At 73.1% G+C, this 85,163-nt stretch carries 74 protein-coding genes and 6 pseudogenes (1 of these 80 only partly in view); 49 read left to right on the top strand and 31 right to left on the bottom strand.

The window, feature by feature from the left end:
- The 3 genes from AB0K02_RS21625 to AB0K02_RS21635 form a co-directional block, all read left to right on the top strand.
- Positions 1–408, top strand: the 3' portion of a protein-coding gene (locus AB0K02_RS21625) for a GNAT family N-acetyltransferase (RefSeq protein WP_365994114.1). Its footprint begins 111 nt before the window's first position; only the last 408 of its 519 coding nucleotides appear in the window; its start codon lies beyond the left edge, outside the window; it ends in the stop codon at positions 406–408.
- 359 nt (positions 409–767) lie between these two features.
- On the top strand, positions 768–1,613 hold the full coding sequence (locus AB0K02_RS21630) for a PP2C family protein-serine/threonine phosphatase (RefSeq protein ID WP_365994115.1): 846 nt from the start codon (positions 768–770) through the stop codon (positions 1,611–1,613).
- Positions 1,614–1,696: 83 nt separating this feature from the next.
- A complete protein-coding gene (locus tag AB0K02_RS21635) occupies positions 1,697–2,707 on the top strand; it encodes an MASE1 domain-containing protein (protein WP_365994188.1) in 1,011 nt (336 codons plus the stop codon).
- A gap of 557 nt (positions 2,708–3,264) precedes the next feature.
- Here AB0K02_RS21635 and AB0K02_RS21640 read toward each other — a convergent pair.
- The 4 genes and pseudogenes from AB0K02_RS21640 to AB0K02_RS21655 form a co-directional block, all read right to left on the bottom strand.
- Positions 3,265–5,036: pseudogene (locus AB0K02_RS21640) on the bottom strand (SDR family oxidoreductase).
- On the bottom strand, positions 5,036–5,905 hold the full coding sequence (locus AB0K02_RS21645) for a M24 family metallopeptidase (RefSeq protein WP_365994116.1): 870 nt from the start codon (positions 5,903–5,905) through the stop codon (positions 5,036–5,038). Before AB0K02_RS21645 ends, AB0K02_RS21640 begins: the two are co-directional and overlap by 1 nt.
- A 56-nt stretch (positions 5,906–5,961) precedes the next feature.
- Positions 5,962–7,056, bottom strand: coding sequence for a PDR/VanB family oxidoreductase (locus AB0K02_RS21650; protein ID WP_365994117.1), 1,095 nt, complete (start codon positions 7,054–7,056; stop codon positions 5,962–5,964).
- A 177-nt stretch (positions 7,057–7,233) separates the two neighbouring features.
- Entirely contained in the window at positions 7,234–8,112 is an 879-nt protein-coding gene (locus AB0K02_RS21655) for a metal-dependent hydrolase (RefSeq protein WP_365994118.1), read from the bottom strand.
- 132 nt (positions 8,113–8,244) lie between these two features.
- On the opposite strand from AB0K02_RS21655, the gene AB0K02_RS21660 reads away from it, so the two are divergent.
- Positions 8,245–8,895: a TetR/AcrR family transcriptional regulator gene (locus AB0K02_RS21660; RefSeq protein ID WP_365994119.1), complete on the top strand. Its 651-nt coding sequence runs from the start codon at positions 8,245–8,247 to the stop codon at positions 8,893–8,895.
- A gap of 116 nt (positions 8,896–9,011) precedes the next feature.
- On the opposite strand, the gene AB0K02_RS21665 is transcribed toward AB0K02_RS21660, so the two are convergent.
- Both AB0K02_RS21665 and AB0K02_RS21670 read right to left on the bottom strand, forming a co-directional pair.
- Entirely contained in the window at positions 9,012–9,167 is a 156-nt protein-coding gene (locus AB0K02_RS21665; RefSeq protein ID WP_365994120.1) for a DUF6131 family protein, read from the bottom strand.
- Positions 9,168–9,254: 87 nt separating this feature from the next.
- Positions 9,255–9,722: pseudogene (locus AB0K02_RS21670) on the bottom strand (TetR/AcrR family transcriptional regulator C-terminal domain-containing protein); the annotation flags it as partial.
- A gap of 116 nt (positions 9,723–9,838) precedes the next feature.
- Here AB0K02_RS21670 and AB0K02_RS21675 point away from each other — a divergent pair.
- The 5 genes and pseudogenes from AB0K02_RS21675 to AB0K02_RS21695 all read left to right on the top strand — a co-directional run.
- Positions 9,839–11,413, top strand: a pseudogene (locus AB0K02_RS21675) (amidohydrolase); the annotation flags it as partial.
- Positions 11,414–11,750: 337 nt separating this feature from the next.
- Positions 11,751–12,263, top strand: a complete 513-nt coding sequence (locus AB0K02_RS21680; protein ID WP_365994121.1) for a GNAT family N-acetyltransferase — start codon at positions 11,751–11,753, stop codon at positions 12,261–12,263.
- A 294-nt stretch (positions 12,264–12,557) separates the two neighbouring features.
- Positions 12,558–14,081: an APC family permease gene (locus AB0K02_RS21685; protein ID WP_365994122.1), complete on the top strand. Its 1,524-nt coding sequence runs from the start codon at positions 12,558–12,560 to the stop codon at positions 14,079–14,081.
- A gap of 26 nt (positions 14,082–14,107) precedes the next feature.
- Positions 14,108–15,748: an NAD(P)/FAD-dependent oxidoreductase gene (locus AB0K02_RS21690; protein WP_365994123.1), complete on the top strand. Its 1,641-nt coding sequence runs from the start codon at positions 14,108–14,110 to the stop codon at positions 15,746–15,748.
- Positions 15,749–15,807: 59 nt separating this feature from the next.
- The gene (locus AB0K02_RS21695; protein ID WP_365994124.1) at positions 15,808–16,764 is read left to right on the top strand and encodes an aldo/keto reductase; all 957 of its coding nucleotides are present in this window, start codon (positions 15,808–15,810) and stop codon (positions 16,762–16,764) included.
- A gap of 72 nt (positions 16,765–16,836) precedes the next feature.
- Here the strand turns inward: AB0K02_RS21695 and AB0K02_RS21700 are convergent, their stop codons facing one another.
- The 4 genes from AB0K02_RS21700 to AB0K02_RS21715 are packed head-to-tail and all read right to left on the bottom strand — an operon-like array spanning position 16,837 to position 22,584.
- The gene (locus tag AB0K02_RS21700; RefSeq protein WP_365994125.1) at positions 16,837–18,384 is read right to left on the bottom strand and encodes a GMC oxidoreductase; all 1,548 of its coding nucleotides are present in this window, start codon (positions 18,382–18,384) and stop codon (positions 16,837–16,839) included.
- Positions 18,381–19,940 (bottom strand): amino acid permease, encoded by a 1,560-nt coding sequence (locus tag AB0K02_RS21705; RefSeq protein WP_365994126.1) that lies wholly within the window; start codon positions 19,938–19,940, stop codon positions 18,381–18,383. Before AB0K02_RS21705 ends, AB0K02_RS21700 begins: the two co-directional genes overlap by 4 nt.
- Positions 19,941–19,970: 30 nt before the next feature.
- Positions 19,971–21,443 (bottom strand): aldehyde dehydrogenase family protein, encoded by a 1,473-nt coding sequence (locus AB0K02_RS21710; RefSeq protein ID WP_365994127.1) that lies wholly within the window; start codon positions 21,441–21,443, stop codon positions 19,971–19,973.
- Positions 21,436–22,584: an aromatic ring-hydroxylating dioxygenase subunit alpha gene (locus tag AB0K02_RS21715; protein WP_365994128.1), complete on the bottom strand. Its 1,149-nt coding sequence runs from the start codon at positions 22,582–22,584 to the stop codon at positions 21,436–21,438. Before AB0K02_RS21715 ends, AB0K02_RS21710 begins: the two co-directional genes overlap by 8 nt.
- 663 nt (positions 22,585–23,247) lie before the next feature.
- Between AB0K02_RS21715 and AB0K02_RS21720 the strand changes: the two genes are divergently transcribed.
- A complete protein-coding gene (locus AB0K02_RS21720) occupies positions 23,248–23,451 on the top strand; it encodes a cold-shock protein (protein WP_307711819.1) in 204 nt (67 codons plus the stop codon).
- A gap of 328 nt (positions 23,452–23,779) precedes the next feature.
- Positions 23,780–24,655 carry a S1 family peptidase gene (locus tag AB0K02_RS21725; RefSeq protein WP_365994130.1) on the top strand — a complete coding sequence of 292 codons (876 nt, stop codon included), beginning with the start codon at positions 23,780–23,782 and terminating at the stop codon, positions 24,653–24,655.
- A gap of 58 nt (positions 24,656–24,713) precedes the next feature.
- Here the strand turns inward: AB0K02_RS21725 and AB0K02_RS21730 are convergent, their stop codons facing one another.
- The 3 genes from AB0K02_RS21730 to map form a co-directional block, all read right to left on the bottom strand.
- A complete protein-coding gene (locus AB0K02_RS21730; protein ID WP_365994131.1) occupies positions 24,714–26,459 on the bottom strand; it encodes a S8 family serine peptidase in 1,746 nt (581 codons plus the stop codon).
- 364 nt (positions 26,460–26,823) lie between these two features.
- Positions 26,824–28,011, bottom strand: a complete 1,188-nt coding sequence (locus AB0K02_RS21735) for a Gfo/Idh/MocA family oxidoreductase (protein WP_365994132.1) — start codon at positions 28,009–28,011, stop codon at positions 26,824–26,826.
- A 151-nt stretch (positions 28,012–28,162) separates the two neighbouring features.
- Entirely contained in the window at positions 28,163–28,930 is a 768-nt protein-coding gene (gene map, locus AB0K02_RS21740; protein ID WP_365994133.1) for a type I methionyl aminopeptidase, read from the bottom strand.
- A gap of 64 nt (positions 28,931–28,994) precedes the next feature.
- Between map and AB0K02_RS21745 the strand changes: the two genes are divergently transcribed.
- On the top strand, positions 28,995–29,270 hold the full coding sequence (locus AB0K02_RS21745; RefSeq protein WP_365994134.1) for a helix-turn-helix transcriptional regulator: 276 nt from the start codon (positions 28,995–28,997) through the stop codon (positions 29,268–29,270).
- A 106-nt stretch (positions 29,271–29,376) separates the two neighbouring features.
- The gene (locus AB0K02_RS21750) at positions 29,377–30,045 is read left to right on the top strand and encodes a dienelactone hydrolase family protein (RefSeq protein WP_365994135.1); all 669 of its coding nucleotides are present in this window, start codon (positions 29,377–29,379) and stop codon (positions 30,043–30,045) included.
- A gap of 177 nt (positions 30,046–30,222) precedes the next feature.
- On the opposite strand, the gene AB0K02_RS21755 is transcribed toward AB0K02_RS21750, so the two are convergent.
- Entirely contained in the window at positions 30,223–30,891 is a 669-nt protein-coding gene (locus AB0K02_RS21755) for a type III effector protein (protein WP_365994136.1), read from the bottom strand.
- A gap of 128 nt (positions 30,892–31,019) precedes the next feature.
- On the opposite strand from AB0K02_RS21755, the gene AB0K02_RS21760 reads away from it, so the two are divergent.
- Together AB0K02_RS21760 and AB0K02_RS21765 are read left to right on the top strand one after the other, a co-directional pair.
- Positions 31,020–31,457 (top strand): Hsp20/alpha crystallin family protein, encoded by a 438-nt coding sequence (locus AB0K02_RS21760; RefSeq protein ID WP_365994137.1) that lies wholly within the window; start codon positions 31,020–31,022, stop codon positions 31,455–31,457.
- Positions 31,458–31,566: 109 nt separating this feature from the next.
- Positions 31,567–31,956 carry a DUF2267 domain-containing protein gene (locus AB0K02_RS21765; RefSeq protein ID WP_365994138.1) on the top strand — a complete coding sequence of 130 codons (390 nt, stop codon included), beginning with the start codon at positions 31,567–31,569 and terminating at the stop codon, positions 31,954–31,956.
- Positions 31,957–32,091: 135 nt separating this feature from the next.
- Here the strand turns inward: AB0K02_RS21765 and AB0K02_RS21770 are convergent, their stop codons facing one another.
- The 3 genes from AB0K02_RS21770 to AB0K02_RS21780 all read right to left on the bottom strand — a co-directional run bounded on the left by AB0K02_RS21770 (position 32,092) and on the right by AB0K02_RS21780 (position 35,003).
- On the bottom strand, positions 32,092–32,811 hold the full coding sequence (locus tag AB0K02_RS21770; protein WP_365994139.1) for a TrkA family potassium uptake protein: 720 nt from the start codon (positions 32,809–32,811) through the stop codon (positions 32,092–32,094).
- Positions 32,804–34,177 carry a potassium transporter TrkG gene (locus AB0K02_RS21775; RefSeq protein ID WP_365994140.1) on the bottom strand — a complete coding sequence of 458 codons (1,374 nt, stop codon included), beginning with the start codon at positions 34,175–34,177 and terminating at the stop codon, positions 32,804–32,806. The genes AB0K02_RS21770 and AB0K02_RS21775 overlap by 8 nt, the downstream gene beginning before the upstream one ends.
- Positions 34,178–34,355: 178 nt before the next feature.
- The gene (locus tag AB0K02_RS21780; RefSeq protein ID WP_365994141.1) at positions 34,356–35,003 is read right to left on the bottom strand and encodes a peroxiredoxin-like family protein; all 648 of its coding nucleotides are present in this window, start codon (positions 35,001–35,003) and stop codon (positions 34,356–34,358) included.
- Positions 35,004–35,123: 120 nt separating this feature from the next.
- Here AB0K02_RS21780 and AB0K02_RS21785 point away from each other — a divergent pair, with 120 nt between their 5' ends.
- Positions 35,124–35,723, top strand: coding sequence for a helix-turn-helix domain-containing protein (locus AB0K02_RS21785; protein ID WP_365994142.1), 600 nt, complete (start codon positions 35,124–35,126; stop codon positions 35,721–35,723).
- Between the two features lie 55 nt (positions 35,724–35,778).
- Here the strand turns inward: AB0K02_RS21785 and AB0K02_RS21790 are convergent, their stop codons facing one another.
- Positions 35,779–36,081: a DUF3040 domain-containing protein gene (locus AB0K02_RS21790; RefSeq protein ID WP_365994143.1), complete on the bottom strand. Its 303-nt coding sequence runs from the start codon at positions 36,079–36,081 to the stop codon at positions 35,779–35,781.
- Between the two features lie 188 nt (positions 36,082–36,269).
- On the opposite strand from AB0K02_RS21790, the gene AB0K02_RS21795 reads away from it, so the two are divergent.
- Together AB0K02_RS21795 and AB0K02_RS21800 are read left to right on the top strand one after the other, a co-directional pair.
- Positions 36,270–36,635 carry a hypothetical protein gene (locus tag AB0K02_RS21795; RefSeq protein ID WP_365994144.1) on the top strand — a complete coding sequence of 122 codons (366 nt, stop codon included), beginning with the start codon at positions 36,270–36,272 and terminating at the stop codon, positions 36,633–36,635.
- A gap of 402 nt (positions 36,636–37,037) precedes the next feature.
- The gene (locus AB0K02_RS21800; protein ID WP_365994145.1) at positions 37,038–38,111 is read left to right on the top strand and encodes a glutamate--cysteine ligase; all 1,074 of its coding nucleotides are present in this window, start codon (positions 37,038–37,040) and stop codon (positions 38,109–38,111) included.
- Between the two features lie 12 nt (positions 38,112–38,123).
- Here the strand turns inward: AB0K02_RS21800 and AB0K02_RS21805 are convergent, their stop codons facing one another.
- Positions 38,124–38,984: a class II glutamine amidotransferase gene (locus tag AB0K02_RS21805; protein WP_365994146.1), complete on the bottom strand. Its 861-nt coding sequence runs from the start codon at positions 38,982–38,984 to the stop codon at positions 38,124–38,126.
- Between the two features lie 162 nt (positions 38,985–39,146).
- Entirely contained in the window at positions 39,147–40,259 is a 1,113-nt protein-coding gene (locus AB0K02_RS21810; protein ID WP_365994147.1) for a CapA family protein, read from the bottom strand.
- A gap of 127 nt (positions 40,260–40,386) precedes the next feature.
- Between AB0K02_RS21810 and AB0K02_RS21815 the strand changes: the two are divergent.
- Positions 40,387–41,019 (top strand): annotated as a pseudogene (locus tag AB0K02_RS21815) (phosphoribosyltransferase family protein); the annotation flags it as partial.
- Between the two features lie 35 nt (positions 41,020–41,054).
- Here AB0K02_RS21815 and AB0K02_RS21820 read toward each other — a convergent pair.
- A complete protein-coding gene (locus tag AB0K02_RS21820) occupies positions 41,055–42,065 on the bottom strand; it encodes an NAD-dependent epimerase/dehydratase family protein (RefSeq protein WP_365994148.1) in 1,011 nt (336 codons plus the stop codon).
- A gap of 81 nt (positions 42,066–42,146) precedes the next feature.
- Entirely contained in the window at positions 42,147–43,070 is a 924-nt protein-coding gene (locus AB0K02_RS21825) for a LysR family transcriptional regulator (protein ID WP_365994149.1), read from the bottom strand.
- A gap of 83 nt (positions 43,071–43,153) precedes the next feature.
- Here AB0K02_RS21825 and AB0K02_RS21830 point away from each other — a divergent pair, with 83 nt between their 5' ends.
- Positions 43,154–44,077 (top strand): EamA family transporter, encoded by a 924-nt coding sequence (locus AB0K02_RS21830; protein WP_365994150.1) that lies wholly within the window; start codon positions 43,154–43,156, stop codon positions 44,075–44,077.
- Positions 44,078–44,142: 65 nt separating this feature from the next.
- Positions 44,143–44,217, top strand: a pseudogene (locus AB0K02_RS21835) (hypothetical protein); the annotation flags it as partial.
- 504 nt (positions 44,218–44,721) lie between these two features.
- Here AB0K02_RS21835 and AB0K02_RS21840 read toward each other — a convergent pair.
- Positions 44,722–46,149, bottom strand: coding sequence for an amino acid permease (locus AB0K02_RS21840; RefSeq protein ID WP_365994151.1), 1,428 nt, complete (start codon positions 46,147–46,149; stop codon positions 44,722–44,724).
- 505 nt (positions 46,150–46,654) lie between these two features.
- Between AB0K02_RS21840 and AB0K02_RS21845 the strand changes: the two genes are divergently transcribed.
- From AB0K02_RS21845 to AB0K02_RS21895, 11 genes are all read left to right on the top strand, one after another.
- The gene (locus AB0K02_RS21845) at positions 46,655–48,127 is read left to right on the top strand and encodes an NAD-binding protein (RefSeq protein WP_365994152.1); all 1,473 of its coding nucleotides are present in this window, start codon (positions 46,655–46,657) and stop codon (positions 48,125–48,127) included.
- A 675-nt stretch (positions 48,128–48,802) separates the two neighbouring features.
- Complete coding sequence (locus AB0K02_RS21850) at positions 48,803–49,765, top strand: NAD-dependent epimerase/dehydratase family protein (protein ID WP_365994153.1); 963 nt, start codon at positions 48,803–48,805, stop codon at positions 49,763–49,765.
- A gap of 76 nt (positions 49,766–49,841) precedes the next feature.
- A complete protein-coding gene (locus tag AB0K02_RS21855) occupies positions 49,842–51,506 on the top strand; it encodes a carbamoyltransferase C-terminal domain-containing protein (protein WP_365994154.1) in 1,665 nt (554 codons plus the stop codon).
- Positions 51,503–52,576 (top strand): glycosyltransferase, encoded by a 1,074-nt coding sequence (locus tag AB0K02_RS21860; RefSeq protein ID WP_365994155.1) that lies wholly within the window; start codon positions 51,503–51,505, stop codon positions 52,574–52,576. Before AB0K02_RS21855 ends, AB0K02_RS21860 begins: the two co-directional genes overlap by 4 nt.
- Positions 52,573–53,226 (top strand): HAD-IIIA family hydrolase, encoded by a 654-nt coding sequence (locus AB0K02_RS21865; RefSeq protein ID WP_365994156.1) that lies wholly within the window; start codon positions 52,573–52,575, stop codon positions 53,224–53,226. Before AB0K02_RS21860 ends, AB0K02_RS21865 begins: the two co-directional genes overlap by 4 nt.
- Positions 53,223–54,308, top strand: a complete 1,086-nt coding sequence (locus tag AB0K02_RS21870; RefSeq protein WP_365994157.1) for a glycosyltransferase family 9 protein — start codon at positions 53,223–53,225, stop codon at positions 54,306–54,308. Before AB0K02_RS21865 ends, AB0K02_RS21870 begins: the two co-directional genes overlap by 4 nt.
- A complete protein-coding gene (locus tag AB0K02_RS21875) occupies positions 54,305–55,270 on the top strand; it encodes a glycosyltransferase (protein WP_365994158.1) in 966 nt (321 codons plus the stop codon). Before AB0K02_RS21870 ends, AB0K02_RS21875 begins: the two co-directional genes overlap by 4 nt.
- Positions 55,267–56,511, top strand: coding sequence for a glycosyltransferase (locus tag AB0K02_RS21880; protein WP_365994160.1), 1,245 nt, complete (start codon positions 55,267–55,269; stop codon positions 56,509–56,511). The genes AB0K02_RS21875 and AB0K02_RS21880 overlap by 4 nt, the downstream gene beginning before the upstream one ends.
- A 93-nt stretch (positions 56,512–56,604) precedes the next feature.
- Positions 56,605–57,237, top strand: a complete 633-nt coding sequence (locus AB0K02_RS21885) for an SIS domain-containing protein (RefSeq protein ID WP_365994161.1) — start codon at positions 56,605–56,607, stop codon at positions 57,235–57,237.
- Entirely contained in the window at positions 57,234–58,637 is a 1,404-nt protein-coding gene (gene rfaE2, locus AB0K02_RS21890) for a D-glycero-beta-D-manno-heptose 1-phosphate adenylyltransferase (protein ID WP_365994162.1), read from the top strand. Before AB0K02_RS21885 ends, rfaE2 begins: the two co-directional genes overlap by 4 nt.
- A gap of 54 nt (positions 58,638–58,691) precedes the next feature.
- Positions 58,692–59,795: a glycosyltransferase family 9 protein gene (locus tag AB0K02_RS21895; RefSeq protein ID WP_365994163.1), complete on the top strand. Its 1,104-nt coding sequence runs from the start codon at positions 58,692–58,694 to the stop codon at positions 59,793–59,795.
- A gap of 72 nt (positions 59,796–59,867) precedes the next feature.
- Here AB0K02_RS21895 and AB0K02_RS21900 read toward each other — a convergent pair whose 3' ends face one another.
- On the bottom strand, positions 59,868–61,271 hold the full coding sequence (locus AB0K02_RS21900; protein ID WP_365994164.1) for an MFS transporter: 1,404 nt from the start codon (positions 61,269–61,271) through the stop codon (positions 59,868–59,870).
- Between the two features lie 406 nt (positions 61,272–61,677).
- Here AB0K02_RS21900 and AB0K02_RS21905 point away from each other — a divergent pair, with 406 nt between their 5' ends.
- Positions 61,678–62,424, top strand: coding sequence for an SDR family oxidoreductase (locus AB0K02_RS21905; protein WP_365994165.1), 747 nt, complete (start codon positions 61,678–61,680; stop codon positions 62,422–62,424).
- A gap of 76 nt (positions 62,425–62,500) precedes the next feature.
- Here the strand turns inward: AB0K02_RS21905 and AB0K02_RS21910 are convergent, their stop codons facing one another.
- On the bottom strand, positions 62,501–63,610 hold the full coding sequence (locus tag AB0K02_RS21910; RefSeq protein ID WP_365994167.1) for a galactosyldiacylglycerol synthase: 1,110 nt from the start codon (positions 63,608–63,610) through the stop codon (positions 62,501–62,503).
- A gap of 242 nt (positions 63,611–63,852) precedes the next feature.
- Here AB0K02_RS21910 and AB0K02_RS21915 point away from each other — a divergent pair, with 242 nt between their 5' ends.
- The 3 genes from AB0K02_RS21915 (at position 63,853) to AB0K02_RS21925 (ending at position 66,265) form a co-directional block, all read left to right on the top strand.
- Positions 63,853–64,641, top strand: coding sequence for an SDR family NAD(P)-dependent oxidoreductase (locus tag AB0K02_RS21915; RefSeq protein ID WP_365994189.1), 789 nt, complete (start codon positions 63,853–63,855; stop codon positions 64,639–64,641).
- Positions 64,638–65,516, top strand: coding sequence for a DMT family transporter (locus AB0K02_RS21920; protein WP_365994168.1), 879 nt, complete (start codon positions 64,638–64,640; stop codon positions 65,514–65,516). The genes AB0K02_RS21915 and AB0K02_RS21920 overlap by 4 nt, the downstream gene beginning before the upstream one ends.
- A 65-nt stretch (positions 65,517–65,581) precedes the next feature.
- Positions 65,582–66,265, top strand: coding sequence for a polysaccharide deacetylase family protein (locus AB0K02_RS21925; protein WP_365994190.1), 684 nt, complete (start codon positions 65,582–65,584; stop codon positions 66,263–66,265).
- Between the two features lie 30 nt (positions 66,266–66,295).
- Here the strand turns inward: AB0K02_RS21925 and AB0K02_RS21930 are convergent, their stop codons facing one another.
- The gene (locus AB0K02_RS21930) at positions 66,296–66,700 is read right to left on the bottom strand and encodes a ChaB family protein (RefSeq protein WP_365994169.1); all 405 of its coding nucleotides are present in this window, start codon (positions 66,698–66,700) and stop codon (positions 66,296–66,298) included.
- A gap of 140 nt (positions 66,701–66,840) precedes the next feature.
- Complete coding sequence (locus AB0K02_RS21935) at positions 66,841–67,671, bottom strand: hypothetical protein (RefSeq protein WP_365994170.1); 831 nt, start codon at positions 67,669–67,671, stop codon at positions 66,841–66,843.
- 719 nt (positions 67,672–68,390) lie between these two features.
- Between AB0K02_RS21935 and AB0K02_RS21940 the strand changes: the two genes are divergently transcribed.
- Positions 68,391–68,753: a hypothetical protein gene (locus AB0K02_RS21940; protein WP_365994171.1), complete on the top strand. Its 363-nt coding sequence runs from the start codon at positions 68,391–68,393 to the stop codon at positions 68,751–68,753.
- A gap of 160 nt (positions 68,754–68,913) precedes the next feature.
- Here the strand turns inward: AB0K02_RS21940 and AB0K02_RS21945 are convergent, their stop codons facing one another.
- Both AB0K02_RS21945 and AB0K02_RS21950 read right to left on the bottom strand, forming a co-directional pair.
- Positions 68,914–69,666 (bottom strand): SDR family oxidoreductase, encoded by a 753-nt coding sequence (locus AB0K02_RS21945; protein ID WP_365994172.1) that lies wholly within the window; start codon positions 69,664–69,666, stop codon positions 68,914–68,916.
- Positions 69,663–70,085: a VOC family protein gene (locus AB0K02_RS21950; RefSeq protein ID WP_365994173.1), complete on the bottom strand. Its 423-nt coding sequence runs from the start codon at positions 70,083–70,085 to the stop codon at positions 69,663–69,665. Before AB0K02_RS21950 ends, AB0K02_RS21945 begins: the two co-directional genes overlap by 4 nt.
- A 67-nt stretch (positions 70,086–70,152) precedes the next feature.
- On the opposite strand from AB0K02_RS21950, the gene AB0K02_RS21955 reads away from it, so the two are divergent.
- From AB0K02_RS21955 to AB0K02_RS21990, 8 genes and pseudogenes are all read left to right on the top strand, one after another.
- Positions 70,153–70,878 carry a GntR family transcriptional regulator gene (locus tag AB0K02_RS21955; protein ID WP_365994174.1) on the top strand — a complete coding sequence of 242 codons (726 nt, stop codon included), beginning with the start codon at positions 70,153–70,155 and terminating at the stop codon, positions 70,876–70,878.
- A gap of 108 nt (positions 70,879–70,986) precedes the next feature.
- Complete coding sequence (locus tag AB0K02_RS21960; protein WP_365994175.1) at positions 70,987–72,792, top strand: gamma-glutamyltransferase; 1,806 nt, start codon at positions 70,987–70,989, stop codon at positions 72,790–72,792.
- Positions 72,793–73,003: 211 nt separating this feature from the next.
- Positions 73,004–74,500 (top strand): ABC transporter substrate-binding protein, encoded by a 1,497-nt coding sequence (locus AB0K02_RS21965; RefSeq protein ID WP_365994176.1) that lies wholly within the window; start codon positions 73,004–73,006, stop codon positions 74,498–74,500.
- Positions 74,497–76,213, top strand: a pseudogene (locus AB0K02_RS21970) (ABC transporter permease subunit). The gene AB0K02_RS21965 and the pseudogene AB0K02_RS21970 overlap by 4 nt, the downstream one beginning before the upstream one ends.
- A gap of 73 nt (positions 76,214–76,286) precedes the next feature.
- Positions 76,287–77,141 carry an ABC transporter ATP-binding protein gene (locus tag AB0K02_RS21975; RefSeq protein ID WP_365994191.1) on the top strand — a complete coding sequence of 285 codons (855 nt, stop codon included), beginning with the start codon at positions 76,287–76,289 and terminating at the stop codon, positions 77,139–77,141.
- Positions 77,138–77,818: a dipeptide/oligopeptide/nickel ABC transporter ATP-binding protein gene (locus AB0K02_RS21980; protein WP_365994177.1), complete on the top strand. Its 681-nt coding sequence runs from the start codon at positions 77,138–77,140 to the stop codon at positions 77,816–77,818. The genes AB0K02_RS21975 and AB0K02_RS21980 overlap by 4 nt, the downstream gene beginning before the upstream one ends.
- Complete coding sequence (locus AB0K02_RS21985) at positions 77,818–79,026, top strand: MFS transporter (RefSeq protein WP_365994178.1); 1,209 nt, start codon at positions 77,818–77,820, stop codon at positions 79,024–79,026. The genes AB0K02_RS21980 and AB0K02_RS21985 overlap by 1 nt, the downstream gene beginning before the upstream one ends.
- A gap of 118 nt (positions 79,027–79,144) precedes the next feature.
- The gene (locus AB0K02_RS21990; RefSeq protein WP_365994179.1) at positions 79,145–79,942 is read left to right on the top strand and encodes an SMP-30/gluconolactonase/LRE family protein; all 798 of its coding nucleotides are present in this window, start codon (positions 79,145–79,147) and stop codon (positions 79,940–79,942) included.
- Between the two features lie 63 nt (positions 79,943–80,005).
- On the opposite strand, the gene AB0K02_RS21995 is transcribed toward AB0K02_RS21990, so the two are convergent.
- A complete protein-coding gene (locus AB0K02_RS21995) occupies positions 80,006–80,845 on the bottom strand; it encodes a hypothetical protein (protein WP_365994180.1) in 840 nt (279 codons plus the stop codon).
- Between the two features lie 599 nt (positions 80,846–81,444).
- Between AB0K02_RS21995 and AB0K02_RS22000 the strand changes: the two genes are divergently transcribed.
- Genes AB0K02_RS22000 through AB0K02_RS22010 form a run of 3 tightly spaced genes read left to right on the top strand, consistent with a single transcriptional unit; the run spans position 81,445 to position 83,102 of the window.
- The gene (locus AB0K02_RS22000) at positions 81,445–82,026 is read left to right on the top strand and encodes a hypothetical protein (RefSeq protein ID WP_365994181.1); all 582 of its coding nucleotides are present in this window, start codon (positions 81,445–81,447) and stop codon (positions 82,024–82,026) included.
- Positions 82,027–82,080: 54 nt separating this feature from the next.
- Positions 82,081–82,446: a phage holin family protein gene (locus tag AB0K02_RS22005; RefSeq protein ID WP_365994182.1), complete on the top strand. Its 366-nt coding sequence runs from the start codon at positions 82,081–82,083 to the stop codon at positions 82,444–82,446.
- Positions 82,422–83,102, top strand: coding sequence for a DUF3618 domain-containing protein (locus AB0K02_RS22010; RefSeq protein WP_365994183.1), 681 nt, complete (start codon positions 82,422–82,424; stop codon positions 83,100–83,102). Before AB0K02_RS22005 ends, AB0K02_RS22010 begins: the two co-directional genes overlap by 25 nt.
- Positions 83,103–83,409: 307 nt before the next feature.
- On the opposite strand, the gene AB0K02_RS22015 is transcribed toward AB0K02_RS22010, so the two are convergent.
- Complete coding sequence (locus AB0K02_RS22015) at positions 83,410–83,844, bottom strand: CBS domain-containing protein (RefSeq protein WP_365994184.1); 435 nt, start codon at positions 83,842–83,844, stop codon at positions 83,410–83,412.
- Positions 83,845–84,048: 204 nt separating this feature from the next.
- Between AB0K02_RS22015 and AB0K02_RS22020 the strand changes: the two genes are divergently transcribed.
- A partial coding sequence (locus tag AB0K02_RS22020; RefSeq protein WP_365994185.1) for an Hsp70 family protein occupies positions 84,049–85,163 on the top strand: 1,115 nt, incomplete at its 3' end.

Consider the following 85,163-nt stretch of genomic DNA (forward strand, 5'->3'; position numbering starts at 1 on the left):
CTCGCCGAGGCGTACGCGCAGCCCGACATCGCCTGGCCGCGGCTGATCGTCGACGGGGACCGGCCCGTCGGCTTCGTGATGGCCTTCTTCGACGTACGGTTCAGCCCCGGCGACCCCGACGACCGGCCGCGCTCGGGGCTGTGGCGGCTTGCCGTCGCCGCGGCGGAACAGGGGCGCGGGTACGGCCGCTTCGCCGTGCGGTCCGTGTGCGAGGAGATCCGCAGGCGTGGCGGCACACGGGTGACGGTGACCTGGAAGCAGGGGGAGAACGGGCCGGAGGACTTCTGTCTCGGGCTCGGTTTCCGGCCGACCGGTGAGATGAGCGGGGACCAGGTGGTCGGGGAGCTGGACCTCACCGGTACACCGGGCGGCCTTCCGGCCGGCCGGACCGCGGGCCGGGCCCGCTAGCCACGCGCCACCGGGGGACGGGACCTCCGGGAGCCGGCGCACGCGTGTTCCGTCCGTGCCGATGGTGCGGCCGGTCCTTCCGGCGCGCCGGAAGGACCGGCCGCCTGCGTCTGCCCTGCCGCCGGCCGCGCCTGTGGCGGCGACGTGCGGTCCGACCTCATGGGACTCGTGGCGGGCACCGTCCGGCGACCGCCGCCTGCGCCTCGCCACCGCCTGCCCGTCGCCGCCGGCCGCACCGAGCGGCGGCGCGTTCGCCGGAAATATAATGAGTGCGGGTTGCACGAGCCCAGCTGAGCCGGGGCCACCGCGTGAGGAAGTGGCCGGGCCAGTCAGCCTTCGGACGTTCCTCGGAGAGGTCCATGACCCGGCGTCGTCCCTCGCGATCGGCGACCGCCGACGATCTCCTGACGACCCTGGGGCGGCTGACCGACCGGGTGCGGCAGGGCGCCGAGCGCCAGCGCGCCCGCGTCGAACTCGCCGAGGCCCTCCAGCGCTCCATGCTGCCCACCGGGCTTCCCGATTGCCCCGGCCTGCGGGTCGCGGCCGAGTACGTGCCGGCGCGCAACGGCCTTGACATCGGCGGTGACTGGTACGACGGCTTCGTCCTGCCGGACGGCTCGCTCGGCTTCTCGATCGGCGACGTCCAGGGACACGACGTGGAGGCCGCCGCCTTCATGGGACAGGTCCGCATGGGGCTGCGCGCCGTGGCCACCGCCACCACCGATCCCGGCGAGGTCCTGGGCCGGGCCAACGAACTGCTGGTCTCCATGGACCACGGCCTCTTCGCGACCTGCAGCTTCCTCCGCTTCGATCCCGCCACCGGCGACCTGGAGAGCGCCAGGGCCGGCCATGTGCCCGCCGTTTGGGCGACGGCCGGCGGACAGGGCGGGGTCGCGGAGGACGAGGCGGGCGTGCCGCTGGGCATCCTGCCCGGCGAGGCGTATCCCGTGACGCTGCGCCGGCTTTCCAGCGGGGGCGCCTTCGTCCTGGTCACGGACGGCGTCGTGGAAGGGCCGTCGTATCCGATCGAGGCGGGTCTGGACGCCGTGGCCCGCCTGGTCCGCTCCGCGGTCCTGACCGGCGCCGCGGCCTCCGAGCTGGCGTCGCAGGTGATGGGGGTCGCGGCGCAGACGGACCACACGGACGACGCCGCCGTCCTGGTGCTCGTCCACGACCCCGAGGAGAGCCGCCCGACAGGCCCGTGACCTCACACAGGCCGGTGGATCGCCGTGCGGGCAGGGCGTGTCAGGGCGGCGCACGGAGCCGGGAACGTTGTCTGATGACAGACGTGCCCCGTAGTGAACACCTCCGACGTCCGGCCGCAGCGCTGCTGCGGATGCTCGCCGTCGCCGCCGCCTACTGGGTCGGCGGACGGATCGGCCTCCTTCAGCAGGTGGCGGTCGAGGGCGCGGTCGTGACACCGCTGTGGCCGCCCACCGGGATCGCCCTGAGCTGTCTGCTCTGGATGGGCGTCGGGGTGTGGCCCGGCATCGCCGTGGGCGTGCTCGCCACCATCGCGACGATCGACACCGTGGATTTCGCCACGAGCGGCGTGGTGATGGGGAACACCCTCGGGCCGGTCGTCGCCTACCTGCTGCTCCGGCGGATCGACTTCCGCACGGAGCTTGACCGGTTGCGGGACGGCCTCGCACTGGTGTTCCTCGGGGCGGGCGGCATGCTGATCAGCGCGACCTTCGGCGTGCTGACGGTGGTGTGGAGCGGATCGCTGCCGCTCGGCGAGTTCTGGCCGGTGTGGTCGGCGTGGTGGGCCGGTGACGCGATGGGCGTCCTGGTGATCACGCCGCTCCTGCTGGTGCTGCGCCGCGCCCGGCTGCCCCGCGACACGCGGCCGTACTGGTGGACCGAGGCAACGGCACTGTGCCTGACGTCGACAGCCGTCACCCTGCTCGTCACCCGAACCGAACTGGCCCTGCTGTTCCTGGTCTTCCCGGTGCTGATCTGGGCGGCGCTGCGCTTCCAGCTGGCCGGATCGGCTCCGTGCGCCGTGCTGATCTCGGTGCTGGCGATCGCCGCCGCGACGGCAGGGGCCGGGCCGTTCGCGGGCCGCACGCTGATGGAGGTCATGGTGATCCTCCAGGCGCTCAACGGCTGCGCCGCGCTGACGGGACTGCTGCTCGCCGCCATCGTCACCGAGCAGATCGGCATCCGGCGCAGGATCGAGCAGGCGTGCTGGGTCCTCGCGGAGGTGGTGGACCAGCTCGCGCCCGGCGAGACAGCCCACCTGTGGCCGCTGGCCGACAGACGGAAGGGCAAGGGGCCCAAGGCTGCGGACGAGTAGCGCCGCGCCCGCGTCCGCGTCCGCCGGACGCGGGCCCCGGTCTGCGTCCGGGCACGTCGCCGCGTCTCCCGTTCTCGACGCCGTCACGCGCGTGCGCACGTACGGCTCCTCGGGCATCAACCGCCCCTGGGCCCAGCTCGCACGCTACGGCGACCGGATCGAACTGCCCATGTACGGCGGCTCGTTCCGGCCCATGCCGAAGGGGTAGGGGCGCGGCGCGGTCTCCCCGCGCCCGGCCCCCGAGTGTGCCACGGGCATCCCCCCGCGGGGGCCGTGGGCAGGCCGGACACCCTGCTGCGCGGCCACCGCGCCGAGGCACATGGGCCGTTGCCGGTGACGACGCCCGGGACCGGTGACCGGTGCGGCCGGGCACCGGTCGCGCCACCCGCACCGGTGCCGACGCGTCCGCCCCGGGCCCCGTGCGGTCGCCGGCGGGGGCCGTCCCGCACCGTACCCGCCGGGGCCGGCTGCGGCCGGGCACCCGGCGGGAGGCCGTCCTCCCGTCGCGCCCGCAGGGGAGCCCCTCGGGGGAGCGGCGGGGCAAGGACCGCGCTGACTCAGCCGATGTCGAAGCGGGCTGCGGCGCGCAGCAGGCCGGGGGAGAGCCGGCCGATGAGGCGTGCCGCCTTGGCCTCGAAGGTGACGGGCACCACCGCGCGGTCATCGGTGACCGCGCGCAGGATCTCGTCGGCCACCTTCTCCGGCGGGAAGTTCCGCCTGGCGTACATGCCGGATACCCGCTTCTGCCGTGCGGCCTGCTGCGCGGCGTCGAGACCGGAGAAGGTCGTCGTCCTCGTGATGTTGGTGTTGACGATGCCGGGACAGATCGAGGACACGCCCACGCCGAAACCGGCCATCTCGGCACGCAGGCAGTCGGAGAGCATGAAGACGGCGGCCTTGCTGGTGGCGTAGGCCGCCAGCATCTTGGACGGCAGGTAGGCGGCGGCCGACGCGAGGTTGACGATGTGCCCGCCCTCGCCGCGTTCGGCCATGAGGCTGCCGAAGGCGCGGCAGCCATGGATGACACCCCACAGGTTGACGTCCAGGACGCGCCGCCACTCCTGCTCCGTCGTCTCCAGGAACGTGCCGGAGTGGCCGATGCCCGCGTTGTTCACGACGATGTCCGGCACGCCGAACGCCGCGGTGACGTCGGCGGCGAACGCGTCGACCGCCGTGCCGTCCGAGACGTCGACCCGCCAGGCGCGGGCCGATGCGCCGAGCAGGCGGGCCAGTTCGGCGGTGCGCTCGGCGGCCTCCGGGTCGAGGTCGCACAGCGCGACGTCGGCGCCCTGCTCGGCGAAGGCCAGGGCGGTGGCCCGGCCGATGCCGCTGCCGGCGCCGGTGACGACGGCCAGCCGGCCGGTGAACGGCCTGCGGTCCTCCCGTGACCGGCGGGCCGCCGTCATGTCCGCGCCTCGGGACGGGCGACGAACTCCTCGACCATACGGGCCACGGTGGTTCCCTTCTCCAGCAGTGCGGACCAGTGGGTGGCGGGCACGGTGCGCCGCCACAGGTGGGGGACCCAGCGTTCGAGGCCCTCGGCGAGTGCCGGACTGACGTAGTGGTCCCGCGTGAGGCCGATGAGCTGCACCGGGACCGTGGTGGGCCGGGCCCTCGGGCGCAGCAGCCGGGGGAGCATGTTGGCGCGGTAGAGGTTGATGCCGCGTACCGCGTCATCGGCGAGGGTGGGCTGCGGGTGGCCGGGCCGCGGGGTCACGGCCTCGGCGAGGCGCAGGACCGTGCCCCAGCGGTCGGCCAGTCCGTGCCGCCACGCGGCGGGCGCGAGGACGGGCAGATGGAACACGGCGATGTACCAGGAGTGCGCCAACTGCCCCAGGAGCTGGGCCACATGCCGTGGCGTGGGCCGCGCCAGGCGGTGGCGGATCCAGTGTCCGACGTGGTCGAGGCACGGGCCCGAGATCGAGGTGTACGAGGCGATGCGGCCGGCCGCGTCGGGGTGGGTGACGGCCTCCCAGGACTGGATGGAGCCCCAGTCGTGGGCGACCACGTGGACCGGGCGGTCCGGGCTGACGGCCCCGGCCACGGCGAACAGGTCGCCTGCGAGCAGTTCCAGGCGGTAGTCGCGCCGGCGGGCGGGGCGGCCCGAGTCGCCGGCGCCGCGCACGTCGTAGCGCACGACGTGGTGCTCGGCGGCGAGCGCGGCGGCGACGTCGTCCCACACGCGGTGGGTGTCGGGGTAGCCGTGCACCAGCAGCACGGTGGGGCGGGCGGGGTCGCCCTGCTCGTACACGGCGAGCGGGACGCCGCCGGAGCGCACGGTGCGGCGGCGGGGCTCCCCCGGGGCGCCGGGCGCGTCTGCGGCGGTCATCACGCTGCCGCCTGCTGCCAGCGGCGGACGTGGGGCAGGTCGTCGTCGAGCCAGTAGGCGTCGTCCTCGGTGACCACGAGCAGTTCCTCGAACTTCAGCCCCACGTCCCGGAACCCGATGTGCGGTTCGACGGCCCACAGCCCCGGCGTCGGGGCGTGGCGCGAGGAGCGGCCGTCGGCCCACAGCGGGGACCGGCCGTGCAGCCGCTCGCTGATCAGTTCGCGGCCCAGGGTCTGCAGGGTGCGCACGCCGAAGCCGAACACGGTGACCCCGGCCGGGCCGCGCGCCTTCATCCGGGTGACCTGGTGTCCGATGACCCGCCCCGGGTAGACCTTGTGGCGGTTGTCGTAACCGTGCTCGGCGATCAGTGCGTCCACGGCCGCGTACACCTCGTCGAGCGGCTTGCGCAGTCGCACCTCCCGCACGATCAGTTCGCGGTACTCGCGCAGGTCCTGGGCGATCCGGTCCCAGACCGGGTTGTCGCCGATCTTGCCCGCGTAGCCGATGTCGGCCGTGTAGCCGTCGACGACGGGGGCGCAGTCCAGGACGTAGGACATGCCCTCCTCGAGGCGGCGGCCGCTGGCGAAGAACTGCAGCGGTGTGCGGAAGTGCCGGAACGCGGTGCGGTCGCCGAACCAGGCGAAGGGCACGTGGAAGAAGTCCTGGACGCCCTCCGTGACCAGTTCGCGGCGCAGCCGCGCGGCGGCCTGGCGTTCGGTGACGCCGGGTTCCAGCCAGTCGCCGACCCGCTGCGCACAGCCGTAGGCGAGCTGCTGGAGTTCGCGGAAACGGTCGAGGTCGTGGTCGTCGAACGGGAACGAGGGCATGCGGGAGGAGCGTGTCGTGCGGTGTGTCGCGTCGGTGCTCATGGTCTCGCCTTCGTGGTGTCGGGGGAGAGGGGCCTGTGCGTCCCGGGAGGGCAGGGCTACAGGTCCAGTTCGAGGCGGGAGCCCTCGGGCGCCCGGGAGACGCATACGCGGATCCGCCCGTCGGCCCGCTCCCGCTCGGTGAGTCTGCCGTCCCGGTGGTCAGCCGTGCCGGCGGTGACCCGCTGGGTGCACACGCCGCAGAATCCCTGGCGGCAGGAGTACGGGGTCGCCGGGTCCCTCTCGAGCAGCACGTCGAGAACGGACCGGTCGGCGGGCACGGGCAGGACCTCACCGCTGCGCCGCAGCCTCAGCTCGAACGGCCGGCCGTCGAGGACCGGAGCGGCCGTGAACCGTTCGAAGTGCAGGGCGGACGCGCCGCTCCCGTCGAGGGCGCCGCGTACGGAGTCCAGCAGGGGGCCCGGGCCGCAGCAGTAGACGGCGGCTCCCGCGGGCGCGCGGCGGAGGAGGTCCGCGCCGTCGGGTACGCCGTGCTCGTCGTCGGTCAGGATCTCCACCCGGTCGCCGCCGAGTGCCGCGAGTTCGCCGAGTTCCGCGGCGAACGGCAGCGAGGCACGCGAGCGGCCGGTGTGGACCAGGCGCCAGTCGAGCCCGAGCCGGGCGGCCTCGCGGGCCATCGGCAGGATCGGCGTGATGCCGATGCCTCCCGCGAGGAACAGCACGGCCGGCTCCGCGGCGAAGGGGAACGCGTTGCGCGGCCCCTTGACGGTGACGCGCGAGCCCACCGGCAAGGCGTCGTGCACCTCTGCGGATCCGCCGCCACCGCCGGCGATGCGGCGGACCGCGATCCGGTACCCGTACCGGTCGTCCGCCGTGCCGCACAGGGAGTACTGCCGTACGCGGCCGGACGGCAGGCACAGGTCGAGATGGGCACCGGCCTGCCAGCGGGGCAGCGGGGAGCGGTCGGGTGCGGTCAGTCGCAGCGAGACCACGTCCTCTGCCTCCGTCTCGCGGGCGACGACGACGAGTTCGCGGGAGGCGGCGGTGGGGCGGGGCGGACGCCGTCCGTAGCGGTCGGCGGTGGTGACAGCGGGGAGGTAGACGTCGGAGAACGCGGCGAGGAAACGCAGGAAGCGGTCGCTGCGGCCTCTTCCGTACAGGTCGGGTGGCGCGGGGGCGCGGTGGCGGCTCATCGGAGGGTCCTTGTCTGGCGCACGGCGGGTCAGGTGCGTACGGCGTGGGACTGGGGCGTGGGTACGGTGGCGGGCTGGGCGGTGCGCAGGGCGTGGGGGCCTGGGGCGGGTGCGTACGGCGCGCGGGGGAGCGGGTGCCCGCGGCGTGCGACGCCGGCGGTCCGGGCCCGGGCCCGCTCAGTGCGCGGCGGCGCGGGCAGCCGGAGAGGAGCCGAGGTAGGCGACCGCCTGCCGGGTCGAACCCTCCTGCGAGGGGTGGTAGCGGGGACTGAGGTAGCGGGAGGCGGAGCGGGTCAGCCTGCCGAGCCGCGGCAGCAGTCCGTGCCGGGCTGCCTCCCGGTAGGCGCGCCAGGTGGGCCGGGCGCCCGGCGGGAGAGTCGGATCGGCGGCGATCAGGAACCGAGCCCCGCGGATCCACAGGTGGAGGAGTACCGGACCGCCGACGGCCATGGTGCGGATGCGCCGCAGGTATCCGGGGTCCAGATGGCGCAGCAGGTCGTAGGCCACGCTGCGGTGCTCGACCTCCTCGGCCCCGTGCCAGCGGAGCAGATCGAGCATCGTCGGATCGGCGCCGGCCCGGTCCAGCCCCTCCGCGTTGAGCACCCAGTCGCCGAGGAAGGCGGTGAAGTGCTCGACAGCCGCGATGATCGCGACACGCTCGATCACCTGCTCCCGCCGTCGCACCTCGGATAGGCCCGGACGTGCGCCGAGGACCCGTCCGAAGACGAACGCCACCTGCTCGACGTAGGGCCGGGGGTCGAGGCCCCGGGCCAGGAAGTGGTCGAGGACGCCCTGATGAGCCTCGGCGTGAACGGCCTCCTGTCCGACGAAGCCGAGGACCTCCTCGCGCAGCTTCTCGTCGGTGATCAGGGGCAGCGCCTCCTGGAAGGTGCGCACGAACCAGCGCTCCCCCTCCGGCAGGAGCAGGTGGAGGACGTTGATCACGTGGGTGGCCGTCGGCCGGCCGGGGATCCAGTGCAGGGGCAGGCTCGCCCAGTCGAAGCTGACGTCGCGTGGCTGAAGGACCAGATCGTCGTGCTCTTCCGTGGTGCTCATGCGGGCACACTCCTCCGACGTGTGGAGAGGTTATGGGCAGGACCCGGGAAAGGGGCGGCGTCCCGGCCGCCCCCCTTATTGAGGGTTACTCAACAGTAGGAGTTATTGACTTCTTGTCAATAGGATGGGGGCATGACTCGGCACCGCTCTTCCGCGCGCGCGTCCCGGATGCCTCCGACCGACCGGCGGACCCAGATCCTGGCCGCGGCCCGCCGCGTCCTCGAGGCCCGCACCATCGACGACATCTCCGTCGAGGCCGTCGCCGCCGAGGCCGGCGTCTCGCCGGGGCTGCTGTTCCACTACTTCGGATCGCAGCGCACCTTCCGGCAGGCGATCCTGCAGGCCGCCGCCGACGAGCTGCTGACACACGTCCGGCCCGATCCGGCCCTGAGTCCCGTCGAGCAACTGCGCTCCGGCATGGAGACCTTCGTCGACTACGTGGCCCGGCACCCGACCGTCTACCAGGCCGTCACCCGGCTGAACGCGGGCAGCGGGACGCGTGCCCTCCATCGCTCGGCCCGGTCCACGCTCGCGGGATGGATCTCGCAGGCCCTGCGGGCGGCGGGCGTGCCGGACACCCCCGCCGTCGCGCTGGCCGTGGCGGGGTGGCTCGCGTACATGGAGGAGGTCGTCCTGGCGTGGCTGGAGGAGCCGTCGACGGACCGGACGGCCCTCATCGGACTGTGTGAGCGCAGCTTCTACGCGCTGGTCGGGGCGGCGGTCGACGACGACGCCCGGTGGGAGCGCGTCCTCGCCGGGACCGGTGTGCGGCCGTCCCCGTGACGGACCCTCCCCCCACGCGCCACCGCCCCGCCGGCCTGTGGCCGACGAGGCGGTGGGTGTTCGGGTCGGTGCTGCGTACCAGGTGGTGCTGCCTACGGCGTTGCGGCCGGGACGGGTCACCAATAGTGGCGACGGCCGCCGACTGCGTGACCGACCGCGCCGAGCAGCCAGAGGATCGCTCCGACCGCGATCAGAATGATGCCGATCGTCCACAGAATGCCCAGATTTGCCACAGCGCCGACGATCAGAAGTATCAGCCCGAGGATGATCATTTCTTTCCCTCCGTTGTCGGAGCGGCCCTATGCCGTACGGCTTTCCACTCTCCGCAGGCGCAAACGGGCGACTCTGTGAGTCGCTCCTCAGGACTGCGACGCGGGGCCGGAATCCGGGGCCGGCAGGAGGGTGCGGAAGTGGGCGACGCATGCCTGGAGGGCGAGTTCGAACGCGGCGTCCGCGCGCCGGGGCGACAGCGCGGTCGCGAGCCGGGGTGTGGCCGCCTCGTCGGCGAGCTCCCACATCGCCTGGGGCGCCGCCGTGTCGAGGGCCGAGCCCAGGACGAGGTTCTCCAGGGCGATGATCACGTTCATCACCTCGTCGAGCGGGAACCCCGCGCCCAGCAGCAGGCCGACGGCCCGCTCGTACTGCTCGAGGACCTTCGGGGCGCGGACGGGCGAGGTCATCAGCAGCGGGATCACCCGGGGATGGGCGGCGAAGGCCGCGCGGTAGGAGCGGGCCCACATCGCCATGGCGGTGTCCCAGGGGCGCAGATCGAGCGTCTCGGAGTCGATCGCCGCGCACACCCGCTCCCGCATCAGCTCGACGATCCCGCTCGTCCCCGCAGTCTTCCTCCTCGGTGTCGGGCTCGCCCTGTGGCTGCGTCGCAGCCGGCCCGAGGTGTACGCCGGATTCGCCACCGAACCGAACGAGTAAGGAACTACAGCCCGTGCCCACCGCAGACATCGTTCTCACCGCAGCAGGCGTCCGCACCCTCGACCCCGGCCGTCCGCACGCCACCGCCGTGGCCGTCAAGGACGGCGCGATCTCCGCCGTCGGGGACGAGCACGACATGCGCCCGTGGCGCGGACCGGGCACGGTGAGCATCGACCTGCCCGGTGCCACCGTCGTCCCCGGCCTCACCGACAGCCACAGCCACCCTGTGTGGGGACTGGAGATGGCCACCGGCACCGGCCTGTCCGCCGTACGCGGCCTCGACCAGCTGCGCACCGCCCTGCGCACGGCGGTTCCCACCGACGGATGGATCACCGCGTACGGTCTCGACCACAATGTCTTCGGCGGCAAGCCCGTCGACCGCGACCTGATCGAGGACGCCATCGGCGGCGCACCGGCCTTCATCCGTCTCTACGACGGCCACTCCGCCCTCGTCAGCGGCGCCGCACTGCGCGCCGCCGGTATCGAGGGCCCCCGGTCCTTCGAGCAGCGGGCCACCGTGGTGTGCGACAGCACGGGCCGTCCCACCGGACACCTGATCGAGCACGCCGCCATGGACCTGGTGCGCGTACTGGCGCCCAAGCCGTCGGTCGCCGAGCGACGGTCCCGGCTCGTCGAACTGCTCTCCGCGATGGCGGCGACCGGGCTGACCGGCGGGCATGTCATGGACCTCGGCGACGGCGACGTCCCCCCACTTCTCACCGCCGTCGAGGAGGAGGGCGACCTGCCGCTGCGCCTGCGCCTCGCCCCCTGGTGCATGCCCGGGGCGAGCGCCGCGGACCTGGACGAGCTGATCGCCCTGCAGTCCCGCGCGGGACGCCACTGGCGCGTCGACGGGGTCAAGTTCTTCATGGACGGCACGGTCGAGGGCGGCACCGCGGGGCTGGAGCACGCCGACTGCCACGGCCAGGGAACGGACGCCTTCTGGCCCGATCCGCAGGCGTACACAGCGGCCGTCCACTGACTGCACGCCGCCGGTGTGCGCACCGCCACCCACGCCATCGGCGACGCCGCCGTGCGGCACGTGCTGGACACCGTGGAAGCGCTCGGCGCCGACGCACGCCTCAGGCTTCGCATCGAGCACATCGAGACCGTTCCCGAGGAGCAGATCCCCCGTTTCGCACAGATGGGCGTCATCGCCTCCATGCAGCCCCCGCACACCGCGTACACCCGTGCCGACCGCACCGACGAGTGGTCCCGGCGACTCGGCGACGAACGGTCCGGCCGGGCCTGGCGCTGCCGGGACCTGCGGGACGCCGGTGCCTGGCTCGCGCTCGGCTCGGACTGGCCCATCGCCCACTACGACGCCCGCGAGGTGCTGGCGTCCTCCCGCGCCCCGAAGGGCGCGGCGTCCTCCCGCGCCGGACTCACCGGTCTGATGGCCCTGGAGGGCTGCACCACTCACGCGGCAGTGGCCGGCGGTGAACAGGACGTGTCCGGCCGGATCACCCCGGGCCGCCGGGCGGATCTCACCGCCTTCGGCCTCGATCCCGCGGACGCACCCGCGGACGAGGTCGCCGAGGCGCCGGTCCTGCTGACGATGTCGGGGGGCCGCATCACCCACCGGGCGCAACAGCGCGACGGGGCCCGGCGAACACGCCGGGCCCGCACGGCCCTCAGGTGCCGATCTCGCCGGCCCATGTGAAGTCCGGGAGCACCTTGGGCAGGTACCGGGACTCGACGCACAACTCGCCGCCCGGCGGGGGGACTTAGGGTGACACGATCGCCGTGGAACGGTCCGCCGCCCACTCCGCTGATACGATCCCCGGGCGTGCGAGAGCCACGACTGCCGCTGTGGCGAGGGAGGTTGATGAATATGGCCTGCGAGGCCCGTCATCGGCATGCCCTTGTCCGGGCCGCCCGCGCAGTGTGAGCGGCCCGGTCGTCAACACGACCAGGAGAGTCGCGTGTCTTCTTCCTCATCGGCCGGTACGGATCTGACCACCGACCGCCTCGTCCTGCGGACCTGGTCCGCGGGTGAACTCACCGCCGTCCTCGGTGACAGTCGCCTCGCCCACTGGGCGGAGGACTTCCCCGCCGACGGCGACCGCGTGATCGCGGGTGTCATCACCGGCGACCCCGACGCCCTGCGCGCGTACGGGCACCGGTTGGTCGTCGAGCGGAACACCGGGCTGGTGGTCGGCTCCATCGGCCTGTTCTGGCCGCCCACGGACGGGGCCGTCGAGATCGGGTACGGCATCGTGCCGTCCCGGCGGGGCCGGGGTTACGCCTCCGAAGCGACCCGCGCCCTCGCGGAGTTCGCCCTGACGGCACCGGGCGTCCACACCGTGCACGCCCGGGTGGAGCTCTCGAACCCGGCCTCGGTCCGTGTGCTGGAGAAGGCCGGGCTGCGGCGCTGGAGCAGCGACGCGGACACGGCCCGGTTCCGCATGACGGCATCGGACCCCACCCTGCGGTGAACCGCCCCGGGCCGGCGGCGGACGCATCCGCCGCCGGCCCCGGTGCCGCGGCGCGTCACCGCCTGCGGGAGCGTCCACCGGCAGGTCCTGCACCTCCAGCAGATCCCGAACGGCGTCCCGCTCCTCGGGCACGGGTGATCGGCGGATCGGCGCCGTCGCAGGCGTACCGTGCGCGCCCACGACGCAAAGGCCTCCGGCCAGACGACGGGGCCGACAACTCGTCTGCCGCGCCGGGCAATTGTTCGACCACCTGTCGATTGTGGCGTGGGTCACTCGGGAGGAAGCTCTCACGCCATGGCAGACAACCGCACCCCTGAGGTGCAACGGCTCAAGGCGAACTCGGTCGGTCTCGTCGGCGTCGTCTTCATGGCGGTCGCCACGGCCGCACCCATCACGGCGATGACCGGCAACCTCCCCATCGCCGTCGGATTCGGCAACGGCACCGGCGCGCCCGCCGGTTATCTCTTCGCGACACTCGTCCTGACCGTCTTCTCCGTGGGCTATGTCGCCATGGCGAAGCGGATCACCGCGGCCGGCGCCTTCTACGGCTACATCTCCCACGGCCTGGGCCGGATCGCGGGCATGGCGTCGGGCATGCTCGCCGTCCTCGCGTACATCGTCTTCGAGGCCTCGATCGTCGGCGTCTTCGCCTACTTCGCGCGGACGACCGTCGCCGACCAACTCGGCGTGGACCTCCCGTGGATCGTCTACGCGGCGGCGATGCTCGCGGTGACCGCCGTCCTCGCGTACTTCGACATCAACCTCACCGCGAAGGCGCTCGGCGTGATGCTCGTCGCCGAGATCGCGGTCCTCTTCGCCGTCGCCACCGCGGTGCTCCTCGCAGGCGGCGGCCCGGACGGCATCCCGCTCGAACCCGTCAACCCGAAGAACGCCTTCACCGGCGCCTCGGCCGGTCTCGGCCTCTTCTTCGCCTTCTGGTCGTGGGTCGGCTTCGAGTCCACCGCCATGTACGGCGAGGAGTCCCGCGACCCCAAGCGCGTCATTCCCCGCGCCACCCTCGTGTCCGTCATCGGCGTCGGGCTCTTCTACATCTACGTCTCGTGGATGACGATCGCCGGGAACGGCCTGAGCGGCGCCGTCAAGGTCTCCTCATCCACCAGCCCGCTCGACCTCTTCTTCGACCCCACCACCGCCTTCATCGGCGCCTGGGCCGTCGACGCCTTCCAATGGCTGCTGCTCACCGGCTCGTTCGCCTGCGGCATGGCCTTCCACCAGTGCGCCTCGCGCTACCTGTACGCGATCGGCCGCGAGGGCTTCCTGCATCCGGCCCTCGGCCGTACGCACCGCTCGCACGGCTCCCCGTACATCGCCTCCTACGTCCAGAGCACCATCGCCGTCGTGCTCGTCGGCGCCTTCTGGCTCACCGGCCAGGACCCGTACATCCACCTCTACACGCTGCTCGCCATCCTCGGCACGATGGCGATCCTGATCGTCCAGACGCTGTGCTCCTTCGCCGTCGTCGGCTACTTCCGCCGCAACCACCGCGAGGACCGGCACTGGTTCAGGACCCTCACCGCACCGCTGCTCGGCGGTGTGGGCATGATCGCCGTCGTCGTGCTGCTGGTGCTGAACATGGAGACCGCGGCGGGGCTCGCCGCCGACTCGGTCTTCTTCGCGGCGATCCCCTGGATCGTCGGCGCCGTCTTCTTCGGCGGGCTCGGACTCGGCCTCTACCTGAAGGCCAGGCGGCCCGACCGGTACGAGATCATCGGCCGGATCGTCCTGGAGGACGCGACCGAACGCACCGAGGACGACGAGCGGCCCATGCCCGACCCCACCGCCGTCACCCAGAGCTGACCCCCTCTTCCTCCCAGGAGCGCCCCATGGCACGCACCACCCCGATGCACCTCCTGAAGCAGCTGGCCGCCGAGCACGCCGACGCCCGACGGCTGAACCTTCCCGTCGCCGAGCTGCGCGGCATGCGCGGCGACGCGCTCGGCCGCCGGAGCCTGCTCAAGTACGCCGCCGCGGCCGGCCTCGCCGTCGGCGCCGGCACGGCGGTCACCACCCCCGCCCGCGCGGTCACGCCCGGCCTCAAGGCGAAGGGCACGGCCCGGATCGCGGTCGTCGGCGCCGGGATCTCGGGCCTGACCGCCTCCCTCACCCTCCAGGACGCCGGTCTGTCCCCGACGCTGTACGAGGCGAACCCTGCCCGCGTCGGCGGCCGGATGTGGACCCAGCGCGACCACTGGGCGTACGGGCAGACCTCCGAGATCGGCGGAGAGCTGATCGACACCGGCCACAAGAAGATGCTGGAACTCTGCCGCCGCTTCGACCTCCCCGTGGAGGACTTCCTCGGCGGCGGGCCCACCGGCGCGGAGGAAGTGCTCTGGTTCGACGGCGCCTACTACCCGCGCCGGCAGGCCGACGAGGACTTCAAGGCCGTCTACCAGTCGCTGCACCGGGACCTGTCCGAGGCGGGCGAGGTCATGTGGAACCGGACCACGCCCACCGGCACCGCCCTCGACAACATGTCGATATACGAGTGGATCGAGACCAGGGTGCCCGGCGGGCACACCTCGCCGCTGGGCCGGTTCATCGACGTCGCCTACAACGTCGAGTACGGCGCCGACACCACCCAGCAGTCCTCGCTCGCCCTCGTCCTGCTGATGGGCTACCAGACCAATCCCGGCGAGTTCAACATCTGGGGCCTGTCCAACGAGCGCTACCACATCACCGGCGGCAACGACCGACTGCCGCACGCCATCGCCGGGACGCTCGCCCCGGGCACCCTGCGCATGGGCTGGTCCCTGACCGCGGTACGCGCCAACGCCGACGGCACCCAGACGCTCACCTTCACCGAGGCGGGCGCCACGCGCACCGTCACCGCCGACCACACGATCCTGTGTGTGCCACTGCCGGTCCTGAAGCAGCTCGACCTCAGCCGGGCGGGCTTCGACCCGCTGATGACGAACCTGCTGCGGGACGCGAGGATGGGCTACTGCACCAAGCTGAACATGCAGTTCGCCACCCGCCCCTGGCGCGGCACCGGGCCCTGGCCGGGCGTCTCTGCCGGAGACTGCTTCACCGACACCGAGGTCCAGCAGACGTGGGACACCACGAAGATCCAGGGCGGCACCGGCGGCATCCTCATCCAGTACGGCGGTGGCAGCCTCGCCAAGGCGCTCACGCCGGCCGGTCCGTTCTCCACCGAGTCCGACCCCTACGTACGGGACCTCGTCACCCGGTACCTCAAGGGCGTCGACGCCTTCTTCCCCGGCACCTCCAGGGCCTACACGGGGCGCGCCCAGCTCTCCGCCTGGCACCGCAACCCGTACTCCCTCGGCGCCTACTCCTGCTGGCCGGTGGGCTACCTGCACCGGTACGCGGGCTACGAGGGGACGGCGCAGGGCAACGTCCACATCGGCGGCGAGCACTGCAGTTACGACTTCCAGGGCTTCATGGAAGGCGGCGCGACGGAGGGCGAGCGCGCCGCGCTGGAGGTCGTCGAGGCCCTGCGGTAGGGCCTGCCCGGCTCGAATACGGAGGCTGACCCGGGGCGGGCCGTCGTAGGGTGACGGGCGTGACGACACAGGACGACACGCACCGGGAAACGGTGCTCTACGGGTGCATGGGGCTCGGCGGGAGCTGGGACACCGAGCCCTACGGCGCGCAGGAGATCGCCCAGGCCGAGGCGGTGGTCGAGGCGGCGCTGGAGTGCGGCATCACCACCTTCGACCACGCCGACATCTACCGGCACGGCAAGGCCGAGGCGGTCTTCGGCGAGGTGCTCGCGAGGACACCCGGGCTGCGCGAGCGCATCGTCGTGCAGACCAAGTGCGGCATCCGGCTCGCGGACGGCGACCGGCCCGGCGTCTACGACCTGCGGGGCCGGACCGTCCGGCGCCGGGTCGAGGAGAGCCTGACGCGGCTGCGGACCGACGTCGTCGACGTCCTGCTGCTGCACCGCCCCGACCCGCTGGCGGACCCGGACGACCTCGCCGAGGCGCTGACCGCACTGCACCGGGAGGGTCTGGTGCGCCGTTTCGGTGTGTCGAACATGGGGGCGGCCCAGATCGCGCAGCTGCAGGCGAGGCTCGATGTCCCGCTGGTCGCCAATCAGTTGGAGATGAGTCTGCACCGCCGCGACTGGCTCGAAGCCGGCGTCCTGGTGAACACCCCGGCAGCCGCGGCCAACGGTTTCCCGCTCGGGACCGTCGAGTTCTGCCGTGACAACGGGCTGCGGCTCCAGGCGTGGGGCGCCCTCGCGCAGGGGCGCTACACGGGCCTGCAGGAGACGGCCGACGAGGCGGCGACCGCGCAGCTGGTCGCCGCCATGGCGAAGGCGAAGGGCACGACACCGGAGACCATCCTGCTGTGGTGGCTGCGGCGTCACCCCGCTCGGATCGCCCCGGTCGTCGGAAGCGCGCGCCCCGAGCGGATCCGCGCCTGCCGCGACGCGGTGCGGCAGGACCCGGAGCTGAGCCACGAGGAGTGGTACGAGCTCTGGCTCACCGCGCGCGGCGAGCCGCTGCCCTGACCGGACACCGCCGCGCGGGCGGGGCGGCGCCGGGACGCCCCGGCACGGCCCCGCCCGCGCGTCGCGTACGGCTCAGCGGTCCTCGCGCAGCAGATCGGCGCACTTCTCGCCGATCATCATCGTGGTGATGCAGGGATTGACCGTGACGAGGTCGGGCATGACCGACCCGTCCGCCACCCGCAGCCCCTCCACGCCCTTCACGCGCAGCCGGGCGTCCAGGGGCGCCGCCGGGTCGTCGTCCGCGCCCATCTTCACCGTGCAGGCCGGGTGGTACACGGTGTTGTGCGTCTTGTGGATGTAGTCGAGCAGTTCGTCGTCCGTGCGGACATCGGGCCCCGGCGCGAGTTCCGCCCCGGCCCAGCCGGCGAGAGCGGGCTGCGCGGCGATGCGGCGTGCGAGCCTCAGGCCGTGGGTCATCACCCGCACGTCGTGTTTGTGGGTGAAGTACCGCGGGTCGACCATCGGCTTGTCGCGGTAGTCCCGCGTCCGCAGCCGCACCGTGCCGCGCGACTTCGCGCGCGTCACGTTGGGCGTGAGGCAGAAGGCGTTCTCGGACGTCGGATAGCCGTGGCGGGCGGTGTTCATGTCGAAGGGAACCGAGCCGTAGTGGAACATCAGGTCCGGCCGGTCCAGGCCCGGCTCGGTGTCGTAGAAGATACCCGCCTCCCACCACTGGCTGGAGGTCGTGGTCATCGGCTGCTTGGCCTCCCACATGATCACGCCCTCGGGGTGGTCCTGGAGGTTCTCGCCGACCCCCGCCGAGTCGACGAGCACGTCCACGCCCACGTCCCGCAGATGCGCCGCCGGGCCGATCCCGGAGAGCATCAGCAGCTTCGGGGTGTCGATCGAGCCGCAGGAGACGACCACCTCACGCCGGGCGCGGACCGTGCGGGTGTGGACCAGGTCGGGGTCAAGGTACTCGGCGCCGGTACAGCGGCGGCCGTCGAACACCAGCTTCTTGGCGCGGACTCCGGTGCGTACCTCCAGGTTCGGCCGCTTGCCCATCACCGGGTGGAGATAGGCGACCGAGGACGACTGGCGGATGTTGTTCTCGTCGGAGTTGATCTGGAACCAGTTGGCGCCCCGCACCACCGTCGTCCCGGTGTTGAACGCCGTCGTCGGTATGCCCTCCTGCGCGCACGCCTCCAGCACCGCCGCCCCGCAAGGGTCGCCGCCCTTGAGCGTGCGCAGCTTCACCGGGCCGGTGCGGCCGTGGTGGTCGCCCGGCGCGTCGTTGCTCTCCAGCCGGCGGTACAGCGGGAAGAGGTCCGCCGCGCTCCAGCCCGTGCACCCGGCCGCGGCCCAGTCGTCCAGGTCCTCCGCCGGCGCCCAGAACGCGATGCACGAGTTGTGCGACGAGCAGCCGCCGAGCACCTTGGCGCGGGCGTGCCGCATGAAGCTGTTGCCGCTCGCCTGCGGCTCGACCGGGTAGTCCCAGTCGTAGCCGGACTCCAGCAGGCCCATCCAGCGTTCCAGTCTCAGGACGTTGTCGTCCCCGACGTCGCTCGGTCCCGCCTCGAGGACGCACACCGTGACGGACGGGTCCTCGCTGAGCCGCGCGGCGACGACGTTCCCCGCGGTTCCGCCGCCGACGACGACGTAGTCGAACACTTCGGTCATGAGGTGGTGACCTCCTTCAGTGGGGCGGGCTCCGGCGTTGCGACGGCCGCGTGTTCGGCGAGCACGCCCGTACGGTGCCGCTGGACGAACCAGTAGTAGGCGAAGCCGCCCGCCGCGATGGCGCCGACGAACAGGACCGCGCCCCAGCGCAGGTACCAGTGGTAGGGGGCGGTGGCGTTGTAGACGGCGGACCGCGGCCAGATGAGGTTGACGGTCATCGCCCCGCCCCACAGGACGGCGAGGATGTTGACGGGCAGGCCCCACCGGCCCAGCGAGAACCTGCCCTCGGCCGGCTGCCACTTGCCGCGCAGCCGCGCCACCAGCATCGGTCCGGTGACCAGCAGGTACGCCACGTAGATCATGATGATGCCGATGCTGGTGACCACGGTGAAGATCTGCGGCTGGCGGATGTTGACCACGAGGATCGCCAGCGCCAGCACCCCGATGATCACGGTCGGCAGGACCGGGGTGCTGAACCGCGGGCTGACCTTCGCCAGCCGGGAGGAAGCCGGCAGGTTGTTGTCGCGGGCCATGGCGAACGCGAGCCGGACCGCCGCCGTGTGCACCGCGAGCGCGCACACCGTCACCGCGATCAGCACGCACCACAGCATCGCCTTGCCGGCCGTCGGCCCGAGCACGTCCAGCACGACGTACTGCAGCCCGTCCGTCGACAGCTTCTCACCGCGCAGACTCGACACGCTCATCAGCGCCAGCAGCAGGATGAGTCCACCGAGCACGAACGAGGCGACGATGGCCCGGATGATGGCACGCGGCGCGTTGCGCGACGGGTCCAGCGACTCCTCGCCGAGAGAGGCGGCCGTGTCGAAGCCGTACATGACGTAGGCGGAGGCGAGCGAGGCGATCAGGAACGCGCCGAGGTAGCCGAAGGACTGGCCGGAGCCGGTGCCCGCCGTGTCCGTGACCACCTGCGGACCGCGCACGACGTTCACGGCGAGCAGCACGATCAGCACGACGGTGGCGATCAGTTCGATGAAGACACCGGCGGTGTTGATCCTCGCCATCAGCTTCACACCGAAGGCGTTGACGACCGTGGTGAACAGGATCAGCCCGGCGGCCAGCAGGACCGCGTTCGTGGCCACGTCGTACGTTCCGGTGCCGTCCCCGACGAACTGGAAGAACGACGAGATCTGCGGCAGCGTCAGCTGGTAGGCGAGGGCGACGGCCGCGATGGAGACGACGGAGGCGAGGAGCATCATCCAGCCGGCGAGCCAGCCGATGTGCGGATTGCCCACCTTCTTCGACCAGTTGTAGATGCACCCGGCGACCGGGTAGCGGGCGGCCAGCTCGGCGAAGCACAGCGCCACCATGAACTGGCCGGCGAAGACCATCGGCCACGACCACCAGTAGGCGGCGCCGCCGCTGGCGTAGCCGAAGTAGAACAGCTGGAAGGTACCGGTGAGGATGGAGATGTACGAGATGCCGGCGGCGAAGGTGTGGAAGTTGCCGAGGGTGCGCTTGAGTTCGGGGCGGTAGCCGAATTCGGCCAGTTCCGCGTCGTCACCGGCCGGGACAGGGCCGGGTGGGGCAGAGGTCATGAGCAACTCCTGGGCGAGTGGAGGGGAGCGTCAGGCGAACCAGCCCTGCGGCTCGGGTGCTGTGTTGCGCCAGATGTGCTTCGCCTCGCGGTACTCGGCGAAGCCGGCCGGACCGAGCTCACGCCCGGTGCCGGACTGCTTGAACCCGCCCCACTCGGCCTGCGGCAGATAGGGGTGGTAGTCGTTGATCCATACGGTGCCGAGCCGCAGCCGGGACGCGATCCGCTGTGCCCTGCCCTCGTCACCGGTCCACACGGCGCCCGCGAGGCCGTAGATCGTGTCGTTGGCGAGCCGCACGGCCTCGTCCTCGTCCCCGTCGGGGAACCGCTCCACCGTCAGGACCGGTCCGAAGGACTCCTCCCGCACGACCGACATGCCGGCGTGGCACGCGTCGAGAACGGTCGGCAGATAGTAGAAACCGCCGTCGTAGGCGGGGCCCTCCGGCCGGGCGCCTCCGCAGCGCAGCACCGCGCCCTCCGCGAGACCGGCCGCGACATACGCCTCGACCTTGTCGCGATGGGCGGCCGAGATCAGCGGACCGGTCTGCGCCTGCTCGTCGAAGGGCCCGCCGAGGCGGATCAGCCGCGCCCTGCGCACCACCTCGTCGACGAACCGGTCGTGCAGCGAGTCCTCCACCAGCAGCCGCGCCCCGGCCGAACACACCTGTCCGGAGTGCAGGAACACCGCGGTCAGGGCCATGTCCACGGCCGTGTCGAAGTCGGCGTCCGCGAACACGATGTTGGGGTTCTTGCCGCCCAGTTCGAGCGCGACCTTCTTCACCGTGCCGGCCGCGGCCGCCATCAGCCGGCGGCCCGTCTGCACGCCACCGGTGAAGGACAGCAGGTCCACGTCGGGGTGGTCGGCGAGCGGCGCGCCCGCCTCCGGACCGGCGCCCGGCACCAGGTTGGCCACGCCGTCCGGCAGCCCCGCCTCCGCGAGGAGCCGCACCAGACGGATCGCGGTGTGCGGTGTGAGCTCGCTCGGCTTGAGGACGAAGGTGTTGCCGGCGGCGAGTGCGGGGGCGACCTTCCACGCCGTCTGGAGCAGCGGGTAGTTCCACGGTGTGATCAGCCCGCACACACCGACCGGTTCGTACACGATCCGGCTGTCGGCCCCGGCCGTGCCGGTGTCGATCACCCGGCCGGTCTCGGTGGCGGCGAGCCGCCCGAAGTACCGGAAGCACGCGACGATGTCGTCGATGTCGTACGCGCTCTCCACCAGGCGCTTGCCGGTGTCGAGTGACTCGGCGCGGGCCAGCGCGTCCTTGTCGCGGGCCAGCAGATCGGCCACCCGCAGCAGCAGGTCACCGCGCTCGGCCGCCGGCGTGTGCGGCCACGGACCCTCGTCGAACGCCCGGCGGGCCGCCGCGATCGCGTCCACCGTGTCCTTGCCGCCCGCCTCGTCGACCTCGCCGACGAGGGAGCCGTCGGCGGGACAGCGGATCTCCCGGGTGCGCCCGTCGCGGGCGGCGGTCCATACGCCGTCGATGAAGAGATCAGGCACCGGTACCTCCCAGGTGCTCGGTCAGCCAGGAGTGGAAGACGCCGATGTGGTGCTCGGTGGGCACCAGGACTCCGCCGTCCCGGTAGGCGCGGGACGACATCGCCGGCTGGGTGCGCTCGCACGCCTCGAAGTCCTGGGCGTTGACCCGGTGGAACAGCTCCACGGACTTCGACACGTCCGCCCGGGACTCCACGACGTCGGGCGCGTACAGCCAGTCGCACTCGACGACCGTTCGGTCCTCGGCGAGCGGGAACATCCGGTGAAGGATCACGTGGTCGGGCACGAGGTTGATGAACACCGTGGGCTTGACGGTGATCGCGTAGTAGCGGCGGTCCTGGTCGTCCGCCACCTCGGGCAGCCTGGCGAAGCCCTCGCTGCCGTCGACGGTGAAGCCCTTGATCCCGTCACCGAACTCGGCGCCGTGGCCCACGTAGTACTGCGCCGCGTACCCGTCGGCGAACTCCGGGAGCACCTCGGTGAGTTCGGGGTGGATCGTCGCGCAGTGATAGCACTCCATGAAGTTCTCGACGATCAGTTTCCAGTTGGCCTTCACGTCGTAGGTGATGCGCCGGCCCAGTGCCAGGTCCTCGGTCCGGTAGCGCTCGATGGACGCGGCGTCGCCGAGGCGCTCCACGGCCGCGCCGATGACGGTCTCCTCGAAGGACGGCGGCTCGTCGGCCAGGCACACCCAGGCATAGCCCAGCCATTCCCGCAGCGCCACGGTCACCAGGCCGTACTCGGCGCGGTCGACGTCGGGCATCCTCGCCAGGTTCGGTGCGGCGATCAGCTTGCCGTCGAGGTCGTAGGTCCAGGCGTGGTACGGGCACTGGAGCGAGCGCTTGACCTGGCCGGACTCCTCCGTGCAGAGGCGGGCGCCGCGGTGACGGCAGATGTTGAGGAAGGCGCGCAGCTCGCCCTTGCGGTTGCGGCTGACGACGACGTTCTCGCGGCCCACCTGGACGGTGCGGAAGGCGCCGGGCCTGTCGAGGTCGGCGCTGCGTACGGCGCAGAACCACATCGATTCGAACAGCCGCTCCTGCTCCCGCCGGAAGATCTCCGGGTCGGTGTAGAAGTGGCCGGGCAGGGTGGCGATCAGGCTCGGGGAGACGGAGGACTCGGGGGAGACGGGGGCAGTCGTCACGACGGGCTCCTCAGGCGGGTGCTGCGGACACCGGTGAGGGTCGTCTTGACGGCTACGCCGGCACGGACCTCATGTGGCACGGACGAGACTCCTCGGTTGTTGCGCAATACACGATGCGTTGCGCATGGAGGACATCGTGGGGAGCGGGGAAGGTGCCGTCAAGGGTCGTGAGTTAACGACTGGCAAAACCGGTGGGTCGCTGAGGCGCCCGGTACACGACGAAGTGGGGCCGGGTGGCGCAGGCCCGCGTCGCGCCGGCAGTGGCATGGTGGGCCGGTGCCGGAAGCCGTGCTCCGCGCGCCGGGGCGGCTCGTTCGCCGCCCCGACCGTGCGCGCCGCGATCCCCGGCAGCCACTCCTGCTTCAGCCCGCAGGACGGAAGCCGGCAGGACGGACCGACACGCTGAACGCGCCGATGACCTTGCCGTCGTGCGCGTTGTGGGCCCGCCGCTCGGTGAACCGTGTCAGCGCCCGCGCCGGCAGGCGCTCCCGCCCCCCGCCGTCCCTCTGAAGCGGCCCCCGCAGGCACCCGTCCGCGAGACACCACACGCGCGCCTGCGGATACGCGCGGGGATGACGGGGTAGAACGGTGCCGGGCGCTGAGGCACGGCGCCAGGAGCCGCTCGTGACGCGGGCTGTTCCTCAGATGGACAGAAGGACGGGTATGGCCAGCGGTACGGTGAAGTGGTTCAACGCGGAAAAGGGCTTCGGCTTCATCTCACAGGACGGCGGAGGCCCCGATGTCTTCGCCCACTACTCGAACATCTCGGGAACCGGCTACCGGGAACTCCATGAGGGCGAAGTCGTGACCTTCGACGTCACGCAGGGACAGAAGGGCCCGCAGGCGGAGAACATCGTCCGCAACTGATCCGCCTCGACGGCACGTGCGCCGGACCGCCGCCTTCTCGGTGGCGGTCCGGCGCGCGTTCCGGGCGGGACGCGGCGGCACCGCAGTCCACCCGCGGAACGAGCTCTCCCGGGTCTGGCTGCGCCGGCTTCCACTTCGACCGGGTTCGGGCCCGCGGCCTTCACCCGCGTGAGCACCCTTGTCGCGCCTCCGGCGCTGGCCCATACTCGCACTCGGTGATTGACAGGGGCACATCAGGCTGGGTCTGAACCCCCGCCGGTGTCCCTCCTGGCTGCACCTCACGGGTCCGCCACCCATCGGGCCCCTGAACTCCACAGGAGGAGATCGAGTGAGGAACAAGCGCACCAACCCCGGTACTTCGAGACGCGTCCGCCTGCTCGCCGTCGCCGCCGGCATCGTGGCCGTCACCTCGGTCGGCCTGCCCAACGCGGGCGCGGCGCCCCAGGAGACCTACAGCGCCACCCAGCTGTCCCGGGTGAGCGACGCCGTGCTGAAGGCAGGCGTCGGCGGCACCGCGTGGCATGTCGACGAGGCGTCCGGCCGGGTCGTCGTGACCGCTGACAGCACGGTTTCCCGAGCCGGGATCGCCAAGTTGAAGAAGGCGGCGGGCGCCGACGCGGGCGCCCTCAGCATCCAGCGCGACAGCGGGGTCTTCACACCGCTCGGCTCGGCCGGCGACGCCATCTACGGCAGCGGCTACCGCTGCTCGCTCGGATTCAACGTCGTCAGCGGCAACACCTACTACTTCCTGACCGCGGGGCACTGCGGGGACGTGTCCAGGAACTGGTACGCCAACTCCGCGCAGACCACGCTCATCGGCCCGACGGTCGGGTCCAGCTTCCCGGGCAACGACTACGCCCTGGTCCGCTACGACAACGCCTCGCTCAGCCACCCCGGCGGCTTCTCCGCGGCCAACGCGTACGTCGGCGAGCCCGTCAAGCGCACCGGATCCACCACCGGCACGCACAGCGGCACCGTCACCGCGCTCAACGTCACGGTCCACTACAGCGGTGGCGGCACGGTCAGGGGCATGATCCAGACCAACGTCTGCGCCGAACCGGGCGACTCCGGCGGCCCGCTCTACGACGGCACCAAGGCACTCGGCATCACCTCGGGCGGCAGCGGCAACTGCCGCACCGGCGGCACCACCTTCTACCAGCCGGTCCCCGAAGCGCTCGACAAGTACGGGGTGAGCGTCTACTGAACGACCGGCGGCCGGACCGGGCTGCGGGCCCGGTCCGGCCGCCGTGCGCGGCGACTGCCTAGAAGGTCAGGTTCCAGGCGTTGATCCTGCCCGTGTCCTGCGTGGCCGCGTCACGCACCCGCAGCTTCCACGTACCGTTCGCGGCCTCGCTCGAGGCGTTGACGCTGTACGTCTTGACCACGTCGTCCGTGCCGTCGTTGTTCGCGAAGTCCTCCAGCAGATACACCGTGCCGTCCGGGGCGACGAGCGAGACGACGAGGTCGCCGCGGTAGGTGTGCTGGATGTCCACGCCCACCTTGAGGGTGGCGGGCGCGTTGCCGGTGACACCGGAGACGGTGATCGGACTCTCGACCGTGGCGTTGTCGGCGATCGCGAAGTCGGCCGTGTTCTCGAAGAACGCCCCGGTCGGCGGCGTGCTGCCGCCGACGGCCTTCAGCGCGTCGACCTGACCCTCGCCGAAGAACCCGTTGTCGGCCGTCGTGCCCGTGCACCGGCTGTCGGACGGGCAGGCGGTGTCGGTGGCCTGCGAGTCCAGCCGGGCCCGGATGTCCGCGGGCGTGTAGGCGGGGTTGACGCTCGCGAGCAGCGCGGCGACGCCCGCCACGTGCGGGGAGGCCATCGACGTGCCGTTCTTGTTGCCGTACTTGCCGCCCGGCAGCGTCGAGTAGACCCCGGAGGCTCCGTCGCCGCCGGGGGCGGCGACATCGATGACGCCGTTGCCGAAGTTGGAGTACGACGCCTTGACGTTGCCCTTGCCCATGGCCGCGACGGTGACGACACCCGGCAGTTCGGTCGGGATGTCGATGCAGTCGTTCGTGATCGTGCGGGTGACCGGCGTCGAGTCGTTGGGGCTCTCGCTGTCGGTCGTCTTGTTCGCCAGGTCGTAGTTCGAGTTGCCCGCGGCCGCGACCTGGAGGGAGCCCTTGCTCTCGGCGTACGCCTGTGCGCGCCGCACACCCTCGATGATGGCGGCCTGGTCGGCGTCGTCCGGGCAGTTGAACTGCCACGGGTCGGTGTAGAAGCTGTTGTTGGTGACCTTGAAGCCGTGGTCACCGGCCCAGACGAAGCCGCAGATCGTGTTCTCGGCGAAGAACAGGCCGCTCGGCTGTTCCGCGATGCGGACCGACGAGATCTTCACGCCGGGCGCGACGCCGATGACGCCCTTGCCGTTCTTCGCGGCCGCGATCGTTCCCGCGACATGCGTGCCGTGGGTGTCGATGTCCCGCCACGCACCCGCCCGGGTGTCCGCCTTGCCGTAGGCGCAGGAGACGGAGTCTGCCGCGTTGAAGTTGGGCGCGATGTCCTGGTGCTGGTCGTCCACGCCGGTGTCGAGGACACCGACCTTGACCGAGGCCGAGCCGGTGGTCACCGCCCACGCCTGGTCGGCCTTGATCTGCGTCATGTCCCAGCGGTTGGACTCCGTCAGCGTCGTCGGCGACTGCGCCGGATTCGCGGGCAGTCTGGGGTTGTACGCGTCGGCCGGCACGTCCGACGTGCGCGTCGCGCCGACCTGCTGGACGCCGCTCACGGCGCGCATCGCCGGGGCGAAGGAGGCAGACGCCGAGTGCGCCACGATCACGCCGATCGCGTCGTAGGACGCGAAGACCGTGCCGCCGTTGGCCGTCACCGCGCTGCGCGCGGCCGTGGTGTCACCGGGCGCGGTGATCACCAGGTAGGCGCGGGTGCCCGCGGCCCAGGCGGCCGTCTGGGCCGGAGCCGCCTCGGGCGCCGCCGGTGCGGCGTGGGCCGGCTGGAGAGGTCCCGCGAGCGCCACGGCCGTTCCGACGGCGGCAGCGGCGGCCATGGCCGAGAGTCTCAGCCGGGTGGATATGTGGGAAAACAATGCGTCCTCCGAAGGCCCGGAGGCGCTGGTGGCGCCTGCCCCGGGCCGAGTGTTGTGTGGGGTGGACGCAAGATCTCAGACTCTTGTGGTGGAGGGAAGACTTCCGTTCGACGAACGCGTGTGTGCCTACCCGCCGTTGACCTGTGCCGGGCCCGGCGCGCGTGTGCGGTACGTGCCTCGGCACCGTTCCGTACGCGGGCTTCGCGCCTTGGCGAACGTGAACTCCCGGCCGTGCGGCGCGCGCTGGGCGACCGCACCGGGAGGCGAGTCGTCCGCGCGCGGCAGTGTGTCCGGAGGCGATGACGGGTCGGAACGACCCCGTGGCTCAGCCCGGGGTCTGGCCCCGCTCGAAGTAGGCGGCCAGCTGCGGGTCCACGGGGTCGACCCGGCGCGGTGTGCCGCCGTCCCGGAGCGATGCCGTGGCCTGGAAACCGGCGGCGACGGCCATCCGGGCGGCGACCGGTGAGGTGTCGGTCCGGCCGCCCTCGCGCACGAAGCGGACGAACTCGTCGACGAGCAGCGGGTCCGCGCCGCCGTGCCCGGCGTTGTCCTCGGCGGCGGGGATGTCGTAGGTCTCGTCCGCCTCCGGACGGTGGCCGGAGCGGCGCGTGTTCCACACCTTGACGCAGCCGCCGGGGCCGTCACCGAAGTTCTCCAGCCGGCCGGCGTCCCCGATGACGGTGTAGTTGCGCCAGTAGTCGGGAGTGAAGTGGCACTGCTGGTACGCGGCGAGCACACCGTTGTCCAGGCGCATGTTGAGCAGTGAGACGTCCTCGACGTCGATGACCGGATTGAGGGCGCGCTGGGTGTGCGGCGGCCAGTGACCGTCCTTCGTGTACCAGTCGTCGGCCTTGGGTTCCCCCGGGGCGCGGCGGTGGGGGTTGTTCCCGTAGACCATCAGGTCGCCGAGGGCCTGGACGTCCCTCGCCCAGCCTCCGGCGAGCCAGTGCAGGACGTCGATGTCGTGCGCCGCCTTCTGGAGCAACAGGCCGGTGGTGAACCGGCGTTGGGCGTGCCAGTCCTTGAAGTACCAGTCACCGCCGTAGCCCACGAAGTGGCGGATCCAGACGGTCTTCACGCGACCGATCGCGCCCCGGCCGATCAGGTCGCGCATCAGCCGGACCACGGGCATGTGACGCATGTTGTGGCCGACGTGGAGGCGGGTGCCGGTCGCGTACGCCGTGCGCAGGATCTCGTCGCAGCGCTCCACGGTGATGTCGAGCGGCTTCTCCACGAAGACGGGCTTGCCCGCGCGCAGGGCCTCGCACGCGACGTCTGCGTGCGTGTGGTCGGGGGTGAGGACCAGGACGGCGTCGATGTCGCGGTCGGCGATCACCTTGCGGTGGTCCTCGGTGGTGGCGGCATCGGGGAAGGCCGTGGCCGCCTCCGCACGGGCCCGCGCGTCGGGGTCCGCGATCACGGTGACACGGGAGCCGGCTCCCGGGCGGTGGGCGGTGCGGGCCAGACTGCCGCGCAGGCCGTAGCCGAGAACGCCGATGCGGAGGTCGGTCATGGTCTTCCTTCCGTGGTGCCACTTCACGAGAACTGAGGGTGGTCGAGGGGGAACTCATCGGCTGATGTACCCCGAGCCTGGACCTCCGGATTCGCCTAGCAGACGCGGGTGGGGGTGGGAAGGGCGGCGCTGCGACGGTTCGCTGTCCGGATCAGGGCAGGGTCAGGATGCGGGGGCCTTCTTCGGTGATGGCGACCGTGTGCTCGATGTGAGCGGCCCGGCTGCCGTCGACGGTGTGCAGGGTCCAGCCGTCGGTGCCGGTGCGGTAGTCGTCGCGTCCGCCGGCCATGAGCATCGGTTCGATGGCCAGGGTCAGGCCGTGGCGGAGGGGGAAGCCCCGGCGGGGACGTCCACGGTTGGGGACGTGAGGGTCCTCGTGCATGCGGCGGCCGATGCCGTGGCCGCCGAAGTCGGCGGGCATGCCGCACCGTGCAGAGCGGGCGACGGTGCCGATGGCATGCGAGATGTCGCCGATCCGGTTGCCCGGGTTGGCTGCGGCGATGCCGGCGTCGAGCGCGCGCCGGGTGGCGTTGATCAGCTCCACGTCGGCAGGCCGTGGGGCCCCGACGGTGAAGGTGATGGCGGCGTCGCCGGTCCAGCCGTCGAGCTCCGCTCCGCAGTCGATGCTGACCAGTTCGCCGTCACGCAGGCGGTAGCCGGTGGGGGTGCCGTGAACGATGGCGTCGTTGACCGATGTGCAGATCACCGCAGGGAAGGGGGTCGGGGCGAAGGAGGGCTGGTAGCCGAGGAAGGGCGAGCGTGCCCCGGCCTCGCTCAGAACGGTGCGAGCCGCTTCGTCCAGTTCCCGCAGGGACACCCCGATGTCCGCGGCTTCCTGGACGGCGGCGAGGGCGTGGGCGACGACGCGCCCGGCTTCCCGCATCGCGTCCAGCGCCGCGTCGGTCTTGATCTCCACCATGTCCTGCCACTCCCTGTCTCACGCGCCGCAATCCAATTCTTATACCGGTATTAGTATCACGGGCATGGTGAGAACTCCTTTGACCCCGTGGGAACGGCTGCGCGGAGAGCGGTTCGGCGCGCTGCTGCGTCAGGCGCGAGGCGACCGCAGCATGGTGGAGGTCGCCGCGGCGGCGGGGGTGTCGGCGGAGACGCTGCGCAAGATCGAGACCGGCCGGGCGCCGACTCCGGCGTTCTTCACCGTGGCGGCCCTGGCCGCGGCACTGGAGGTGTCCTTGGACGAGCTGGCTGCTGCCTGCGTCCAGGACGGCGACCTCGGTGATGGGGCCCTTACCGCGTGAACCGGCGGGTCCGGTTTGGACCGGCACGCTCCGTCCAAGCGGGCCGCATAGCGTGCGGCCCGAGGGCTACCCGTACCGAAAGGACAGCTGGAGGGAGACGGTGACGGTGATCTCCAATGCGGTTACTGTTCCTGCCGACGGTTCGGCGATCGCCGGTGACCTGGTGATTCCTCCGCAGGCGCGGGGCATCGTGCTCTTCGCCCACGGCAGCGGGAGCTCCCGGCACAGCCCGCGCAACAGAGCGGTGGCGGCGGCCCTGCGGAACGCCGGGCTGGGGACCCTGCTGATGGACCTGCTCACCGAGGAGGAGGAGCGGGTGGACGCGGTGACCGCCGAGCACCGCTTCGACATCGGCCTGCTGGCCCGCCGTCTGGTCGCCGCGGTCGACTGGCTGGCGACGCACCCCGACGCCGCCGACCTGCCCGTGGGCCTTTTCGGTGCGAGCACGGGTGCGGCGGCGGCCCTCGTCGCGGCGGCGGAGCGGCCGGGCCGCGTGCAGTCGGTGGTCTCCCGTGGCGGCCGCCCCGACCTTGCGGACGACGCGCTGGGCCGGGTGCAGGCGCCGGTGCTGTTGATCGTCGGCGGTGACGACAGGGAGGTGCTGCGGATGAACCGGGACGCGGCCGGGCAACTGCGCACGCCGCACCGGCTCCATGTGGTGGCGGGCGCCACGCACCTCTTCGAGGAGCCCGGCGCGCTGGAGGAGGTCGCCGAGGTCTCGTGCGACTGGTTCCTCAGACCGGGCGGCTACGGATCGGAGGACGCGTGGCAGTGACACCGGGGGCGACGCCCGGTGCCCGTGCTGATGGGGGACTCAGGCCATCCACTGCGACTCGTCGCGCGCGTACGTCCGTCGTGCGTCGCCAGGTCTGACAAGGGTGCGCGCCCATGGGGCGGCCGTGGTCCGAGGAGCTTCCCTGCGGGGTGCGTCTCGGGCGGGCCCGCTCGTCCGTCAGGAGCTGGTGCGGCGCTGCTCGTCGCTGTCCCGGCGGAGCCGGTCGGCCTGACGCGTGATGCCGTCGATCCGGGCGGCCAGATCGCGGTGGCCCTGGCCCAGATGGGGGCGGGTCTCGGCCAGGGGGCCCACCAGGTTGGCGGCGTCGTTGTCCGCGAGCGCGCGGGCGAGCAGGGCGACCGGCGTGCGTGCCTTGCCGGGAAGGTCGGTGAGGGCGGTGATCTGCCCCGCGAGCTGGCGCAGGTCCGCCGCGTTGTCCCGGGCCCAGGCGGTCACCGAGCGGTTCGCGGCGCGGCGGTCGCGGGTGGCCTTCACGCGCTGCTCGCCGGTGGTGCCGTCGGCGCCGGGCCGCAGACGCAGATAGCGCCGCTCCGCCGCCTGGCGGCTCGTGACGCCCAGGGGCTGGGCGAGGTCGGCCCAGCTGGCGCCCGCGTCCCTGGCCGCCTCGATGAGCGACGGCTCCCAGCCCGCGAGGCGGCTGCGCACCTCGCGCAGGAGCAGGAGCGCGGCGAGGGCCTGCTCCGCGCTCGTCGCGTCGGCGCCGCCGCCGGCGCCGTCCGATGAGTCGTGTGCCGCGCGGACGGCCTGGTCGATGACGCCGAGCGCGGAGGCCGCGGCGAGAAAGGAAGCGGGGGCGGGCCTGCTCGGCCGGTCGGCTTCGGACACAGTGCTCTCCTCCGGATGTGTCACCGTTTCGATGACTTCTCACTTGTCATCCTTTGGATGACATGTTACAACGGGAGACAGGTGAAGCGCATTGGCACATTGCCTGGTTCGACTGGAGGTGTTTCACGATGTTGATGCGCACTGACCCCTTCCGTGAGCTGGACCGGCTCACCCAGCAGCTTCTGGGGACGTCCGGCACCTGGTCCAGGCCGTCGGCCATGCCGATGGACGCCTACCGGGAGGGCGACGAGTACGTCATCGCCTTCGACCTGCCCGGTGTCTCGTCCGAGGCGATCGACATCGACGTCGAGCGGCACATGCTGACGGTCAAGGCGGAGCGGCGGCCGGTCCACAAGGCGGACGACGTGCAGATGGAGCTGTCGGAGCGCCCACTGGGCGTCTTCTCCCGGCAGGTCATGCTCGCCGACACCCTGGACACCGAGAACATCAAGGCCGACTACGACGCCGGCGTGCTGACCCTGCGCATCCCGATCGCCGAGCGGGCCAAGCCCCGCAAGATCGCTATCGGCAGCGCGGACACCGCGCGCAAGCAGATCGCCGAGTGAGTCGCCTCCTCGGCAGAGCGGCGGAGGACGGGGCGTGTGATCTCCCCCTCGCGGGCCCCGCCTCCGCGCCGCGCCGTGCCGTGCCGGAAAGGGGACAGCGGTGGTGCACATGCGATGGGAAGCGTTCCTGGAAGCGGTCCAGGACCGCGGTGAGTACCCCACCAGGTCCGAGGCGGAACGGGCGGCCCGTGTGGTCCTCGCGCTGCTGGGCGCGCACCTGGTGGGCGAGGAGAGGAACGAACTGGCCGCCCGCCTCCCGGAGACGTACGCCCTGATCCTCCTCAATCCGCTGCGTGCCGCCGAACCGCTGGGCCCCGACCGGTTCGTGCGGGCCACGGCGGCGTGGATCGACGGCGCCACCGAGGAGACGGCCACGTGGGACACGAGCGCTGTCCTCAGCGTGGTGGCCGACGCCGCCGGTGACGAGCTCATGCGCCGGGTGCTGCTCCAACTCCCGCCGGGCTACGACCTGCTCTTCGGCCGGCCCCAGGCCACCTGAGCGTCCGCCAACGCCCGCGGGGGGCCGGCGCGGCGACCGGTGACGCCGGACGGCCAGTCGGCCGGAGGACGGAGGCTGATCCGCGGACGGCGTCGGGGACCGCATCCCTCGGCCTCGTATACGGGACGCCGCGCGTCAGGCGAGTTCCGTGAAGGCCTCCACCGCATGGGTCCTGCCGGTGACGATCAGGATGTCGCCCGGCTCGACGACCGTTTCCGCGGTGGCGTACGTGAAGTCCTGCCCCGCACGTTTGATGCCGACGACCGTGACGCCGTACTGGCTGCGCACCCGCGACCGGCCGAGCGGCATCCCGGTGGCGACGCCCGGAGCTACGGTCTTGACGAGCGCGTAGTCGTCGTCGAACTGGATGAAGTCGAGCATCCGGCCCGTGACCAGGTGGGCCACCCGCTCGCCCATGTCGTGCTCGGGCAGCACCACATGGGGGACGCCGAGGCGTTCCAGGATCTGGCCGTGCTGGCGGCTGACGGCCTTGCCCCAGATGTTGGGCACGCCGGCGTCGAGGAGGTTGGAGCTCACCAGGATGCTCGCCTCGATGTCGTTGCCGATGCTCACGACGGCGCTGGTGAACTCGTTCACCCCGAGCTGACGCAGCGCTTCCGGGTCGGTGGCGTCGGCGACCGCGGCGTGGGTGAGCGTGTCGCTGTATCTCTGGACGAGGCGGGCGTCGTTGTCGAGGCCCAGGACGTCCCAGCCCCGCCGCATGAGCTCGTTGGCCAGCGAGCTGCCGAAGCGGCCGAGGCCGATGACGGCGACCCGTTGATCGCCCGCCTGGCCCTGCTGGACGGCCGGGCGCCTGCGGCGGCGCTTCCTCAGGGGGTGCAGGTGGTCAGCCAATGACGGGTCGCTCCTCCGGCAGTTGGTACCGACGTGTCCGCTCGCGCAGCGCGAGCGCCGAGACAAGGGTGATGGGGCCGATCCGGCCCACGAACATCAGCCCGATCAGGGTCAGTTGGCCCAGGGCGGGCAGGTCGGGGGTGATGCCCGTGCTGAGCCCGGTCGTGGAGAAGGCGGCGACGACCTCGAAGAGCGCCGCGTCGAGGGACGCCCGGCTGACCGAGAGCAGCGCGAGCGTCGCCGCCATCACCAGTCCCACGCCCAGCAGGGCCACCGTCAGGGCCTGGCGCAGCACATGCGGTCCAAGGCGGCGCCCCAGGATCACCGAGTGCGGCTCACCGCGTACCTCGGCGAGGATCGCGGCGGCCAGGACCGCGAACGTGGTCACCTTGATGCCGCCCGCGGTGCCCGCGCTGCCCCCGCCGATGAACATCAGCACACAGGTCGTCACCAGAGTCGAGGAGTGCAGGGCGCCGACGTCGAGGGAGTTGAACCCGGCGGTGCGGCTCATCGCCGAGTGGAAGAAGGCGTTCAGGAGCTTGCCGGCGGTGTCGTGCGGGCCCAGTGTCCGGCTGTTGGTCCATTCCAGCAGGCAGGTCAGGACTGTTCCGGCGATCAGCAGGACGACCGTGGTGATGACGGTGAGCTTGGTGTGCAGGGTCCAGTTCCGGCGGCCGGTCGTGCGCGCCCGGTTCCGGTGTCGCAGTGTTTCCAGCAGGACGGGGAACCCGATGCCGCCGAGGATCACGGCGACCGCGATGGGCAGTGTGACCCAGGGGTCCTGCGCGTAGCGGGTCAGGCTGTCGGCGTGCAGCCCGAATCCGGCGTTGTTGAAGGCGGACACGGCGTGGAAGTAGCCGAGGTACGCCGCCTCGCCGAAGCCCGAGCCGTAGCCGTAGCGGAAGCGCAGCGTGAGGACCACGCTCACCGCGACCTCGACGATGAGAGTGGTGCACGCGACGCCCACGAGGACGCGGCGCACGTCACCGATGCCCAGGCTCTTCGTCTCGGCCTGCGCCGTCAGCTGCATGCGCAGCCGCAGCCGCCCCGAGACCAGCAGGGCGAGGAGGGAGGCCATGGTCATGATGCCGAAGCCGCCGATCTGGAACAGCGCGAGGATCACGCCCTCGCCGAACCCGCTCCAGTACGTCCCGGTGTCGACCACGGCGAGCCCGGTCACGCAGACGGCGGAGGTCGACATGAACAGGGCGGTCAGCACGTTGGTCGCGCGGCCGTCCTCGGCGGCGGCGGGCAGTATCAGCAGCAGCGTGCCCAGGACCACGACCACGGCGAACCCCAGCACGACCACGCGGGCCGGGTGGACCACGAACAGGGAGCGCATCACCTGTGGCGCGCGTACCGACATCTCCCGGCCCTTCCGCCGAACATGTCACCGGACAGCCCTCACGCCGGTAACGCGACGCCGGGGCACCGGCTGCTCACCCTAGCGCCGGTGACCTGTCCGGAAGGTCCCTGAATGCGGGGTGTCACGCTGTCGGCCCGCGCGGTCCCGGTCGCGGATCGTGCGGGCCGGCGCGGCCGACTCAGCTCAGGGAGTCCAGGGCGGCGAGGATGTCGGCCGGTTCGGCGCGTGTGGTGTAGTCCGTGCTGACGAAGGCCCAGCGGATGACGCCGGCGCGGTCGACGACGTACGTCGCCGGGAGCGGCAGTGTGCGCGGGTGCCCGCCGTTCACGCGCTGCAGGTCGAACCCGAACGAGTCGTAGAGAGCGCCGAGTTCGTCGGACAGGTCGAACGCGAGACCGTACTCCTTCGCCGTGCCGGACCCGACATCGCTGAGCACGTCGAAGGTGAGCGCGTGCTTCTCGCTCAGCGACAGCGACTCGTCCGGAACCTGGGGCGACACGGCCACCAGCCGCGCCCCGCGTGCGGCGATGTCGCCGTTGTGCCGCTGAAGGGCCCGCAGGGCGATGTTGCAGTACGGGCACCAGGCGCCGCGGTAGAAGGTGAGGACCACCGGGCCCTGTGCCACCAGGTCGTCCAGGGCCACCGTCCCGCCCGCCGCCGCCGGCAGGTCGAAGCGGGGCGCCCGTGCGCCGGCCGCCAGCGCACGGTCGGCCTGTCCGGACGCGGCGAGGTGGTCGCCCGCCCGCTCCATGACCTCCCTGGCCGCGGCGGGGAGCTCGGGGTAGCGGGTCTCGAAGAAGGTGCGCAGCTCGGCGTGGAGACTCATCTGGCCTTGTCCTCCTGGAACTTGAAACGGTCGTTCCAAGATAGCCCGGGCGCGTGACCCCTGTCAGCGGTTCGGCCACTATCTTGGAATTGACGGTCCAAGTTGATTGGCGGGCGGAGCATGCCGGACATCAAGCACTTCGATCCGGAGACGGCGCTCGACGCCGCGATGCGGCTCTTCTGGCGCAGAGGCGTCGCCGCGACCGGCGTCCAGGACGTCGTGAACGCGACCGGGCTCAACCGCTCCAGCCTGTACGCCACCTTCGGAGGCAAGCAGGACCTGTATCTCGCCGCGTTGCGCCGCTACGTGGAGCAGTGGTCCGAGTCGGCGTTCCGGCGCGTCGCGCAGGACGGCCGCGGTCTGCCCGCCGTCTCCGACTTCTTCGCCGACCTGATCGAGGTCCGCTGCTCAGGGGAGTACGCACGGTGGGGCTGCATGGTGGTCAACGCGCATGCCGCAGCAGGGCCCGAGGACGCCGAGGTCCGCGCGCTCCTCGACCGGCAGCACCAGATGCTCAGGGACGCTCTGGAGGCGGCGCTCGCCACGGCGGAGGCCCGCGGTGAACTCGCTCCGGACACGGACACCGCCGCCGCGGCCGACGCTCTCGCCCTGCTCGCCTACGGGGTGAACGTGCGCTCCCGGGCGGGCGCCGACCCGGCCGCCCTGAAGCGCACCGTGGCCGCCGCGCTCGGCACCATGGCCCGGCGGCCGGACCACTGACCACCGCCTCGGCGCGATGCCCGCGAGGCCGCGGGGCCCGTGATCCGAGGCCCCCTCACCGCGCGGGCACGGATACGGCCGGCCCGCGACCGGTCGGTGGCGGGAAGTCGCTGTTCCGGGACGCCGGCGGCGCCATGAGAACCGCGGTGAGAATCATGCCGAGCAGGGCCACCACCGCGACGACGAGCGCCACCACCCACCGCCAGTCGTGCCGGTGGGACTGCTCGCTCCTCTCGCTGCGCACCTCGGCGAACTGCCCGTTCAGCGCGTCCATGCGGGAGGCGAGCTCCGGGTCGTCCCGGACGAGGAAGCGTTCGATCTCCGCGAGGGCGCGGCGGTCGTCCATCGGAGGATTCATTTCCGACCACCTGGTTCTCCGGGAACGGGTAGCGGGAAGACCGGCAGGGGGTCGTCGGCTCGATGTGCGGGCCTGGACCGCGGATGATGCTCCAGTTCCCGAGATTACCCGCGCCGCGGCCCGCCTGCCTGCGGCCGAGCCCCCGCTCCGCCGAGGCACCGGCGGGGAGAGACGCCTATGCTCCGGCCATGCGGCAGAGCGAGGTACTCAGGCATGTGATCGGCATCCTCACCCAGGCCTCGGAATGGCAGCGCCTGCTGGAGGAGGACGTGGAGCGTCACGACATCGACGACGAGGCGGATGCCGTCACCGCCCTCCTGAACGAGACGCTGCCGAGCGTCCAGGTGCCCGCCGACGCGACCGTGGAGGAGATCGCGGGCATAGTCGGCCGGGAGCTCGGGGAGGCGGTCCAGCAGCTCGCCGGAGCGTTCACCGTCGCCTTCGTGACATTGGCCGAGGTGCACGACTCGGGCCGGCAGGAGATCAGCTCCGCCGACGTCCTGCGGGAGCTCGCGCTGCGCGCGGAGGGGTTCGACGACGGGGACGACGAGTGAGCGGCCGTCCCGCTCGGCGACCGCGGGGCCCCGGCCACGGCGACGTCCGCCAGGCATCCTCCCCGGGCGTCGTCCGCCGTGCGTTCCCGGCCCGGTGTCCTCGGCCGTCGTCATCGGCCGGGCGGACGCCTTCGTCGCGTCCGCGCGGACCGGCGTTTCGGCGACGGAGCGTCGTCGGGCACACGGCGACGGACCGTCCATGTCGCTCGACCGGCGACACGGGACGGACCGGCATCATGGCGGCGGACCGCAGAGGCGTCCTACCGCACACGCGTGCCATGGGTATCAGGCGCGATTTTGAGGGCAAAGGGATTACACCGGGCACGCCGCGGTGAGGGAGGTGCGGCCCCATGCCGCTCCGGGCGGCGGGCCGGGTGCCGGCCTGTCAGAAGGGCAGTGATCGTGCGCAGTGTCGGAGTCGAGGAGGAACTCCTGCTCGTGGACCCCGCCTCCGGCGAACCACGAGCGCTTTCGCAAGCCGTGCTGGCGGCCGGCGAGGAGGACGCCTTCGAGGCGGAGCTGCAGCGCCAGCAGCTCGAATTCGCCACCCTGCCCAAGACGGACATGGCCGCCCTGGCCCACGAGATCACCCGGTGGCGCGCCGAGGCCATGCGCCGGGCCGAGAAGCTGGGGGCGGGCGTCGCCGCCCTGGCGACGTCTCCGCTCCCCGTGGATCCCGTCATCGCGGCGGGAGAGCGGTACCGGTGGATGCAGGAGCAGTACGGGCTGACCGCCCAGGAACAGCTCACCTGCGGCTGCCACGTGCACGTGTCGGTGGACTCCGACGAGGAGGGCGTCGCCGTCCTGGACAGGATCCGGCCGTGGCTGTCCGTCCTGCTCGCGCTGAGCACCAACTCCCCGTTCTGGCAAGGGCGGGACACCGGGTACAGCAGTTACCGCAGCCGTGTGTGGGGACGGTGGCCGTCGGCCGGGCCCGTGGAGATCTTCGGATCGGCAGACCGGTACCACGAACACGTGGCGTCCATGGTCGGCACCGGGGTGCTGCGCGACCTGGGGATGATCTACTTCGACGCGCGGCTCTCGCGCAAATACCCCACCGTCGAGGTCCGCGTCGCGGACGTGTGCCTCGACCCCGCCGCGACGGTGCTGGTGGCCACGCTCGTACGCGCCCTGGTGGAGACCGCGGCGCGCGAATGGCAGGCCGGTCTGCCGCCCACCCGCCACAGCGTGGGCCTGCTCCGGCTGGCGGCGTGGCGCGCCGGCCGCTCCGGCCTGGAGGAGCAGCTGGTCCACCCGGCCACCATGCGCCCGGCGCCCGCCGAGACGGTCGTCCACGCCCTGTTCGACCATGTGCGGGACGCCCTGGAGGACACCGGCGACCTGCTGCACGCGCAGGACACCCTGGCGGGCCTGCTCAAGCACGGCACCGGAGCACAGGCCCAGCGGGAGATGCTGGCCCGCACCGGGAGCCTGAGGAAGACGGTCGCCGCATGCGTACGCCGGACCTGTGCGTGACGCGACGCGCGGTCAGCGCAGGGCACCTGTGGGTGTGCCCCCGTTCGGCACCGGCACGAACGGCTGCATGAAGTCCGGGCCGCCGCGCACCAGGCCGTAACTCGACTCGGGGATCTCGTTCCAGGCCCCGGGCAGGCCGCTGAGCGGTTCGGACACCACGAGACGCGTCTCGTCGGACAGCCCCTCCAGGAACTCCAGATCGGGGTGCTGCGCCCGCAGGGTCTCGACCTCGGCGCTGAAGTACAGGGAACGTGAGCGGCGCTCGCTGGAGTAGCGGAAGACCCACAGGTCCTCTCCGTCGGTGACGGCCACGGTCATCTGGAGCGGGAAGTCCACCCCGTGCCGGTGGCCGAGGCTCTCCACGTGTCCCGCCATGCGCGCGACGGCTCCCGGGGGGTCCTGGTCGAGGCCGAGGCTGAGGGCCAGGAAGAACATGACCTCGGAGTCGGTCGACCCCTCGATGTCGGCGAACAACGACGGATCGATGAGGAGGCACAGGTCCCGGCGCAGCCGGTGGAAGTCGGTGATCGCGCCGTTGTGCATCCACAGCCAGCGCCCGTGCCGGAACGGGTGGCAGTTCGTCTGCTGGATGGCCGAGCCGGTCGACGCCCGGATGTGCGCGAAGAACAGGTGCGAGCGGACATGGGCGGAGATCTCGCGCAGATTGCGGTTGTTCCACGCGGGGCCGGTGTCGCGGACCACGGCCGGGGTGTCGATGCCCGGGGTGTACCAGCCGATGCCGAAGCCGTCGCCGTTCGTCGTCTCGACGCCCATCTTGGAGTGCAGGCTCTGGTCGATCAGGGAGTGGGCGGGGCGGTACAGAAGGGAGTCGAGGAGCACCGGGGTTCCCGAGTAGGCAAGCCATCGGCACATCTGGCCCTTCCCCTCTCCGTCCCCGGAAGGCGGGACGCGTGTCGCTTCGGGCGTCCTGGCGCGACCGGAGCCCGTGGGCAGGCAGCTCCATCATCACGCGTCGCGCCGGGTGATCGCCATGCGGGACCGCGGCGCGACGCACCGTGCTCGGGGACGCCGTGCTCAGGACGGGCGGACCGTGGTCGAGCCGTCCGGCTCGGCCCGCATACCGGTGCCGAGGCCGTCGCTGATCCGGCTCAGGACCTCGTGCACACCGCGGCAGTCCGACTCCGATGCGTGCGTCAGTCGCATGCGCCGCGCCTGCAGCGGCGTGACGCGCAGCTCGTGGAGGAGGCCGGTGCCGGACTCGACGGACGCCACGAGGAGCAGCCGCAGGTCGTCCCGGTACCGCTCGTAGCCGGTGATGCCCTCGTAGTCGTTGATCAGGTCGCCGCAGCCGTAGAGGACGAGCCTGCCGCGGTACACCTCGACGGGCCGGGGATGGTGCGAGGAGTGCCCGTGCACGACGTCCGCGCCCCCGTCGACGAGCGCGTGGGCGAAGCGGACCTGCTCGCGCGGTACGCGGTAGCCCCAGTTGGAGCCCATGTGGACGGAGACGACCGCCACGTCGCCCGGCCGTTTCGCCCGGCGCAGCAGGGCCGTCACGTCCGCCGCGACGGCGGGCGACGGGCCGGCGGCGAAGTGGACCCCGCTGCGCCGCGCGGTGGCGGCCCAGCTCGGCGGGACACCGCTGCACTCCAGGCCGAGGGAGACGACGACCACGCGTCCGCCGCCCGGCACGGGGACGAACGCGCACCGCCGGGCGGCGTCGAGGTCCCGGCCGGCGCCGGCCGTGCGCAGGCCCGCTGCCGCCAGGCTCGCGAGCGTCTCCTCCAGCCCGAGGCGGCCGTAGTCGAGGACGTGGTTGTTGGCGAGCGCGCACACATCGGGACGGGCGGCCGACAGGCAGGGCAGATTGGCCGGATGCATCCGGTAGAGGACCTCCTTCCCGGGCGCGGCGTCGCCGCTGCGGGTGACGGAGGTCTCGAGGTTCACCAGCCGCACGTCGGGCGCGGCGGCGTCGAGCAGCGGCAGCGCGTCGCCCCAGGGCCAGGAGAACGGGACCGGGCGGGGAATCGCACCGTTCACCGCCTCGGCCAGCTCGACATAGCTGCGGGCGTCCCGCACGTACGGCTCGGACAGCGCCGGATCACCGGGGTGCGGAAGGATCTGGTCGACGCCGCGGCCGAGCATGACGTCGCCGCTGAGGAACAGGGTGACGAGGTCACCGTCCATGACCTCCACGGTAGCCCGCTCGGCACGGCGTCTCCTGGGGCGGGGCGGCCCTCCGGCGGCGGTCGGCCCCGACGGGGACGAGAATGGCAAGGGGGTCGGCCGCTGCCAGGGAACGAGGAGGCCGATCGTGTTCTTCGTGGATCGCCTCGACGCGGGACGCCGACTGGCCGCCCGGATGCGGGGCTTCGAGCGGGAAGACCCGGTGGTGCTGGGGCTGCCCAGGGGAGGGATACCGGTCGCGGCGGAGGTCGCCCGGACTCTGGGAGCCCCACTGGACGTGTGCCTCGTGCGCAAGCTGGGAGTGCCCTACCAGCCGGAGCTCGGCATGGGGGCGCTCGGGGAGGGCGGCGTCCGCGTCGTCAACGACGACATCGTGCGGGGCGCCCGCGTCACCCCGGAGGAACTGGAGCAGGTCGAGGCGCACGAGCGGGCGGTGCTCGAGGAACGCGCCCGGCGCTACCGGGGGCAGCGGCCGCCGCTGCCGGTGGAGGGCCGCACGGTCGTGCTGGTCGACGACGGGGTCGCCACGGGATCCACCGCCCGGGCCGCCTGCCGCATCGCCCGCGCCAGGGGAGCCGCCCGGATCGTGCTGGCGGTCCCGGTGGCACCCGAGGACTGGACGGCGCGGCTCGGCGACGAGGCGGACGATCTGGTCTGTCTCGGCACGCCGCGCGAGTTCTTCGCGATCGGCCAGTTCTACGCCGACTTCGCGCAGACCGACGACAGCGAGGTCGTGCGCTGCCTGGAGGAGGCTGCCGCGCGCATGGCCGGATAGGCGCTGCGGCCCGCGACGCCTCAGTCCTGGGCCGGGGCTGCCATCCCCTCCAGGGCGTCCAGCAGTTCGCGCTCGCGCGCGGCGCTCAGACCGGCGCGCCTGGTCCGCTCCAGTCCCTGCGCCCGCTCCCAGACGAGGGTGTCGGTGATCAGGTCCTCGCGGTCGCGGTGCCGCAGCCCCGCGGCGCGCGCGGAAAAGCCGCTGCGCGCCGAGAAGCCCTCCCAGCCCGGCTCGTCCAGCCACATCGCCAGCGAGTCGGGACCCATGAACTGCGCCACCTCCCGCTCCCGCAGCCACGCCGGCGCGGCCGCGACCACCGGCCCGGTGTGCCCGCCGACGGCACGGGACAGCTCCAGCCACCGCGCGAACGGCACCACCGGGCCCACCGCGTCGTACGTCCCTGTCGTGCGCGCCTGCGCGGCCTCCAGCAGCCACGCGGCCAGGTCCCTGACGTCGATCACCTGGGTCGGCGACGCCGGGTCGTCGGGGACGAGCATGGCGCCGGCCGGGTCGCGTGCGGCGCGGGCCACCCAGTAGCCCGAGCGGCCACTGGGGTCACCGGGCCCGCCGATCAGGCCGGCGCGCGCGATCAGCAGCCGGTCTCCCACGGCGGCCAGGGAAGCCTGCTCGCAGGCGACCTTCGCCTGTCCGTACTGCTCACGGCCGGCCCGGCTCCCTTCGGCCGCGTCCAGCAGCTTTGTGGACTCGTCGGCGTCGCGCGCGGCATGGGACGCGTAGGCGCTGACCGACGAGACGTACGTCCAGTGACCCGCCCGGTCCGCCAGCGCCGCCAGCGCCTCGCGTACGAACCCCGGCTGCCACGACACCTCGACGACGGCGTCCCACGTACGGTCACGCAGCGAGGCGTACGCGCCGGGGTCCTCCCGGTCGGCCGTCACCAGCTCCGCCCCTTCGGCGGCGGGGCCGCTCTCCCCGCGGGCCAGGCACGTCACCTGGTGGCCCCGCGCCACGGCCTGCCGCGAGATCTCCCGTCCCAGCCACGCCGTCCCGCCCAGAATCAAGATCTGCATTCCGCCACCCAAGCACGTACGGCGGCAGCGGGTCCGGAAATCCGCTGTCGGCGGAGGGCGGCCGCGGGGCCGCCCCGGCGGTCACACGGTGCCGTCGGTGATCGTCGACGCCAGTGCCGCGATGGGCGGCCACGACCACTGGCCGGCGCGCGCGAGAAGGAAACTGCGTCGCAGTCCGGCGACCGGGTCCAGCGGCCGGAAGGCCACGTCCGTACGGTGCCGCTCGAGGCCCGAACTCGCGAGGAGCGCCACACCGAGACCGGCCCCCACAAGGCTGTTGACCAGGCTGAGACTGTCCACCCGGTGCGCGATGCGCGGGACGAAGCCGGCGATCGCGCAGACGCGCTGCACCAGCTCGTCGTCGTCCGTGCCGCGCGAGTTGGCGATCCAGCCGGTGTCGGCGAACTCCGCCAGGTCCGCCACGGCGACCGGCCGGCCCGCGTCGGGGTGGCCGGCCGGGACGGCGAGGTACAGCGACTGCTCCTCGAACTGCCGGGCGCTCAGGTCCGGCGGCACCGTCCGCGGCACCAGGCTGTAGTCGTACACCACGCCCAGGTCGGCGCCGCCCGAGCGCAGCAGCCGCGCCGTGTGTTCCGGCTCGTGCTCGTGCACCTCCACCGCGACCCGCGGATACCGCTCCCGAAGGCGGGCCAGCGCGGGCAGGACCACCGGTACGACCGCCGTGAAGAAGCTCGCCAGGCGCACCCGGCCCACCGGGTCCGCCGTGCCGCGCAGTTCCGACTGCGCCGCCTCCACCGCCGCGAGGATGCCCACGGCGTGCTCGACCAGCCGCTCGCCGGCGGGCGTGAGCTGGACGCGGCGGCCGTCCGGCGTCAGCAGCCGCACGCCGACCTCCTGCTCCAGCACCGCCAGGTGCTTGGAGACGGCCGATGTCCCGTAGCCGGTCGTGGCGGCGACGGCGGCCATGGTGCCGAGGCGGTGCAGCTCGACCATCAGCTTCAGCCGGCCCAGGTCGGGGAGCCGCTCCATGTCATTCGTGGCCATCCGCAGATTGTCCACGAAAGGTGGCTGGTCGGTCCACCTTCGGCCAGTGGACAGAAACAGACGGGTGCCGGTGGAATGTCCCGGTGACCGCCACCTCCGACACCTCCTCCGCAGCCCTGCCGACCGCCTCCTCCACGACGGTCACGGCCCCGGCTCCCGGCCGCCGCATGATGCCCGGACCGGTCCTCGTCCTCGTCGCCATGCTCCTGCTCCACACCGGCAGCGCGCTGGCGACCGAGCTGTTCCACTCCCTCGGCCCGGCGGGCACGACGTGGCTGCGCCTCACCTTCGCGGCCGTGCTCCTGCTCCTGGTCACCGGCGGGTCCCTGTGGCGGACCCTGCGCACGGTTCCGCGGCGCGATCTGCTGGCCACCGGACTCCTCGGCGTCGTGAGCGCCGGAATGATGCTGCTGTTCTCCGAAGCCGCCGCGCGCCTGCCGCTCGGCACCGCCACGGCGCTGGAGTTCCTCGGCCCGCTGGCCGTGGCCGTGTTCGCGTCCCACCGGGTCAGGGAGCTGGCGTGGCTGGGGCTCGCGGCGGCCGGCGTCGTCCTGCTCACCTCGCCCTGGACGGGCGCCACCAGCCTGGTCGGCGTCCTGTTCGGTCTGGGGTCGGCCGCGTGCTGGGCGCTGTACGTCGTCGGCACCGCTCACGTCGGCAGCCGCCTGTCCGCGCCCCACGCGCTGACCGTCTCCCTCGCCGTCGCCGCCCTCGCCGCCGCACCCTTCGGAGCGCCGGGCGCCCTCGACGCGCTGACCTGGCAGACGGCCGCCGCCGCGGCGGGCATCGCCGTCCTCATGCCCCTCCTCCCCTTCCTGCTGGAGATGAAGGCACTGCAGCGCATCGGCAAGACCACGTACGGCACGCTGGCCGGTCTGGAGCCGGCCGTCAGCCTGCTGGCCGCCATGGTCCTGATCTCCCAGACACCCACCGTGCTGCAGATCGCCGGCACGGTCCTCGTGGTCGCCGCGGGCATCGGCGCCACGCGGGCCGAGTCACGGCGCTGAGCCGCCGGGCGTACGCGCGTACACAACGGGAGGGCGCCTGCCGCGGCAGGCGCCCTCCCGCCCTGATCAACCTCCCGAACCCCGCGTACACCGACGCCGCGCACCGCAACGGCGTGAAGAGCCTCGGCTGTTGGTTCTGGCCCCGGTCCTGGAACACCGCCGCCCGGCGCCTCGACGGGTTCGCGGGCCGGACGACAGCGGCGATCGGTGTCCGGGTCTCGGCCGAGCGGCGCGGGCCGTACGCGCTCAACATCGGTGAACTGGCACTCCACGGCGGCGAGCCGTCCCCCCGGCCGCAGACGCCCGCGGCGTTCACGGTGGACGCGGCCCACGTCCTGGGCGACACCGCCGAGGTGTTCCTGTCGTGGCTCTTCCGGGACGAGGGGCGTCTGGTACTGCGACCTGTACCGCGAGCTGCGCGACGGGCGGCGCGAGGCGGTCGGCCGGATCCGCGACGAGGTGTACTACGTGAAGTCCCTGGCGCGGGCCGGGGACGAGGACGACTCGACGCTCCGGCTGGTGGCGGTCGCGCCGGACGGCTCCCGCAGAGCGCCGGCCACCGCGAACGTCTGCTGGACCTGAGCTCCCGCCCCTGACGCGGTGTCGCGGGCCGGCGCGTCGGCCCGCGACCCTCCGGCCCGCGGCTACCGCAGCCGGGCCCGGTCCCGCACGACGCCGATGCTCACGACGAACGCGGCGGCCAGGAGAGACAGCAGGACCTGCTGACGCCCGGAGTCGTCGAACAGCATGTAGAGGAGCACGAACGAGATCATGGCGATGGTGGCCCAGGTCAGGTAGGGGAAGAGCCACATCCGGACGACGAGCCGGTCCGGCGCCTCGCGCAGGATGATGCCGCGCATCCGCAGCTGGGTGCAGCAGATGACGAGCCAGACGAACAGCGCGACCGCGCCCGAGGCGTTGAGCAGGAACTCGAAGACGGTGTCCGGCCACTTGTAGTTGAAGAAGACGGCGAGGAATCCGAAGGCGACCGAGGAGAGGATGGCGGCCATCGGGACGCCGCGCGCGTTGGTGCGGGCGAAGGAGGCGGGGGCGTCACCGCGCTGTCCGAGCGAGAAGGCCATACGGGAGGCGGTGTAGAGGCCGGAGTTGAGACAGGACAGCACGGCCGTGAGGATGATGACGTTCATGATCTGGCCGGCGTGCGGGATGCCGATGGAGTTCAGCGCCGCGACGTACGAGCCCTGCTCCACGATCGACTTGTCGTTCCACGGCAGCAGTGTGACCACGACGAAGATCGAGCCGAGGTAGAAGACGGCGACACGCCAGATCACGCTGTTGGTGGCCTTGGAGACGGCGCGCTGGGGGTCGGCGGACTCGCCCGCGGCCAGAGTCACGATCTCGCTGCCCATGAACGAGAAGACGACCATCAGGATGCCGGTGAGGATCGCGCCGTAGCCGTGGGGGAAGAAGCCTCCGGCGTCGGTGAGGTGGGCGAGCCCGGTGCCCGGGTTGTCCGAACCGGGCAGCAGGCCGAACACGGCGAGAGCGCCGACGACCACGAACGCCCCGATGGCGACGACCTTGATGCCGGCGAACCAGAACTCGAACTCGCCGTAGGAGCCGACGGAGACGAGGTTGGTGGCCGTCAGGACGACCATGACGATCAGCGCCCAGCCCCACTGCGGGACGGCCGGCACCCAGCCTTCGAGGATCTCGGCGGCAATGGTGGCCTCGACGGCGAGCACCACGACCCAGAAGAACCAGTAGAGCCACCCGATCGAGAAGCCCGCCCAGCGGCCGAGCGCCCGGTCGGCATAGGCGGAGAAGGATCCCGAGCTGGGGTCGGCCGCGGCCATCTCGCCCAGCATCCGCATCACGAGGACGACCAGCAGGCCCACGAGGGCGTACGAGATGAGGATGGCCGGTCCGGCGGCGGCGATGCCCTGGCCCGAGCCGGCGAACAGGCCCGCTCCGATCACCCCGCCGATGGCGATCATGGACAGGTGGCGGTTCTTGAGACCGGCCTTCAAGCCGTCGGCGGACGCGTGCCGTCCGTCCCCGGGATCGCCGCCTGGCGCGGTGGCGGTGGTGGTCGTCGGTTGCGCGCTCATGAGGTTCCTCGACTTTCGCAGGACTGAGTGAGGTGCGTGAAGCAGGCTGATTCGCGGGCCGGCGCAGCGGAGGGGACGGCACGCGCACACCACACGGAGGGGGCCGCAGGCTCCCGAGGCTCTGCGGCGGGCTGTCACGGCGCTTGTGCGCTCACAGCCGGAATTGCCGGTTCGGCGGTCCGGATCCTAGGCACAGGTTCGGCCGGACGGCCAGAGCGGCGGAGGGATTTCCCGTTCCGGCGCCGAAACGGCCCCGGTCTTTGTGCATCTGTCTGACCAGGGTGAATCAGCGTGTGACATTTGTCTGTGGTGCCGCCTGCGGGCCCCTCCTACCTTCGGGAGACACACCGAACGACGCGTCAGGGCGACCCCCGCGCTCGTCCTCCGCCTTGCGGCGCCTCTACCGGAGGTCGCTCCCCGCCCTGTTCCGGGGCCGCCCCTCGGCGTACTGCCGCAACGCGATCCGCTGGTCCGTGCGGCTGTCCCTGCGACCTCGACCGGATCGATGACTGCGACCACCGCCTCCGAACCCTTCCGCACCGGTGACTTCACGGAGCGGCGCACACACCACACGGCCGGATCACCGCTTCCCGAGAGCGGTGGACCTGGCCGGCGTTTCGTCGTGATCGGCAGCGACGTGGCGCGTAAGGTGTGCGGCTCCCTGCAAGCGGCCGGACACGACGTGCACCATCTCACCCAGCCCACGGACGAGGATCTCCGCCGAGCCCTGAAGGAGGACGTGGCGGGCGTGGCGATCCTGCTCGACGACGACGTCGAGTCCCTGCGCTACGCACTCGCCGTCGAACACATCCGTCCCCACGTCACGCTGGTGGTCACCGTCTTCGACCGGACCGTCGCCGAGCAACTCGTGCGCGTGGTCCCCAACTGCGAGGTGACCTCACCGGCCGACGTCGCGGCGCCGGTCCTGCTGGCCGCCTGCCTCCAGCCCGAACTCCTCGCCCTCAACCGCACGCCCTCCGGTCATGCCGGGGCACGGTGGGCGGGGGAGGACATACGGCTCGAGCCGTACCGGCCACCGAGGTCGTTGAGGTACCGGGCGCGGCTGGGCAAGATCCGGGGCCAACTGCGCCCCCACGACGGCAGTTCGCGCATCATGCTGGCCGGACTCGCCGGCCTGCTCGCCGTCCTGCTGTCGGACTGGGCCTGGCTGGTGGCACTGCACCACCGCCCGCCGGTCGAGGCCCTCTTCGAGGCGACGCGCACGGTGTCCACCGTCGGGCCCGTGTCGCTGCACGGCGCGGGTGTCGCCTATCCGGCGTTCGCCGTCGTCGCGATGCTCGTCACCATGGTGTTCACCGCCGTCTTCACCGCGGGCATGATCGACCGCCTGCTCGCCCCGCGCTCCGTCGGCATCGTGGGGCCGCGGGCGCTGCCGCGTGCGGGCCACGTCGTCGTCGTGGGCCTCGGGCAGGTGGGGCTGCGGCTGTGCACCCGGCTGCAGGCCCTCGGCATCGGTGTGATCGCGGTCGAGCGGGACCCGGCGGCCCCCAACCTGCGTCTGGCTCGGGCGATGGGCCTGCCCGTCGTGGTCGCCGACGCGAAGGACAGGTTTGTCCTGCGCAGACTCGGCCTGCACAAGGCGCAGGCGATGGCGGCTGTGGCGTCGGACGACCTGGACAACATCGCGGTGAGCGTGGCGGCGTTGGCGGTCGCGCCCGAGTTGAGGGTCGTGATGCGCGCCGGTGACCACGAGGCGATCGCGGAGACCCGTTCACTCTTCAAGATCGGCATCGTCCACGACCTCGGCAGCCTGAGCGCCGCGTACACGACAGCGAGCCTGACCGGACTCCGCCCCCGAGGCGTGCTGGCCCACGACGGGCGGCTCCTGGTGGAACGCGGGGACGGCCGCTTCACACCCTGGCCGCACCCGGGCCGCTGCGACCACGCCCAGGACCACCGTGCCGGGTGGCCGGCCGCGTCCCCGCCGCCGGATGGCGGCGGCGACACCGACGGCTGACCGGCCCGTTCGCGACGGGGGCGGGTCCGGGCCGGCGGTGGTGAGGCCGCACCTCCTGGCGCTGCGCGCCGAGGGGTGCCCTCGCGCGAGCACTGCGTCCCCGCCGGACCGCGGCGCCCGCGCGGGGGTGGTGCCGGTCCCGTACCCGGTCAGGCTCCCGACCCCGACGCGTAGCTCCAGCTCTCGGGCCCGGGCCGGGCCCGTACCCGGTCAGGTTCCCCCCAGGCGGAGCCTGAGCGCGTGGGCCGGGCCCGAGGGGGCGTACCACCGAGACGGAGGAGGAGCCCCACGCGGAGCCGCGGCGCCGCCCCAGGCGCCGGCGCCGGACCCCGTCAGTGCCTCACCCGTGCGGACCCGCCTCGGCGGGGTTCACCCAGCGGGCGGACTGGACCCCCGTTTCGGGGATACCCGGACGCAGTAGCGCATCATCGGCAGCCCGTGACCGAGGCCCGTTTCCGGCCGCGACACAGGGAGAGAGCAGCGGAATCCAACTCTTCGTCTCGCACGCCTTCACGCACCGTAATTCATCCGAATGCCTCGCCGCCGTGCCGTCGGCGGCGTCGCCCGGCAGGGTGATCGCAGGTCTCGCGACCGGCCGCCCGCCGGTCAGGGCCCCGCGCCGGTCGGCGCGGAACGACGGCCCGGCGATCGCCGCCCATGCCAGAGGAGACGGACATGACCAACGCTTTCTCGCCCCCATGGGAGCACGCCGTTGTCACCGGCGGCGCGGGCTTCGTCGGTTCGCACCTGTGCGCGGCGCTGCTGGAGGCGGGCACTGCCGTCACGTGCGTGGACGACTTCAGCACCGGACGGCCCGAGAACATATCCGAGTTCCGCGACCGCCCCGGTTTCCGGCTGGTGGAGGCCAACGTCTCGGAGCCCCTCACCGTCGACCGGCCGCCCGACCTCGTACTGCACTTCGCCTCGCCCGCGTCCCCCGCGGACTACCTGCGTCTGCCCCTGCACACGCTGGAGGCCGGCAGCCTCGGTACGCGCAACGCCCTCGCTCTCGCCCGTGGCAGCGGCGCACGGTTCGTCCTCGCCTCCACCTCCGAGATCTACGGCGACCCCCAGCAGCACCCGCAGAACGAGCGGTACTGGGGCAACGTCAACCCCGTCGGCCCGCGCAGCGTGTACGACGAGGCCAAACGCTTCGGCGAGGCGCTCACCACCGCCGAGAACGACGCCCACGGCGTCGACACCGTGATCGTGCGGCTCTTCAACACCTACGGCCCCCGCATGCGCGGCTACGACGGGCGCGCGGTGCCGACCTTCGTCCGGCAGGCACTCACGGGTCAGCCCCTGACCGTGACCGGCGACGGACTCCAGACCCGCTCGCTGTGCTACGTCGACGACACCGTGCGCGGCATCCTGTCGGCGGCCGCCCACGGAATGCGCGGCCCGGTCAACATCGGCAACCCGGCCGAGATCACCATGCTCGAACTGGCCCGGATGGTCATCGAGTTGGCGGACTCGACCTCGGAGATCCGCTTCATCGAACGGCCGACGGACGATCCCGCGGTGCGCTGCCCGGACATCACCCTCGCCCGCGACAAGCTCCAGTGGGAGCCACGTGTCGCCGCCGAGGAGGGACTGCGGCGCACCATCGCCTGGTTCCGCGCCCACACGGACAGTTGATCCGGCCGAGCCCTTCCGGCCGCCTCCCCACCGCGCGGCCGGCTCCGCCCCGATCCGCCGAAAGGCCTGGCACTCCATGCGCATACTTGGAATCAACGCTCTCTTCCACGACCCCGCCGCCGCCCTCGTCATCGACGGCCGGTGCGTGGCCGCCGCGGAGGAGGAACGTTTCTCCCGGCGTAAGCACGGCAAGCGGCCGGTGCCGTTCTCGGCCTGGGAACTCCCGGAGAAGGCCGCCGCCTGGTGCCTCAAGAGGGCCGGACTGCGTCCCCAGGACCTCGACGCCGTGGCGTACTCCTTCGATCCCGCCCTCGCCCGCCCCGCGGACGCCATGGGCCTGGACGACCCCTGGGACCACCTCAGGCTGACCTACGCCCGCCAGGCGCCGGGATTCCTCGCGGAGGCGCTGCCCGGACTCGATCCGCAGGCAGTGCGATTCGTCCCGCACCACATGGCGCACGCCGCTTCGAGCGCCTTCGCCGCGCCCGGGGCCGAGGCGTCCTCGGTGCTGGTCCTCGACGGCCGCGGCGAGCGTGCCTCGCACCTGGCGGCGCACCGCGTGGGCGACCGCCTCGAGCCCCTGCACGCGCAGGAACTGCCGCACTCCTTGGGGCTGGTCTACGAGGAACTCACCGAACACCTCGGATTCCTGCGCTCCTCCGACGAGTTCAAGGTGATGGCACTCGCCTCGCACGGCACCCCCCGCATGCTCTCCGAACTGCGCCGGTACGTGCACCCCACCGGTGACGGAGGCTTTCGCGCCACGGCCGTCCCCTGGTCCGAACTGTGCGCGCCGCGAGGCCCGGACGAGCCCTGGACCCAGGACCACGCCGACGTCGCGGCCAGCGCGCAGGCCGTCCTGGAGGAGACACTCCTCGACCTCGTGCGCTGGCTGCACGGACGCACGCACGACAGCGTCCTCACCCTCGCCGGCGGCGTCGCGCTCAACTGCGTGGCCAATTCCCGGATCGCCCGTGAGGGCCCCTTCTCCCGCGTGTGGGTGCAGCCCGCCGCCGGCGACGCGGGCACCGCGCTGGGCGGCGCCCTGCTTCTCGCGGCCGGCCAGGGCGACGCCCCCCAGCCCATGACCGGCGCGGACCTCGGCAGGGACTGGTCGGACGCGGAACTGGGCGCCTGGCTCAAGACGGCGGCCGTGCCCTTCGAGCGGCCCGCGGACATCGCCGTGACCGTCGCCAGGGCACTCGCCGACAACGCGATCGTCGCCTGGTTCCAAGGGCGTTCGGAGTACGGCCCCCGGGCACTGGGCCACCGCTCGCTGCTGGCCCACCCCGGTCACGCGGGAAACCTGGAACGGCTCAACGACGTCAAGGGCCGGGAGCAGTTCCGGCCGGTGGCCCCCATGGTGCTCGCCGACCGCGCCGCCGACATCTTCGACGGCCCGCTGCCCAGCCCCTACATGCTGTTCGTCCACGATGTGGCGGATGGCTGGAAGGAACGGATCCCGGCCGTCGTGCATGTCGACGGCACCGCCCGCATCCAGACCGTCGACCCCGCGAGCGAACCGCTGGTCGCCCGCATGCTCGGCGAGTTCGAGCGGCTCACCGGCCTTCCCGTGGTGGTCAACACCAGCCTGAACACGGCCGGCAGGCCCATGGTGGACGACCCGCGCGACGCCCTGGAGTGCTTCGGCTCCGCACCGGTCGACCTGCTGGCCATCGGGCCGTACGCGATCCGGCGCGCCGGTCTCTTCCAGAGCACCGACGAGGGAGCCATGCGATGACCGCCTTCGGACCGTGGTCGCCCGAGACCGCCTACGCCGTGGTCGTCCCGACCGTCGGACGCCCCAGCCTGAACGTCTGCCTGCGCGCGCTGGCGGACACCTCAGGACCCAAACCGGCACGCGTGGTCCTCGTCGACGACCGGCCGGCCGCCGGCGCCACGCCTCTGCCGGTCGAGATCCCCGCCGCCCTGCAGCCCGTGACCACCGTCGTGCGCGGCCGCGCGCGGGGGCCCGCCGCGGCCCGCAACACGGGGCGCCAGGAGGCCGGTCCCGTGCCGTGGATCGTCTTCCTCGACGACGACGTGGTGCCCGGCCCCACCTGGGGCGAGGACCTCACGCGCGACCTCGCGGCCACGACGTACCGCACCGCGGGAGTCGCGGCACGCATCACCGTGCCGCTCCCCGCGGACCGCCGCCCCACGGACTGGGAGCGCAACACCGCGGGTCTGGCCACCGCCCGGTGGATCACCGCCGACATGGCGTACCGCAGGGAGGCCCTGGACGCCGTCGGCGGGTTCGACGAACGGTTCCGCCGCGCCTTCCGCGAGGACGCGGACCTGGCCCTGCGGGTCCTCGCCGCGGGCTGGACGCTGCACACCGGCACCCGCAGCACCACCCACCCCGTCCGTCCGGCCGACCGGTGGGTGTCCGTACGCCTCCAGGCGGGCAACGCGGACGACGTGCTGATGAACCGGCTGCACGGCCCCGACTGGTGGAGCCGCGCGGCCGCCCCGCGCGGCCGCCTGCCCCGCCACCTCGCCGTCACGGCCGCCGCCGTGGCCGCCGTGTCGTGCGCGGCACTGCGGCGGCCCGCGGCGGCCGCGCGCTGCGCCGCCGCCTGGCTGGCCGGCACCGCCGAACTGGCCGCGGCACGCGTCGCACCGGGCCCGCGGACCCGGAACGAGATCGTCACCATGGCGCTGACCAGCGTCCTCATTCCGCCGGCGGCGACCTGGCACTGGCTGCGCGGCCAGGTCAGGCACCGCGCCACACCACCGTTCGACCCGGTGGCAACGACGAGGCCGCCGCGCGCCCCGCGCGAGGCGGTCCGGCAGCGGGTGCTGCCATGACCTCCCCCTCCACGGTGGGCCACCGGCGGCCCGCGACCGGCCCCTGGCTCTTCTACGGACCCAGGGGTGCGCGCCCGCACGCCTTTGCCTCCCGGCGGGGCACGGGTCCACACGGCGCTCTTCCGCAGGCCGTCCTGTTCGACCGGGACGGCACGCTCGTCGCCGACGTCCCCTACAACGGCGATCCCGCCCGGGTCACACCCCTGCCGTCCGCGCAGGAAGCCGTCGCCGCCCTGCGCTCGCTGGGAATCCCGGTGGGCGTCGTCAGCAACCAGTCGGGCGTCGCCCGCGGTGTGCTGACGCGGCGCCAGGTCGAGTCGGTGCGGCAGCGGGTCGACGCGCTCTTCGGACCCTTCGCGGTCTGGGCCGTCTGCCCGCACGGACCGGACGACGGCTGCGTCTGCCGCAAACCGGCGCCCGGACTCGTGCTCGCCGCCTGCGAACGGCTCGGCGCGACCCCCGAACGCACCGTCGTCATCGGGGACATCGGCTCGGACATCGCGGCCGCCCGCGCGGCGGGGGCGCGCGGTGTGCTGGTGCCCACCCCGGCGACGCGGCCCGAGGAGATCGCCGCCGCCGAGGAGACGGCCACCGACCTGATCGACGCCGTCCGCCTGGTGCTGGCCCGTTCACCGGGGGGCCGCCGATGACAGCCCCCCGGACCCTCGTCGTCCGGCTGGACAGCGCCGGCGACGTCCTCCTCGCCGGACCCGCCGTCCGCGCGGTGGCGGCGGGCTCCTCGCACACCGCCCTGCTGTGCGGGCCGCACGGCGAGCAGGCCGCGCGGCTCCTGCCCGGCGTGGACGAGGTCCTCGTGTACGACGCGCCGTGGGTCGGGCTGGAACCGGCGCCCGTCTCGCGCGAGGAGACCCGCGCCCTGCTGACGGCCCTGGCCGCGGGCCGCTACGACCGCGCCCTCGTACTCGTCTCCTACCACCAGAGCCCGCTGCCCGTCGCCCTCCTGCTGAAGCTCGGCGGTGTCCGCTGGACCGCGGCCGACAGCGAGGACTACCCGGGCGCCCTGCTCGACCTGCGCCACCACCGGCTGCCCCGCCGTCACGAGGCCGAGGCCGCGCTCGACCTGGCCCGGGACGCCGGCTTCCCCCTGCCCCCCGGGGACTCAGGTGCCCTGCGCGTCTGCGACCCGCCCGACACCACCCACCTCACGGGACCGGAGCCTTACGTCGTGCTCCACCCCGGGGCGGCGGTCCCGGCCCGGTCGTGGAGTGCCGGGCGGGCGGCCCGTGCCGTGGCCGCGCTCACCGCCGAGGGACACCGGGTCGTCGTCACCGGCGGCACGGGGGAGAAGGACCTCACCGCCCGGGTCGCCGGCCACCACGCCCTCGACCTCGGCGGTGCCACCGACCTCCGTCACCTCGCGGGCGTCCTCGCGCGGGCGAGCGTCGCCGTGGTCGGCAACACCGGGCCCGCGCACCTCGCCGCCGCCGTGGGAACGCCGGTCGCCTGCCTGTTCGCGCCGGTGGTCCCGGCCGAGCGATGGCGTCCCTACGGCGTGCCGCACGTGCTGCTGGGCGACCAGCACGCACCCTGCGCGGGCAGCAGAGCACGCCGCTGCCCGGTCCCCGGCCACCCCTGCCTCGACGCCGTCACCGACAGCGCGGTGCTCGACGCCGTCGCCGCGCTCGGCGGCGGCCCGGACGCCGCGACCGCTCCTGCCGGAGCGGTCGTCCCGGGCCGGGCGTCCGGAACAGAACGAGGAGCGAGCGTATGAACATCCTGCTGTGGCACGTTCACGGATCCTGGACGACCGCCTTCGTCCAGGGGCCCCACACGTACCTCGTTCCCGTCACACCACGCAGGGACGCGGACGGTCTCGGCCGTGCCCGCACCTTCTCCTGGCCCGACTCGGTCCGGGAGGTGACGCCGCAGGAGCTGGGCCGGACACAGGTCGACCTCGTCCTCCTCCAGCGCCCGCACGAGATGGACCTCGCCGAACGCTGGCTCGGCGGCCGCCGCCCCGGCCGCGATGTGCCCGCCGTCTACCTGGAGCACAACGCGCCCGACGGGAACGTCCCCGACACGCGGCATCCCTTCGCCGACCGCGACGACCTGACGCTCGTCCACGTGACCCACTTCAACCGGCTGTTCTGGGACAACGGCTCCACCCGCACCCATGTCGTCGAACACGGCATCGTCGACCCGGGGCACCTGTACACCGGGGCCCTGGCCCGTGCCGCCGTCGTCGTCAACGAGCCGGTCCGGCGCGGCCGGTACACCGGTACGGACCTGCTGCCGGCCCTGTCGCAGGCGGCCCCCCTCGACGTCTTCGGCATGCGCACCGAGGGACTCGCCGCACACCTGGGTCTCCCCGCCGACCGGTGCCGCACGGCGGATCTGCCACAGCGGGAACTGCACACAGCCCTCGCGGAGCGCCGGCTGTATCTGCACCCGGTGCGCTGGACCTCCCTGGGACTGTCCCTGCTGGAGGCCATGCACCTGGGCATGCCCGTCGTGGCCCTCGCCACCACCGAGGCGGTGGAGGCGATCCCGCCCGGAGCGGGCACGCTGTCCACCCGGCCCGAGGTCCTGGCGCGGGCCGTCCGCCGCTACCTGGCCGAACCGGAAGCCGCGGCCGAGGACGGCGCGCGCGCCCGCCAGGCAGCCCTCGAACGGTACGGGCTCAAACGCTTCCTGACCGACTGGGAGCGTCTGATCACGGAGGTGCGCTCATGACATCCCTCGGCCCTCTCCCCGCCGGCACTCTGTCCATCGCGCTCGTCTCCGAACACGCGAGCCCGCTCGCCACGCTGGGCGGCGTCGACGCGGGCGGACAGAACGTGCATGTCGCGCGCCTCGCCTGCGCACTCGCCGACCGGGGCCACAGCGTCACCGTCTACACCCGCCGGGACGCCCCCGACCTCCCGCAGCGCGTCCGGCTGCGGGACGGCGTGGAGGTGCACCACGTGCACGCGGGACCTCAGGAGAAGATCCCCAAGGACGAACTCCTGCCGCACATGCTGGCGTTCAGCCGCCACCTCGTCCGCGAGTGGCAGGCGTGCCCGCCCGACCTGGTGCACTCGCACTTCTGGATGTCCGGTCTCGCCTGCCTGGAGGCGGTCGCCGACCTGCGGCTCCCGTTGCTGCAGACGTTCCACGCGCTCGGCACGGTGAAGCGGCGCCACCAGAGGCAGCGCGACACCAGTCCGCCGGCGCGCATCACCTGCGAGAAGGAAGTGGGGCTCGCGTGCGACCGGGTGGTCGCCACCTGCCGCGACGAGGTCGTCGAACTCGGCAGGATGGGCATACCGGCCCACCGGATCAGCGTCGTCCCATGCGGCGTCGACACCGATCAGTTCACCCCGCACGGGCCGGTCGCGGACCGGGGCCCCTACCGCCACCGGCTGCTGCACCTCGGCCGCCTCGTGCCGCGCAAGGGCGCGGCGGTCTCCATCGCCGCCCTCGGCCGGCTTCCCGATGCCGAACTCGTCGTGGTCGGCGGCCCTCCGGCGGACCGGCTCGACGACGACCCGGAGGTCCGCCGGCTGCGCCACATCGCGCAGTCGGAAGGAGTCGCCGACCGGGTCACGTTCACCGGCGGCGTCCCGCCGGAGCAGGTCGCACCACTGCTGCGGAGCGCCGACGTGGTGCTCTGCCCCGCGGACTACGAACCGTTCGGCATCGTGCCCCTGGAGGCGATGGCCTGCGGCAAGCCGGTCGTCGCCAGCGCGGTGGGCGGCCAGCTCGACACCGTCGCCGACCCGGCCACCGGCCGTCTCGTGCCGCCCGGCTCACCCGATGCCCTCGCCCGCGCCACGGCCGAACTCCTCGCGGACCCCGCCCTGCGGGAGTCGTGCGGGGCGGCAGGCCGCCGCCGCGTCCTCAGCCGCTACGGCTGGCCCAGGGTCGCTGCGGCCACCGAGACGGTGTACGCCGCGGTGCTCTCCGCCCGCTACGCCGTGACAGGAGCGACCTGAGACGCACGCCATGCGAACCCCCGCGCAGCACCGACGCCCGAAGGAGGTGCGGGTCAGGCCGTCGTCCCGTACGACGCGCCGCCCCCGACGACGATGAGCGAACACCTTGCACTCCAGGACGCGCACCAGCACTGCCAGTCGTTGCAGGACGCGCTCGGCCGTCTCCGCCGCGACGGCATCGGCCGGATCGCGGACTGGGCGGCACACCTCGCCTCGGTCCTCCCCGCCGGCGGCCGCCTGCTGGCCGCCGGCAACGGCGGCAGCGCCGCCCAGGCCCAGCACCTGACCGCGGAGCTCGTGGGACGGTACCGGCAGGAACGCCCCGCCTTCTCGGCCATCTCCCTGCACGCCGAGACGTCCAGCGTCACCGCCATCGGCAACGACTACGGGTTCGACCAGGTGTACTCGCGGCAGGTGTCCGCGCACGGCCGCCGCGGCGACGTCCTCGTCCTGCTGTCGACGTCGGGGCGCAGCGCCAACCTGATCTCCGCCGCCGTGACCGGCCGGGCGGCCGGACTGCGCGTGTGGGCGATGACCGGCCCGGCTCCCAACCCGCTGGCCGAGGCGGCCGACGACGCGCTGTGCATCGACGCCCCGTCCACGGCGACCGTGCAGGAGGCCCACCTGGTCGCCGTGCACCTGCTCTGCGAATGCTTCGACGCGGCGTCGCACGTCGCCGGGGCGGTCGTGAAACGGCCCGTGGCCGCGCACCGGAGGACCCCGTGACCGGGCCCGGGCCGCTCGTGGTCGTCGGCGACGTGCTGCTGGACGAGGACGTCGACGGCGTCGCCACCCGCCTGTCGCCCGACGCGCCCGCCCCGGTCGTCGACGTCACCGGCGACCGGCGACGGCCCGGCGGCGCCGGTCTGGCCGCCGCGCTGGCCGCCCGCGCCGGCCGGGAGGTGACCCTGGTGACCGCGCTCGGCGACGATCCGGCCAGCGAGGTCGTACGGACCGCCCTGCGAGGCCGCGTACGGCTCGTGGAACTTCCGCTCGAAGGCTCGCTGCCGGTGAAGACCCGCGTCCTGGCGGGCGGCCGGCCCCTCGTACGGATCGACCGCGGCGGCGGCACGCCCGGGGCGCCGGACCGTGCCGTCCGCGACGCGCTGGAGCGGGCCCGCGCCGTCCTCGTCGCCGACTACGGACGGCACACGGCACGAGCCGTACGCGAGGAACTCGCCGCCGCGGCCCGTCGCGTACCGCTGGTGTGGGACCCGCATCCGCGGGGGGACGCGCCGGTTCCCGGTGCCCGGATCGTGACGCCCAACGCGGCGGAGACCCGTGCCCTGTGCGACGCCGACACCGGTGACTCGCTGCGCGCGCACGCCCGTCGGGGCTCGGAGCTCGCGGACCGCTGGCGGGCCGCCGCCGTCGCCGTGACGCTCGGCGAGCGGGGCGTGATGCTGACGCTGCCCGGCGGCGGGACGCCGATGCTGGTGCCCGCCCCCTACCGGGCCGAGGGCGACCCCTGCGGCGCGGGAGACTGCTTCGCCGCCACGACCGCGGCGGCCCTGGCCGACGGCGCGCTCCCCGAGGAGGCGGTGCAGCGGGCCGTGGCCGAAGCGGCCGCGTTCGTGGCGGCGGGCGGCGCGGGGAACCCTGCCCTGTGGCGTACGGCGGCTCAGGCCGCGCCGCCGCGGACCCGCGAGACCGATCCGTTCGCCCTCGCCCGCGAGGTCCGGGCCCGCGGTGGCACGGTCGTCGCCACCGGCGGATGCTTCGACCTGCTGCACGCGGGCCATGTGGGACTGCTGGAGAGCGCGCGGCGGATCGGCGACTGCCTCATCGTGTGCGTCAACTCCGACGCCTCCCTCGCCCGCCGCAAGGGTCCGGGCCGGCCGCTCAACCACCTGGCGGACCGCGTACGCGTCCTGGCCGCGCTCGGCAGCGTGGACGCGGTCGCGGTCTTCGACGAGGACACCCCGGAGGCGCTGCTGAGCCGACTGCGCCCCGACGTGTGGGTGAAGGGCGGCGACTACGCGGTCGAGGACCTGCCCGAGGCGGAGGTCCTGCGGGCCTGGGGCGGCCAGGCGGTCGTCCTGCCCTACCTCGACGGCCGCTCGACGACGCTGCTGGCCCGCCGCGCGGCGCAGGCCGCCGTACGGTCCGGCCCCTTCCCCGCCTGAACGGCCCCGGCGACGGCGGTCCGGGCAGCCCCCCGCGCGAGAGAGGTGTACGACGTGAGCACTTCCCGCCCCGCGGCCCCCCGGGACGACGGATACCGGGCGGCACCGGCGCGCCCGCGTGTGCTGGTGCTCCGTGCGCTCGGCCTCGGCGACCTGCTGACGGCGGTGCCCGCGCTGCGTGCGCTGCGCCGGCACCTGCCCGGCCACGACCTCGTGCTCGCCGGCCCCGACAGGCTGTCGGAGGCGGCCGCCGCCACCGGCCTGGTGGACCGGCTGCTGCCCACCACGGCGACCGGACGGGACGTGCCCGCCGAGCTGGCCTGGAGCGGACCGGAACCCGATGTGGCCGTGGACCTGCACGGCAACGGCCCGCCCAGCCACCTGCTCCTCCAGCGGCTCGGCCCCCGGCGCCTGTTCGCCTACGCGCACCCCGGCACGCCCGGGATCGAGGGACCGGCGTGGCGGGAGGACGAGCACGAGCGGGACCGCTGGTGCCGGCTGCTGGCCTGGTACGGCATCGCCGCGGACCCCGGCGAGGTGTGGATCCCGCCCCCGCCCGGCCACTCCCCGGCCCCCGGCGCCGTCGTCGTCCACCCCGGCGCCGACGCGGGCGCCCGCCGCTGGCCGCCCGAGCGGTACGCGGCCGTGGCGCGCGAGCTGCACCGATCGGGCCACGACGTCGTGGTGACGGCCGGTGCGGGCGAGGGGCCGCTCGCCCACCAGGTGGCGTGCGCGGCGGGCCTGCCGCCGCGGGCGGTGCTGGGAGGCGGGGGCGACGTCCCCTTCGAACGGCTGGCCGCGCTGGTCGGGCAGGCCCGCTGCGTGGTGGTGGGGGACACCGGGCTCGCCCACCTCGCGACGGCGCTGGGCACGCCGTCCGTCGTCCTGTTCGGCCCGGTGGCCCCACGGCTGTGGGGGCCGCCCGCCACCGCACGGCACCGCGTGCTGTGGCACCCGGACGGAGACGACTCGCCACGCCCGGGGGACGCCCACGGACGGCTCCCGGACGAACGGCTGCTGAGGATCGGTGTCGACGAGGTCGTCGACGCGGTCCGCGCCCTGCCGGAGCCGGAGCCGGAGCCGGACCCGGAGCCGGACCCGGCTCGTCCGCGCGGGCCCGCGGCGGGGCCGGGAAGGAACCCGGTGGCGCAGGCGTGAGCCCGCAACCGGCCGCCCCGACCGCGCGGGGCGACGGCGCGGACGGCCGGCGTCAGGACCGGGCGGTGGCGGTCAGGCGGCGGTGATCAGGGCCGGACGCTGCTCCACGGCGGTCTCCTCCGTGCGCAGGACCACGGTCGGGGCCGTACGGCGACGGTGCATGAGGCAGCCCGCGCCGATCGCGCCCGCGATGAGCAGTCCACCGGTGACAAGGGCGCCGCGCGCCCCGGCGAGCTCCATGAGCAGGCCGAGCGCCGGCGGCCCCGCCAGACCCCACAGGGTGCGGATGCTGCCCCAGACGCCGAGGACACGGCCGCGCAGATGCGCGGGCGGGTCCGTCTGGAGGACCGTCGTCCCGGCGGTGTCCGACACGGATTCGACCACGGCCATGGGCAGGACGAGGACCAGCAGCACGGCCAGCGACGGCGACAGGGCCGCCACCACCTGGAGCAGGGCGCCCGCCGCGGCGAGCGTGCCGACCAGGCGTACGGAGGGCTTGCGCAGCCGGGCGCCGAGCACGGCGCCGACGATGCCGCCCACCGCGAGAACGGTGGACACCGTGCCGAACGCCCCGGCCCCACCGGCGAGCGGGCCGGTGACGAGGACCGCCAGGGTGAGGCCGTAATTGCGTCCGAACACGGCACTGATGCCGGTGATCCCGGCGAGCGCGACCAGGCGCGGGCGGCGCATGAAGAACGCCAGTCCCTGACGCACCGTCATTTCGTCGTGGGGGGCCGAGCCCCCGTCCGCGCGCCGCGGAGGGGGCACCGCTCCGCGTTCCGCGCGCGACTGCGCAACCGTCTTGTGCACGGGACGGAGGAAGGGGATCACACAGGCGACGAACACGAACGAGAGCCCGTTGGCGGCATACGCGGCGCCGGTACCGAGGAAGCCGACCGTCACACCGGCGAGCGCCGCGCCCGCGAGTCGCCCGGCGTTGTGCACCAAGGAACCCACGCCGATGGCGGAGGGCACGTCCTCGGTACGGACCAGGTCGTTGCCCAGCAGCGCACACGCCGGTCCGTCGACGGTGGCGATCAGGCCGGTGACGGCGGCCAGCGCCATCAGGATGCCGAGGTTGAGCTGGTCGACGGCCACCAGGAACGCCGTCAGGAAGGCCACGGCGCCGAGCAGCGCCTGGCTGGCCGCCGCGGTCAGCTTGCGGGGCCAGCGGTCGACGGCGGCACCGCCCGCGACGCCCATCAGCAGACCGGGCGCCGCCTGCACGGACATGGACAGACCCGTTGCCGCAGCCGATCCCGTTATCTGCAGCACCAGCAGGTTCTGCACGGTCAGTTGCATCCACGTGCCGGCGTTGGAGACGAAGTTGGCGACGGACCACCACCGCATGCTGCGGTACCTGAGGGAACGCCAGGGCGAGCGGTCGGGGGCGGACGCGGACGTGCCGGAGCGGACAGCGGTGGAAGAAGACACAGTGAAGTACTCGAAAGACGAGCCCGGAGGCAGGTGCGGCATTCGGCGGACGTCGGACGGCCGGCTGCGCTGCGCGGCTGATCCACCGGATCTGTCTGGCGCCGTTGCGCCCGGGGCCGGTTCACTCCGGGAGACGGCGTCGACCATCGTGGCAGACCGGAACCGGCAAGAGCCGTCGCGCGGCGGCGCGGTGACGGCACCGGCTCCGCAAAACCCTTGTGCCGTCTGGGAACGCGTACTTCTCGTGTGCTTGCTCACAGGGGCGTCCGGGACGGCGGGGCCGGCGTGCGCGGGTCCCCGAAGGTGACGGCGGCCACTCCCGCGGGTCCCGGGATGCGGCCTAGTACGGCGTGCCGCGGGCACCCGGCGGAGTCACAGTGAGAGACGGAGTGGTTTCCCGCCGCATACGGCGGTACCCGGGACGGTGCAGTCAAGGAGAGGCAGGGACATGGGCAGCGCAGTGCAGGTCGATCTTCGGGGCAAGCAGGCACTGGTGACCGGAGGTGCCCGGGGACTGGGAGCCGCCATCTCACGCCGGCTGGCCGGGGCGGGCGCGTCGGTCCTCGTGGCGGACGTACGGAAGGAGACCGCACGGGAGCTGTGCGACGACCTGACCCGGGCCGGTCACGACGCCCGCTTCGTGGAGCTGGACGTCTGCGACTCCGCGATGGTCGCGGACGTGTTCCGCGACCTGGACGCCGAAGGGCAGGCGGTGGACATCCTGGTCAACAACGCCGCCGTCGACGTCTCCAAGCCGATCGAGCACCTGACGGCGGACGAGGTGACCCGCGTCGTCACCACCAACCTCCTGGGTCCCATGTACCTGTGCCTGGAGACGTATCGCCGCATGATCGCCCGCGGCGGCGGACACATCGTCAACATCCTCTCGACGGCGGCGAACCGCACCTGGACCGAGGCCGGACCGTACTCGGCGGGCAAGTCGGGCCTGCGGGCCTTCACGCACACCCTCTTCAAGGAGGCGCAGCGGGACTGCCAGGGGATCGGCGTCACCGGCATCATCGCGGGCGGCATGGAGACGCCGTTCATCCTGGAGCGGTTCCCGGACGCCGACGTCTCGATGCTGCAGAGCCCCGACATCGTGGCCGACACACTGCTGTACGCCCTTTCGGTGCCGCCCGGCAGCGCGGTCTCCGAACTGGTCGTCGTTCCGCGCAAGGAGCCGTCCTGGCCCTGATCCCCGCACAGCGCGCTCCAGCGCGGTGACCGGTTCGTCGTCGAGGGCCCCGGGCCGCCCCACTCGGCGGACCGGGTCACGAGGGGCCGTGGTCGGGCCCCGGGAGGCAGAAATCGCTGATCAGCGCGGCGGCGTCGGCGGTGAACGCCGCCGCGCCGCGGGCGCGCTGCCGGTCCCGGGCGGCTCCGGCGGACGCCAGCCGGTCCACGGCCCGCAGCAGTTCCGGCAGATTCCGGGCGTGGACGGAGAGGCCGGCCGCCGCCATGCTCCGCACTCCTTCGGCACCGTGGCCCGGGACGGGCCGGTAGCCGATCACGGGTACGCCCGAGGCGAGCGCCTGCACCGCGGTCTGCCCGGCCGCGTTGTCGATCAGGACCCGCACCGACGCGAGGAGCTCGGGCATGTCCGGGACCCAGCCCTGCCCCAGCACGCCCGGCAGCCGGGCCGTGCGCCGCATCAGGGCACGGTCCCGCCCGCACAGGACGACGGGCAGCCATCCGTCGCCCGCGAGCGACCGCGCGGTGTCCGCGACCGCCGATCCCACCCCCCACGCCCCCGTGGACAGCAGCACGGGAGCCCGGCCGGGCGCCAGCCGCGCGAAGTCGTACTCCCAGTGGGAGGGCGCGCGGGACTTGCTGCGGAACCGGGGCGCGACGACCGGTCCCGACACCAGCGCGGTCCGCCCGGTGTCCGCGCGGACCGCCGCCGCGGCCTCCTCGGTGACACACACGTACAGGTCGTTGCCCGGGTGCAGCCACCCCCGGTGCACCGCGAAGTCCGTGAGGAAGACGGCCGCGGGGACCGTCAGCGTCCCCCGGGCGCGCAGCCGTCCCGTGATCTCGGCGGCCAGGTGGAACGTGCAGACGACCGCGTCCGGCCGCCACAGCTCCACCAGATCCATGAGGCCGCGCTCCGCCGCCGCGGCCAGCGGCGCGCTGCTGGGCCGCGGCCCCTTGGCGGGGGACAGGAACAGGGCGTGGATCCCCGCGTACACGCGCGGTGCGTGCCGGACGGCCGCCCGGTAGAAGGAGCGCACGGCCGGGCCGGTGCCCAGGGGAAGGAGCGCGAGCACGTCCCGCACGACGGCGTGGTCGCCGCGCTCGCGCAGCCTGCGTGCCAGCTCCGCGGCCACCGCGTCGTGGCCCGCGCCCATGCCGGCGCTGAGGAGCAGGAATCGCCGCCGCATGATCCTCTGGTCCTCCGAGGGAGTGGCCCGGCTTCGTCAGGGGCTCCTTGCCGTGACGAGCCCGCACCGAATCGAGCCGTTCGGGTGACTCGGTGCCGGAGGGACCCTTCGTGGACAGGCGGTTCCCCGCCGCAGCGCCGAAGCTGGCAGAGGGCCAGGCCGTCGAGAGATCCGGAGGACCGCCGGTGCGTGGGACGAGGCGCAGGACCAGCCGCGGCGCTCGCCACGGGGCGTGGCAGGCCATGTCGCGGCGCGTCGTCCGCCCGGGCGGGGAGCCGCCGGTCGTTCTCGTCACCGGGGCGTCCTCGGGCATCGGCGAGGCCGTCGCAGCCGCCCTCGCCGCCGAGGACGGCTGGCGACTGCTGCTCAGCGGCCGTGACCGCGACCGTCTCGCGGCCGTCGCGGGCCGCACCGGGGGCCACGTGCTCCCCGCCGACATGGCGGTACCCGCCGACCGGGACCGGCTGGCACGGCAGGCGCTGGACCATGCGGGCCACGTCGACGCGCTCGTCGCGTCGGCGGGCATCGGCTGGCACGGCCCCTTCACCACGATGCCCGCCGATGCGATCGACCGGCTGCTGACCGTCAATCTCGTCGCGGTGATCCACATGGTGCGGCTGCTGCTGCCGCAGATGGTGGCGCGCAGGAAGGGGCGGGTGGTCCTCATCGGCTCGATGGCCGGATGCGTCGGTGTGCCCGGGGAGGCCGTCTACGCCGCCGGCAAAGGAGCCCTGCTGGCCTTCGCCGAGAGCCTGCGCCAGGAACTCGCGGGCACGGGCGTGCGGGTCTCCCTGATCTCGCCCGGTGCCGTGGACACCCCGTTCTTCGCCCGGCGCGGAGCCCCGTACCACCGCGGCCGCCCGCGTCCGGTGTCCGCCGAGCGGGTCGCCGACGCGGTCAGGGAGGCGCTCGTGCGGGGCCGCAGCGACCTGTTCGTGCCTGGGTGGCTGACCCTGCCGGCGCGGCTGCACGGCGTCGCGCCGGGCCTGTTCCGTTACCTGGCCGGACGGGCCGAACCGGCGGTGCGATGACCGCGTTCTCCGTCCTGTTGGCCCTGTTCGCCGCACTCGGCAACGCCGCCGCGTCCGTGCTCCAGCGGCGTGCGGCCGCCGAGGAGGCGGCCCCCTCCTCCGCGCCGGACCGACGGTGGTCGTGGGCGGTCCGGCTGGCCCGGCGGCCGGTCTGGCTCTGGGGCGCCGCCCTGCTCGCCCTCTCGGGCCTGTGCCAGGCGGCCGCCCTCGCCACCGGCCCGCTGTCGGTCGTGCAGCCGGTCATGACCACGGAACTGCTCTTCACCCTGGCCATCGGCGGCATCGTCTTCCGCCGCCGCCCGGACCGCCGCACCTGGTGGGCCTTCCTCGCCATGGCCACGGGCCTGGCCGTCTTCCTCGCGCTCCTCGAACCGTCCGGCGAGCGGGCGACCGTACCCGGAGTCCGGTGGCTGTGGACGGCCGTCGCCGTCGCGGCGGTGGTCGTCGCGCTCGTCGCCGTGTCTCCGCGCCTGCCGTCCGCGCCGCGGGCGGCGGTCCTCGGCACGGCGACGGCCCTCGGCTTCGCCTGCACCGCCGCACTGATCAAGGACGCGACGGGACGGCTGGACGAAGGCGTCGCGGCCCTGTTCACCGCGTGGCAGCTGTACACCGCGTTCGCCGTCGGACTCGGCAGTTTCCTGCTGCTCCAGGTGACCCTGCGGGCGGGCACGCTCGTCGCCTCGCAGCCCGCGCTGACCCTGGGCGACGCACTGCTCAGCGTGGTCCTCGGCTCGGTGCTGTTCGGCGAACACGTCGAACTCGGACTGCGGATCCTGCCCGAGGCGGCCGCACTGGCCGTGCTCCTCGCCGGCACGGCGCAACTGGCCAGGTCTCCCCTGCTCGCGGGCGACGAAGAGAAGGAGGCAGCGTGGTGACCACCTCACGCGCGCCCGCGCCCGGCGGGCGCGGGACCGCCGTCCCGGCCGCGGCCGCGGCGGCCCTGGCGGTGACGGCATGGCACATCGGACCCGCGGCCACCTGGATCCCGTCGGTCCGCTCCGCGCTCGGACCGACCCTCGACGGCCGTGGGGACCCGCGCCGGCTGGCCCTCACCTTCGACGACGGCCCCGACCCCGGCAGTACCCCCCACTTCCTCCGCGCCCTCGACCGGCTCGGCGTGCGCGCCACGTTCTTCGTCCTCGGCAGCAGGCTCGCGCGGCATCGGGAGCTGGGGCGCCGCATCGCCGCCGAGGGCCACGAACTGGCCGTGCACGGCTGGCGCCACGAACGCGGCTGGGCGCCCCGCCCGGTCCGCGACGCACACGACGTGGCCCGCTCCGCGGACGCCGTCCACCGAGTCTCGGGCGTGTATCCGCGCTGGTACCGGCCCCCCTACGGCGTCCTCACCGGCGGACGCTGGGCAGCGGCGCGCCGCGCCGGGCTGACGCCGGTGCTCTGGTCCGCATGGGGCCGTGACTGGACCGCGACCGCCACCCCCGGCAGGGTCCTCGCCGAGGTCACCAGCACCCTGCGCGGGGGCGCGACGGTGCTGCTCCACGACACCGACGCGTACAGCGCGGCCGGATCGTGGCGGGTCACGCTGGCCGCGCTGCCCTTGGTGGTGGAGGAGTGCCGGTCGCGCGGACTGACGGTGGGACGGCTCGCCGACCACGGCATCGGCTGACCGGCGACGCCGCCCGACGACGGCCACGCCTCACCGCGAACGGGCCTGGCGGGTCTTCGAGCGGTTCTCCTTGCGAATGGCCTCCAGCAGCTCGGACCTGCTCATCCGGGACCGGCCCGCGATGTCCAGGCGCTGGGCCAGGTCGTAGAGGTGCTGCTTGGTGGCGTTCTCGTCGACGCCCTCACCGCTGCGGGCGGGCCGCTGACGCGGCGTCTGCGCCCGCGGATCGGACGGTCCCTTGCGGCCGTGTTCCTTCCGCTCCCAGTGGTCGGCGACCTTCTCGTACGTGTGCTTGAGCGCGCTGAAGGCGACCCGGTGGGCCCGTTCGCCTTCGCCGTACTGCTCCACAGCGGAGTCGTGGGCCTTGATCCACGTGCGCTGTGCGTCCTTGGACGAGCGCTCCAGCGTCGAAGGGAGCTCTTCGCGTCCTGGCATCGTTCACCTCCGTGCGATGCAGGCCGTGTGCCCTGTGCGCTTTCGACGAAACGGCGCCGCGCGGGGCCCGGGGAGGTGAGTTCCCGGGCCGGTCCTGCCGGCGGCGGGCGTCAGCGGCGTGTCGCGAAGCGGTGAGGCCGTCAGTCGAGGCACAGGACGAGCAGGCACACCTCACCGGGCGACGTGGTCGCCGTCTGCGACGGCGTCGCCTGCGGAGCGGTCCCGCCCGGGGTGTCCGGGTCGCCCGCGCTGCCCGAGGTGCTCGGCTTCTGCGCGGTGGAGTCGTCGGCCGTCGGCTTCGCGGCCGTGGCCTCGGAGCGCTGCGCCTCCGACTGTGCGGCCGCCTCGGTGACAGGGCGCGGGGGCGGTGTGGTCGCCGGGCGGGCCACGGTGATCGTCGCGGTCCGCTGCGGCGGGACGGTGGTCGCTGAGGGGCGGGTGTCCGGCTTGCGCGTCGCCCGCTCGGCCGGCTCCGCGGACTGCGAGACGGGCTGGCTCATCCGGGCCGCGTTCGGGGTGACGGTCTCGGGTGCCGAGACCGCGTTCATCTTGCCCTTGGAGGACCCGGAGGGCAGCGCCGCGATGGTGAGGCCGCCGCCGACGAGGGCGATGGCCGTTCCGGCCACGGCGCGGCGGCGGCTCTTCTTCCAGCGGGCGAGCTGCCGCCGCCGGGCCGCACGGCCCGGCGCGCCGGACGCGGTGGATCCGGAGGCCGTGATCGGTCCGTCGCCTGTGGAGTCCTCCGGTACGGCCGTGCCGGCATGTGCGCCTGCGACGGCCGCCCGGGAACCGGGGCCGGACGACGAGGCGGGGGCGGGTGACCGCTCCGAGCGGAACGGCTCCCACTGAGCCGCGGCCGTCGTCGGCTCAGCGCCGTGCGAGCGCGGGGCGATGTCCGGTGCGTACGCGCCGCAACCCGGGCAGACCAGAGCTCCGTTGAGGTGACGACGACATGACGAGCAGTAGTCCATCTGCAAACTTTCTGTGCTGCCGGAGCTGCCAGAGACATCGGCGCCTTGTGCGCTGTCGCGCATGGGTTCGGTCGGCCAGCAACACTAACGACGGTCTCGGAAGGCGCTGCGCACGACGTGTGATGCTTCTGCAAAGATCAGCTGTCGTGGTCTCGCGGCGGCGCCGGGGCACGCGGGCGAAGGAGCCGACGGCCGGGCCGGGGAGCCCTGGAGCCGAGGCGTCAGCCGGCCCCCGGCGGGTCACCAGGTCTCACGATGCCGCCGCGAGGCCGGCGGTGCGGTCCGGCTCCGCCCGCGAGACGCCGTCGCGCGCACGGAGGGACAGGCCCCGGTCGGGCGGCGGCGCAGTACGCCGCGACCGCTTCCGCGTCCACGCCGGGACGCGCGTCGTCTTCGCGGACCCCCTGCTCCGGGTGGCGTACGGGCTTGTCCATGCCGTCGCGACGCCGTGGCGCGCGGTGGTCGCGCACCGGGGAGTCGGCCGGGCGGCGACAAGGGCCTCCCGGCCTCGGTCGGCGGGAATTCTCGCCGCCGTCGATATCGGATCGGCCGGCGTTCGTGTAACGCTTCGTCCGCGTGCGGCGCAGTTCCGGGCAGGGGCGCGACAAGCGACCCGTATGCGGTCACGTCCGGGATTTTCCGCGGCTGCGGGAATTCCTCTGTGCGGTGGCCGCACTTCCGTGCCGTCGAGGCGGTGTACGCGTCAGATTGGGACTCCAGTGAGTAACACCGAACCCCTGCCGGACCAGCGGCAGTACGACTTCCATCAGGGCGGCGACCCGCGCCGCTCCCGTGACGGGGACGGGTCCGCCGCACGCCGGGCCGCCCTGGTCATCCACACGATCGCCGACGTCGCCGCGGTGTTCCTGGGGCTGTGGATCCTGCTCTACCTGCTTGAGGCCAACCGCGCGAACATCTTCGTCGAGTTCGTCGAGGGAATGGCCGACTGGCTTGCGTGGTGGTCACAGGACATTTTCACGATGGACACGGACGGTCTCCGCGTTCTCCTCAATTACGGACTGCCCGCCGTGGTCTATCTGCTGGTCGGTCACGGTATCTCCTCGCGGGTCCGCCGACTCTGACTGAATTCCCGATTCATTCACCGCCCGTTCGGGTGTGTGGAGAAAAGGAAAACGCCGAGCGAAGGGCATGAAACTCTTTTCGCCGCGGGCCGGCCCCGCACATCGGGGCCCACGGGGGGCCGGCGTCCATGCGGATGCCGGCCCCCGTCGCGTCGGCTGTTCAGGTGCGCAGGTACGAGGCTCCGTTGACGTCCAGGACCGTGCCCGAGCACCACGTGGCTTCGGGCGAGGCGAGATAGAGCACGGCGGAGGCGATCTCCTGCGGGTCGGCGACGCGGCCGAAGGGGCTCTGCGACCGGATCTGCTCGCCCTCCGCGCCGCTGAGCCTGTCGGCGACCCGCTCGGTGGCGACGAAACCGGGCGCCACCGAGGCGACCGCGATGCCGTGCGGCGCGAGGGAGACGGCCAGCGACTGGCCGAACGCGTGCAGCGCCGCCTTGGTGGCGCCGTACGCCGGATGGTCGGGCTCGCCCCGGAACGCGCCGCGCGAGCCGATGTTCACGATGCGCCCGGCGCGGCCGTCGTCGATCATGCGGCGGGCGACGCAGTAGCTGACGTTGACGGCGCCGAACAGGTTCACGGCGGTGGTGCGCTGCCACGCCTCCTGCCAGTCCGTGTACGACGTGCCGGGCAGCGGATGACGGATCATCACCGCGGCGTTGTTCACCAGGACGTCCACGCCGCCGAGCGCCTCGTCGGCCTCGGCGACCAGGGATTCGGCGAGCGCCGCATCGGTGAGATCGCCCTGGACCAGTGTGTGGCCGTGACCGGCCAGACCGGCGAGCGTCTCCTCCGCGTCGGACCGCCGGCTGGAGCAGTGCACCGCGACCCGGTCGCCCTGCCGGGCGAACGCCGCGGCGACGGAGCGGCCGATGCCCCGCGACGCTCCGGTCACCAACACGCCCCGGCTCATCGGGCGAAGATCTGCGACTCGTCCTGGAACGCCTTGAACTCCAGGGCGTTGCCCGCCGGGTCGAGCAGGAACATCGTCCACTGTTCCCCCGGTTCGGCCGCGAAGCGCACGTAGGGCTCGATGACGAACGCGGTGCCGGCCGCGCGCAGGCGTTCCGCCAGCTCGTGGAAGCCGGGGACGGACAGGATGAGGCCGAAGTGCGGTACCGGGACCTGGTGGCCGTCCACGGCGTTGTGCACCGGGCGTCCCGCATCCCGGCCGCTGTCGAGGTGCGTGACCACCTGATGCCCGTGGAAGTTCCAGTCGATCCAGGTGTCCGCGGAGCGGCCCTCGGGCAGTCCGAGCACCTCGCCGTAGAACCGGCGTGCCGTGGCCAGATCGTCGACGGGGACGGCCAGATGGAAGCCGGGGCGGGACATGCGGGGCTCCTTCCGTAGCGGTCCCCCGACTTTGACCGCGCAATGTCCGAATGTCAACATTGCTCTCATGGACATGCCTGATACCCCGACAGCGCCGCGGGCCCCGGCGCAGGACCCGGCCGTCGGGCGAGCGCGGCGCCGGGGCCTCGCCGAGGAGGCGGCGGACAGCATCCGCGCAGCGATCCTCGCCGGACGGTTCCCGCCCGGAGCGCCGCTGCGCGAGGTCGAGCTCGCCGCATCGCTGGACATCAGCAGGGGCTCGGTCCGCGAGGGCCTGTCCGTCCTCGCCCGTGAAGGGCTCATCCGGAGCGAGTGGCACCGCGGAACGAAGGTCATCGACGTGACACCGCGGGAGGCGGAGGAGGTCTACGCCGTCCGGGCCGCTCTCGAACGGCTGGCCGCCCGCCTCGCCGCCGAACGCGCCACCGAGGAGGAGACCGCCGAGCTGGACCGGATCGTCGACACGATGGCGGCGGAACTCGGTCGCGGCGCCGACGGACCCCGTCTGCTCGCCCTCGACATCGACTTCCATGACCGCGTCTACCGCCTGGCCGGCAACCGCCGCCTGTACGACGGCTGGGCGGCGGTGCGCTCGCAGGTGCACCTGTTCCAGCTGACCCGCGTCCGGCTCGGGTACGACGGCTACCGCGCCGTGGTCGTCGACGAGCACCGCCAACTGGTCCGCCTGATCAGGGACCGGGACGTCATGGCGTTGCAACAGGCCGCCGAGGAGCATGTGTTGTCGGCCTGCCGGGTACTGTGCGGGCAGCTCGGCGGGGGAGCCGTCGCCTGACGGGAGCGGGTGGCGGCACGGCCGTGCTCGAAGGCGGCGCTCGCCGGCCCGTCGGCGCGGGCGCGTCACGCCACTGTCCCGCACACCGAACAGAGGGAGCCGCCGCACGTGTTCACCACCCGGCCCACCCTGCAGGGCACCTTCGGCATGGTGTCGTCCACCCACTGGCTGGCCTCGCAGTCCGCCATGGCCGTCCTGGAGGACGGCGGCAACGCCTACGACGCCGCCGTCGCCGCCGGCTTCGTGCTGCACGTCGTCGAACCCCATCTCAACGGCCCCGCCGGCGAGGTCCCGATCATCCTCGCGCCCGCGGGCGGACCGGTACGGGTCCTGTGCGGCCAGGGACCGGCGCCCGCCGGGGCGACCATCGGCCACTACACCGCACTGGGCCTGGACCTCGTGCCGGGGACGGGGCCCCTCGCCGCCGCCGTTCCGGGCACGTTCGACGCGTGGATGCTGCTGCTGCGCGACCACGGCACGAAGTCACTCGCCTCCGTGCTGACACACGCCATCGGATACGCCGAGGCGGGCCATCCGCCCGTCGAGCGCGTCGGGCAGACCGTCGAGACCGTGCGGGAGCTGTTCACAACGGAATGGACCTCCTCCGCCGAGGTCTACCTGCCGGGCGGGCGGGCCCCGGCTCCCGGACGGCTCCTGAGGAACCCGGCGCTCGCCGCCACATGGCGCCGGCTGCTCGCCGAGGCGCAGGCCGCCGGGAGCGGCCGCGAGAGGCAGATCGACGCCGCCCGGCGGGTCTGGCGGGAGGGTTTCGTCGCCGAGGCGCTGGCCGAAGCGGCCGCGCGCCCCACTCTCGACACCTCCGGCACGCGCCACGCCGGCACACTCACCGGCGACGACCTCGCCGCCCACCGCGCCACCTACGAGGACCCGGTCACCTACGACTGGAACGGCTGGACGGTGTGCAAGGCCGGCGGCTGGTCCCAGGGCCCGGCCCTCCTGCAACAGCTGGCCCTGCTCCCCGGCCGGCTCCCCGCGTACGGCGGCGCCGAGTACGTGCACACCCTCGTCGAGGGCGCCAAACTCGCCATGGCCGACCGCGAAGCCTGGTACGGCGACGCCGACGGCCCCGGAACCGTGCCCGTCAAGACCCTGCTGTCCGACGCGTACAACACCGAGCGCCGCGCGCTGATCGGCGCCACGGCGTCGTACGAGCTGCGCCCCGGCAGCCCTGACGGGCGCACGCCCCGGCTGAGCCGGCACGCGCTCGCCGTCGCGGCGGGCGGGTCCGGCCCCGACACCGGGAGAGCCCCGGGCGCGGGCGAGCCGACCGTCGCCGGCAACGGCGCCACCAGCGGCGACACCTGCCATCTCGACATCGTGGACCGATGGGGCAACATGGTCGCCGCCACTCCCAGCGGCGGCTGGCTCCAGTCCAACCCCGTCGTGCCCTCCCTCGGCTTCCCGCTCGGCACGCGGCTGCAGATGGCCTGGCTCGACCCCGGGCTGCCCAACTCCCTCACCCCAGGCCGCCGTCCCCGCACCACCCTCACCCCCTCGCTCGCACTGCGCGGCGGCGTACCCGTCATCGCCTTCGGCACCCCCGGCGGCGACCAGCAGGACCAGTGGCAACTGCACTTCTTCCTCGCTGTCGCGCTGCGGGACCGCGTACGCGGCGGACTCGACCTCCAGGGAGCGATCGACGCGCCCAACTGGCACACCGACAGCTTTCCCGGGTCCTTCTACCCGCGGCAGATGCGACCGGGCGGTGTCACGGTCGAGTCCCGCTTCGGACCGGAGGTGATCGACGGGCTGCGGCGCCGCGGACACGACGTCTCGACCGGTGACCCGTGGTCGGAGGGCCGTCTGTGCGCGGTGTCGCGCGACCCGGAGACCGGCGTCCTGTCGGCGGCAGCCAACCCGAGGGGAATGCAGGGGTACGCGGTGGGCCGCTGAGCGCGGTGTATCCGCACCCGTGCCGGTCAAAGGCGGGCCCGCGAGCGGGAGTTCACCCAGCGGAGACATGCTGTCAGACCCGTCGCCACAGGCGGTGCCGCGGAGGGAGGTGAGCCGTTAACGAAAACGATTGTCATCGTGTTAAGGTCGGGCCCTCCCTCCGCATCGCGCCTTCCTGGGGTCTTCCTTGCATTCGATTGAACGTTCACGCATGCGTCGCCGGGGACGTGGGCTCCCGGCCGCTCTGGGAGCCGTCTCGGTGCTGCTCACCGGCTGTTTCGCCGGCAGTGGGTCCCCGGGCGGAGCTTCCGGCGAAAGCGGGGACGGCCGTATACGGGTCGCGATGATGCAGCCCCCGCGCTCGGGGCTCTCACCGCTGTCCGACGACGCCTTCAAGCTGTCGCGCTGGTCCACCGCCGAGACGCTCGTCGAGCTGGACCGTGACGGCAACGCCGAGCCGGCGCTGGCGACCGACTGGAAACAGTCCGGGAAGACCTGGACGTTCACCGTGCGCGAGGGGGTGACCTTCCACGACGGGACCGGCCTGACCGCCCGGTCGGTCGTCACCTCGCTGCGGGCCGCCGCGAGCGCCTCGCCCAAGCCGCGCATCCTCGACGGTGTCGACCTCTCCGTGAAGGAACTCGGCCCCCGTACCGTCGCCGTCACCACCGCCACGGCCGACCCGCTCGTCCCGCAGCGGCTCAGTTCGCCGCAGTTGTCGATCCTCGCCGCCAAGGCGTACCGGGGCAGGACCGTCGACCCCGTGGGCGCCGGCACCGGCCCGTTCGAACTCGTGCAGGTGAACGGCGCGGCGTCGGCCAAGCTCGACCGCTACGACGGCTACTGGGGCGGCAAGGCGAAAGCCGCCGGCATCGACGTGACGTACGTCCCCGACGGCACGGCGCGCGCGGCGGCCCTGCGCAGCGGCGAGGCGGACATCGTCGAGGCGGTGCCGGTCTCCCAGGCCCGCCTGCTCGACGAGAAGCTGATCACCGAGGTGCCGATGCCGCGCACCAACACCCTCTACCTCAACACCCGTTCGGGCCCCTTCCAGGCCCCGGAGCTCCGGGCCGCGGCGCGCGAGGCGATCGACGCCGAGGAGATCGTGCGCAGCGTCTACGAGGGCAGGGCCGACGTCGCCGGGGGCCTGCTCGGGCCGGCCCTGCCGTGGGCCGCCGGACTGCGCCAGGACGTCCGGCACGGCGCTGCGGGCGACCCGGACGGCACCGAGATCACCATCGGCACCTTCACGGACCGCGCCGAACTGCCCGAGGTCGCCCAGATCCTGCAACAGCAGCTCCAGGCCGCCGGTTTCACGGTCAGACTCGACGTGCGCGAGTACGCCAACATCGAAGCGGACGCCCTCGCGGGCAAGTTCGACGCGTTCATCCTGTCCCGGGCCACCGTTCTCGACTCCGGCGACGCGGCGGCGTACCTCTTCAGCGACTTCGCGAGCGAGGGTTCCTTCAACATCCCGCAGCTGGCCGACCCGGCGGTCGACAAGGCCCTGGCCAAGGCGTCCGAGACCGCGGTCGGCGACGCGCGCCGCGAGGCGATCATGGGCGCCGAGGCGGCCGTGCTCGCCACCGACGCGGCCGTACCGATGCTGCACGAACGGGTCATCCAGGGCGACGCGGCCGGTGTGTCCGGCGCCGCGCACGACCCCCGTGAGCGCGAGCTCGTCACCATCGACACGTACGTCAGGTGAGGGCCCAACTCTCCCGGGCGGTGTGCCTGGCCGGCGTGCTCGTCGTCGTCGGACTGCTGCCCTGGCTCTCCGGCAAGGACCCGGCGCTGAGCCTGCTGCGGGCGCGGTCCGCCGAGCAGGAGCCGACCCCCGAGGCACTGGCCGCCATCCGCGCCGACCTCGGCCTCGACGCGGGGCCGCTGGGCCTGCTCGGGCAGTGGGCGGCCGGGCTGCTCCGGGGCGACCTGGGCATCTCCTGGGTCTCGGGCGCCGATGTGCTGCCCTCGGTGGTCACCGGTCTGCAGGTGTCCCTGACACTGATGGGCGCGGCCCTGGCGGTCGCGCTCCTGGTGGCCGCCGCCCTCGTCGCGCCGGTCCTGATACGAGGGCGGGGGACGTCCGGCGCCTTCGCCGCCGTGCTCACGGCCGTGCCCGAATTCCTGCTGTCCACCGTGCTGTTGATCGTGGCGGGCGTGGGCCTCGGCTGGCTGCCGACCTCCGGGTGGGCCGGTCCGGCGCACCTCGTCCTGCCCGCGCTCGCCCTCGGCCTTCCCGCGGGCGGGCTGCTCGGCCGCCTGGTCGCCGAGGCGCTTCCCGGCGTCCTCGACGAGCGCTGGGCCCACCTGTGGCGCGGTGCGGGCGTCGGCCGCGCCCGGGTCGCCGCCGCCGCCCTGCGGCGCGTCCTTCCGCCGCTGGCCGGGCAGTTCGGGATGGTCGTGGTCGGCCTGACCGGCGGGGCGGTGGCTGTGGAGGCCGTCTTCGCGGTACCCGGACTCGGCCGCACCACCCTCGGCGCCGTCAAGTCCCAGGACGTGCCCCTGGTCCAGGGCTCGCTGCTCGCCCTGCTGGTCCTCGGGCTGCTGGCGGGCGCCGCCGCGGCCGCGCTGCGCAGGAGGCTGCTCGGTCCGGCTCTCCGGGAAACCGGCCTGAGCCTGCCGGCGCCGCGCCCGGTGAGGGTGCCCGCATGGGCCCCTGCGGTCATCGGCGCCGTACTGGTCGGCGTGATCGGCTGGGGCCTGCTGCGCGATCCGTACACCGTCGACACCGCCGCCCGGCTCGCCGCGCCGTCCGGCGCGCATCCGCTCGGTGCGGACGCGCTCGGCCGCGACGCCCTGGCCCGGCTCGGGCACGGCGCGGCGGCCACGGTCGGTATGGCGGCCGCCGTCTGTCTCCTCGGCCTCGTGACCGCGCTCGCCCTCGGCTTCCTGCCGAACCTCGCCACCGGAGCGGCCGACATCGCCAACGCCCTGCCCCCCGTGATCGTCGGCGTGCTGGTCGCCGCCGTCCTCGGCCCCCGCGCCGACGGGGCCGCACTCGCCGTCGCCCTCGTGTCCTGGCCGGCCCTGACGGCCCACGCAGGAGGTATGGGCCTCGCAGTTCCTCCTCGCCCAGAAGGCGATCGGCGCGAGCCCGGCCTGGATCCTGACCCGGCACGTCCTGCCCTCGGTGGCCGCCCCGGTCGCCCGGCACGCCGTGCTGCGCCTGCCCGGCATCGCACTCGCCCTGGCGTCGCTCGGCTTCCTCGGGCTCGGCGCCCAGCCGCCGTCCCCCGAATGGGGGCTGCTCCTCGACGAGTCGGCCGACTACGTGGAACGCGCTCCGGTCGCGGCACTCGCCCCGGCCGTCGCCCTGGCCCTGCTCGCCGCGCTCGCCGTCATCCTGTCCGCGTACACCGGACCACGGCACGCCGTACGGCCGCCCTTGCGAAAGAGGACGACTTCCGTTGCCGTCTGACCACCTTCTCTCGGTACGAGATCTGCGCGTCTCCTTCGGCGGCGTCGAAGCCGTCCGCGGTGTCTCCTTCGACGTGGGGCCCGGTGAAGTCCTCGCCCTCGTCGGCGAGTCCGGGGCCGGCAAGTCGCTGACCGCGCGGACCGTGCTCGGCATGGCCCCCCACGACGCGTCCGTCACCGGCGACGCTCTGCTCCGGGGCGGTCCCGTCACCTCCGCGGACTGGGGCCGGAGCGTCGCGTTCGTGCCGCAGGACGCCCTGTCGGCCCTGTCTCCCGTGCACCGCGTCGGCACCCAACTCGCCCTGGCCGTACGCTCCGTTCAGGCAGTGGCCAGGCGTGAGGCGCGTGCCAGGGCCGAGGAGGCCCTGGAACAGGTCGGCATCCCGGGCGACCGCCTGGACGCGTTCCCGCACGAGTTCTCCGGCGGGATGCGGCAGCGCGCCGTCATCGCCATGGCGACGGTCAACGCGCCGGACCTGGTCGTCGCCGACGAGCCGACCACCGCGCTCGACCCCGGGATGCGCGCCCAGGTCCTGACGGCGCTGGCCGAGCGGCGCGACGCGACGGGCGCCTCGCTCGTCCTGGTCACCCATGACCTCGACGCCGTGCGCGAGCACGCCGACCGGACGGCCGTCATGTACGCGGGGCGGATCGTCGAGTACGGCCCCACCGACCGGATTCTGGACCGGCCTCGGTCCCCGTACACCGCCGCGCTCCTCGCCTCCGTCCCGGCGGACGGCACTGCGCGCAAGTCCAGGCTGCCCGCCCTGCCCGGCCGGCCGCCGGCGCCGGGCGGCATCCCGCCCGGCTGCGCCTTCGCGCCGCGCTGCGCGCACACCACGGCCCGCTGCCGTGTCGAACTTCCCGCGCCCCGGCCCCTGGACGGGCGCGATGTCGCCTGCCATCTCGATGTCCCGGAGCCCGTATGAGCACCCAGCCGCCCCTGCTGGACGTCCGCGACCTGGTCGTCCGCCACGGAACGACGACCGCCGTCGACGGCGTGTCGTTCACGGTCGGCGCGGGCGAGACCGTGGGGCTGATCGGCCCCTCCGGCTGCGGCAAGTCGTCGACCGCCGCGGCCGTTCTGCACCTGCGCCGTCCGGACGGCGGCCGGGTCCGGTTCGCCGGCACCGACCTGACGGCGCTCGGCGAGAGGGAGCTGCGACACATCCGGCCCCGGATCCAGCCCGTGTTCCAGGACCCCTACGGCACGCTCAGCCCCCGCAGGCGCGTCCGCGATCAGATCGCCGAACCGCTGCGCGTCCAGGGCCGCTGGTCCCGGGCGACCGGGCCCGGCCGGGTCGAGGAACTCCTCGGCATGGTCGGCCTCGACACGTCCCACGGCGAGCGGCTCCCGCACGAGCTCTCCGGCGGGCAGTGCCAGCGCGCCGGGATCGCCCGCGCGCTGGCGAGCGAGCCGGAGCTGCTCGTCCTCGACGAGCCCGTCTCCGCACTCGACCCGTCCCTGCGCGCCGGGATCGTCAACCTCCTGCTCGACCTCCAGGAGAAGCTGGGCCTCGGCTACCTGTTCATCTGCCATGACATGCCGGTCGTGCGGCACTTCTGCGACCGTGTCCTGACCATGCGGGACGGAAAGCTCACCTGATGTCCCCGCTCGCCCGCCTGCTCGTCGCCAGTCAGTTCGCCTTCAACGTGGGCTTCTTCGCCGTACTGCCCTACCTCGCCGACCATTTGGGGGGCGCGCTGGGCCTCGGCGGCGCGCTGGTCGGGCTGATCCTGGGGCTGCGGACCTTCAGCCAGCAGGGCATGTTCGTGGTCGGCGGCTCGCTGACCGACCGCTACGGCCCCCGGCCCGTCGTCCTCGCCGGATGCGCGCTGCGGGTGGCGGGATTCGTCTGGCTGGGCACGGCCGAGGCCGCCTGGTCGGTGACCGCCGCCGTGGTGCTGGTCGGCTTCGCCGCGGCGCTGTTCTCACCCGCGGTGGAGAGCGAGATCGCGCGGGAGGCCCTGCGGATGGAGCAGGCGGGCGGGCCCGTGCGCACGAGCGTGCTGGCCAGGTTCTCGGCCGGCGGGCAGGCGGGAGCCCTGATCGGACCCCTGCTCGGGACGCTCCTGCTCGTCGGGGGCTTCCGCGGCGCGTGCCTGGCCGGTGCCGCCGTCTTCGCCGTGGTCCTGGCAGGCCACTGGCGGCTGATGCCCCGCGCCGAGGCCGCGGCCGCACGCCGACGGCCCGCGTTGCGCCCCCTCGTGCGCAACCGCCGCTTCCTGGGCCTCGCCCTCGCCTACTCCACCTACCTGATCGCCTACAACCAGCTGTACCTCGCCCTGCCCGCCGAACTGGACCGCGCCACGGGCTCGCAGCAGGCGCTCGGCTGGATCTTCGCGCTCTCCTCGGCGATGGTCGTCTTCGGCCAGGTGCCACTGGAGCGCAGGGCGTCGGCCCGGCTGGGCCTGACCGCGATGATCCGCTGGGGCCTGGTCCTGATCGCGGCCGCCTTCGCCGTGACCGGCGTCCTCCTGCCCCTGCGGGGGCTCTGGCCGGCCGTCTCGTTCGTCGTGCTGCTCACGCTCGGGCAGATGCTGGTGGTGCCCGCGGCCCGGGCATGCGTTACCGAACTCGTCGACGCGCGCCGCCTCGGCCTGTTCACCGGCGGGCTCTCGTCGGTCTCCGGACTGCTCGTCCTCGCGGGCGGCGCACCGGCGGGAGCCCTCCTCGAACTCGGCGGCACACTCCCGTGGCTGGTGCTGGGCGCCGTCCCCCTTCTCGGTGTGCTGCTCGTGCCACGCGTCGGCCCGGCGGGGGAACGGGGCGCTGACCAGGCGTCGGAGAACGCGTTGTGCCGGAAGCGTTGACCGACGCCCGGCCCGGTACATCGGCTGCCGGCAGCCGACACCGCCCGCGGGCACGGGGCGAACCACCCCCGCTCGGCGAGTGCCGACGTGGGTGGTTCGCGCCTGGCCGATCCGTCACATGCCCACCTGGGACGCGGCAGGTGCCCGGCTGATCTGGGTGGACATTCTGAACTCCCGCGTCCACACCTACGATCCGGCAAGCCGCCGCCGTACCGTCATGACCACCGAACAGCACGTCGGAGCGGCGAAGCCGCGGGCGGGCGGAGGACTGGTGGTCAACCTCCGGGACGGCATCGCCCTGTACGGCACCGACGGGGGAGTGTCCTGGCTCGTGCGCGACCCGGTTCCGGGCCGGCGCGGCAACGACGCGGCCGTCGCGCCGGACGGGGCACTGTGGGCGGGCACCATGCGCTACGACGAGGCGGCCGGCGGCGGCAGCCTCTCGCGCGTCGCGCCCGACGGGACCGTCACCGAGGTCTTCGGCGGTGCGGCCGTGAGCAACGGCATCGGGTGGAGCCCCGACGGCGCGCTCATGTACTACATCGACAGCCCCACCCGACGCATCGACGTCTGCCGCATGTCGGGCGAACGCGTCATCGACCGCACGCCGTTCGCCACTGTCGAGCCCGGCGCCGGTTACCCCGACGGCCTCACCGTCGACGCCGCCGGATGCGTCTGGGTCGCGCTCTGGGACGGTGCCCAGGTGCGCAGGTACGACCCCAACGGTCGCCTGGACCGCACACTCCATCTGCCCGTACGCCGTCCCACCGCCTGCGCCTTCGGCGGCCCGGGCCTGCGCGACCTGTACATCACCACCGCGCGCACCGGACTTGCCCGCCCGCACCCGCTCAGTGGTTCCCTGCTCGTCGTGCCGGACGCGGGGGAGGGCCTCGCCGCCGCCGCGTTCGGCGGCTGACCACGGTGACAGGCGTCCGCCCGCGACGGCCGGGCCGCGGCCCGGCCGTCGCGCGGGCCGGTGTCAGCCGGTGGGCGCCTGGTAGAGGCCGCGGCCGGCGCGGTGGGCGCGTGAGGTGGCGACCAGACGGTCCAGGGTGCTGCGCACGGTGTTGATGGCGCCCGCGCTCTCGTCACGGCCGAGAGCATGGGCGACGTCCCGCGCCCGCAGCGGGGTGCCGGCCTTCCCGGACAGGATGGCGATGACCTGCTCGGTCAGCCCGCCGGTGTCCTGCGCGACCGTGGCGGCCGTCTTGCGCGGCGCGGCCTGCTTGTCCTTCGTGGCCTGCCTGTCCAGCGCGGCCTTCGTGGTCTTCGCGGGCTTGGCGGCGGGCTTCGCTGTCTTGGCGGCCTTCGTGGTGGTGCGCTTCTTCGCGGGCCGGCGCGTCGCCGCCTGCGGAGCGGCGGCCTTGGGCGCGGCCTTCCTCTTGGCGCGGCTCGTGGGCTTGCGGGGCGTCGAGGGAGCCGTCTCGGTGGCGTCCGCGGGTGTTGTGGTGTCGGCGGTGTCGGTGTCACCACCGGTGCCGGTGGATTCGGCGGCCGCAGCGGGCTCCTGGGCCGGCTCGGGCAGCGGTGCGGATTCCTGGGCGGTCTCCGGCGCGGGCTCCTCCGTCGCGGTGGGGGCCTGCGGTTCGCCGGCCAGGGTCGCCTCGGCCTCGGCCTCCTCCGAAACACGGGGCCGCGGCACTGTCGTGGCAGCCAGCGCGCTGAGCGCCGACAGGGCGCCGCGCACGGATTCGAGCCGCTCGGAGACCACTGCGAGCTCCTTCTGGAGCGCCAGCTGATGCTCTTCGAGGCGGGGAAGTTCCGCCTGCAGCAGTGCGGTTGTTGTTTCGATGGTGTCGGTGCTGGGTGTCGTCGGCATGACGCCCTCCTCATGAGTTGGGGGGTGCGAGCGTTCGGATGGTTGTGATGCAGGGTACGGCCCATGTTGGGCGGCGGTCACCTTTCCTGAACATCCCCTGTCGCACAACGCGCGACGGAGCAGGAAGTCACGATCCCAACGATGCCCGTTTCCCGCGCAGTTCGCCGACGGGCCGGGGCAGCCACGAAGACCGGCGCCTTGGAACATTCGTTGCCCCGCCTCGCGTTCGCGGTGCCCTGTGGTCGTTCGGTTTCGGAGCCGTTGTCGTCCGGTCGGAGTGTTGTCGTCAGTCCGGGCCGTTGCCGTCCGGTCGGGGCCGTTGTCGTCCGGTCGGAGCCGTTGTGCCCGCCGCTTTTCGGCCTCGGCGCAGGTGTGGGGGCTGAGGCCGGCCGGGAGGTGCGCGAGGTCCCGGCCGGCGACCGAAAGGCCCATGGAGGCGGCCCACCTGGTCCGCGTCTCGGTCGGTCCGTGTTTCACGTCGGGACGGGATGGTACCCGCAGTGGGAATCCGGAGGCGCTGTCCAGTCGCTCGCGACCGGGCGACGACCTGCGAGAGCGGGGGACGGCGCGGAGATCCGAGACCGAAGGAGGAATGGCCCATGAGCGACGTCGGGCGAGCACAACAGACGGGACAGGCCGCCAGGGAACAGGCGTCGGCCACCGCCGGTCAGGCCGGCCAGGCGGTCGGCCAGGTGGGCGGGGTCGCCGCCGAGCAGGCCAGGAACGTGGCCGGCCGGGCCCGTGAACAGGCCGATACGGCGGTGCGTGACCTCCAGGAGCGACTGCGCGAGGAGGCACGCGGGCAGACCGAGCGGTTCGCCGGAACGATGCGGCAGTGGGCCGACGACCTCGCGGGGCTGGCCGAGAACGCGCCGGGGGACTCCCCGGCCCGCAGCCTGGCGGCGCAGGCGGCTGACGGCGGCCATCGCGCGGCGGACTACCTGGACAAGCAGGGTGTGGAAGGACTGTTGGGGGATCTGCAGGGATTCGCACGCCGGCGGCCGGGAGCGTTCCTCGGTGGAGCGGTGCTCGCGGGACTTGTGGTGGGCCGCCTCGCGAAGGCGGGCACCCAGCAGAGCCGGTCGGCCGGCCGCCGGACTGCGGCACCGGCCCGCGACGAGACGTCGCTGCCGCCGGGAACCGCGCCACGCGTCGGGCTGCCGGGCCCTGCGGGGGTGTGAGCCGTGTCCGTGATCGCACCGCACTCGGCGCGGCCGGGTACGCAGGACCGGTCCGTGGGCGAACTCCTCACGGCCGTGACCTCGGATTTGGAGCAGTTGTTCCGGCAGGAAGTCGAGCTGGCCAAGGCGGAGGTCCGTGAGGAGGCGACCAAGGCGGGCAAGGCCGCCGGGATGTACGGAGGAGCCGGGTTCGCCGGCTCCATGGTGGCGTTGTTCGCTTCGCTGGCCGCGGTGTTCGCCCTGGCCAACGTGATGGACGCCGGCTGGGCGGCACTGATCGTCACCGGTGTGTGGGCGCTCGTCGGTGCCGTGCTGTTCGTGATGGGCCGTGCGCGCATGCGACAGGTGTCGCCGAAGCCGGAGCGGACCATGGAGACACTGAAGGAGGATGCGCAATGGGCACGTCACCCGACCAAATGAGGGCCGGGATCGAATCGACCCGGCAGCAGCTGTCGTACGACGTCGACCAACTGGTCGACCGCACCAGCCCGCGCCGGATGGCGCGGCGCCGCGGTCGGCGCATGCGGGGCGCGTTGTCCGGAGCACGCGCCCGCGTGATGGGCACCGCCTCGCACGCCACGAGCAGCGCTCAGGGCGGCATGCGCGAGACCGCGCAGTCGGTGCAGGAGAGCGCCGGCCAGGCGGCGGACACCGTGCGCGACGCGGCCGGACAGGCGGGCGACGCGGCGAAGAGGGCGCCCGAGCAGGCCATGAGGCAGACACAGGGCAACCCGCTTGCGGCCGGTCTGATCGCTTTCGGCGCAGGGTTGCTGGCGGCATCGCTGCTGCCGGCCTCCGAGGCGGAGCAGCAGGCCGCCGCCCAGTTGTCCGAGCAGGCCGGGGACGCGATGGAACCGGTCAAGCAGGCCGCCGTCGAATCCGCGCAGCGGCTGAAGGAGGACGCGACTGGGGCCGCACAACAGGCAGGCGAGCAGATCAAGGAGACGGCGGCGGAGGCGGCGCGCACGACCGGGGAAGAGGCACGCGAGCGGGCCACTGAGGTCGGCGAACAGGCCCGTGATTCCGGTAAGCAGGTCGCGGACGAGGCCCGCGGGCAGAGCCCCAGCACCATGTGAGGCCACGAGCGGCTCCGGGGACAGCCGTGGTGGCGACAGCCGTTGCGTGGACCGGGCACCTCCTTCCCCGGCCGCGCAGCGGTGCACCGACCGGCGGCCGCCCCGTCACTGCTCCGCCGCGCCCGGGGCGACACAGGCTGCAGATCACCCGGCGCCGGCCGTCGGCGGACGACCTCCGCATACCGGGGGCCGCTCGCGCGTGCGCCCGACCGGCATTCCCTGCCCCGCGGTACCCGCGATCGACACCATCGACACCATGGGCCGGCCCCTCGTGGCCCGCCCATGGTGTCGGACTGCCGGGCGAGTTCTACGTGGTCGCGTAGACGTGCGTCGCGAACTCCGCGATCTGCTCGTCGCTGAGGTTCTTCGCGACGTCGGCCTCGGTGATGATCCCGACCAGGCGGTGGCCGCCCGCGACGTCGATCACCGGCAGTCGCTTGATGTGATTGCTCTCCATGACCTCCAGGACCTCGGAGGCTTCCGCCTCGGCGTCGATCCAGTGCAGGGTCCCGCCCAGCGAACCGGCCTGAACGGTCGCCGGGTCGATCCCCTCCGCGCAGCACGTGACGACGATGTCGCGGTCGGTGACCAGGCCGATGAGCCTGTTGTTGTCACCACAGATGGGCAGGCATCCGACGTTCAGATCCCGCATCATCTTCGCCGCGTTGTGCAGCGAGTCGTGCGCCCCCACGCAGTGCACTCCGCCCGTCATGATGTCTCGGGCTCTCAGCTGTCCGGCCATGTTTCCTCCCGGTCTCGTCAGCGTGTTCCGCCCACACTTCGATGACACCACGACCCGCGCGAGGGTGCTCCCGGGCGCAACGCACGGTCCCGCGAGACGCGGTGACGCCGGCGACCGGACCGCGGTCCGGGGCCGGTCTTGACTTGATCGGGGACAGGATTTACGCAGGACATACCGGCAGTTCCTGTCTCCGAGGAGGCTGCGATGACACGAGCAGTGGGCATCGACCTGGGAACGACGAATTCCGTCGTCTGCGTGCTGGAAGGCGGCGAACCGACGGTCGTCACGAACACCGAGGGCGCGAGGACCACGCCGTCGGTCGTGGCGTTCGCCAAGAACGGCGACGTGCTCGTCGGGGAGCTCGCCAAGCGGCAGGCCGTGACGAACGTGGAGCGCACCGCCCGGTCGGTCAAGCGGCACATGGGCGAGGGAAACTGGCGCTTCCCGGAGTCCGGGGACATCGACGGCAAGCGGTACACCGCTCAGGAGATCTCGGCCCGCGTGCTGCAGAAGCTGAAGCGGGACGCCGAGGCGTATCTCGGCGAGGACGTCACGGACGCGGTGATCACCGTCCCGGCGTACTTCAACGACGCGCAGCGCACCTCCACGAAGGAGGCGGGGCAGATCGCGGGTCTGAACGTCCTGCGGATCATCAACGAACCGACGTCCGCCGCTCTCGCCTACGGCCTGGACAAGGGCAACGACCAGACGATCCTCGTCTTCGACCTCGGCGGCGGCACCTTCGACGTCTCGCTGCTGGAGATCGGTGAGGGCCTGGTGGAGGTGAAGGCGACCAACGGTGACACGCACCTGGGGGGCGACGACTGGGACGAGCGGATCGTCGACCACCTGGTGAAGCAGTTCAAGAACGGCTACGGCGTCGACCTGTCGAAGGACAAGATGGCGTTGCAGCGTCTGCGTGAGGCGGCCGAGCGGGCCAAGATCGAGCTGTCGTCCTCGACCGAGACGACGATCAACCTGCCGTACATCACGGCGTCCGCCGAGGGACCGCTGCACCTGGACGAGAAGCTCACCCGCGCCCAGTTCGAGCAGCTGACGGCCGACCTGCTCGAACGCTGCAAGACCCCATTCCACAACGCCGTCAAGGACGCCGGGATCAAGGTCTCGGGCATCGACCATGTGATCCTCGTCGGCGGTTCCACCCGCATGCCGGCGGTGACGGCCCTGGTCAAGGAGCTGACCGGCAAGGATCCGCACAAGGGAGTGAACCCGGACGAGGTCGTCGCGATCGGCGCCTCGCTCCAGGCCGGTGTCCTCAAGGGTGAGGTCAAGGACGTCCTGCTCCTCGACGTGACCCC

Origin of the sequence: Streptomyces sp. NPDC049597 (assembly GCF_040675505.1) — a bacterium.
In the GTDB taxonomy this organism is placed as follows: Bacteria; Actinomycetota; Actinomycetes; order Streptomycetales; family Streptomycetaceae; genus Streptomyces.

Coding starts and splice junctions, on each gene's coding strand:
- AB0K02_RS21870 (WP_365994157.1), top strand. CDS start 53,223: ATGACAGCCCCCCGGACCCTCGTCGTCCGGCTGGACAGCGCCGGCGAC.
- AB0K02_RS21965 (WP_365994176.1), top strand. CDS start 73,004: ATGCGTCGCCGGGGACGTGGGCTCCCGGCCGCTCTGGGAGCCGTCTCG.
- AB0K02_RS21705 (WP_365994126.1), bottom strand. CDS start 19,940: ATGACCTCTGCCCCACCCGGCCCTGTCCCGGCCGGTGACGACGCGGAA.
- AB0K02_RS21935 (WP_365994170.1), bottom strand. CDS start 67,671: ATGGACTACTGCTCGTCATGTCGTCGTCACCTCAACGGAGCTCTGGTC.
- AB0K02_RS21690 (WP_365994123.1), top strand. CDS start 14,108: ATGGCACGCACCACCCCGATGCACCTCCTGAAGCAGCTGGCCGCCGAG.
- AB0K02_RS22015 (WP_365994184.1), bottom strand. CDS start 83,844: ATGGCCGGACAGCTGAGAGCCCGAGACATCATGACGGGCGGAGTGCAC.
- AB0K02_RS21805 (WP_365994146.1), bottom strand. CDS start 38,984: ATGTGCCGATGGCTTGCCTACTCGGGAACCCCGGTGCTCCTCGACTCC.
- AB0K02_RS21720 (WP_307711819.1), top strand. CDS start 23,248: ATGGCCAGCGGTACGGTGAAGTGGTTCAACGCGGAAAAGGGCTTCGGC.
- AB0K02_RS21795 (WP_365994144.1), top strand. CDS start 36,270: ATGCGGCAGAGCGAGGTACTCAGGCATGTGATCGGCATCCTCACCCAG.
- AB0K02_RS21955 (WP_365994174.1), top strand. CDS start 70,153: ATGGACATGCCTGATACCCCGACAGCGCCGCGGGCCCCGGCGCAGGAC.
- AB0K02_RS21775 (WP_365994140.1), bottom strand. CDS start 34,177: ATGTCGGTACGCGCGCCACAGGTGATGCGCTCCCTGTTCGTGGTCCAC.
- AB0K02_RS21980 (WP_365994177.1), top strand. CDS start 77,138: ATGAGCACCCAGCCGCCCCTGCTGGACGTCCGCGACCTGGTCGTCCGC.
- AB0K02_RS21880 (WP_365994160.1), top strand. CDS start 55,267: ATGACATCCCTCGGCCCTCTCCCCGCCGGCACTCTGTCCATCGCGCTC.
- AB0K02_RS21845 (WP_365994152.1), top strand. CDS start 46,655: ATGACTGCGACCACCGCCTCCGAACCCTTCCGCACCGGTGACTTCACG.
- AB0K02_RS21930 (WP_365994169.1), bottom strand. CDS start 66,700: ATGCCAGGACGCGAAGAGCTCCCTTCGACGCTGGAGCGCTCGTCCAAG.
- AB0K02_RS21860 (WP_365994155.1), top strand. CDS start 51,503: ATGACCGCCTTCGGACCGTGGTCGCCCGAGACCGCCTACGCCGTGGTC.
- map (WP_365994133.1), bottom strand. CDS start 28,930: ATGGTGGAGATCAAGACCGACGCGGCGCTGGACGCGATGCGGGAAGCC.
- AB0K02_RS21685 (WP_365994122.1), top strand. CDS start 12,558: ATGGCAGACAACCGCACCCCTGAGGTGCAACGGCTCAAGGCGAACTCG.
- AB0K02_RS21915 (WP_365994189.1), top strand. CDS start 63,853: ATGTCGCGGCGCGTCGTCCGCCCGGGCGGGGAGCCGCCGGTCGTTCTC.
- AB0K02_RS21850 (WP_365994153.1), top strand. CDS start 48,803: ATGACCAACGCTTTCTCGCCCCCATGGGAGCACGCCGTTGTCACCGGC.
- AB0K02_RS21985 (WP_365994178.1), top strand. CDS start 77,818: ATGTCCCCGCTCGCCCGCCTGCTCGTCGCCAGTCAGTTCGCCTTCAAC.
- AB0K02_RS21950 (WP_365994173.1), bottom strand. CDS start 70,085: ATGTCCCGCCCCGGCTTCCATCTGGCCGTCCCCGTCGACGATCTGGCC.
- AB0K02_RS21645 (WP_365994116.1), bottom strand. CDS start 5,905: ATGAGCACCGACGCGACACACCGCACGACACGCTCCTCCCGCATGCCC.
- AB0K02_RS21900 (WP_365994164.1), bottom strand. CDS start 61,271: ATGCCGCACCTGCCTCCGGGCTCGTCTTTCGAGTACTTCACTGTGTCT.
- AB0K02_RS21855 (WP_365994154.1), top strand. CDS start 49,842: ATGCGCATACTTGGAATCAACGCTCTCTTCCACGACCCCGCCGCCGCC.
- AB0K02_RS21840 (WP_365994151.1), bottom strand. CDS start 46,149: ATGAGCGCGCAACCGACGACCACCACCGCCACCGCGCCAGGCGGCGAT.
- AB0K02_RS21920 (WP_365994168.1), top strand. CDS start 64,638: ATGACCGCGTTCTCCGTCCTGTTGGCCCTGTTCGCCGCACTCGGCAAC.
- AB0K02_RS21765 (WP_365994138.1), top strand. CDS start 31,567: ATGCGATGGGAAGCGTTCCTGGAAGCGGTCCAGGACCGCGGTGAGTAC.
- AB0K02_RS21630 (WP_365994115.1), top strand. CDS start 768: ATGACCCGGCGTCGTCCCTCGCGATCGGCGACCGCCGACGATCTCCTG.
- AB0K02_RS22010 (WP_365994183.1), top strand. CDS start 82,422: ATGGGCACGTCACCCGACCAAATGAGGGCCGGGATCGAATCGACCCGG.
- AB0K02_RS21730 (WP_365994131.1), bottom strand. CDS start 26,459: ATGGCCGCCGCTGCCGCCGTCGGAACGGCCGTGGCGCTCGCGGGACCT.
- AB0K02_RS21910 (WP_365994167.1), bottom strand. CDS start 63,610: ATGCGGCGGCGATTCCTGCTCCTCAGCGCCGGCATGGGCGCGGGCCAC.
- AB0K02_RS21665 (WP_365994120.1), bottom strand. CDS start 9,167: ATGATCATCCTCGGGCTGATACTTCTGATCGTCGGCGCTGTGGCAAAT.
- AB0K02_RS21905 (WP_365994165.1), top strand. CDS start 61,678: ATGGGCAGCGCAGTGCAGGTCGATCTTCGGGGCAAGCAGGCACTGGTG.
- AB0K02_RS22000 (WP_365994181.1), top strand. CDS start 81,445: ATGAGCGACGTCGGGCGAGCACAACAGACGGGACAGGCCGCCAGGGAA.
- AB0K02_RS21655 (WP_365994118.1), bottom strand. CDS start 8,112: ATGAGCACCACGGAAGAGCACGACGATCTGGTCCTTCAGCCACGCGAC.
- AB0K02_RS21780 (WP_365994141.1), bottom strand. CDS start 35,003: ATGAGTCTCCACGCCGAGCTGCGCACCTTCTTCGAGACCCGCTACCCC.
- AB0K02_RS21945 (WP_365994172.1), bottom strand. CDS start 69,666: ATGAGCCGGGGCGTGTTGGTGACCGGAGCGTCGCGGGGCATCGGCCGC.
- AB0K02_RS21785 (WP_365994142.1), top strand. CDS start 35,124: ATGCCGGACATCAAGCACTTCGATCCGGAGACGGCGCTCGACGCCGCG.
- AB0K02_RS21735 (WP_365994132.1), bottom strand. CDS start 28,011: ATGACCGACCTCCGCATCGGCGTTCTCGGCTACGGCCTGCGCGGCAGT.
- AB0K02_RS21875 (WP_365994158.1), top strand. CDS start 54,305: ATGAACATCCTGCTGTGGCACGTTCACGGATCCTGGACGACCGCCTTC.
- AB0K02_RS21820 (WP_365994148.1), bottom strand. CDS start 42,065: ATGCAGATCTTGATTCTGGGCGGGACGGCGTGGCTGGGACGGGAGATC.
- AB0K02_RS21790 (WP_365994143.1), bottom strand. CDS start 36,081: ATGAATCCTCCGATGGACGACCGCCGCGCCCTCGCGGAGATCGAACGC.
- AB0K02_RS21650 (WP_365994117.1), bottom strand. CDS start 7,056: ATGAGCCGCCACCGCGCCCCCGCGCCACCCGACCTGTACGGAAGAGGC.
- AB0K02_RS21990 (WP_365994179.1), top strand. CDS start 79,145: ATGCCCACCTGGGACGCGGCAGGTGCCCGGCTGATCTGGGTGGACATT.
- AB0K02_RS21660 (WP_365994119.1), top strand. CDS start 8,245: ATGACTCGGCACCGCTCTTCCGCGCGCGCGTCCCGGATGCCTCCGACC.
- AB0K02_RS21995 (WP_365994180.1), bottom strand. CDS start 80,845: ATGCCGACGACACCCAGCACCGACACCATCGAAACAACAACCGCACTG.
- AB0K02_RS21825 (WP_365994149.1), bottom strand. CDS start 43,070: ATGGCCACGAATGACATGGAGCGGCTCCCCGACCTGGGCCGGCTGAAG.
- AB0K02_RS21700 (WP_365994125.1), bottom strand. CDS start 18,384: ATGACCGAAGTGTTCGACTACGTCGTCGTCGGCGGCGGAACCGCGGGG.
- AB0K02_RS21885 (WP_365994161.1), top strand. CDS start 56,605: ATGAGCGAACACCTTGCACTCCAGGACGCGCACCAGCACTGCCAGTCG.
- AB0K02_RS21810 (WP_365994147.1), bottom strand. CDS start 40,259: ATGGACGGTGACCTCGTCACCCTGTTCCTCAGCGGCGACGTCATGCTC.
- AB0K02_RS21865 (WP_365994156.1), top strand. CDS start 52,573: ATGACCTCCCCCTCCACGGTGGGCCACCGGCGGCCCGCGACCGGCCCC.
- AB0K02_RS21745 (WP_365994134.1), top strand. CDS start 28,995: ATGGTGAGAACTCCTTTGACCCCGTGGGAACGGCTGCGCGGAGAGCGG.
- AB0K02_RS21760 (WP_365994137.1), top strand. CDS start 31,020: ATGTTGATGCGCACTGACCCCTTCCGTGAGCTGGACCGGCTCACCCAG.